The organism is Streptomyces sp. NPDC048192 (assembly GCF_043202415.1).
GTDB lineage: Bacteria > Actinomycetota > Actinomycetes > Streptomycetales > Streptomycetaceae > Streptomyces.
The window spans coordinates 114,605-227,606 of sequence record NZ_JBIDAL010000011.1 but is presented as its reverse complement, the minus strand read 5'-3'; the positions used below and the strand labels follow the sequence as shown (position 1 = coordinate 227,606).

Genomic DNA, 113,002 nt, shown 5'->3' with positions numbered 1-113,002 from the left:
AACGCGGCGCTGGTCTGCGCGGGGTCACGGAGATAGCCGAGGGCCACGCCGGGCCCCGCGACGTACAGCTCGCCCGGGACACCCGGGGGCAGCTCCTCACCCTGCGGGCCCAGGAGATAGGCGCGCATGCCGGGCAGCGGCACGCCGATGGCCGGTGCCCGCTCGTCGGCGGGGTCGACGCGTTCGTACGTGCTGTTGCAGGAGGCCTCGGTGGGGCCGTACACGTTGACGACCCCGGTGCCCCAGCGCCGGGCGCAGTCGGCTGCCAGCCGGCGCGGCAGCGCCTCGCCCCCGCAGTACAGGATCCGCAGTGTGGTGCCCTCGCCCGGTGCGGGGTCGGATTCCAGCATGGCGTGCAGCAGGCTGGGGGTCACCGAACCGGCCACCGTGGCGCCCCGCGGGCCGCGTACCAGGCGCAGCAGGGCGCGCGGGTCCCGCCGCTCGACGTCGTCGGCGAGGACCAGCCGGGCACCGGCGAGCAGGGACTGGACCACGTTGTAGGCGGCCGGGTCGAAGGCGGTGCCCGCGGTGAGCAGCAGCCGGTCGTCCGGGCCCAGGCCGCAGTCGCGGCCCCACCACAGCGCGGTGGCGAGCAGACCCCGGTGGGGCAGCACGACGCCCTTGGGGCGGCCGCTGGTACCCGAGGTGTGAATGACGGCCGCCGGATCGTCCGGACCGGGCCCGTCGGCCGGCGGGGTGAACGTGTGCGGCAGCGACCGCAGTTCCTCCAGGCCCTGGCGGGTGACGGTGGTACCGAGGCCGTCCAGGAGCCGGGCGCCCTCGGCGCAGACGAGCGCGGTGCGGGCGGCGGTGCGTTCGAGGATGTGGGCGATGCGTGCCGCGGGCGTCTCCATGGCCAGCGGGGCGAAGGCCGCACCGGCGCGCAAGGTGCCCACCCAGGCGGCGACCAGGGCCGGGCCGCGCGCCGCCAGCACGGGAACGACACTGCCCCGCCCGGCCCCCAGGGCCCGCAGCCGGGCTGCCACCGCGCCCGACCAGTGGGCCAGTTCCCCCCAGGTCAGGGTGGTTCCCGCGCACTCGACGGCGACCGCGCCGGGGTCGGCGCAGGCCAGCGCCCGCTCCAGCGCCCCGGTGACCGTGTCGGCCGGATACGGCTCGGGATCGGCGCCCACCAGGACGCCGTACGGCAGGCCGTCCGCGCCGCGCACGGTGACCGGGAGTGCCTTCAGCGGCGCTTCAGGGCGGGCCAGGGCTGCGGTGAGCAGGGCGGTGTAGGACTCGGCGAGGCAGCGGGCGGTGGCGGCGGTGTACCGGTCGGTGGCGTACTCGACCGTGCCGGCGAGGGTGCCGTCCTGCCCGTACTCCAGGACGAAGGACAGGTCCTGCTTGGCGGTGCCGGTCGGCAGCAGTTCGGGCGCCGCCCAGCGGCCGCCGCGGGTCGGTGCGGGGGCGTTCTGCAGGACGAACCCGATGTCGGCGAGGCCCTCGGGCCCGAGCAGGGCGGCCAGCCGGTCGAACGGCAGGCGCTGGTGCGCCAGGATACGAAGCGCCTCGCCGCGCGAGGCGGTGCACAGGTCGGCGAAACTACCCTCGGGCCGTGGGGCGCACAGCAGTGGCACGGTGTTCACGAAGAAGCCGACGAGATGCTCCAGCGCCGGGTCGGTGCGGTTGGCCGCCACGGTGCCCAGCAGGAAGCGGTCCCGGCCGCTCCATCGCTGCACGACCGCCTGGAAGGCGGCGAACAGGACGACGAACGGGGTGACTCTGAGCTGCCGGGACAACTGCTCCACAGCAGCAGCGAGTTCGGCGTCCAGGGTGAAGCGGTGCTGCGCGCCCGGCCGGTCCTCGTCGGCGCCGCGCTGCCGTGGCGGGCAGGGTCCGAGCGTGAGGTCCTCGCCCGCCACCGGGGCGAGAATCTCGGCACGCGCCGCGATCTGCTCGGCCAGCCGTGGCGAGTGCGCGGTCTGTGCTTCACGGGCGGCGAAGTCGGCGTAACTGAGCGGCGGTTCGGGCAGGCCGAGGTCCGCAGCGCCGGCCAGGGCACGGTCGTAGGCGGTGGCCAGGCCGTCGTAGAGGGCGGGCAGGGACCAGCCGTCCACGGCGATGTGATGGATGTTCAGCAGCAGTGTGCCGGGACCGCCGGCCGGGTCCTGCCAGACGGTGGCGCGCAGCGGCTCTTCCCGGCTCAGATCGAACGGCGTGCGGGCCCGCCGCGCGATCTCACCGGCGTCCGGGGCGCTGGTCGGCAGCGCCTCCAGCGCGACCGGGCCCGGTGGTTGCACGACCTGCACGGGTCTGCCGTCGCGCAGGTCGTAGGTGGTGCGCAGGACGGCGTGCCGGAGGGTGAGGGCCTCCAGGGCCCGGGCGAGCGCCGGGACGTCGATGGGCTCGTGCCAGCGGGTGAGCAGGGGCACGTTGTAGACGGGTGAGTCGGGGGCCGACTGGTGGATGAACCAGAGGCGTTCCTGCGCGGGCGACAGCGGGGCGAGGTCTGCGGCCCGGGGTACGGGTGTGACAGGGCGCGGTGGCGCCATGGGTGGATCTCCTTGCGGGTCCTGCGGGCAGGCGTACGCGTGCCGCGCACGGCGTACGGGTCCTGCGGCATGGTGTCGGGGCAGGGCTGGGGGCGGACCCGGGCCGCGGGGCGGCTGCCGGGCTCGCTGGACGGCGACGGGGCCTGCGCCCGGTCGGTCGCCGGTGATGTGACGGCGGTTCGCCGGTCAGACGCCGGTGGCGACGCCGCCCTCGCGGAGCCGTGCGGCGAGTTCGTCGAGATCGGCGGCGAGCAGGACGTCGACCGGCTCGACCGGGATGCCGAGCCGTTCCCCGATGCGGAAGGCCGCCTGTACGGCGAGGATCGAGTTGCCGCCCAGACCGGTGAAGTCGTCGGCACCCCGTACGGCCGACGGGTCGGGCAGGCCGAGGAGTTGGGCCCATACGGCGGCGATGGTGGCGGTGACGGCATCGGTACCGGTCGCCGGGACGACGGTGGCGGCGGGCGCGGCCGGCGCGGCGAAGGCGGTGGGGTCGGCGGGGCCGGTGGGCGCGGTTGCGGTGCTGCCGGCCGGTGTCCCGGTCGCGGACGCCGGGGCGGTGCCGGTCACGTGCTCGGTGAGGAGCTGCTTGATCCGGGCCCGGTCGGCCTTGCCGGTGGAGCCGAGGGGCAGTTCCGCCAGCTCCAGCCAGGAAGAGGGGAGCATGTAGGACGGCAGGCGTTCGGCCAGTGCCTCGGCGAGCACCCGGGCCGGATCGGCTGTGCTGCCGGCGGCGGTGGCGCGGGGCGCCAGGAAGGCGCCGGCGAGCCGGGCGGTGTGGCCCTCGCCGAGCTTCTCGACGAAGGCGGCCTCGGTGTGCCCGGTGGCCACGGCGGCCTGCTCGATCTCCTCCAGTTCGATCCGGAAGCCGCGCAGCTTCACCTGCCGGTCGGTGCGCCCGACGATCTCGTACTGCCCGTCGGGCAGCAGCCGGGCCAGGTCACCGGTGCGGTAGACCCGCTGCTCGGTGCCGTCGGCGGCGCGGTGGGTCACGTAGGAGCGTGCGGTGCGCTCCGGCCGGTGGAGGTAGCCGCTGGTCACCGAGGGCCCGGCCACGCAGAGTTCGCCGGTTTCGCCCGGTGCGACGGGCCGCAGGGCGTCGTCGAGCACGTGCAGCCGGACCCGGCGTACGGGAGTGCCCACCGGAATTCTGGTGCGGCCGGCCAGGGACTCCTCGGTGCAGGCGAACACGGTGACGAAGACCGTGGTCTCGGTGGGGCCGTAGATGTTGAGAAGCTGCCGCGGCCCTTCGGCGGCCAGCACACGACGGGTGGCGGCAAGGTCCAACTGCTCGCCGCCGACCAGGAGCTGGCGCAGCGATCCGAGGGCGCCGGGCGCCTCACGAGCGACCATGTGGAACAGCGAGGTGGTCAGCAGCGCGGTGGTGACGCCTTCCGCGACGAGGATGCGGGTCCAGTTCTCCAGGGGCGTCTCGACTACGGTGGGCAGCACGATCAGGGGGGCACCCGCGGTGAGCGCGCCCCAGACCTCCCAGGTGAAGGCGTCGAAGGCGGGGTTGGCGAGCTGGCCGACGCGGTCGGTGCGCCTGATGGCCCCGGGGTGGTCCGGGTGCGTGACCAGATCCCGCACGGCACTGTGCGGGACGATCACGCCTTTGGGTTCCCCCGTGGAGCCTGAGGTGTAGCCGACGCAGAGCGGCTTCGTCTCGTCCGTGGACACGTCGGGATGCGAAGCCTCGGAGGTGGGCGCGGCTGTGTCGGCCTCGGCCACGGTGAGCAGGACGGCACCGGCGAGGGCGGTGGTCTCGCGGCGCTCGCCGACGGGCGGCCCGGTCACGACGGCCCGGGCGCGGGCGTCTTCGAGGAGGGCGGTGACCCGGTCCGCCGGTGCGTGGCTGTCAAGGGGCAGATAGGCGGCGCCGGTGCGTACGACACCGAGCAGGGCGGTGACGAGGTCGGCGCCGCGCGGCAGATCCAGGGCGACGGTGTCGCCGGGCCCGACGCCGTGCTGGGCGAGGCGGGCGGCCAGGAGGCCGGCGCGCTCCCACAGCTGCCGGTAGGTCAGTTCACGTCCCGTGAGCGCCTCCCGGACGGCCGGCGCCTCGGGCGACTCCCGCACGCGGTCGGCGACCAGGCGATGCACGCCCTGCGTGTCGCTTCGCACCGGCTCCGTATGGTGTCCGGCCGCCTGTGCCGGCTGGGTCGGTGATGACACACCCATGACTCTCCCCCGTGGAGTTCGACAAATGGCCCGCGCCCATGACCCGGGCACGGAAGCGACGGAATCGCTCCGGATGTACTGAGGTCGCAGGCCATCGCGGAGTGAGAGCGGCATCGGGCCACTCTGCCCGGATTCGCACGCTTCCCCCGAAGCATATTCCGTATAGCGGAATATTTATTCCGTGTGCCGATAGATTAAGCTCTGCGCCTCGAACGCGTCAACGATCAATCTCGTAAGGGAGTGGGCATGGGAGTGGGCATGAGTGGGCGTCGGGTGGCCCTCATCACCGGTTCGTCGTCCGGGATCGGCGCCGCCGTGGCCCGGCGGCTGGCCGCAGAGGACATCCGGATCGTCGTCAACTCGGCGCGCAGTGTCGCCGCCGGCAAGGAACTCGCCGCCGAACTACCCGACGCCGTCTACGTGCAGGGGGACGTCGCCGACGCGTCGGACGCCCGGCGGATCGTCGAGAGCGCCGTGGACGCCTACGGGCGCCTGGACATCCTGGTCAACAACGCCGGCGCCACCCGCTTCATCCCGCTCGACGACCTCCAGACCGCCGACGCCGCCGCATGGCGCGAGATCTTCGACGTCAACGTCTTCGGCGTCTGGCAGCTGACCACCGCCGCCGTGCCTCACCTCCAGCAGTCGGACGACGCCGTGATCGTCAACATCTCCTCGGTCTCCGCCACCCGCGCCCTGGGCAGTTCGATCCCTTACGCCGTCAGCAAGGCCTCTCTCAACCACCTGACCCGTCTGCTCGCCACGCAGCTCGGTCCCCGCATCCGGGTCAACGCGGTCGCCCCCGGCCTCATCGACACGCCCTGGTACGACGAGGCCGAGGAGGTGTGGGAGAACTCCCGCGACTGGATCACCGCCAACACGCCCCTGCGCCGTGTCGGTTCCCCCGAGGACGTGGCCGAGGCCGTCCAGTACCTGACGACGGCCGCGTACACCACCGGCGATGTCCTCACCGTGGACGGCGGCCGCCACGTCGTCTGAACCGTGGCCGGGGCGGCCGCCGCATCGCCCGCCGTGTACGGCGGCAGCCGCGTCGTCCGGGCGCCCTCGTGGCCGTCTGTGACTGCGGGTTACGTACCAGCGGCGTTGCCTCGGTGAGGGCTACCCTCCGGGCACGGTCCTGCCGGCGTAGCGGGTCGAGGAGGTGGGGCATCCCATGGCGAGGGTGTCGTAGCTGAAGGACGCGAGTTCCTTGCTCGGGTCCGGGGTGGCGGACCAGGCGCCTGAGTATTCGGCGGTTTTGCGGTCCAGGTTGTCGTAGGCGTAGGAGAGGATCTGACCGCGCGCGTCGGTGGCCTGCAGCAGGTTGCCGAGGTCGTCGTACTTGTCGAACGTGGTAGTGCCGGTGTCTGGGTCGGTCTGCTTGGTCTCCTGGCGGTCTGCTCGAGGGCATTGGTGAAGGACGAGGTCGCCGTGCCGCCGGAGGGCGGGGTGGTGTCGGTGCGGTCGACGCCCGGGTAGGCAGTGGTGGACAGTTGTACGGGTCGACGACCAGAAGAGCGGTCTCATCCGGGGAGTACTGTGCTTCAGAGGCCAAGCATGGCTCCCGACTGGTCAGCGAACGGATCGATCACCGCTGGGATGCAACGCAGAGAGGACAGGCGGGCGCGTAGGGAGCGGTCCGGAATCCTCCGCCAACCGCCTGCTCTGTGGTGTCAGTGTGTCTCGCGTGTGGCCGAGGTGCTTCCGGGCCCCGTACCCGCCCGAACGGGCGCCCGCGTCAGCGAAGCGGCAACCCCGATGTACAGGACACCTCGGAGGGGCACGCGGCGATGCCCGAGCAGCCGGTCGCGTTCCCGGCCGCCGGCCCGGAGCCACGACGACCAAGAGCCGGATGCCCGGAATGCGGGAGATGATCGACCTGGCGGCGCTGCGGGGTCCTGAGGGAGTCCCGCGTGGACGTGGAAGCCGACGACCTCACGGCCGAGCGGCTGGGCCGCCTCCAGGACGCCTTCACCAAGGCGGCCGACGACTCCCGCGCCCGTGTGGATCGCTACGCCGACCGGGGCGATGCCGACGCAGTGCACCCGGTGTGCGAGGACCACCAGCAGGCGCACCGCCTGCAGGAGCCCGGACCGCACCGTGGCCGGGAGTCTCGGACACTGAGTTGCACCAGATGGCGCACCAGATGCCGGGTGCGCACCGGTCGATGCACGGCATCCACTCCACCGAGCACCTGGATCGGTGTTCCGGACTCCGGACTCTTGTCGATCTCGCGGGTCAGCCTGCGGAGGGACGCGGGGCGCGCAGGTGCGACCGTTCCTTCAGCTCCTCCTCGCCGACCAGCGTGAGCATCGGCTGACCTGGCGCGCACACCATGGTCACCACGAACCTGGTCGGTGCGTCCGACAGGGCGTTGCCGTCCTGATAGTGGATCACGTCACCGCCCGGCTCCCAGAACGTCCCACCGGCCTCGACCACACGCTCGGGCTCACCCTCGAGCTCGAATCGGAGCGCGCCCTCCATCACGTAGCCGAACGACGGGCCCGAGTGGCGATGCGGAGGGAGCCCGGGGTGACCGGGAGGCCACTCGACGAGAATGGTCATGCCCGAACCACCTTCGGGAAAGAAGGGGGGAGTGACCTGCTGCAGCAACTGGACTTCGGGCGGCAGGGAGACCTCATTGGCGGTCCCGTGCTCCGGGTTCTTCTCCGACATGCGCCACACCTCCGTGAGCCCGTCTCGAGACCACCCTGCCTTCCGTCGGCAACCGCCACAATCCGGGAGCCGGCGCACCGCCTCCCACGCCCCCCATATCCCGGGCCTGTCGATTTCCGGGTACGCCGGTCGGCTCTGCCTCATGGCTCCGCGCCGGCCATGCCCACCACTGTGCCGATGACGCAGTGTGCGGAGCGGCGGGCGCTGTCCGCGTTGGATTGCCGGCTGCGGAGGCGGGCCGCGGAACCCATGGGATACCGGCCGTAGCTGTCCCGTTCGTGCGGCAGGAGAGCAGGACTCCCCCGCCGTCACCAAGACGGAGGCTGTTGCCGACGCCGAAGGCCGAAGAGAAGGCCGTCAGGAAACCGGCGTCGCCGCCGGTCAGGATGGCGTCCTGGCCAACCCTGATCGTCAGGCAGTCGCGAATCTACCCCTCGACGAACGTGACGGTCTCGTCGATCGGCGCCCGGCCCGTACGGGTGTAACCCGCCGTGGCGTCTTCGAACCCGATCGACATGCCGCAGAAGAGGATGAGCTCGTCCGGGGGTGACAGGATCTCCGCGACGGTCTTGCGATACACCGACCAGGCCATCTGCGGGCAGCTGTGCAATCCCTCGGCCCGCAGCAAGAGCATGACGGTCTGCAGATACATGCCGACATCGGACCATTGAGGTCGGCCCATGTCGTGGTCGATATAGCAGAAGAGGGCGGCGGGCGCACCGAAGCAGTCCCAGTTCGCGGCCGCGGCCCTTTGGCGTGCCTCCCAGTCCTCGCGCTCGATACCGAGTGCGCTGTAGCGCTCATGGCCGAAGGCGGATCGGCGCTCATAGTAGGGAGACTTCAGTGCGGGCGGGTACATCTCGTACTCCCGCTCGTCCCAGGGGTCGGCTGCGGCCACGCGCTCGCCGGCGCGCCTCTTGAGCTCGGCCAGCGGCTCACCGGTCACCACGTAGGCGCGCCACGGCTGGAGGTTCGATCCAGACGGCGCCCAAGCGGCGGCGGACAGCACTCGCTCCAGCACCTGCCTGGGAACGGGCCGGTCGGTGAACGCGCGCACCGCCCGTCGGCTCGTGACCGCCTCATAGACATCCAAGATCATCTGCCTCCCTCGCCTTCTCCACCTGTCTGCTCATTGACAGTCCAGGACCGGGGATTCCGACGGGCCCCCGAAAGATCGCAGCCGTTGGCTGTAGCGGAACGCTCCCCCGCAAAGGTGACCACCCTGCCAGGCTGGGACGGACCGAGGCGGGGGATGTCAGGAGAGCCAGTCGGTGTAGCGGGTGGGGGCGAGGTGGGCGTTCTTGTCGGTGAGGACGTCGCCCTTGACGACGGCGAACATGCCGGCGGTGGGGTCGGTGACGACGGTGCGGCTGTCGCCCTTGCGGGACAGGGTGATCCGGCCCAGCTCGTCCAGGGTGAAGACTTCGGGGCCGGCGATGTTGCGGATGCCGTTCAGCGGGGCGCCGGCTGCGACCTCCGCCACCGCGGCGGCCACGTCCTTGGAGGCGATCGGCTGGATGGGCGTGGCGGGCAGTCGGACACTATCGGCGTCGGCGGTCCAGGACATGGCGGCGTCCATGAACTCCATGAACTGCGTCGCCCGGACGATCGAGTAGGGGATCGGCCCGGCCGCCAGGATCTTCTCCTGGAGTGCCTTGGCGCGGTAGTAGTCCAGCTCTGGTACCTGGTCCACGCCGACGATCGAGAGGATGACGAAGTGGCCGACGCCGCCGTTGTGGGCTGCGGCCAGGAGGTTGTCCATCGAGGTCTGGAAGAAGGCCAGGGAGGCGTCGTCGAAGGTCGGGGAGTTCGTCAGGTTGACGACGACGTCGGCTCCCGCGACCGCCTGGTCCAGTCCCTGGCCGCTGATGATGTCGACTCCGGTGGACTTCGAGTGCGGTACCGCCTCGTGTCCGGCGGCCTTCAGGTCCTTGACGACCTGCGACCCGATCAGTCCGGTACCGCCGATGACTGCGATCTTCATGGCATGCCTTTCGTCCGCATTATGTGTGCAATATCGCATATGGGCCCCTATGTGGGGGCGACACGGAGCGGTCGTTGATCGACCAAGGAGGGGTGAGCGTCAAAGACCGTCGACGAACGTGACCGTCTCGTCGAGCGGCGCCCGGCCTGTCCGGGCGTCACCCGCTGTGACGTCTTCGAACCCGATGGACATGCCGCACATGAGCATGAGCCCCTCCGGAGGTGACAGGACTTCCGCGACGCTCTTGTGGTACTTCGCCCAGGCCATCTGCGGGCAGCTGTGCAGCCCTTCGGCGCGCAGCAGCAGCATGACGGTCTGCAGATACATGCCGACGTCGGCCCACTGGGGCGGACCCATGTCCTTGTCGATGCAGCAGAACAGGGCGGCGGGCGCCCCGAAGCAGTCCCAGTTCGCGGCGGCCGCCCGCTGGCGCGCCTCCAGGTCCTCACGCGCGATGCCGAGCGCGCCGTAGCGCTGCTCACCGAAGGCTGATCGGCGCTCGCGGTACGGAGACTTCAGCTCGGGCGGATACATCTCGTACTCCGGGGCGTCCCAGGGGTCACCCTCCGCCAGACGCTCGCCGGCACGCTTCTTGAGTTCGGCCAGCGGTGCGCCGGTCAGCACGTAGGCGTGCCACGGCTGGATGTTCGACCCGGACGGCGCCCAGACCGCGGCGGACAGCACCCGCTCCAGCGCCTTCCTCGGGACGGGTCGGTCGGTGAATCGGCGCACTGCTCGTCGGCTCGTGACCGCCTCGTAGACGTCCATGATCACCGCCTCCATCTCCCGTCGGCTCACCTTCATCACACTCAATACAGTATCACTAGATACCGTATCGAGTGCAACTATCATCGAGCACGGATCCCCCAGCCCCTGGCTCCCGCCTCGGGCGCCGTTCCTGAAAGAAAACCGATGGCCACGCTGCTGCACATCGACTCGTCCGTGTTCCCGGCGAGGCGTCCTCGTCCCGTTCGGTCACGGCCGCCTTCCGCAAGACCTGGGAGGAGCAGCACCCGGAGGGCACGGTGATCTACCGCGACCCGGCCGCCGACCCTGTTCCGCACATCACCGCCGCCGCACGGTCCGCCGGTTACGCCGCCCCCCGCCGAGCGCACCCTGGAGCAGTCCGCCGCGTTCGCCGCGCGAGTCAAGCTCATCGAGGAACTGGAGCAGGCGGACGGCGTCCTGATCGACGGGCCATGTACAACTTCTCGATTCCCTCGACCCTCAAGGCGTGGCTGGACAGCGTGCTCCTGCTCGGCCGCACCGCGGGTGAGACCCCCACTGCCCAGGGCACCCCGGTCATCGTCGTCGCCAGCCGCGGCGGCTCCTACGCGCCGGGCACCCCCCGCGAGGGCTACGAATTCGTACCGGCCACGACAGAACTGCCCTCTACGACTCCCGGGCTGTGGAAGCCGTGTGATGCCCCACCCCAGGAGGTCACACGGCGTCCACGGCGCGTGCGCCCTGTCCGGCCGCGCCCGTAGCGCGACATCTGGAGGTGGGTGGGCGGGTCCTGATGGCGGCCGGTGCTCGGCCTGTCGCCCTCACCAAGCATCGAGACGACGGTGCTTGGTGAGGGCGAAGAGCGCACCCCCGGCCACGTATGCGGGCGGCACCAGCGCGGACGACCCGGCCCCGTCGGCGACAGCCCCGTCGGCCGCCGGTCGCCAGGCCGGCCTGCAACGATGGCCACAGCCCTCAACCGGGTTCGCCGACGAAGCGGCGCGAGAGCAAGCGCGCCGATGCGGCCGACTACCGGTGCGCCCGCGCGCTTACGCCTTGCCGTCTGCTGGATGAGCAAGCCGGGTCAGCAGATCCTTCAACTTCTCGGGCTCACCGGGTCCCAATTCCGCAACCAGGCCCTCAGCCAGAGGACCTGCCGCCACGTGGGCTGCATCGAAGAGCTCCAGCCCCTGAGGAGTGATCTCCACTGCCCGCACCCGCCGGTCCCCCGGAACGGCTTTGCGTACGGCCAGGCCCTTCCGCTCCAGGTCGTCCACGACCCGCATGATTCCCGCCTTGTCCGACCCCGTCGCCGCCACCAGATCCCGTTGCACCGTGGGCCCGTGATTGACCAGCTCGATCAGTACCGCGAAATGTCGCAACTCGATGCCGAGTGGCCGAAGCGCCTCCCCCATCACCGCGGCCGCGCGCCAGTGCGCCCGGCGCAGCAGCAGACCGAGAGCGAAAGGCGACGTATCCCCGGGGCGGTCGGTCGCATGGGAGGCGGCGGTTCGGTGAGGAACATCAGTGCCCATAGGGCCAGACTACTTCATTCGATATGGTATCGCCTGAAACTAAATGGCGCATCCGCTACAGCCCACCCTTGCGTCGGCCTGCCAGTAGTCGCGGTCGAAAGCACCAGGTTGCCGAGGCCGAGGCATGCTCTGCTGAACGGCACCCCGGCACCGGACGGCTGCAACCGGCCACCTCCCGCGAATCCCCGTACGTGGGTGAACAAGGCTGCGTAGAGTAGGGAGTTGTCGTTCCGGTGGTCTCCCCGTGCGCGCACCCCGCCACGCTGAGCCCCAACGCCTTTAAGGACAAGGACAAGGGCCACATCGTCAAGTGGTACACGCCTCACGTCCCCTTCGCGCGCGTCCCGCTGCGCTGCGGTCAGGTCAACGACAAGGGCCAGGATTCGACTTCAACAAAATCCGCGCCAAGCACTGGGACCCCTACGTGGACGAGGAGATCGCCAACACCCTCGCCCACTACACCGGTACCTGGCAGCAGAACGCCAACACCCAGATCTCCGTCCTGATCACGAGTCTCTTCCCAGGGTGGCCAAGCGCTGCTGAGCCGTACGTTGTGTCCATGACCTCCTCCAGCGCGGACGCCGCCCGGCGCACTGCCGTCGCCCTGGAAGGCCGCACGGTGACCGATCCCACGTGGGGCGTTGGCACTGTCACGGATGTCGAGGCGGACGGAACATGCTGGCCGATCCAGGTCGCTTTCTCGGCAGTCGGCAGGCGCTGGGAGACGGCATTCGAGATCGGTGACGTCGCGGACGAGCGCGAGCCGCTGCCGGAAAACTTCGGTGAGGAGCAGGCACAGGAGCTGGCATCGCCAGCGGTCACCTGGTCCTGGAGCGTCTCGCAGCGTGAGCGGAGCCCCCGTCGACCCAAGAGACCGGCAATGAGTAGAACGACGGTTGATCTCATGGCTGCCGCCCGCCACCGGTGGTGATGTCCAGGGCGCGTGGGTGACTGTGCCTGGGAGTTCACTCGAGTGGCGTAACCGGTGAATTCTCCGGACCGTGGATGTGCCCGCGGCATGTAAGGACCACCGTACGAGACAGACCACTTCCTCGCCTGTCAGGCAACGGCCGTCCCGCTCGTACCGGAGCGGTGTTTCCGGACGCGCTGAATCGGTGCCCCGCGCTTATGTTGACCGAATGCGGTGCCGTCTACGTCACATCTCCGGAGGGCGTGACGTAAGGGGCCCGCGAGCGGACATTGAGAGGAGCGTAACCATGCCCTTCGCCACCGCCGAGGACGGCACGCAGATCTTCTACAAGGACTGGGGCTCGGGCCAGCCCGTCGTTTTCTCCCACGGCTGGCCGCTCACTGCCGATGCCTGGGACCCTCAGATGAAGCTCATGGTGGACAACGGATTCCGTGCCATCGCTCACGACCGGCGTGGGGGCGGACGTTCAGGTCAGCCCTGGGAGGGCAACGACCTCGACACCTACGCCGACGACCTGGCCGCGGTCATCGAAGCCGAAGACCTGCGCGACGTCATTCTGGTCGGGCACTCCACCGGCGGCGGCGAGGTCACCCGCTACATCGGCCGGCACGGTACGGCACGGGTCGCCAAGCTGGTCCTGCTCGGCGCCATCCCTCCGCTGATGCTGAAGACGGAAGCCAACCCCGAGGGCCTGCCGATCGAGGTGTTCGACGAGATCCGCCAGGGTGTGCTCACGGATCGCTCGCAGTACTACAAGGACCTCAGTGCCCCGTTCTACGGTGCCAACCGTGAGGGCTCGACCGTCTCCCAGGGAACGCGTGACGAGTTCTGGCTGTGGAGCATGACGGTCGGTATCAAGGGCGCCTACGACTGCGTCAAGGCGTTTTCCGAGACGGACACGACCGAGGACCTGAAGAAGGTCGATGTGCCGACACTGATCGTGCACGGCGACGACGACCAGATCGTGCCCATCGTCTCCGCGGGCGCCAAATCATCGAAGATCGTCAAGGGTGCGCAGTACAAGGTCTACGAGGGCGCACCTCATGGCCTTGCGATGGTGCCCAAGTACGCCGAGATCTTCAACAGAGACCTGCTTGAGTTCGCGCGTAGTTAGCGCCTCCCCCGGTCCTGGGTCAACGGCGGCGCTGCCGTTGACCCAGGACACTGCCGGCCAGTGGCGCTGTGAATTGGCCGCCCGGGAGGGACGGTTCAAGGATGTCCCGGGCAACCATGTCCGGAGCGCCTGAAACTGGCTCGACGGCCTGGGCGATCGGTTCGCCGTGTCAGCCGATCGGGCTTGCGCCCTGCTGGAAGACGTTGATGAGGTTTCCGTCGTTGTCGCGGATCGCGGTCGAGATACTGCCGTCGCCGAGGTCCATCTGCTCCCAGACGGTTGTCACGCCCAGGTCACGGAAGGTGCGCGTCACGCCGGCGAGGTCCTCGACGCGGAAGACCAGGGCCTTGTTGCCGATCGGGCGGATGTGGGCGGGGGGCTCTGCCGTCAGTTCGGGGATCCGCACACCGTCCGCGGGCTGGAGGAGCTCGAGCCGGAACCCGGGGCCCTCCAGGAAGGCGACGTCCGCTCCGATGGCGTCGAAGCGGGTCCTCGCCAGCAGGGTGAGGCCGAACACCCGGTTCCACCACTGGATCGACGCGTCGAGGTCACTGACGGAAATCGTCACGTTGTGGAGGCTGTAGGGGAAGGGCGGCTGGGCAGCGGTGGTCATGGTGATCACTTTTCGTTGGCCGGGTGCGGGCGTTTGCGGTGGGGCACGCGAGAACCCTCGCATTCCGCCCGGCTTCTCTGTGCCGTGCTGCGGAACAGCCTGTGCCCGTCTGCCGTCGACCCGACGTCTACTTGCAATAGCGAATCCGCGGGTCGTAGGCCAAACGTAGACCTTATGGACCGTACAGTCAAGAATTTGTGTCCTCTTCAGGTGCATTGCGCAGTCAGTGGGTCAATGCACCAGTTGGCGAATCGTCGTCGGCGTGCGGAAGTGAGGCGCGAGCGAGGTCCCGCGCGGACTTGGGTAGCCTGGAGTCTTTGCCGTCAGTGCCCGTGCGCAATGGGCCGGCGCCGCCGGCTGCCGGAGCGTCGTCCGGCCCGCGTTGCGGCGCCGTCGATGGCGCAGCCGCCCGGCCGGAGTGCCTGCTCAAGGGCATGGTGAAAGGGGCAGGCCGTCAACCGCGCCGGGGCGGGCGCCCGGGCCGCTCGTGGGGGTGCTCGGGGGGCAGGTAATGCGCGTGCTCGCAGCCGACTCAAGCGGGCCCACGCGGGTCCCTGCCGGTCGGCACGTCACCTGTGAAGGGTGCCGGCCCGCAGGATGGTCAGTGTCGGGAGAGCTGCTTGAGGGCGGCCTGGCTTATCTGCAGCAGAGCTGAGCCGTCCATGCCGGTCTTCGCGAGAAATTCGATGCCCTGCATGACGGCAAGGAGCAGCCGCCCGACCTCCTGGGCGTCCGCCCCCGGTTCGACCGTCCCCTCGTCCTGGGCTTCCTTCACGCAGGCGATCAGAAGATCTTCGACCGCTTGGTAGCTGGTCCGGGCCCGGGAGACGACGTCCGGATCATTGCTGTGCAGCTCGGACGTGCTGTTGACCAGAAGGCAGCCGCGCCGCTGCGGGTCCTCCGTGAATCCCTTGGCCACGCCCTCGATGAGCAGGGTCAGGCGTTCGAAGGCCGTACCGGGCCCGGTCAGGACCGCCCGGACACCGTTGAGCTGTTCGTCACGGTAGCCGTCCAGCACGTGCAGGAACAGCTGCCGCTTGTCGCCGAAGGCCCCGTACAGGCTCCCCTTGCCCAGTCCGGTGGCGTCCGTCAGGTCCTGCAGCGACGTAGCCGCGTACCCCTGATTCCAGAACTGCTCGCGCGCAGACTCCAGAACCTGGTTCTCGTCGAAATTCCGCGGTCGTCCCATGTTCAGCAGCATACGTCTTTCTTGACCCATCGGTCCAGATCGTGGGCGCCCGGGTGCATGCGACACACAAGGGGGACAGGCACAGGCTGGGTGGTAGCGGGGTGTGTGGCCCAGGGCTCCCCCGGCGCCTCGACGCCCCGGCGGGCGGACCGGCGTCGGCCGGCTCGTCTTCGCTCGGCAGTGTGGATGCAGTCACGTTTTTGCCCGAGCGGTCCATAACGTGGTTCTTTACCGTACAGTCCATAAGTGCTCCGGGGCTGTCCGCTCCGGCTCTGTAACACTGCAGCGACACATGGTGCACGACCTTTGGCGTTTGCACCGGACAGGGATAAGCGATCATGGGACAGCTTGACGGGAAGACGGCAGTCGTCACCGGAGGCAACAGCGGAATCGGACTGGCCACGGCCAGGCGATTCGCGCGTGAGGGCGCGCATGTGTTCATCACCGGCCGTCGGCAGGAGGCTCTCGACGCCGCGCTGGCCGAGATCGGTGGGGAAGCCACCGCCGTCCGGGGCGACGTCGCGAACCTCGCGGACATCGACCGCCTCTACGCGGCTGTCGCCGAGCGGGGCCGGTCCATCGACGTACTGTTCGCCAACGCGGGCGGCGGTGAGTTCGCCACGCTTGAGCAGGTCACCGAGGAGCACTTCGACGCCACCTTCAACACCAACGTGCGAGGCATGCTCTTCACCGTTCAGAAGGCAATTCCGCTGCTCAACGACGGCGCCTCGGTGATCCTGACCGGATCGACTGCTGCCACCTCAGGCGGCGCCGCCTTCGGCGTGTACGCCGCGTCCAAGGCCGCGGTCCGCTCCTTCTCCCGCACCTGGGCCAACGAACTCAGCGGCCGCGCAATCCGAGTGAACACCCTGGTGCCCGGCCCGATCGTCACGCCGGGCATCACCGGCCTGGCTGCGGACGCCGAACAGGCCGCGAAGATGAGGGACGCCTTCGCCAGCCAGATACCGCTGGGCCGGATGGGGCACCCGGACGAGGCCGCAGCCGCCGCACTGTTCCTCGCCAGCAATGAGAGCAGCTTCGTCACCGGATCCGAGCTGTTCGTCGATGGCGGACTCAACCAGATCTGAGCGCCGCAAGACGATGCGCTTGCCCGTCCCAGCGAAGACAGAAGACAAGAGTGTGACCGCGTCGCGGTCACACCGGTAGTCACACCGAACCTTCGGGCGAGCGCAGCCCCGCCGGTGTGCGGGCACACGGCGGCCTCCGGAATCGGCTGAGGGCGTGGAGTCGGACGCCGTACACACAGGCGATCAGCAGAGCACCGTCGCCCGGCAGTTTTGGCCACCAGGCGAGGCCGGTGACACCGGTGCCCAGGCCGTAGCAGATGCCGCGCAGCAGGTGATTGGCCGCGTCACGGCGGCGTTGGCCGGCCCACCGGCGCAGTCGGGATGCCGGGGTCCGCCTGCGCCAGGCCAGCCCGTTGCCGGTGGCGGCACGGGTCAGGTGTGCGTCGATGTACTACGGTGCTGCCGGGCCTCGATGACCGTGAGGGGTCCAACTGGTCCGGTCGGACCCCTCGGCTCACACGCTGAGCATTCTCAGGGGGCGTCTCGGGTCGTGAAGATGGCGGACCCTGGCAAGCCGGCCGACGAGTTCAGCGCACCGGGCGCAGGGAAGCGGTTCGTCGGCGTTCAGTTCCGGCTCAAGAACACGGGCACCGCCACCTACAGCGACAGTCCATCGAACGGGGCGCAGGTAGCGGACAGCCAGGGACAGCAGTTCGAGGCGACGATCGCGGACATCAGCGCGGGCCCGTCGATGTCGGCAGGCGTACGGCTGAAGCCTGGCGGTACGGCGCTGGGCTGGATCGTGTTCGAGGTGCCAAAGAGCTCGAAGCTGACGACGGTCCACTTCACGATGGATTCTGGGTTCGCGGACCAGCCAGCGGAGTGGCAGCTGTCCTGATCTGCAGTGCTGCGGCCCGCCCGGACGAGTTTCGGGTGGGCCGTCGCGATGCGGTGGGTCAGGGGTACATCGGGCGAGTGATCCGCTGCTGCATCTCCCTGTTGCTCGCCTCGATCGAGTTGTCGTCGATGACGAGCAGCTGGCCCACCGCGCAGACCGGGCTGGCCCGCACCAAGATGCTGCGGCCGAGGCCGCGTTCCCCGGCGGCGGCCCGCACTCCTCAACTCTGCACGGCTCGCACAGGACGGTGCGCTTCGCGCCGCCCTCGATCTGGTCCCGGAACTGGATGTCGTTGACGAGATCGTCGTACGCGCTCACGTGGGCTCTTCGCCCCCGCGCACCGGGCTGGCAATCGCATGGAAAGCAACTCGGATCGCGGCACGCTGCTCGTCGGTGCGCGGCGTCTAGGCGGTCGATGCGCGCCCAGTAGGCGGCGTTCCAGGCAGGATCGGCAAAGCAGGCCCGGCGGTTGGCCTGCGGGCGCTCAGGACACTGATTCCTAATGCGGTCTGTCAAGCCGCGAGCGCCGTGGGTGGGGTCGCCTCATAGCACCGTCCGTCACGCAAGAGGGCCCAGAGGACGTTGACGCGGCGGCGGGCGACTGCGAGGACAGCCTGAGTGTGATGCTTGCCCTCAGTCCGCTTGCGATCGTAAAAGCGGCGGGACTCGGGGCAGTGCCGGATGCTGAACAACTCCGGAAGGTAGAAGACCCGTTGGACACGGCGGTTGTATCGCTGTGGACGTCGCAGGTTGCCGCTGATCTTCCCGGAGTCGCGAGGCACCGGAGCGACACCGCCGAAGCCGGCGAGGCGGTCGGCGGTGCCGAAGAGGCTCATGTCGCCGCCGGTGGCTGCCAGGAACTCGGCTCCGAGGATGATGCCCAGACCGGGCATGCTCGTGATCACCTCAAAGGCGGCGTGGTCGCGAAACCGTGCCTCGACAGCCTTGTCGAGCTCGCCTACCCGCTGGTTGAGGGCCAGCACCTCCGTCGCGAGCGTGTGCACCAACTGGGCGGTCAGCTTCTCTCCGGGCAGGCTGGTGTGCTGTCGCTCGGCGGCCTGGACGGCGATCTCGGCGAGCCGGTCGGCGCGAAGTACGTGCCGATTGCGCAGCCAGGTCTCCAGTCGTTTGCTGCCGATCCGGCGGACGGCAGCAGGCGTTTGGTAGCCGACCAGCAAGGTGAGTGGGCCGGTGTTGGTCACATCCAACATCCGTTCCAGCCCCGGGAAGATGCCCATCAGCTGGGCGCGGAGGCGGTTGACAGTCCGCGTGCGGTCGGCGACCAGGTCCGTGCGTCGGCCCGTGAGGATCTTGAGGTCGGTGACGGTGTCGTCGTTGGCGTGTAAGGGCAGCAGGTCGCGGCGGACGCGGACCTGGTCTGCGATGACCGCAGCGTCCTTGGCGTCGGTTTTGCCCTCGCCGCGGTAGCTCTCGGAGGCACGGTGGACGGCCCTGCCGGAGATGTAGTGCACCGACTGGTCGTGGTTGAGGAGAATCGTGATGGCCAGGGCGGCTCCGCCGCCAGCGAGGTCATTGCCCCACGTCACCTCGTCGCCCAGCTTCACGACGGCGGCAAGGAGTTCGAGCAGTTGGGGTTCGTCGTTGGCGACGCGTCGTGACAGCAGCCGACGGCCGCTGTCGTCGATCGCGACGCAATGGTGGTGGGTCTTGCCTGCGTCGATGCCGGCCCAGATCGCGGCCATGTTGCGTGGCGACGGGACCTGACGCCGCCTGCTCGCCGTAGTGTGCGGATATGTCGTCTTGGTTCACAGCGTCCACAGAACGAGCAGTGCGGCAAGCCGCGCTTGAGCGACGGAGGGTGGTCAGCGGCTGATGTAGAAGCGGATGGTGGTGCCCGCCTGGCTGGTGTGGATGCGGACCAGGTCGGCGACGTGATTGATCAGCAGCAGGCCCCGCCCGCCGGGCCGTTCCGGGGCTGGAGGGCGCCGTCCGGCCAGCGGATCGCTCAGCCGGCCCGCGTCGTGCACCTCGCATACGACCTGCTCACCCTCGCTCCAGATCCGCAGTGTGCCGCCGCCGGCTCCGTGGACGACGCTGTTGGTGGTCAGCTCCGCCACCGCCAGCTCCAGGTCCTGCAGCCGCTGCCCGTCCAGCCCCAGCCGCTTGGCGCACAGCACGGCGAACTCACGCACCTCGGGCAGTCCACCGCTGCCGTGGAAGGAGGACGCCTCGGCCTGCGGCGGCAGGGGAAGCGCCTGGTTGTAGCGGGCGACGACTGCCTGCCACTGGTAGGCGGCCGAGGGCTTGCCGCCGTCCTCGTCAATGACCAAGGGATGGGTGATCCAGGCGTCTTCCAGTACCTGCTCGTCGAGCCGGTCGGCGTCGTACGGGCAAAGGATCGTCACCGCGCGCCCGGTGAAGGCCGGGTTGATGAGCGCCTCGTGCTGCACGCACGCGGGGTACTCCATGCTGGTGCGGCCGGGCCAGATCGGCTCACCGATGATCCGCACCCGTCCGGTGGTATGGGCGTCGGCGAACCGGCGCAGCACCCCGGGGATGATCCGTCCGGGGTTGCGGCCGGCCTGCGTCATGTCCACGAAGTGAACCTGGTCGGCGCGGTCGCCCAGTCCGTCCTTGATCGCCTCAAGGCGATCCGGCGGGGCGGCCACTGCGACCGGCTCACCTGCGGCCAGGCCCTCCTGCACGAAGGGGACCGTGCCGGCCAGATACTGGTCCTCGCCGCGGTAGAACAGCGCTGGATGCTCGAACCGCTCGGCCTCGGTAACGGGGCGGGTCACTGTGCTACCTCGATCCCGCCCAGGCCGGGCCAGAAGAACTCCAGTACGCGCGGCACGTGGGGCGGCGGCTGCTGCACCACGATACGCCTCCCGCCGCGAAGCGACTGCGCGGCCATCGCCAGGTCCGTCACTCCCGCCACGTCGATGAAGGTCACTTGGGACATGTCCACGTGCACAAGGTCCTCATCCTGCCGCACAAGACGATCGAGCACCTCGCTCCACACCGGCCGCGTGGCGGCGTTGACATCCCCGGCCACACGCACACCGCAACGTCCCGGCAGCGGGTAGACCTCCAGCCCGGTCACGCCATGTGAGGGCGCGCCGGAGCGGCCTTCCGTATCAACCGGCACATCCACGCGCTTCCCCTCCACGGAGCGTGCATCATGAGCGTCTGTCTCGATCGCAGACACCCCCTACCTATACCAGCACCACCACCCACGCCGCGCGATGGAGGACGGCCGCACGTCAGTGCCCTCGGGCCCCGCTTGCCGCAGACCTGGGCGGCATGATCTGCGGATGCAGGCCGGGTTCGGCTTTCTCGGCCGGCGACTGCGCCCGGGCTGAGAAGCCGGTACCAGGAGGGGATGAGACGGATGACGGTGACAACGGTAACGGACAAGGACGTTGTCGACGCAGCCGCGGCTGACCTTCCCGTGGTGGCCGGCCCGCAACGCATCGCGCTGAAGGACGCCCGGTCGCTGTCGGCTTGGAACGGAGCGTGGCCCTGCCAAGATTTCCGTGAGGTGGGGTCGGCCACCGTGCGCCGGTGACGCACCGTCGCGGGTAGCGTCGTCGAAGCAACCCCATAAAGATGACGCAGTGTCGGAGCAGCGGGACACCTGGCCGACCGGCGGTGATCCGCTTCCGCAGCTCCAGATCGGGGATGCAGCCCTCATTGACGCCGGAGTCGAGCGGAAGAGCACACTCGAAGGAGGATCGGCGGGCCACCCGAACGGAAGATGTGGGCGCTGGTCTCCAAACAGCCCTCGATCGCTGGGCGTCCGGCAAGCCGGTCATGAGCCCGGGTCAGCGCCCGCCGCTGCCTCGAGGCAGCGCGGAGGTGTCCCTGCGCTACGACGCCGCGGGCCGGCCGGAGCGGCGCTACAGCTGGCGGGCGACACGCTGACGCCGGTGGCCCGAGTACGCGGGGACCTGCGTCACTCATGAGGCAGCGTCAGGGCGTGCAGACCGAAGCTGGGTTTCCCGCGCACCCCGAGATCCCGGCACGCGTCAAGGACCGCAACACCAGGGACGCCGGCGCGGCCGTGCGGCGGCGCCGGGAACTGACGGAACGCGGCCTGCGCGCGGCACTTCACCGGGACGGTCACCTCCTCCGGCTGACCCCGTGCCGGTCCTGCGGCGGTCCGACCGTGATCCTCGCACCGGAGCAGCGCACTGTCGTAGCCCGACTGCGCTGGCTTCGGCGTTGGGAGCGCTCGGATGGGGAGCGTCACAGCCAGATCGTCGACAGCCAGACCACCACGGCTGCGGTGAAGAGAAGCGCGGCGTTGAGCTCGATCCGCCGGTCGCCGCGGCGGAGGTGGACGCGGGTGGCGCCGATCTGCAGGAGCACGAAGCCGGCGGCAGCGGCCGGGGAGAGCCACGGCGCGACCCTGGTGGGAGGAGGCAGCAGGAGCCCCAGCGCGCCGAGCACCTCGAGCGCGCCGATGGCCCGGACGGCGAGCATCGGCGTGGTGTCCACCCAGGCCATCATCGGCCGCAACTCCTCCCGGGCGCGCAGCAGTTTCATCCCTCCCGCGTAGAGATAGAACGACGCAAGCAGTCCTGCGACCGTCCAGTAGGCGATGTGCATGGGCTCTGCTCCGTGCTCAGACGCGGTGAGCGCCGGCCGGCGGGCCCGCCGGCGTGGTGGCGTATCGGCTCATCACCCGGACGTTCGCCTCGGGGGTCAGCTTCTGCCCGCTGAGGATCATTTCCCGAAGGTCGCGGAAGTACTGCACGTACAGGTCCGGAGTGAACGTGCTGAGCATGACGGCCGGTTCGTCCGTCAGGTTGGCGAAGGTGTGCGGTGCTCCTGGCGGCACCATCACCAGCGTGCCCGCTCCCGCCTCGTGGCTGTCCTCGCCGACCGTGAAGGTCACCGTGCCGGAGATGACGTAGAACCCCTCGTCGTGCCGAGCGTGGCGGTGCTGCGGCGGGCCGTCCGTGTGCGGGGCGAGCACCGCGTGCGCGATACCGAGACGGTGCCCCGTGTTGTTGCCGTCCTCCAGGACGCGCATGCGGGTGGTGCCGAGAACGATCACCTCGCCGTCTTCCGGTCCCACCACCGACACGGCGGGGTCCGGCGCCGGAGAGTTCTTCTCGAAGGCAGGTGTCGTGTGTTCGTCGTTCATGCGTCGATCTCACCGCGCCGCCACCGCGTCCGTCCAAGACCGCTTCGGCACCGGGCATACCCGACGGGTATCGTGCCCGGACATGGAGCTTCGCACGCTGCGCTATTTCGTCGCCGTCGCCGAGGAACTCCACTTCGGACGGGCCGCCCACCGTCTGCACATGAGCCAGCCGCCGCTGAGCCGGGCCATCAGGCAACTGGAGTCCGACCTCGGAGCGACGCTGCTGCAGCGCTCGGCGGCCGGTGTCACCCTCACCCCGGCCGGGGCGGTGCTCCTGGAGCAGGCGCGGGCCCTGCTCGCCCGCGCCGAGCAGACACGCACACGCGTCGCCGAGGCCGCCGGTGCCACCGCCCTCACCGTCGGCATCCTGGGCGACGGCACCGACCCCGGCGCGGTGCGGCTCGCCGCCGCTCACCGGCGACGGCACCCGGGCATCGAGGTACGGGTCCGGGACGCGGAACTGGCCGATCCCACCTGCGGGCTGCGCGCCGACCTGGTCGACGTGGCCCTCACCCGCAGGCCCTTCGACGAAACGGGCCTGGCCGTGCACGGGCTGCGCGCCGACCCGGTGGGGGCGGTTCTGCACGCCGACGACCCGCTCGCCCACCGCGGCCGACTGGAACTGGCCGACCTTTCCGGCCGCCGCTGGTTCCGCTTCCCCGAGGGCACCGACCCCGCTTGGCAGGCGTACTGGAACGGCGGCGAACGCCGCGAGGGCCCCGTCGTCCGCGCCGTCCAGGAGTGCCTGCAGGCGGTGCTCTGGAACGGCACGGTGGGCATGGCGCCGCTGGGCCACGACCTGCCCGCGGGGCTGGCGGTGGTGCCGGTGACCGACATGGCCCCGAGCGAGGTGGTGGTGGCCTGGAGAAAGGATGACGCCAACCCGCTCATCGCTTCCTTCGTCCGGACCGCCACGGCCGCCTACCGGACCTGACCGAGCACGGGACCGGTACGGCCCCGGCCGGCACCGGATTCTTCCGGCCGCCCGGCTCGACCGTCGTCACACCGGCCGTCGGGGTGCGGCCGTGCGGGAGGCCGCGAGGCAGTGTCGACTTCCTGACGTCTCGACAGGTCCGTCCGCGGTCGATCGGACGGCAACAGAGGTTCCGGCAGAAGCAGTTGCCATCTCGGACGGCCGTGCTGCCGGCCGCCGCGTCGCTGCGCTCCAGCAGCTCGTAACAGATTTGCTTGCCGGGGCGGGAAATTGCACGTTTCTCGGTGCGTCGCTCGCATCCGATCAGTAGTTTGCACTATCGGACGACCATGTGACGCATGGCGCAATCGCACCACGATCCCGCAAGGGGAGACACACCCAATGAGCAGCCCCACCCCCGAGCCCGGATACGAGAGCCTCACGCTCGACCGCACGGGCCAGGCCGAGGCCTTCGACGCCATCGGCGAACGGTACGACGAGGCGTTCCCGCACAAGGAGGGACAGATCGCGGCGGCCGACTGGCTGGCCGGTTCCCTGTCCGCCGGCGCGCGCGTCCTGGACCTCGGGTGCGGCACCGGCCTGCCCACCGCCCGGCAGCTCAGCGACGCGGGACTGAAGGTCGTCGGCGTCGACATCTCCGCGGGCATGCTCGCACTGGCTCGCCAACGGGTGCCCGAAGCGGAGTTCCACCACGCGGACGTCGCCGACCTGCGCCCCGGTGGCCCGCTCGATCTGGGTCGCTTCCAGGCGGTCACGGCGTTCTTCTCCCTCCTCATGCTGCCTCGCGCGGAGATCCCGTACGCGCTGCGCACCGTGCGCCACCTGCTCGAACCCGGTGGCCTCTTCGCCCTGTCCATGGTCGAGGCCGACCTGGACGACTTCTCGCTGCCCTTCCTGGGCGGGCGCATCCGCGTGTCCGGATACGTCCGCGACGAGCTGCGGCAAGTGGTCCAACGGGCCGGCTTCGAGATCCTCGACGAGACCTCGTACGCCTACGCCCCCGCCAGCGCGGACGTCGAGCCCGAGGAGCACATCTTCCTGCGCTGCCGTCGCGCGGACTGACCGGCCCGCCCGCACACCTACGCAACTCGGCAAGGGAAGCTCCCGCGTGACGCAGTCCTCCACCCCGCTCGCCCCCGAACCCCGGCCAAGCAGACGGCCCGGGCCGGACGCCGATGCGCCGCAGCAGTCGGCCTTTCCGGTGCCGTCCGGCCCCCATGACCCGCCGCGCGCCGGCCGGGAGACGCTCCCCCGTCCCCAGCCCACGACCGTGGTCCGGCTGCGGGGTGCCAGGCGGTCGGCCGCGCTCGGACGGGCACCCGGCGGTGACCCGTCCGGCCGACTCGGCTACCTCGACACGGCCACCCGGCGCATCGCCCGTGGCATGGACCTCGACGAGACGCTGCGCGAACTGGTCGGGACGGCCGTGCCGGTCTTCGCCGACCGGGCTCACGTCTATCTGGCCGATCCGCTGCCGGTCGGAGACGAGCCGCCCGACGCTGCCTGCGTGCTACGGCCGCGCCGCATACCGGACCGCAGCGGCCCGGACACCTACGCCGGTCCGGCGGGCCCGGGACGTCCCGCAACGGTGTCGGCCGTCCCGGCGACCGCCGCCGCACAGCTCGCGGACCTCTTAGGGGCCGGCCGGCCGCGGTTCACCGAGCCGGCCATGGCCGACCTGGTGGCGCAGCTGCTGGCGGGCGCCGGCGTACGCGAAGACCTGCCACCCGGCCGAAGGGCGATCGTGGCCCCGCTCCTGGGCCGTACCCGGCTCATGGGCTGTGTGATGTTCCTGCGCGACATGCGGCGCGCCGCCTTCACCGACGACGACCTGGTCGTCGCCTCCCAGCTCGCCACCCATACGGCGCTGGCCGTCGACAAGGCGGTGCTGTACGGCAGGGAGGCCTCCGTGGCCGACGTACTGCAGCGCGCGATGCTGCCGCCGTCACTGCCCGAGGCGACGGGCGTGCGGCTGGCGAGCCGGTACCTGCCCGCATCCCGCACGGTGCAGGTCGGCGGCGACTGGTACGACGCCATCCCGCTCCCCGGCAACCGGATCGCGCTGGTCATCGGCGACGTGATGGGCCATTCGGTGACCTCGGCCGCGATCATGGGGCAGCTGCGCACCATCGTGCAGACCCTCGCCGGTCTCGACCTGCCGCCCGAGGAGGTGCTGCACCATCTCGACGAGCAGGCGGAGCGGTTGGGCAGCGAGCACATGGCGACGTGCCTGTACGCCGTGTACGACCCGGTGCGCGGGCGGCTGGTCGTGGCCAACGCGGGCCATCCGCCACCGGTGCTCGTCCATCCCGACGGCAGCACGGCGATGCTGGAGGTTCCGGCCGGGGTGCCGATCGGGGTGGGCGGCTCCGTGTTCGAGAGCACCGAGCTGCCCGCGCCCGCCGGAGCCACGCTGCTGCTGTACACCGACGGGCTCGTCGAATCCCGCTCTTGCGACCTGCAGGCGGGTATGGAAGGCCTCCTCAAGCGGTTGTACGGCGCCCACGGTGAAACCGGGCGGGATCTGGAAGCGCTCTGCGACCGGGCGCTCGGCACCCTGGGCGATGACGACCGCGACGACGACATCGCGTTGCTGGCGGCCACCCTGGAGGGTCTGCATCCGAGCGCCGTGGCGTACTGGTACCTCGCCCCCACGCCGCAGACCGCCGGGCGGGCCCGCAGGCTGGTGCGCCGGGTGCTCGCGCGCTGGGGCCTCGCGGAACTGGCGGAGACCACGGAACTGCTGGTCAGCGAAGTAGTGGCGAACGCCGTACGGTTCGCCACCCAACCCGTCAGCCTGCGGGTGCTGCGCACCGACGTCCTGCGCTGCGAGGTGGGCGACGACTGCCCGCAGGTGCCGCGGATGCGACACGCCGGCCTCGGCGACGAGAACGGCCGCGGCCTGTGGCTGGTCGACCAACTCGCCGACCGGTGGGGCGCGACGAGGGTCAGCACCGGGAAAGTCGTCTGGTTCGAGCAGGAACTCCCGTCCGGCGCCGGGCAAGCACACGGAGACGGACCGGCGTGCTGACCCGCCGCGCGCACCCCCGGCCTTGCCGACAGCGGGCAACAGACATCCGCAGCGGGAAGGCCTGGACCTCTGTGGTGATGGACGTCCAACTCCGGCGTGGAACGCGGGGCGGGTGATGCCGTCCGACGCGGCTTTGTGACCGGGGACGCCGCCCACCTGATACCGCCCTTCGCCGGACAGGGCCTGAGCGCGGGTGCCCGCGACGCGATGAACCTGGCTGGAAGCTCGACGCCGTACTACGCGGGCTGGCCCGTGCACGCCGATCCTCGACGCCAATGGCTCCGAACATCCGCGTCACACCGGGGAGTTCGTGCGGTTCTCCATGGACCTCGGCCGCGTCATCTGCCTCACCGATCCCGAGGAGGCCGCCGCGCGGGACGCCCGTATGACCGCCGACCGGAACGCGGTCATGAAGCCGCCCACACCGCCCCGGCCGGGCCACGGCCCCGGCCTGCACGAGGGCCCGGCCGGCACGCAGCTGGTCGACGGCATACGCTGGCGGACCCGGGCCGGGACACTGTGGCGGGACGTCCAGGAGCGGTACGGCAGGATCGACTATCGCGAGCAGCATGCCGTCGAGTGCGGGATCAACCGTCTCAAGCGCCATCAGGCCGACGTCACCAGGTACGACAAGCTCATCGTGCGCTACGAGGCCACCGTCGTCATAGCCGCGATCAACGAGTAGCTGTGACGGCCGGTTTGGTCACAGCCGAAGCTCCAGCGTCAGCACGTCATGCAGAGCGATGCCGTACTCGCCTGTCGTCGGGATCGACGGCTTGAGGATCCGGGCGGTGTCCACCGCGCCCGGGCCGACAGCGACGATCCGCATCCCGCGCCGCTGGTAGAACCGCAGCGCATCGAGGTTGTCGTTCGTGGTGACCAGCCACACCCGACGGGCGCCGACCTGCCGGGCGACCTCGGCGGCAGCGGCCAGCAGCGCACTGCCCACCCCGACATGCCGCACCACGGCATCCAGCGAGACGACCTCCAACCCCTGGCCCGAGAGCGTGTAGGTGAGCAGCCCCGCCACCCGGCCGTCCCGCTCGGCGAGCAGGGCCGGAAGGCCCGCCGCGTCATAGACCGTCCCGTGAGCCACCACGGTCGTGCCACCCCACGACGAGGTGAGCACGTCCACGATCACCGCACGATCAGCTGCCGCGGCAGCCCGGACACGAAGATCTCCCATGGCGGGCCACCTTGCCGCCGCCCAGACTCACGCCTTCTGACAGGACATCCGACTCCGCGGTCCTTTGCGCGCCCGGCGGCACCGGGCAGTTACCCGGTCGGCGCGTTGGTCCTTCGAGCTACCAAGAGAACTTGTTCTGATGCACGGCAGCCGCGGCAATCACCGGGTTGACCAACATTCCTCGCGATCGGAACACCGACAGTCGCCTCGCTCTTAAATCACTGGGATGGGCAATGTGGCCTTGCCATACTGGTGCGATGTGCTTTCGTGGGGGGACTGGCAACCGGCATTACGTGTGTCTGCCCTGCCGTGCTTCGTTCAAGAAGCGCGGCACACGGGCAAGCCGATGCCCGCGCTGCGGTGGAGAGTTGATCGATGCGGGCCAGGACCTCGCTGTGCCGAAGCGGAGGGACACCGCTGGCTGGCGGACGTTGACTGCGCTACTGAACGCGGGCGTCACGTTCCACTCCGGCTGCTGTGACGGGCCCGGCTGGCGGCCTCGAACACCACGCGAGGTACGCGAGCGGCTGGCCGCCGCTGCTGACACCGGCGTGCCGCTGAGCGTAGCGCTGACCACGGTCGACACTGACGAACTCCGTTGCAGCCGAACCGCACGCTGAGCCGTCGGCACGGCGCAGTGATCCAAGATCGCGGTTTCATGGCCGCCCAGGACAGCGACAGTTAACGCGGCCGGAGCTGCTTCAGCCCTCGCCTACTGACCTTTGCGGCGTGATGTCGTTGGGGCTGACGATGTGTGATCATTGCCCGTCGCAGCGCCAACCGTAGGCTGTGGCGGACGAGTCGGGCGGCGGCCAAGCCGATCGCGGCGCCGGCGACGACGTCGCTGGGGTAGTGCGCGCCGCTCTGCACACGCTCGATCGCCACCATGGCGGCCGGAACCGCGCACGCCATGCCCGCCACAGGCCATGTGGGCCAGACGGCCGCGGTGAACGCCGCGGCGGCTGCGGTGTGCCCGGAGGGGAACGACGAGGAGTCGGGACGGTCCTCGACCTCGTCATGCGGGATCCACTCCTTGGGCGGCCGGGGCCGGTCAGCCAACTGCTTGCACAGCCCGTTGGAGACCAGCTGCGCCACCGTCAGCGCCGCAAGACCGGCGGCCGCCGCGCGCCGCCCGCGCCAGCCGCCACCCCAAGCCATCACCACCGCCGCCGAGCACCACAGCTTGGTGCTCTCCGCGCACTCCTCCACCGCCGACAGCGTCCGGTGCACGCCCGGCGCCGTCCAGGCGGCAAGCCTCTGACTCAGACGCCGATCCACCTCACGCAATCCCGCCAGCAACCTCATGAACTGCAAGTATCCCGAAGATCACCCGCCATGCGCGGTGATCACGACCGGTGGAGCCGGCAGGTGGCGGTCACATGCGCATCGAGACCGACGCCGCAGAACCTTCCTGTTGTTGCCGTGCCCGTAGGCCATGGCTGTCAGACGTAGTCCAGGCGGAGTACGTCGTCCTCGTCCCAACTTCCGGGTCCGCACGGCCTCGGCGTCGAACTCCAGGCCCAGTTGGCGCGTTCGCCGTTCCAGGAGTCGAAGACGGCGCGGATGGCGCGCTGGAGCTGCCCGACAGGTTCCTGGGAAACTCCTCGAAGGGGTCCTGGTGGTGGACGACGCGGGTGTCTCAGTCACGGCTTTGCCCTGCGGCGGTGCATGCGTGGCCGATCGATGATTTCGATGTACATGATCCGGTCGTCCACGACATCCAGGGCCAGGACGCCTTCCGGGGAGAGGAGGGGCACACAGCGATGACCCGCGCCGAACGGTTGTCCTTGGGGGTGTTCTGCGGTCCGGATGCTCTGGCAGAAGGCGTCGCCGCAGTCACACTCACCGATCAGACGAACATCTCGCACGCCGGCGGCCAACCCGGCTTCCCCTGCCTCCGCCAGGAGGGTGGCCAGCTCGGCGATCAGGTCCGGGAAGACCTCGCGAACGAGGGGATAGTCCTGCTCCACGATGAGGAGGGTATCGGCTTCCTGGGCCGGTCACAGAACCATTCAGCCTGATCGCCGAGTCCCTCGCCGTCCACGGAACGCCGTCCCCCCTCCTCCGCGCCCCCGCCTTGCCGCAGGCCCTCGGCCTGCCATCGAACGTCGTAGGCCTGCGCCGTTTCATGGAGGAGCTGCGGCGGCAGTTCAGTGATCCCGACCTGTGCGCCGCGCTCCCCTCTCTACCGCGAGGTCATGAGCGCCGGCGTGCTGTACCCCCACCGCTACGGACCCGTCATGCGCGACCTGATCATCGAGTGCACGGACCGGCTCGCCACAGTCCTCCGCAAGCTCGGCCTGGGTGACGACCAGGCCCGGACGCAGCCCACCCTCCTCGCTGGCGCCGTCCTCGGCCTCCTGATCGCCCCCTCTGGCGGACGATCACTGGGACCGGGCCGACACCGGCTTTCCCCAATCTCCTCGACACACTGGAGCTCGGCCAGCACTCCGGGGAGTGCCCCAGGCGGCCCGTCGGGACCAGAAGAAGGCTCACACCAGGACCCCGATGGCGGTGGGCGTCCCGTCGTCCGCGTACAGCTTCAGCAGGAGCGGTTCCGCACGGCCCAGTTCTCTCCTCACGTCCTCCAAGCGCTCCATCGGCTCGAAGTCCAGTTGCCCGCGCTGGTCGGCGCGGACGAAGACCGTCTTACGCAAGGTGCTGTCCAAGGTGCGGGCCAGCCTTCGCGCCCGCGCCAGCAGATCGAACGCGTCCGGTCCGCCCAGCGTCCTGCGGGCGATGCCCTGGAACAGACGGCTCACCTGGTCCCCCGCGTTGCGGAGCAGATCGCGGCTGCGGGTGTCCATGAGCCGTTCCTGCAGCCAGCCGTCGATCTCGCGGAGGTCACGACCCACCTGGTCGAAGAGCCTCAACAGCGCCTGTGCCTGCGGGTTGTCCACCGATGGAACGCACTCGCGATCATCGAACCGAGCCGAGCGGAGGGCCGCCAGGAGTTCCGTTCGGCTGCGTGCGACATCCAGTCGGGAGGCCACGACGTCCGCTACGTCGTCGTACGCGGAACGCAGCAGTGCGTCGAGCCGGGTGTCGCTGTCGTCAGTGGCCATCGCGATCCCCTTCCTTCAGGCCGAGTTCCGCCTTCAGCCGGGCACGGGCCCGGCTGCGGTTGGTCTTCACCGCCGCGACCGTGGTGCCGAGGGCCGCGGCGATCTCCGCCACGGTGGACTCCTCGGGGTCCCAGGCCATGACCTCGCGCTGGGCCCGCGGTAAGCGGGCGATGGCCTCGCGCACGCGACGCTGCATGTCCCGGTACTCCACCTGTTCCACGGAACGGTCGTCGAGAGGCGAGTCGACTTCGTCGGACGCGATCTGCTGCCGGCGTCCACGGCCGTACCGGACGTGGACACGCGTGCACACGGTTCTCAGCCAGGCTTTCTTGTTGGCGATCGCGTCCCACTGCGGCAGGGCCGCGATGAACGCCTCCTGTACGACGTCGGCGGCCTCCTCGTAGGGAGATCCGAGCTTCATCACATGAGCGATGAGGCGCCCCACGTTCTCACGGTAGAAATGGGTGAAGTCGGCTCCATGGGCCGTCTCGAGCACCATGGCCCTCGATCGTTCGGCCGGGTCGGCCGGGTCGGCCGCGCACCCTGCGCCCGCGCCGGGAGGGGCCGTCCCCACGCCTTGCTGTTTCTCCAGGTCACTCATGGCTCCCCCCACCCGCTCCCCCCGCTCCGCCGATCTCGATCCGAAGCTCGTCCTCGGAGCGTCGTTCGACCAGCACACTGCCCGGGGGCAACTGGCGGACGCGTTCGTTGACACCCCGCTGGTAGAGCTGCGTCAGCCGGACCCGGGTCCGGCTGACGATCCACCTTTTGGCGAGCTGCCCGGTCAGCACCAGCGCCGTCGAGGCCAATGCCATCACGGTCTCCGGCATTCCGGTCCCCTCCGTCGGAGTTCCACGCGACGCCCCCAGCAGCATCGCCCACACCCATAAGTGCGCGGAGAGTGCCCGCAGGTGACAACGCGCAGGCCGGACGCGGTGTATGCGAGAGTTCGGGGGCCGGAGACCGGCGCGCGCGCACCCGCGCGCGGGCGCATACGCGGACCTGGACGCCCGCCTGGCAGCACTCGGCCTGATCAGCCGGATGCCCTACCGGTACAGCCGCACGCCGCCGTTCGACCCGAGGGCGTTGAGTTCCAGCACGCCGCCCGGGGTGACGTACACCGTGCCGGAGGTGAAGCTCCACTTGCCGGTCCCCGTGGGCAGACCCGCGACCGGGGTGGTGTCGCCGGTGCGCCGGTCGATGGTGACGAGCTGCGGCGTGCCCGAGGTGGTGACGGCGTACACCTTGCCGTCCGTGCCGGACGTGGTGACGGCGAGGACGGCGGAGCGGTGGGTCCAGAGTTTCGCGCCGGTGACGGTGTCGAAGCCGTCGATCACCGTGCTGCCGGAGGCCGAGGCCGGGGTGACCAGAACGTTGCCGTAGAGCCGGGCGGAGTGGTCGGCGTCGGTGTTGTTGCCGCTGGTGAGTTCGTCGTCGCCCACGGCCAGTTTCCGGCCGGTCCCGGTGGCGCCGAAGACCCGCACGGCGTCCTGGTGCGCGGTGTGCACGGCGGCGACCAGCGGCGAGCCGGACAGGACGTGCGTCACGTCCGAGTGGGCGCTCTCGGACTTGCGCCAGATCACTTTTCCGGTCCTGCCGTCGTACGCGGTGAGCGTGAACCTGTTCTTCTGGTCGAGGCAGAAGTCGTCCACCAGCACGACGCCGTCGGCGCCCCAGTCGTAGGCGTTGCAGTAGTGACCGCGGGCCTTGTAGGCCCATACGCGGCTGCCGGTGCGGACGTCGACACCGCCGAGGTAGTTCTCGCTGACGACGGTGGCGACGTTGCCCTGCACGTAGGTTGCGGCGATGGCCGCCGCACGGTGCTTCTTGCCGGTCAGCGGCATGGACCAGAGGACCTTTCCGGTGGACGCCTTGACGCCGGCCAGCCAGGTGCAGGTGCTGCCGTCCTTGCCGAAGGCGACCGTGCCGATGCCCTGGGCGCTGAGCGTCGGGGACATCGCGCAGGGCACGGCGCCGCGCTCGGCGGCCGTGGCGGAGGTGGCGGCGTGCCACGTTTCCTTGCCGTCGGTGAGGTCGTAGGCGCGCAGGCCGCCGCGGGTACCGGCCCGGATGAGCAGCTTGTCGGTGAGCCAGCTGCCGACCAGCGCGTCGTCGGCGGCGGGTGCCGGGATCTGCCACGCCTGCGTGAGGTTCTTCGAGGCGACGGCGGCGGCGTCGCCCTGCTTGAGCCAGACGGCGGCGGCTCCGCCGGCGGCGAGGAGGACGGCAAGGGCGAGGGAGACCCTGCCTGTCAGCCTGGTCCTCCTCGCTCGTTTGCCGTTCGGGGCTGCGAGGGGTCGCGGTTGCGCGGTGGCAGGCCCGGGGCGGCGGGGGGCCGCCGGGGCGGGGACGGTGCTCGCCGTGGACGGGTGTCCGGGCGCCTGGTCCGTCGGTTCGTCGCTGGGCTGGGTGGGCGAGGGTGTCGGGCGACGCGGCTCGCGCATGTCCTCGTGGGCGCCGGCGCGGGGCTGGGGGAACCGCAGGGGCATGGTGGAGTCCCACCGCGTGCCGGGGGAGCTGCCGTTCGGCTCCGCCGGCGAGCGGTTGTCCCACGGACCGGCGGGCTCTGTCTGCTGCCGCTCCCCGTAGGGCCGCGGGCCGGCAGCCGGTGTACGAGGCCGGAAGGCCCAGCCGTGATCCTCCTGCGGAGCCCCTTGGCCCGGCGACGATTCGGTCGTCATCTCCCTGATCTCCCCTGGTCGGGCACTCGTACCCGCATGCGCCATCCGTACTGGTGCGTGATGATAAAGGTCGTCTTCTACGGGCTTGCGCCCCGCTTCCCTGCTCGCGCTGGATCAGCCGCTCTTGAACGAGTGACCGAAGCCGTTGCGGGTCGACTCCACCTGGAACGCGGCGAGCGCACCCGTCGAGGTGCTGATCCGCCAGTCCATCAACTGCTTGCCGCCCGGCCAGTCCTTGCGCTGGTCGTACCAGACGAGCCCGATGACGCCGGCTTTCGCGGCGCCTTGGAACAGGTCGCGGATGTGCGCCTCTTTCCGGTCGCTCTGCGCGACCCCGGTCTCCGCGATCAGCACCGGCTTGCTGGAGAAGCCCGCGATCTGGCGCAGGGTGGGGGTGAACAGGCTGGAGAAGGCGGTGCCGTCGATCGGCCCGTAGTACCCGATGAGGCCGACCCAGTCGACGTAGGCGCTGCCCGGGTAGTAGGGGCGCAGCTTGGCGGTCGTGCCCGAGTCGACCACGTGCGGGGTCCACACCCAGATGACGTTGGTGACGCCCTGCGCGGTGAAGATGTCGTGCACGTGCTTCCACGACGCGACGAAGTCGGCGGGCTTGGCGTGCCGGGGGCCCCAGGAGTTCCACGGGCCGTTCATCTCGCCGGCGAAGGAGAGGGCCAACGGGCCGTCGTAGGCGGCGATCTGGCCCGCGAGCCGGCGGATGTAGGCGTCTTCCTTGCCCTTGGCGATGTCGGCGAGCGAGATGTCGGAGGGCACCAGGGCCATCATGGGCAGCTGGCCGTGCTGCCACAGGAAGGCGTTGCCCTCCGTGTCGAAGTCGTCGCCCCAGGAGCTGTAGTACTCGCGGATGTCGGGGGCTCGCCCCGCTTCCTTGGAGAAGGTGGTGACGATGCCGTACTGCCAGGGTGTCTTGTCGTCGACGACACCCAGTGCGCGGCCGGAGGGCCTGAGCATGGACGAGACATGGAAGTGCTTGGCCAGGGCGCTGTGGCCGCCGGCTCCGGCGCTGCCCCCGCTTCCCAGGCCGCAGGCGCCCATGAGGAACGTGGCGGCGACCGCCAGGATCGCGGCGAGCGTCAGACGGCTGCGGCGGCGGGCTGTGGCCATGCGTGAAGGTCCGTTCGGGCTGAGGGCAAGCGACGTTGCGCGAACTCTACGAGACCCGCGTGACATTCATTGAATCTTCATAATACTCTTGTTACATGATCGAGCACGGGTCGGATAACCTCCTGCTCCTGACGCATTGATCACTTTTCTGCACGACTCGTCCCTTTTCGGTAGCACCGAGCCGACAGTCGTCACCCGATGAAGGAAGCTCGAGGCTGTCGATGAGCAGTGCCTCCACGGAGGTCGAGGCGGCTCCCGTCTTTGTGGACCAGACCGGTCTGCGTGGCCGCCGTCTGCGCGGTCTCGGCTGGCTGTTGGGCATGGTCTGCACCGGGTTGGTGGTGGCGATGATCTCCGGCCTGGTCGGAACCCAGTCGCAGGCACCCGCGCTCACCGTCCCCGGCACCGCGGACACCACACCGCCCAGCCAGTACCTGAACGCGCCACTGCCCGCGGCTCCCGGCGCGGCCAGGAGCACCACCGCCGCAGCGGCCACACCCGGCGCCCCCGCGTCCGTCACCGCACCGGCGGCCGGCACGGCGGCGTCGGCTGCCGTGACCGCCGCCGCTCCGGCGGTCACACCCGACGCCACCCCGTCAGACACCGCGACACCGGCGGCCGGTACGGCGGCGTCAGGTGCCGCGACCGCCGCCGCGCAGTAGCCCGACGCGACCGACCAGGAAGTCCATGTCCCGCTCCCGCCGTCACCGCTCCCGGCAGTCCATAGCCCGGCCGCGCCGACTCGCCGCACCGCCCCTGCGCTTCTTTCTGCCGGTGACCGTACTGGCGACCCTGCTCGCGCTGATGGTGCTGCGGGGCATGGCGAACAACGAGGTCTTCCACGACGAGCGCATCGCCGTTTCCGTGGACAAGGGCACCGTCCCGACCAGCGTGCTGGAGGGCGGCCCGATCGTCGACGCACGCGGCGACAAGAACAGCAAGCCGGTCAACTACACGATCCCGGACAAGACCGTCGTCCTCTCCTTCGACGACGGGCCGTCCGCCCAGTGGACGCCGAAGATCCTCAAGGTGCTGAAGGACGAGGACGTCCGCGCCGACTTCTTCGTCACCGGATCGATGGTCACCCGCAATCCGGCGCTGATCCGTCAGATCGTGGCCGACGGCCATGAGATCGGCGTGCACACCTTCACCCACCCCGACCTCGCGCTGCACTCCGGTACCCGGCTCACCTGGGAGCTGGGCGAGACCCAGCTCGCACTGGCCGGCGTCGCCGGCATCCACTCCAGCCTGTTCCGCCCGCCCTACTCCTCCACCGTCGACGCGCTGGACGACTGGTCGTGGCCGGTGACGAAGCAGGCCGGTGCGGAGGGATATCTGACCGCCTTCATCGACAAGGACACCGACGACTGGAAGCGCCCCGGCGTCGATTCCATCGTCAAGGCCGCCATGCCCGATCTGCCCGGCCAGGGCGAGATGATCCTGCTGCACGACGCGGGCGGCAACCGGGCGCAGACACTGGCCGCGCTGCCGGTCATCATCGACAAGCTCAAGTCCCAGGGATACACCTTCAAGACCATCGGCGAGGCGCTCGGCAGCGGCTCCGCCAACACCCAGGTCACCAGCTACAACCTGTGGCTCGGCAAGGCGTTCCTGTGGTGCACCACCTTCTCGGTGTGGCTGATGCCCTGGCTGGTCGGTCTGCTCGCGGTCGTCGGCGTCCTCGTCATGGCGCGGTTCGCGTTGATGCTGGTGCTCTCCGCGATCCATGTGCGGCGCACCCGCAAACCGGACTTCTCCTGGGGCGAGCCGGTCACCGAACCGGTCACCGTGGTGGTACCCGCGTACAACGAGCAGGAGTGCATCACCAACACGCTGCTGTCACTGGCCAGAAGCGACCATCCCATCGAAGTGATCGTGGTCGACGACGGATCGACCGACGACACCTCCGCCATCGTGGAGGAACTCGGCCTGCCGATGGTCCGGCTGATCCGGCAGCCGAACAGCGGGAAGTCCGTCGCCCTCAACACCGGTGTGGCCGCTGCCTCCTACGACCTGATCGTCATGATGGACGGCGACACGGTCTTCGAACCGTCCACCGTCCGGGAGCTGGTGCAGCCCTTCGGCGACCCGCGGATCGGCGCGGTGGCCGGCAACGCCAAGGTCGGCAACCGCGACACACTGATCGGCGCCTGGCAGCACATCGAGTACGTCATGGGCTTCAACCTCGACCGCCGCATGTACGACGTGCTCAACTGCATGCCGACCATCCCCGGTGCCGTGGGCGCCTTCCGCCGTACGGCACTGCAGCAGGTCGGCGGCATGAGCGACGACACGCTCGCCGAGGACACCGACGTGACCATGGGCCTGCACCGGGCCGGCTGGAAGATCGTGTACGCCGAGAACGCCCGCGCCTGGACCGAGGCGCCCGTCAGCATGAAGCAGCTGTGGTCGCAGCGCTACCGCTGGAGCTACGGCACCATGCAGGCGATGTGGAAGCACCGGCACGCTCTGCTGGAGCGCGGCCCGGCCGGCCACTTCGGCCGCGTGGGCCTGCCGTTCGTCGCCCTGTTCATGGTGGTCACCCCGCTGCTCGCGCCCGCCATCGACATCGGCATGGTCTACGGCGTCGTCTTCGTCGACGCGTACAAGACCTTGGCCGCCTGGTTCGCGGTGATGGCCCTGCAGGCCGTCTGCGCCTGGTGGTCCTTCCACCTGGACAGGGAGAAGGCGTGGCATCTGATCACCCTCCCGGCCCAGCAGGTGGTCTACCGGGTGCTCATGTACATGGTGCTGATGCAGTCCGCCATCACCGCTCTGACCGGGGGCCGGTTGCGCTGGCAGAAGCTGCGGCGCACCGGCGAGGTGGGTCTCGACGTCACGACGGGGGCGATGTCTTCATGAGTACCGCGGAACCGGGTGCCTTCGGCATCCAGGACTCCTCCGAGACCGTCACCCTGCGGGTGATGGACCCTGCCGCGCTTCCCGCGCAGCGCGCCCCGCAGCCCGATGCGGCCGCACCGGCGCCCGCGCGCAAGCCCGGCCGTGACCGCTACCTCGACCTGCTGCGGGCGCTCGCCCTGGTCCGCGTCGTGGTGTACCACAACTTCAGCTGGACCTGGCTGCCGATCGTCTTTCCCTCCATGGGCGTCATGTTCGCGCTGGCCGGGTCGCTGATGGCGCGGTCCCTCAGCCGGCCGGCGCTGAGCGTGATCCGCGGCCGGCTGCGCCGCCTGCTGCCACCGATGTGGCTGTTCGGTGCGGTCGTGGTGCCGCTGATGCTCCTGGAAGGCTGGAGGCCCGACACACACCACCCCAACTGGTGGTGGGGCGACCTTGCCTACTGGGTCCTGCCGCTCAGCGAGCCGCCGTTCGGGGCGTCGCTGCACACCTTCGGCGGGCACCTGCCGAGTTCCTGGGCCGAGCAGATCTGCGTGCCGCTGTGGTACCTGCGCGCCTACCTCTGGTACGTGCTGCTGTCGCCGCTCATGCTCAAGGCGATGCGCAAGCTGCCCTGGGTCACCCTGCTGGTCCCGCTGGCGCTCGCGTTCCTCATCAACTCCGGCCTGGTCGAGCAGTCCGGCCGGCTGATGGAGGCCGCCACCGACTTCACCACCTTCGGAGCCTGCTGGCTGCTCGGCATGGCCCACCAGGAGGGGCTGCTGCGCAGGATCCCGCAGTACGTCGTGCCGTCCCTGGCACCGCTGGTCCTCATGTTCGGCTACTGGTGGCTGATGCGGTCCCCGATGGACAACCCCCGGACGGGGCACGACCTGGAAGCGGTGCCGGTCGCCCAGGCGATCTGGTCGTTCGGCGCGGTCATGCTGCTGCTCCACCTGAGCCCCTCCTGGGAGCAGTGGCCCAAACCACTGGAGCGGTTCAACGGCGTGATCAGCCTGCTGAACTCCCGCGCGGTCACCGTCTACCTGTGGCACTCCTTCGCGCTGGTGCTGACCGAGCCGCTGATCGACCCTCTGTGGAGCAACGCCTTCTTCTATGATCACGCGCAATGGCTGCTGGCGAGCCAGTGGACCCCGCTGGTGATCGCGGTGCCACTGATCTGCCTGGCGATCCTGCTCTTCGGCTGGATCGAGGACGTGGCCGCCAAGCGCCGCCCGCGGCTCTTCCCCTACCCGCGCCGCGCCAAGGGCCGCCGCCGCAGCCGGTAGAGGCCGCCGGCACCAGCCGATCGTCGCCGCAGTGTGCAGAGGGGGCGTTGACGGCGCGCGACGGGGACGGCCCTGGTCTTCCGGGGAGGGCCGCGTGCTCTCGTGGCCGCGTACCGGCACACCGACCTCACCTGGCGTCGGCCGGGCGCCGGCGAGCCAGGTGCCGCGCCGGCTCCCGGCGGCCGGGCCCGAGACCCGGGGAGGCCGAACTCGGCGAGCCGGCCGGCCAGATCCGCTCCCGCATCGGGCAGCTCACCGCTCGCCTCGGCGAACTCTCCGCGGAGGACTTGCGCATCACCCGCAGGACTCTCCTCGCCATCCCCGCCGGGTCACCAGCCGAGGTGCGGCGCGGGCCATCGGCCGTCCGTGCAGCACCTGCACCACCAAAAGCCCCATGACAAGTACGAGACCGCCAAGTGCAACGACGCCTCGCTGTCGTACTCGCGGCACTCCCAGGGCACCTGCTCCCATCACCACGGCGTTGCGCCACTGGGCCAAGTAGTCCCACGGGAGCACGCAGGGTGCCCCCATTCTGAAGGGAGGCACCCTGCGTGTTTTCGGCTTCGGCTCCGCGAGCCGTGTCAGTACCCGGCCGGCAGGTCAGCGACGGTGGCCTCCCCAGTGACCGCGGTCGCCTCCCCAGTGGTCCCGGTCGTCGCCGCGGTGGTCGCGGTCGTATCCCCAGGAGACGGCATCGATGAACCGGCCGTGGTCGTTGCGCAGGGTCGCGGTGTCACCGCGGTCGTCCCACACCTCGCGCCGCCGGTCCTGGTAGACGTCCGTGCGGGTGTCACGGCCATAGCCGGTGTGGACCCGGACCGTGGCACGCCCCTCGAGCCACACGTGGTGGAAGGTGTAGGTGCGGCCCTCGTCATCCGAGAGGGTCCAGCCGTCCAGGTTCACCCCGTGACGGGTAGCGTTGGTGATGTCCACCCACTCCTTGTTCAACGTCCAGTTCGAGCGGTCGTCACGGCCCGGGACGTCGTAGCGGACCTCGCTGATGTACACCACCGTATGCCGCGGGTGGCCGGAGTGGTGGTCGGCCGCCGAGGCCGGCAGCGCGACCGCGCCCAGAGCAGCGCCCGCGACGGCGGCGACAGCGGTCAGACGACGGACGGAAGAAGAAACGGACACAGAGGTCCCCCTTCGACAGTGCCGCCCTGCCGACCGCGGGACAGGAAAGCCGCAGGCCAACCGGGCGGGTTGTGCTGGTGCGCGACCGGTCGGCCGCACACCCACACCCTGCACGCCACTCCCCCGCAATGTGGAGGAAATGCGAACTGCATTACCGATTCAGCAGATTTCTGCAACTCACGGCTGTAATGACCATCTATGCCGTGAATGCATCGTGTTGACGAAATCTCGGGTCGAGCGGCCCCGGAAACAAGGGCACGAGGCCGCCGTCCGCCCACCCGCGCCACCCCACCGTCCCGAAGGCGTTCACCCGAAAGTGAGTAACAACCACGTCCCACGCGGTGTCGGCCTGCCGTCGGTACGAACATCGCGGTGGGCGACCCGGCGACGCAGGGCGTGGATGCCGGGCTGCCGGCACTGCTGCGGTGGACACGGTTGCGGCCCCTGGGACGGGCCGGGGCAGCGACGATGATCGGCCGCTGGCCTGCATCGTTGACCAGTGGCACGTGGCGCACGCCGGAAACCAGGCACGGATCATCGCCATGGGCCCACTCACGTATTCCGCGATCAACGAGCTCGCAGACGATCTCACTGCGGACGGGTGCAAGGACGTCGCGTAACGCCCGGCATGCGCGTGCCCGCCGAAGAAGACGAGTCCTGCTTGCTCGATCAGCGCTGTCAGTGCCCTTTGACACGATGCTCGGACATCCGAGCGATCAGGAGACACGATGGGCACCTGGGACACGGGCCACTTCGACAACGACGCCGCCGCAGACTTCTCGCACACACTGGACGAGGCCCCCGCAGCCGAGCGGGAGAGCATCGTGCGCCTCGCTCTTGTCCTCACCATCGACACCCAGGGGTATCTAGACAGCGACATAGCGGCCGAGGCTGTCGCGGCCGCTGCCCTCGTTGCCGCCCAATGCCCGACTGGAGAGCCCGTCACCACCGCCTACGGCCCACAGCGTCCCCTGCCGCAGCTCTCACCCGAACTGCGGGATCTTGCGATCCAGGCACTCGACCGAGTGATCACCGAGCCGTCCGAACTGCTGGAGCTGTGGGGCGAGACCGACCGCACCGGCCCTTGGCGAGAGAAAATTCAGCAACTGCGCACCACGCTTACCGACACCGGTCATCACGACCCTGCGTGATCGCTCCACAGGACCTGAGCCAGATGCGACACGCCTTCGCGCGACCAAGCCCGTGCGGTGAGGCGGGCGTTGACCGGCATCCCACCCGGCCGCGACCGGTAGCAATCAGCCCGCAGCACCGCCCTCACTGCCACAGGTCAGCTCCGTCGCGCCCGCTCGGATCCATGGTCAGGAGGTCTTCATGCAGGCCCGACAGAGCCCGCCCAGTCGCCGAGACCTCTTCACCCGACTCCATGACCACCCAGCCGGCCTCCACACCCGACACGTTCACATCACCACCGGCATCCAACTCGTCGAGCGTCGCGCACACCACTTCGTAGGCGACGGCTCGGGCCAACCGAACAAGGTCGTCCCGGTCCGCACCCGCGACAAGAAGGCGCTGCGCGGCGGGCAGTTGATCGAGTGAGGCCGGCTCGCTCCAGCCGTCGATAGCGCCCTGCCACAGGCTCCGCAGCAACACGAATCGCGCGAGCTGCGGAACGTTTTCCAAGACCTCCGACTTGATCAGCTCGATCGGATCAGTCACGCCGAGGACGCTGAACTGCGCAAGCAGCGACTCCGGGGCCGCTTTGCCTGGTACGTCCAGACCGCTCAGAAACTCCTGCCACGCTGGTTGAGGATCACTCACCGCAACAGCATGCCCTACCGGTCGGGAGGGATCAGAAGATCTGTCGGTGGCTCCTTCGCTGGCGGCGGCGAACCCCGCGCACAGCTGGCCCGGTGCGCTGACCTCCTGCTGCAGGGCGCAATCGATTCCGTCGCCCACAGTTGGGGGCGGCGGCAGGCGGCGATGGAGCACAGGCAGCCGAGTACCTGGACCAGACTTATCCGGGGGTTCATGTGCTGGCGGACCTGACCGACCGGCGTGCCCAGCGGTGAGAGCCATGGATGGAACACCTGTCGCGGGTGGCCGTCGAGATGGTGCCGGCCGAGTCTCCTGCACGCACCGCAAGGAGCGACCGCATCGCGTCATCGGTGTCAGCCCTGTCCACGGGACTCGCCAGCGAGTCGCGGTAGACATTGACCTCTGTCAATCTCCCGTTGTGCAGGCGGAGTCCGTCCAGCGGTGCGCGCGGCTGGCGCAGTGAATCCGGCTCCCGACTCGCATCGACCGGCACCCGGGCCGTGTCGGCGTACCGGGTCCGCGGCCGCCCGGTACACCTGCCTCCTTGGGTCACAAATGAATGACAGCTACACGAAATCTTCACACAGACATCACATCTACCGCTAGCTTCTTACCCTCAACTCACCCTCGGGGGACACATGAGCTACCCGTACATGCCACCGCCACCGCCACAGCCGCCCGTGCGTACAGCACCGAAGTGGGCGCGGAAGCGGTACGTGCTGCCCGCGATCGGCTTCGCCTTCTTCCTCGGCATCGGCGCCGGTGCCGACGGCCAGAACAGCGGGACGGATGCGAAGCCCGCGGCGGACAAGGTGAAGCCGGCGGTGACGGTCACGGCGACGGCGACGGAAACCGCGCAGCCGAAACCTGCACCGACGGTGACGGCGACGAAGACCGTCAAGGTGAAGGTCACCGTGACGGCACACGCGGCCGCGGCAGACTCGGGAAGCGGCGGGAGTTCGTCGGGCGGGTCGTCCGGGAGCGGGGGGTCGTCCGGGAGCGGCGGCTCCAGCTCGTCGGGGGGCTCTGCCGGTGCCGGGAACGGTGCCACGGCACTGTGCAACGACGGCACCTACTCGTACGCCGCTCATCATCAGGGCGCCTGCTCCCACCACGGCGGCGTGGCCGTCTTCTACAGGTAGGCGGGGTCATGTCTGACGTGATCGAACCCCCTGCTGCACCACCTTCGCCTGAGAACGCACCGACGTCAGGAAGACGCTGGGCTCATCCTCTCGTCACCGGCGTAGCCGGCCTGGTCATCGGGGCGGCCGGCGTCGGGTTGGCGTGGGGCCTGTCTGTCGGCGCGACGAGCGCTGTGAAGACGTTCACGTTGAAGGGCACGCTCACGCTGACGGGCGACAACGTGCCGTCCGGTGACGCTAGCCAGGACTGCACCGGTTACGAGGGATACGACGACATCGGTGCCGGAGCCGCCGTCACGGTGTACGACAACGCAGGCAAGGTCATCGCGCAGGGGGCGCTGGGCGTCGGCAGGTCGCACGACGCGGCATGCGTGTTCCATGTGGCCGTCCCCGGTGTGCCGAGCGGGCCCGAGTTCTACCAGGTGGAGGTCAGCCACCGAGGAAGACTCACCGTGTCCTCGACAGAGGCGAAGGCCGGTGGGTTCGCCGCCTCCCTCGGCTGAAGCTGCTCAAGGACGGGATCTCAGTCGTCGCCCTTCGAGTGGTTCTCTCCGGCATCTCGTGACAACGACGGCCGGTTCAAGGCCGATTACATGGTGCCGGGGGCCTGATCCGCGGCAGCACAGGCGCCCATCGGCCCGGCGGCCGCCGAAAGTGCCTCGGCTGTCGCCGCGTCGGCCGGCAGGAACGCCTCCAGCTTCAGCTCGGCAAGGGTGATGTCAACGGCGGTGGCGAAGGTGGTCACGGTCGTCATCAGGCGCAGCTCACCGTACGAGGTCTGCAGGTGGAGCGGGACCGCGAAACCCAGGAGCCCCGCGGACACGTCCAGTTGGGGAACGTACCCGGTGAGCTCGGCGCGCAGCTCTTCCAGGTGGCCGAGGCGTGCCACGATGTGGCGCGCCCATTCGGCGAGGTTGAGGATGCGCGGAGCCAGGCCGTCGGGGTGCAGCGCGAGGCGGTAAACGTTCGAGCCCGGGCCCACCAGCTCGGGGGCCGCACCCTCGGTGATCAGGTCGAATGCGGTGTTCGCGGCGATCAGGTCGCCGCGACGGTCCACGACCAGCGCCGGATACGGCAGGTGCCCGCGGAGGATGTGGTCGATCGCCGTGCGTACGGGAGCCAGCTCCGGGTCGTCGAGTGAGCTCTCGGGGTAGGCAGGTGCGTAACCCGCGGCCAACAGCAGCTCGTTGCGCTCCCGCAGCGGCAGTTCCAGCGACTCGGCCAGGCGCACGACCATGCTCCGGCCGGGAACGGACCTGCCCGATTCGATGAAGCTGAGATGGCGCTGCGTGGTGCCCGCCCGAAGTGCCAGGTCCAGCTGGCTGAGATGACGGCGGGTACGCCGTTCGCGAAGCGCACGAGGAAAGTCCACGGACCTGTTGTACTGGCGGCGGAGGGCCCCAGGCCATTCCCCGCAGGGAATTGTCGCCTCCCGCGCCGGTCGTGAACATCGCCGACATGGACATCGGTGTACTGCTTCCGACCGGAACCGCCCAGTGGGGCGCGGCTGACGACCCTCGCGAGCTGATCGCCTTCGGCCGCCAGGCCGAGCGCCTGGGCTTCTGCTCGCTCTTCGTCAACGACTCTCTGATCAGCCCGCGCATCGAGGCACTCACGATGCTGGCCGCGCTCGCCCCGGCGACCGAGGCCGTGACGCTGGGGACGGCTGCGCTGATGCCGTTCCTGCGTCGGCCGATTCAGGCCGCGCAGTCACTCGGGTCGATCGACGTACTGTCCGGGGGCCGGCTCACCGTGGCCGTCGGCGCCGGTTTCCCCGGCCGCTTCGGGCGGCCCCTCTACACGCTGTCCGAGGTGCCATGGGAAAGGCGCTTCGCCCGCCTGGACGAGACGGTCGCGCTGTGGCGGGCCCTGTGGGACGGCGCCACCGCCTTCCACGGTGACATCCTCCACTTCGATGACGTCCCGCCCACGACCAGGCCGTTCCAAGCCGGCGGCCCGCCCATCTGGCTAGGCGGCGCGACCCCCGCGGCGCAGGCCCGAACCGGCCGGACGTACGACGGGTGGCTGCCCTACCCGCCCGACCCCGCCGACTACGCGTCCGGCCTTCGCCATGTCCGCCAAGCGGCGGCCGACGCCGGGCGGGCAGCCGACGACATCACCCCCGCACTGTTCGTCACGGTACGGATCGACGACGACATCGACAACGGCCGCCGAGCGCTGGAGGCTTACGCACGGGCCGCCTACGGCATGCCGCTGGGGGAACTGGAGAGGATCCAGGCCGTCGTGACCGGCTCGACCGACCAAGTGCTCCAGCGCCTGGGACAGTACGTCACCGCCAGCGTCCGGCACATCGTAGCCCGACTCGGCGCCCTCGACCTGCGCTCTCAGCGTGACCAACTCGAACGGACCGCAGACCTGATCCCCGTTGTTCAGAAGGCAGCGGACCACGCCGCTGCCACGCATGGCTCCTGAGTCTGGCCGGCCGGCCCGAGTGATGACTGCGGAACAGCCCTTTGGTCCGCTGGTCCGCTGGTCCGCGGACTGCGGACTGCGGACTGCGGACTGCGGACTGCGGTCTGCGGTCTGCGTCGAAGGCATAGGCGGTGGCGCGGACGCTGCCGGAGCCACTGCTGAGCACTTCCCTGCCCGGCCCTGCCGGAGCTGCGGGCCTACCTCGACACACCGCTGCGAGACCGCGAAGGCCTCGCCGCAGCGGCTGAACTGGACGACTGGGCCCGCACCGAATCGCCCGTCCGGGAGGAGATCAAGCGCATCCGGACCCTGATCCGCCATGTCGAGACCGATATCGAAGGGCTCACGGACCACGAGCGTGAACAGATCCAGGAGGCCACCCGCACCCTGCGGAAGACCCGAACCGTCTCCCCGGAATGCCCGGCGTCCGGGCACCCGATCCGAACCTGCGGCCGGACTGCGACCCATGACCGCGTCACCGGGCCATCTGGCCTAGGCACGGGCCGCGGACTCCGAACACCGCCGGGCCCGAGTCTTCAAACCCCTCGACCAACTCGTCGCCACCTGTGAGGAGGTCACCGTCTCCGCTGTCGCCCGCGCGGCCGGTGTCCACCGCGGCCCGATTCATCGCCGCTGTGACCTGCACTCTGCCGTCCTGGCCCGCGCAGCCGAACCGCCGCCCGGTGCTGCCGCCGGGACCCAGGTCAGCCGCCGGTCGCTGCTGGCCACCGTCGCGAACCTCACCGCCCGCAACGGTCGTCTCTCCGCGCACATCACCCGGCTCGAACGACGCCTGTCCGAAGCGCCCGGACAGGCCGTCTGGAAAGCCTCCGGGCTCGGTGCCTCCGCCGACGTCGCATCACCCGCCCGCCGGATCGGCGAGTTGGAGCAGCGGATCCTCGACCTCCGCTCCGGTCCCGCCGAGCGCGACGAGGACCTCGCCGCCGCACGCGCCGCGAACCGGGACTTGATGGCTCAGCTGAACCGCTGACGGGATGGTTCCGGAATGCGACAGGGACCTGCCTTCTGCCAGCCGCAGAACCCCGGTCCGACCGGGCTCGACAATCACTACAGTCCAGCTCATGACGACGGTTACCACGCGCACGGTCGAATACGCGGCCGACGGCCTGGCGATGATCGGGCATCTTGCGCTCCCGGCCGGTGCCGGCCGCCGGCCCGCGGTCCTGGTCGGGCCCGAGGGAGTGGGGCTCAGCGACGTCGAGCGCCACCGGGCCGATGCGCTCGCCGAACTGGGATACGTGGCCCTGGCCTTCGACCTCCACGGCGGGCGCTATCTGAGCGACCCTGAGGAGATGCTGGCCCGTTGCATGCCGCTGCTCGCTGACCCCGACCGGATGCGGGGCATCGGCCACGCGGCGCTCGACGTGCTCCGCGCCGAGCCGCGGACCGACCCGGACCGGATCGCCGCCGTCGGCTACGGCACCGGGGGCGCCATCGCACTGGAACTCGGGCGCGACGGCGTCGACCTGCGCGCGATCGCGACAGTCAACGGACTGACCACGGGCCGTCCGGGCGAGACGGCGCGCATTCACTGCCCGGTCTGGGCCGGGGTCTGGTCGGAAGACCCGATCATGCCGCCCGCGCAACGGGACGCATTCACTGCCGAGATGCAGGCCGCGGGCGTCGACTGGCGCCTCGTGGTCTACGGCGGCGCCTTGCACGCCTTCCACCACCCACCGGTCGATCACACCGTGGTGCCCGGCGTCGGCTACCACCCTCAGCACGCACAGCGAGCTTGGCGGGACGTCGTCGACCTGCTCGCCGAGTGCCTGCCCATGACGGAGTGATCCGGTCGGCAAACGCGAATCCGGACCTCAAGCCGAAGGAGCCGCCCGGCGGCACACCGTCGAACCGGCTGAGCATGGACTCGGACGGTCGCGCTGCGGCCTGACCACCAAGAAGCTGCATCTGGCCGTCGAACAGCGGCAAGAGCCGATGTCGATCGTCATCACAGCGGGGCAGCGCGGCGACTCCCCGCAGTTCGAGCACCCTGAACAAGGTCCGCTTGCCTCGCATCGGGCCGGGCCGGCCGCGCACCCGACCCAATCGAGTCCGCGCGGACAGGGGTACACCTCCCGGAAGGACCGCGCCTGCCTGCGACGTCGCGGCATGCGTCCGCCGCACCGCCCCAGACGAGGTCGACCAGGCCCGGAACCGCAAGAAGCGCGGCTGCCGCGGCGGCCACCCACCGAAGTCCGACCCGATCGACTACCGCGCCCGCCACGCTGTCGAATGCCGCATCAACCCGCTCAAGAGGCACCGGTCCGTGGCCACGAGGTACGAGAGGCTGGCTGTGCGCTACGAGGCGACTGTCCTGGTCGCTGTGCCCAATGAGTGGCTGTGACCTGCGACGTCAGGTCAGGCTGCGGCGTGCCAGAGCGAGAAACTCCGCTTTGAACGGCTCGAGGCGCTCGGCCGGGTTCCCCTCCTCACGCTCCTGCCAGACCGCTTGATTCAGGGCGCGGGCGTAGGCCGTCGTCGGTGAGTGAAGGGCAGGAGCACACAGCAATTCGATGCTCTTCTCCGCTATCCGAAGACCGTCCATCGCGGGCCTGGCCGTCGCATACCAGTCATCACCGACCTCCCATCGAGGCGGCCGCGCATGCGCCACGCCCTCGGCCTCCAGCGCGCACCGGATGAACTCCAGCACGGTCCTGATCTGCTCGGCACGACGCTCCTCCGCCTGGGCCGCAGCCCTTCTTTGTTCTTCAGCCCGGTCGGCTGCCCGCTGCGTCGTGCGCTGGGTCAGATACGTCAACGCGCCACCTACAGCCACACCGACCATCGAAATCACCGGGGTCCAGAGGTCTGCTGCCACGGCCGACTACTACCAGTACCTGCCCACCGGCCGCCGCCGATCCTGCGAGACACGCTCGTCCGCTCAGAAACCGAGCCGCTCGAAGACCCACGCGGTCGTCGTGCTTCCCGGGCTCGAAAACCTCCTGCTCGTAGGGGGTGACGGCTGCGTCGAGGTCGCTGCCGTCACCGGTGATCGCTTCGGTGAGGGCGGTGGCCAGCCGGACGGTGTCGAGCAGGGCGAGGTTGGCGCTGGACGACGGGCCGGGGCCGGTCGGCGAACGGTGAACGGCGACGGCGGACGGCGCAGGCGGAGGGCGGACCGGCGGATGGCGCAGGCGGACGGCAGACAGCGGACAGCGGACAGCGGACAGCGGACAGCGGACAGCGGACAGCGGACAGCGGACAGCGGGCGGCTACGGCCTCACTGCCCGGCGGGGCCAGTGGTGAAGAACCCGATCATCTGCTCCAGGCCGTCCTTGCCGAACATGGTCTCCAAACTGGCGGCGGACTCGGCGGCGGAGGCTTCGCTGCGCGGGAAGAGAGCCGCCTCGTACGCGGCCAGGGCGGACTCGGTGTCGCCGGGGTAGGCGGCGAGGGCGAGGGCGAGTTCGGCGCCGTCGTACATGGCGAGGTTGGCGCCCTCACCGGCGAACGGGGACATCACGTGGGCGGCGTCGCCGAGCAGGGTGACACCGGGCACCCGGTCCCAGCGGTGGCCGACGGGCAGGGCGTGGATGCGGCGCGGTGTGATGGTCTCCGCGTCGGCGACCAGGCCCCGCAGGCCCTCGTCCCAGCCGTCGAAGTGGGCGAGGACGGCGGCCTTGGCGGCGGCGTGATCGCTGAAGTCGACCGTGTCGATCCACCCCTCGTCGGCCTTGAGCGCTGTGTAGACGTGCAGGCTGCCGTCGGTTTCGCGGTGAGCGAGGAAACCGCGCTCGTGCCCCAGGGCCATGAAGAAGCCGCCGCCGATGATCGCGGCGCTGTGCGGGTGGCGGGTGTCGGCCTCGTACAGGTCGCTCTCCCCGAAGGAGATGCCGGTGTAGGCGGGCTTGGCGTCGGAGAGCAGCGGCCGGACGCGCGACCAGGCGCCGTCGGCACCGATGAGGAGGTCGGTGGTGACGACCGATCCGTCGGCGAACGTCACCGCGTGGCGGCCGTCGCCCAGCGGACGGGTGCCTGTGACCTTGCGGCCCCAGCGGACGGTGCCCTCGGGCAGGGAGTTCAGCAGCAGGTCGCGCAGGTCGCCGCGGTCGACCTCGGGGCGGTCGCCGTCGCCGTCGTCCTCGCTGGAGATGTGGACGGTGCCGTCGGGGCCGAGCAGGCGCATCGCCTGGCCGCCCTCGTGCACGATCTTGAGGAAGTCGTCGTGCAGACCGGCGGCGCGCAGCGCCTTCTGCCCGTTCTCCTCGTGGATGTCGAGCATGCCGCCCTGCGTACGGGCCTGAGGACCTGGCTCCAGATCGAAGATCGCCGGCTCGATGCCGTTGACGTGCAGGACACGGGCGGCGGTCAGACCGCCGAGGCCGCCGCCGACGATCGCGACGGGAAAGTGGGGGGTGCTCATCGTGGGCCTCTTCTCGGAAAGGGGGACGCCGTATGCACCGGGCGAGGGGTTGCCGCCGGCACCGACTCGACGGGGCTGCGCAGTGGTGTCGCACCGATCCCTGGCAGCGATCCCCTCGGGCCGCTCCCTAACCTAGCGAACATGTTCGTAACGAACAAGTTCGTCCATGGTTGCCTGTCACCAAGGCCCTCCCCCGGCGGCGCGTTGGGCGTGCCGCCGGAAGGGACTCAGTCGGCCCGGCGAGGCACCGGCGTGCCCGTGATGCCGTTGACGAGGACGTCGAAGCTCCAGCGCATCCGCTCCTCGACCGTCCCGCCGATCAGATCCGGCATGTGCGCGGTGATCGCCGGGTGCGTGACCTCGTCGACGGCGTGCAGCGCGCGCACGGTGGCGTTCCAGTCGTCTTCGGAGGTGGGGTCGTGCTCGTGCGTCGACTGCTCCGCGGCGGTGGCCGTGGCGTCCTGGAGCAGCTTGTCCACGCCCCAGGCGACCTGGGCGCGGGGGGCGCCGCTGCGCGCGAGCAGGTCGAGGATCCGTTCCACCAGGCGCAGGTAGTTCTCGCCGCTCGGCCTGGCCACGAGCGCGGACCGGGCGAGCTGGGGGTGTGCGAAGAGGACCAGGGTGTACGACGTCATGACCGCGCGGAGCTGGTCCCGCCAGTCCTCACCGCCGCCACCGCCGCTCAGGTCCACCTCGCCCAGCAGCGCGTCCAGGACGGCCGCGTGCAGCTCGGCGGTGTTGGCGACGTAGACGTACAGGGAGGCCGGGCCGGTGTCCAGCTCCTGCGCCAGACGGCGCATCGTCACCTTCTCCAGCCCTTCGGCCCGCATGATCCGCACGGCCGTGTCCACGATCCAGCGCCGGGACAGGGCGGGCTTCGCCGGACGCTCCCGCCGACTGACCGGCTCTCTTCTCCCACTCATACGCCGATCGTAACGAACGCGTTCGAGGGAGTGACCGGCGCGAAGAACGGGCGTACCCGGCGAACACCGGCACGGAGCCTCCTTCTCAGCAGGCGTCAGGCCGGGCGATTGCTCGACCGCACGGACGGACGCGGTGAGCGAGGCGAAGTGCGCCGGCTGCTGGCAGCGGTCGTCGGTCAAGGACACGCCGACGTGCATCACGTCGTCGGCGACCCAGCTGGTGGACCGGTGGACAGGCGCGACGCGGCCGGAATCCTGATGCTGCACGCAGACCGGGTGCAGAACACTTGCCGCGACGGACCAGCCGGCGAGAGACAGCGACCGGCCGCAGGAAGCCATGGCGGAAGGGCCCTGCTGCGATGCCGCCCGCACGCGGCAGGGCCCATGCGTGTTCCGGATCGCCGGTCTCACTCGGGAGGGGAAGAACAGCAAGCTACGTGAGACGGCAAGCCAGGTCTGCGGACACGGCGGGCCGAGCACCAAACCGTGCCGCACCGTTGGCCACGACCGATCCAGCGGGTCCCGCCAGGGCGTTTGGAACGCCCGCTGCGCGGGAGAGGGAAGGTGACACCGGGCATACGGCGCGAAAGCACAGCCTGCTCCACCTGCGGGATGCGCACAGTCAGGTGAAGGACGCCCGGCATAGCGTGCGCGCCCGGTCGCTGGCTGCCGAGAGCCCCGGTATCAAGGGAACTGAAAGGGATGTTGATGGCCAACATTGGACAGGACAGAACCCGATGCGAGGCGGCGGGAGACGGTGCGCCGGCCGCCGCCGCGTGGGCGGGCCAGCGGCATCCCAGCCGGTCCACCCGTGGGACTGAGGCCCAGAGCGATGAATGACTCCCCGGACAGCCAAGGCGTCCTCTTGGATTTGATCGCGGCCAGTCACACGGCCACTCTCGAGCAGCTGCCCGCCATGATCGCCGAGCACGCCGACCGCCTCGGAGCAAGGAATCTCGCACTGTATGCCGTCGACATCCAGGAGACGGTATTGCGGCAGATCACCGGGCAGGGGCCGGACGCCGGTGACGGCGGCGAGCAGCTGAGCATCGAAGGGACGCTGCCGGGCCGGGCGTACCAGAAGGTCGATCTGCTGCCGGAGCCGGCCGAACAACGCGAACCCCAACGACGCCGGTGGTGGGCCCCGGTCACCGACGGCGTGGAACGCCTCGGCGTGCTACGCGCGGACGTGGAGGCACAGGACGAAGAGAGCGCGCGGCGTCTGCTGCGCGATGTGTCGTCGGTGACAGCCCTGATGCTGCTGAGCAAGCGGTCCTTCAGCGACTCCTTCGCCCGCCTGGTGCGCACCCGGAACATGAACGTGGCGGCGGAGATGCAGTGGAACCTGATGCCCCCACCCGCCTTCGCCGGGCACGACGTCACCATCGGCGGCCTGGTGGAGCCCGCCTACGAGGTGGGCGGCGACGCCTTCGACTACGCCATCGCCGGTCAGACCGCGCACCTGGCCGTCTTCGACGCCATGGGCCACGACACCCGGGCAGGGATCACCGCCAACCTGGCCGTGGCCACCTGCCGCAACGCCCGCCGTCAGGGCGCCTCGCTGGCCGACACCACCCGGGCGGTGGAGGACGTCCTCACCAGCCACTTCGGCGTCAGCCGCTACGTCACCGGCATCCTGGCCACCCTCGATCTCGACAGCGGTGCGCTGAGGTGGGTCAACCGCGGCCACCACCTGCCCGTGCTGATCCGTGACCAGCGCCGCGCCATCGAGCTGCAGTGCCCGCCCGCCGGTCCCATGGGCATCAGCCTTGGTCTGCCCCTCCGCCAATGCCACTACCAGCTTCAGCCCGGTGACCGTCTGCTGCTGTACACCGACGGCATCGTGGAAACCCGCGATAAGCACGGACGGCCTTTCGGCCTGGACCGGTTCACCGACTACATCGTCCGCTACCACTCCGACCGCCAGACCCTGCACGAAACACTGCGGCGCCTGATGCGCGCCGTCATCGACTACCACGCCGGCCGACTCGACGACGACGCGACCGTCCTCCTGACCGAATGGCGCGCCAGCCACCAGCACAAGCTCACGCCCTGACACCGTCGAGCACACAGCACGCAAACTTGCCGGTGACGAGCACGACGCCCAGTGGCGCCGCTGACTCCAGGCCACCCAGGCCATGCAGGCGGCCGTCACCACACCCGACACACACTTCTGCCGGGCCGCGGGTCCCTGGGCATGGAGGGCAAGGGACTGTTCAAGCGGAGCTGTCCGGTGGAGCGATGCGGGCGAGTGAGCCGATCTCCAGGGCGATCCACAGGGCGCCGTCGGGACCGACGGTGATGCCGTGCGGTTCGGAGCGAGGGGTGGGCAGGTCGTAGGCCGTGACCGAGCCGTCGGGGGTGATCCTGCCGACACGGTTGCCGCCCCACTCGGTGAACCACGCGGTGCCCTGTCCGTCGACGGTGACGGCGTGCGGCCGGGCGGCGCGGTCGGGCAACGGGAACTCGGTGATCCGCCCCTCGGGAGTGATCCGTCCGATCTGCCCGGCGGCGATCTCGACGAACCAGAGCGCGCCATCGTGGCCTGCGGCGATCCCGACCGGCGCCGCCGCCGCGGTCGGCAGGGGGTGGAGAGTGACCGCACCGTCCATGCCGATCCGCCCGATGGCGTTGGCCTGGTTGAGGGTGAACCACATCCCTCCGTCACCGCCGGTGGTGATCGCCGAGGGAAACGCGCCGGTGACGGGCAGCGGAAACCGGGTGAGGTGACCGTCGACGGTGATGCGGCCGATGCGGTCGGCGGCGGTCTCGGTGAACCACAGCGCGCCGTCGGGTCCCGCCGCGATACCGAACGGCCCGCAACCGGAGCCGGGCACGCCGAACTCGTCGATCACGCCGTCGGTGGTGATCCGCCCGATCCGGTCCGCCCGGTACTCGGTGAACCACAGCCCGCCGTCCGGGCCGGGGGTGATGACGGTCGGTCCGCTGTCGGGGTCGAGCCGGTGGCTCGTCGGCTCCTCGCCGGGGACGAGGCGGCCGATCCGGCCGCTGTGCACGAGGGTGAACCACAAGGCGCCGTCCGGCCCCGTGGTGAGGGCGTACGGTCCGGCCGCGGGTTCGGCCACTGTGTGCTCTTCGACGGACATCTGGGGCACGTGGTTCAAAGGGACTTCCCCTGTCCGTGCTCGGTGGCGATGCGAGCGATGTCGGCCGGGGTTCCGGCCATGATGGTGCGGGCGTGTTCGGTGACCAGGTCGGCGGGCCAGTCCCACCAGGCCGCACTGCGCAGCCGCTCGACGTCGGCGTCGTCGAAGCGCTGCCGGATCGGTCTGGCAGGGTTGCCGCCGACGATCGTGTACGGACGTCCGCGGTGACCACGGCGCCGGCCGCGATGATGGCGCCGTCACCGATCCGTACACCGGGCATGACGGTAGCCCGGTACCCGAACCAGACGTCGTTGCCGACGACCGTGTCGCCGCGGCTGGGCATGGCGGTGACGATGTCGAGGGTCTGCTCGGCCCAGCGGCCGCCGAACATGGTGAACGGGTACGTCGACACGCCCATCGTCGGGTGTTCGGCGCCGGCCATCAGGAACGTGGTTCCCGAGGCGATCGCGCAGTACTTGCCGATGACGAGACGCTCCGGCCCGTAGGCGTAGAGGACGTTGCGGTGCTCGAAGTCCGTGGCGCCGTCCGGGTCGTCGTAATACGTGTACTCGCCCACGGCGATGTTCGGTGAGGTGACCAGCGGGTTGAGGAACACCACGCGTTCGTGGGCGGGCAGCGGGTGCACAGTGGTCGGATCAGGGGACAAGGTCGGGGTCCTTTGCGTCGTTGGGGGATGTCGCATACGCCACTGGCGGGACGTCGCCGGGCCAGGGCCGGTTCATCCTGGCCCGGCCTGGCTTCAGGTGTTCTCGGAGCTGGGCGGGATGACCCACTCGATGAACCGGACGACCACGCCGCTGGGATCGGTGACCCGGGTTTCGCCAGAGGTCCTCGGCAGCGGCATGATGACGCCAACGCCCTCGCCGCGCAACCGAGTTACCCGGCCCAGGCGGTTGTCGCCGTCAACGGCTGTTCACGGATGCCTCGCTCGCGGGGGTGACTGCATCCGCATCGCTGGAACCATGCGGCGCCGCGGGGCCTTCCACGGGCTTGGACCTCGCCAGCCACAGGCCGGTGAACACGGCGGTGGCCAAAGTGACGGCGCCGGCAGCGAGGAAGGCGCTGTCGAGGCCGGCCTCGAAGGAGGCGCCGCCGGATTGGCGGGTGCGGACGATGGCTCCGAGTACGGCCACGCCGAGTACCGCGCCGATCTGCCGGGTGGTGCTGCTGATGCCCGATGCGAGGCCGCCTTCCTGGGGGCTGACTGCCTGGATGGCGGCGCCTGTCAGTGGGGACATGGTCAGCGCGAAGCCGATGCCGGCGAGTCCCAGCCGCCACCACACGTTCCCGTAGCCGGTGTCGGCGTGCACCATACCGAGCGCCAGCAGTCCCAGGCCGGCCAGGGCCAGGCCGGTGGTGACCAGGATGCGGAAGCCGTACCGGGCGGCGAGCCGGCCCGCGTACGGGCTGACGATCACCATGGCGAGGGACACCGGCAGGGTCTGCAGGCCGGCGCGCAGGATCGAACTGCCCTGGACGTACACGAAGAACTGGGAGAAGAAGAAGGACGAGCCCATGAGCGCGAACCCCACCACGATCATGGCGGTGTTGGACACGGTGAACAGCCGCCGCCGGAACAGCCGCAGTGGCAGCATCGGTGCGCAGCGGCGCGCTTCGACGGCGGCGAAGGCGGCGAGGAGGATCGCTGCGGCGGCGAAGCTTCCCAGGATCACCGGCGAGGTCCAGCCGCGGGCACCGCCCTCGATCAGGCCGTAGGTCAGTACGCCCACCGCCAGAACGGACAGCACCGTGCCCGGGATGTCGATCGCGGGGGCGCTCGGATTGCGGGACTCGCCGAGGTGGCGCAGGCCGACCAGCAGCAGGACGACACCGATGGGCAGATTGACCAGGAAGATGGCGGACCAGCCGAAGGCTTCTGTCAGCACGCCGCCGGCCACGGGGCCTGCGGCCAGACCGATTCCGCTGAATCCGGCCCACATTCCGATCGCTTTCATTCGTTCCTGCGGCACGGGGTGGGCGGCGGCGAGCAGGGCGAGCGAGGCAGGGCTCAGCGCTGCGGCCCCGATGCCCTGTAGCACCCTGCCGGCGACCAGCCAGCCGAGCGAGGGCGCGAGGCTGCACAGCAGCGACGCCGCGGTGAACACCGCCACGCCGGTCAGGTACACCCGCTTGCGGCCGAACCGGTCGGCGAAGACACCGCCGGACAGCAGCAGCATGGCGACCAGCAGTACGTACGCGTCGACGATCCACTGCAGACCGGTCAGCTGAGTGTGCAGCCGGTGCTGCATGTCTGGCAGCGCCGCTCCGACAATCGTGTTGTCGAGCAGGACCATGAACTGGCCCAGGCAGGTGAGCAGCACAGCCCGGTTCGATCGACTGCCTACGGTCGCATGCGATACAGCCATGGATCCCCCTCAATCGGTCGTTGCTCCCGGTCACGGTCGACGCGGGTGGCGATACACCTGAGCCCCTCTAAAGCAGCCAATGACTGCGTTAGGTGACTATAGGGAGGGTCGACCGTAAACGCAAGCCGCGACTGCGTTAATGTGGGAGGCATGAACGAGCGACAGCGAGCCCGACGGCCAGGCGGGCGCAGCGCCCGCGTCGGCGCGCAGGTGCACCAGGCCGTCACCGACCTGATCAGCGAGCGCGGCTACGGCAACTTCACCGTCGGCGACGTCGCAGCGCGCGCAGGCGTGGCCGACAGCAGCATCTACCGCCGGTGGGGGAACCTGGAGACCCTGCTCACCGACGTGGCGCTCACCCGGCTCAACACGCGGTCACCGATGCCCGACACCGGGAGTCTGGCCGGCGACCTGCGCACTTACGCGGCCCAAGTGGCCCGCGAGATCACCGGACCCGACGGTCCGGCGGTGCTGCACCTGGCCGTCGCCCTGTCGAGCAGGGGTCAACAGGGCATACAGGCCGGTGTCGACCTCCGCGCCGAACGCACCCGCCAACTGCAGTCCATGCTCGATCGCGCCCGCGACCGTGGCGAGCAGCCACCCGACGTGCTCGACGTGCTCGACCACATCCTGGCCCCCATGTACATCCGCGTCCTCTTCGGCATGGGCCCGCTCACCCCGGACTACATCGACGGGTTGGTCGACCGAATGCTGTGACCTCACCCGGATCCGCGATCAGCCGTGACCTCAACCCCGGCTCCCACAACCAGCCTTCGGACGCTGCGTCAGGGCTCCGTGAGGTGCTCGCCGACACACACCCGGCCAGCTCATGCACCGGACCCTTGTCCGGCTCACGCGACCTGGCTGATTCCGTCGGTCGGCGGGCCGTTCGACTGGGGGGATCGCGGTGAAGTCGACGTCCCGGTGTGGGTTGTTGCCGTCGAGTCCGTCTTCGGTCATCCGGACTCCGAGATCGTCTCGTGGCAGGTAGGTGGAAGGCGCAGGTGACCGGCTCGATCTACTCCTCATTTCAGGACTTGGCGAGCCGCCCCGGGACCCGGTCTCATCCGCCCAGATGTGCTCGGTCGCCGACCACCCAGAATCGACGACTTCCAGCTTGCCGATCCAGGTGGCCTCCGCGTGCGCGTTCCCGGCGGCCGGGATCCACTTGCTCGCCGGCGAGTGAGAGGAGGGGCGAACGGCACGTAGTTGCAGTGCGAGGCACCCGTGCCGTACACCTTGGTCACGCGCGTGGTGACCGGGAGCCCGCTGGATGCGGCCGACCGTGCGGGACCGGATGCACTGGTAGCAGACGCAATCGGGCACCGGTGCCAGTCTCGTCCGGTCCGTTCAGCCCCTGCTTCAACGGCGACCGGCACCTGGATGACGACCTGCGGGCGTCCCTCCTGGGCCTGCTCGCCACGCGGCAACCTCCGGGGCCCCTCATCCTGCCTCTCTCCGAACAGGGCTCGGCTCTCCCACATGTCCAAGCAGCACCGCTCTTCGCCCAACCCGGCCGTTGCTCAGGCACGTTGGGGTGGCGGACGTACGGGGTCTGTGTCCTGTCTCGTGGCCGGTGGAAGCGGGAGCGGCACTTGCACACCCCTCGGCTCTGTTCAGCGATCTTTGAGACCGCGAGCCTGCGCAGCAGCCACTGAGTTCCGCGCGCCGGCCGGCAGCAGGGCGGCCAGCACCCCTCGCTCCACCCCGGGGTCTGCCAGGCCCGCAGAGTGCTGTCGGCGGCTGGGGCTAGGTTCCTCGATGTGAGTGACTACTACGACCTGTACCTGGCGGTGGACCTGCCGCCGGACCTGCCCGAGCCGGTACTTCTGGAACTGAGGTGGCTCCTGGGGCAAGCGGACATGCCCTCAGAGTTGAAGTCGACCGATTGGGAGTCGTGGGGCGGCCCCTGGCAGTCCTTCGCCGGTGGCTCGGCGAGCCACTCGTTCGACGGTGCCGATGTCTCCTTGCTGGTCCGTGCCACGGACAGGCCGAACCTGGACGGCAGCGAACCGTGGGCCCTGACCGTCCGGACCTGCGTCCACGAGGACGACTTCGGAGTGACGATGGACGTCGTCGGGTGGCTTCTTCGACACACGGCCACACAGGGGTGGGTCGGATTCGTCCGTGACTCCGCCCTGGGCCAGGTCCAGCATCTCGTGCGCCACGAGGATGGCTTCGAGCTTGTAGACGTCCGCCCGGCTGGTCAACCGACGCGTGTTCCCTGGTCACTGCCGTAGCCCGCTGCGCCGACACATAGCCCTGTAGCGAACCGAGGGCAGAGAGCAGAGGCCTGGTCTGACTACGGCCCGTAGGGCTGTGCATCATCCCGGCAGGAACAGTCGCGAGCAGCACAAGCCGCGCGGTACGGCTTGTGCTGCAGGCGGGCAACACCAGGTCATCACCGCGGTGGCGAGGATGACCCGAGCAGTCTGCGGGCCGGTTGCGACCTGACGAGCGGCCTCCCCCATGCGGTGCGTGACCGACGGCTCGCCGTCCCCTTCGCCGTGGTCTTCTTCGCTGCCGCCGTGTGCTCAGGCGTCGGCAGCTCGTGCACATCGCCGGCCCGGCCCTCGCCACGGGAGGCCTTCGCCTTCGGCACCGACTCCTGCAACGCGGACATCAGGGCGAGCACCGCGGCCGGCTGTTCCGGCTCCGGGCCGTGGGAAGGTCACGGGCGCACCAGCACTTTCCGGTCCGCGCTGCCGGTGACGCGTACCGCCCAGGCGAGGTAAACCAGCGATGCGGTGGCGACCGCAAACATCCTGTGCCCGGTGTCGCGCCGGTCACGCGCCGATGGCGCGGGTGAGGAGGCTTTCCGCGGTGTCCGCGATGGTGTCCTCGATGGGACGTGCCTGCCAGCCGAGGAGCTGCTCGGCCTTGGCGCTGGTGGCGTCGAGGTCCCGGCCGAGCTGATGCCTGAGCAGTCGTAGTTCCGGGTTCACGACGCCGAGCGCACGGGTGAGCCATACGGGCAGTTCACGGGTGGGGGCCTTCGCGGCGCGTTCGCCCAGGCGGTCATGCAGTATGCGCGCGATGTCGATGACGCGCAGGCTGTGCCCGGCGGTCGCCAGGAAGCGTTCGCCGGCGGCCGCCGGGTTCGTCATGGCGCGCAAGTGCAGGTCGGCGACGTCGCGTACGTCGACGAATCCCATCCCGAAGGGCGGGCAGGCGGGCATCCGTCCTTCCAGCATTCTCCGCACGAGACGCAGGGAGGGCGGGTCGTCGGGGCCGAGCAGCGGTCCCAGGACACCCGTGGGATGGACCGCTGCCAGCTCCAGCTTGTCGCCCTCTTCCCTGATGAACTGCCAGGCGGCCCGCTCGGCGAGGGTCTTGGACCGCTGGTAGGGCGGGATGTCGCTGTCGAGGTTGGTCCAGTCCTCCTCGGTGAACGGGGTCGCGCGCGGTGGGTGCCCGATGCCCACGGCGCCGAAGGCGCTCGTCAGAACAACCCGGCGTACGTCGGCGTCGCGAGCGGCGCGCAGCACCCGCAGGGCGCCCTCGCGTGCGGGGACCAGCAGCTCGTCGCCGTGCGCCGGGGCGCGGCGCAGGGTGGGCGAGGCGACGTGGAGGACGTAGTCGCAGCCGGTGACGGCGTCCCCCCAGCCGTCGGGGTCTTCGAGATCGGCGCGTACGACGGTGAGGCGGTCGTCGTCGAACGGGGTGGCGGTGTGGAGCCGGGCGCGCAGTTCCGGCTCGCGCCGCGGGTCGCGGACGGTGGTGCGTACGGTGTGCCCTGCGTCGAGCGCGGCCCGGACACACCAGCTTCCGATGAATCCTGTGCCGCCGGTGACCAGCACCTGTGCCATGTGTGTCTCCTCAATGCGTGAGCGGGGGGGTGAAGAGGTGCCGGCGGGCGGGTCGCGGGGTGCCGCCGGGCGGCGGCCACGCTGCTTCCGAGGAGGGCGTGGCCGATCATGATCGGGTAGATGACGGCGCGTTCGAACATGCCCACGTTCCACATCCAGCCGGTGGACACATCGGTCATGTAGAGGATGAACGCGATCAGGCCGGTGGCGCCGAGCGCGGTACTGGCGAGGGACCGGGTCCTGCTGAGGCCGATGCGGGCTCCGCCGACTCCGACGGCGATCGCCATGCCGTTTCCGGCGAGCATCACGCCCTGCGCACCGAGTGTGTGGAACACGATCAGGCCGTTTTCCACGTTCGCGTGGGAGCCCTGGAAGATGCCGACGAGGCAGACCCCGGCGTCCGCTAGGACGGCGAGGAGCACGATGTCGGCCGGGCGGGCCCCCTTGCGCGGATCGAACAGCAGGAATGCGCCGACGATCAGGAGGACGCCGTAGACCACCCCACCGGTGTCCATGACGGCGCCGAGGGGGAGTTGGCGGCCTGGCCGAACGCGGTCTGCGGTGGGCCGGTCAGGCCGAGATGGCTGACCCGGTTGTACAGGGGCGAGTACGGCGGGTCCTGCCACGCGGCGGCGGTGACGAACTCGGCGGTCCAGGACACCAGGGAGCCGAAGAGGATGAGGAGGGCGCCGAGGCGGGCGGCGGTACCGGAGCGGATGATGGGTTTCATGCCAGGGCCATGCCGGGGACGCGCCGGCGGATGGCCTCGAGTTCGGCCTCGTCGGAGACGCCCTGCCAGTCGTAACGGGGGGTGTACGGCAACTCCAGGGCGCGAACCTCGTCATCGGTGAGCTCGATGTCGAGGGAGGCCACGGCCTCGTCGATCTGCCGGACGGAGTTGGCCCCGACCAGCGGTGCGGTGACGACCGGCTGACGGCACAGCCAGGCGAGTGCGACCTGCGCGCGGGTAACACCACGGGCGTCCGCGACCTGTCCGACCGCGTCGATGAGGGCGCGGTTGGACTCTTCCTGCGCGGGTGAGTAGAGGAGGTCCGCGTAGTCCGCGTCGGTCGTGGAGCGCGCCGTGGCGCGGGTGTCGTCCCAGGCGCGGGCGAGGCGGCCGCGGGCCAGCGGCGACCAGACGACCGTGCCGACGCCCTCGTCCAGGCACAGCGGGATCATCTCCCGCTCCTCTTCCCGGGCGAGCAGGTTGTAGTGGTGCTGCATGGACACGAACCGTGCCCAGCCGTGCTGTTTCTGCAGGTGCAGGGCCTTCGCGAACTCCCAGGCGTGCATGGACGAGGCACCGAGATAGCGCACCTTGCCGGCCTTCACCAGGTCACTGAGCGCTTCGAGGGTCTCCTCCCACGGGGTCGTGTGGTCGTTTCGGTGGATCTGGTAGAGGTCGATGTAGTCCGTGCCCAGGCGGCGCAGCGAATGGTCGACCTCGGTCATGACGGCCTTGCGCGACAGCCCCCGTCCGTTCGGTCCCGGCCGCATCGGATGGCGGAGCTTGGTGGCGATCACCACCTCGTCGCGGTCGGCGAAGTCCTTGAGCGCGCGGCCGAGAATCTCCTCGCTGGAACCGTTCGAGTACATGTTGGCGGTGTCGAAGAAGTTGATGCCCGCCTCCAGGGCGTGCCTGATGAGCGGGCGCGCCTCCTGCTCGCCCTTCGACCAGACGGGGTGGCCCCGGTCGGGCTCGCCGTAGGTCATGGCGCCTATCGCGACCTGGGACACGTCGAGGCCGGTCGTGCCGAGCTTGATGTAACGCATGTCGATCCCTAAAGTAAGTGGAGAGCTCTCCGGAAACGGTAGTGGAGTTCTCCACTTAGCAAGGTGAGGTCCCGTGGCCCGTATCGACGCCCGTGAGAACAGGGCGCGCATCCTCGCTGCCGCCCGCGAAGCGCTCACCGCGGACGGCAGTACGTCGATGAACCGGATCGCCCAGCTCGCCGGAGTCGGCGCCGGCACCCTGTACCGCAACTTCCCCACACGTGAAGCGCTCGTCCTGGCCGTCTACCAGGACGAGGTCGAGCGCATCATCGGCACCGTGCCGGACCTGCTGGGGAAGCTGGAGCCGCTGGAAGCACTGCGCCACTGGACGATGGACCTGGTCGAGGCCATGCGCAGAAAGCACGGCCTCGGCGACGCCCTGAGCCCGGGTGCGCACCAGGCGGTCAGCGAGCAGACCTACGGCCCTGTCGTCGCCGCCCTCGCCCAGCTCCTCGACGCCGGCAAACAGGACGGAAGCATCCGCGCCGACGCCGACCCCGGCGACTTCCTCCAGCTCACCGGCGCACTCTGGCGCGCCGCGACCACTCCGGAGGACCGCGCTCCGCAGATGCTGGCGCTCATCCTCGACGGACTCCGCACGCACCGATAGCCGCCGCGCACCCCTCATACCGATGGCCGGTACACGCTTGAGGGGGCGGCGAGCCACGCTCGTAGAAGGGACCTGAAGTCGACGGCCTACCTGGATCCGCCCGGGGCCCGGGGGGGCAGGATGAAGCCGGTCGGCGTCCCGAGGGTGTGCCAGTACGACCGCCCTTTGCCCGCCATGCCGGCACGGTACGAACTCACCGCCCCATGCGGCGCGTCCGGCATCACCAGGGACGTACGCGCCCCCGACCGTCCGGACAAACGGATGGTCGCAGGCGAGCGTGACGCGGCAGGATGCTCCGCATGACATTGCCCACCCCTGAGCTGCACACCGCCCGCCTGCGACTGCGGCCGTTCACCGACGCCGACGCGGCCCCGCTCTACACGCTGCACAGCAACGCCCACGTACTGCGTTACTGGGACTCACCGCCGTGGACCGAACCGGCCCGCGCCCAGCGCTTCATCGCGACCTGCCGGAAGATCGAGGAGCAAGGCACGGGAGCGCGGGTGGCCGTCGACCGCGTCCGCGACGGCGCATTCATCGGCTGGTGCGGCCTGACGAGCTGGAACCCGGACTTCCGCAGCGCGTCCCTCGGCTACGTCTTCGACGCCGCCGCATGGGGCCACGGCTACGGCACCGAGACCGCGCACGCCGTCCTGCGGTGGGCGTTCGACACCCTGGACCTGAACCGCGTCCAGGCCGAGACCGACACCCGTAACGTGGCGTCCGCCCGGGTCCTGGAGAAGCTCGGCTTCGTCCGCGAAGGCACCCTCCGCGAGAACTGCGTCGTCAACGGCGACGTCTCCGACTCCTGGGTCTTCGGCCTCCTGCGCCGCGAGTGGCGCCCGGCGTCCACGCCGACGGCCGGCCGTTAGGACCGAGACCTGCCCGGCATGGGCAGCGTCCTCGCCACCGGCGAGGCGTCCAACCGTCCCGCACATCACGAGTCGGCACAAGACCCCGCCCCGCGGCGGTGCTACGGCCGGGCCGAAGGCGGCCTCGAACGTCGGAGGCCGCCGCAAACGTCGACCAATACGGTCCTGCGGCTGGTCGACGCTTTCCAGGAGCCCCAGCCACCGGGCCCGCCGGGGTCAGCGTCGACGAGTACGAGATGCGCAGGGGCCGTGTCTACGGGCCCTTCACCGCAGCCGCTTCACGGTAATCGACCTGCAATGGTCTCGCTTCCGGTCCGCTGGCGCGAGCAGGTGTCGTGATCACACCGTTGAAGGCTGAGGAGCTGTCACGTGGTCAGGGAGCGCAGCAGGGCGTGCTGGCGACGGACCCTGTCGCGGCCGCGGTAGGGCTCCCTGCGGCCCTCGTACTCACTCGAGAGCCATCCGCTCCACTGCCCGGTGCGCAGGACGTCTGGCGTGCCCGCAACAGGATGCATGCGCCCGGCGAGTGGAGAAAGGCGGTGCGGCAGAGGTCAGATCAATCGGCTGTCAGCGGGATGACCTGATCGAGGCCTCCGTGAGTCTGTCCACGGCCCTTGCGACGGCCTGAGGGCTGGAGATCATCGTCAGGTGCCGGGCGCCTGGAATGAGGGTCGCGGGCGGTGCGCCGATGCGTCGGGCGGTCTCCTGCGGTGTCTGCCGGGTGAACACGTCGTCCTGGGCGCCGAACACCACCGACTTGGGCATGTGCACTCCGGCGAACCGGGCCACCTGGTCGGCGGGCAGGCCCGGCACCCCGGCGGCCAGCATGCTCCAGAGCGCTTTCTCCGCGCCCGGCACCTGCAGGGGGCGCCGCCACTGATCCAGGCCGGCCGAGTCCAGGCGCGGACAGGCAGGTCCGCACTGGGCGTCGTACACGCTGCGGATCACCGCGTCGATACCGAGGCCGATCCGCAGCAGGCTGGTGCGGTACGGGTCGATCAGCACGTACTTGAAGGCCCGCGGCGGCCCGGCGCCCGTGTCGAGGGCGTCGCCGTCCAGGAGCATCACACCGCCCAGCCGGCCGGGGGCGCGCAGGGCCGCCTCGGTGACCACGGCGGCACCGCTGGAGTGCCCCACCAGCAGCGGGCGCTCCTCCGGTCCGCCGAGGTGCATGGCGTCCAAGAAGCCGAGGAGTTGCCGCGTGAAATGGTCGACGGTGTACGGACCGTGGCGCTCGCTGTATCCGTCGCCCGTCAGGTCGAGCGCGTACACCCGGTGGTCCCGGGCGAGCAGCGGGGCGAGACGCGACCAGGTGTCCACGGATTCGAAGGCGCCGTGCACCAGGACGACCGGCGGGCCCGTCGTGCCCCAGGTCTTGAAGCGTGTGCGGATATCGGCGGCCTGTACGTACCTGAGGCCCCGCGGCGGCGCGGCGCGCCCGGCCGTAACGGAGTTGTAGACGAATGAGGCCGCCGTGGCGACCGCCAGCACGACGGCACAGCCCAGGGCGGCGCGCCGCAGCCACCGCCGCAGCCGGGTACGGCGTGGCCGCTGCGCGCGAAGATCAGCTGTCACAGCCCACAGCATCGCCCATGGCCCACCCCGGGACATCGTGCGGGGGGAGTCGTCCTGACTACTCCGCCGGGTGTATGACACACCGTGACCGGAGCGAGCTCGCTGTGCGGGTGGGGCCCGCGCTGAACCGCACGAGCCCAGGGGCAGGGCGTCTGCGGCACGGGCTCTTCTCCCGCGGTGGCTCGGGCTCCGCGTTATGTCAGCACCGCCGACGACGTCCTGCGGGGCCTCCACTGGCGGCAGGGCTACAACAAGTGGGGCGCCTGCGGGCAGGCCAAGTCCGCCAACGTCCTGTTCGCCGTCCAGCTGGACAAGCTCGGCCGGCACGTCGGTGGCCGCGCCTTCGTCCTGCGCCTTCGTCCTGTGCCCTGCGCCCTGCAGCCCGGCGGCATCATCACCCCGTTCCAACGGCACCTGCCCAAGGAGGAGGTGATCGCCAACGCGTTCGCCACCTTGAACTCCCATGAACGCATGGGCCGTTCGGGGAACGCTGAGATCCCCAGGCCCGTGCGGCGAGACTGGTGCGGCCGTCGTCGAGGCCCATGGGAATCGGCGACGGTTCGGTGCCGCCCTCGGCTGGATGGTCCCACCGCCGCACCCGGCGGCACGCGGTTGGCTCCGCCCGGTCGCCGTGCCCTGCCGGGGGCCATCCGCCGCGTCTCCTGCGCGGCGGGAACAGCCGATGCCAGCGGCGTTGTTGCACCTGCCGAGGAACCGACACCGCGCGGGCATCGGGGTGACCACTCGTACACCTGGTGCAGACTCGGACCGACGCTTTACACCCCAGGAGGACTGTTTCGTGAATGACCGGCCCTTGACGCTCATGGCGGTACACGCCCACCCCGACGACGAGGCCACGGGAACGGGAGGTGTTCTCGCGCGGTACGCAGCGGAAGGCATCCGCACGGTCCTTGTGACGTGTACCGACGGCAGGTGCGGTGACGGACCGGGAGGTGTCAAGCCGGGTGATCCCGGGCACGACCCGGCGGCCGTCGCGGTGATGCGGAGGCAGGAACTCGAGTCGAGTTGCGCGATTCTGAACGTCAGTCACCTGGAGACCCTGGACTACGCCGACTCCGGGATGATGGGCTGGCCGACCAACGAAGTCCCCGGATCCTTCTGGCGGACACCAGTGGAGGAGGGCGCCGCCCGGCTCGCGGAACTCATGCGCCGCTACCGTCCCGACGTGGTCGTCACCTACGACGAGAACGGCTTCTACGGCCACCCCGACCACATCCAGGCGCACCGCATCACGATGGCGGCGCTGGCGATGACCGAGTCGGCACGGAAGGTGTACTGGACGACGGCGCCCCGCTCGATGATGCGGAGATTCGGGGAGGTCATGCGGGAGTTCGGTGCGGACTGGCAGGAGCCGGATCCCGCGGAGGCCGCCGCGATGGCCGAGATCGGGCTCCCGGACGAGGAGATCACCACCTGGGTGGACACCACCGCGTTCGGCGGTCAGAAGTTCGATGCGCTGGCCGCGCACGCCAGTCAGGGCGAGAACATCTTCTTCCTCAAGATGGGCCAGATGAAGTTCACCGAACTGATGGGTGTCGAAACCTTCGTACGCGTCCACGACACCACCGGCGCGGCTGTGCCCGAGAACGACCTCTTCGCCGGCCTGCGCTGATCCGGTCCATCTTCGAGGTGGTCTGGGAAAGCATTCCGGTCCGGCCGCATCGTGCGACAGCGCGACACTGGTCTGCCGGCTGGCCTCAGTCCCGGACTCCGGCGGAACTCTGAACAGCGCGTCACCGGGGTCCTCGAGAACAAGGTTCCGGCTGCCTACGTCGAGCCGGCGACCACGCGCGTGCTCGACGCCCGTCAGTGCCTGGCGCAGCGACGGGCGCGAACACGCCCCTCACGCCCATGTGTCCTGGTTGCAGCCGTCCACAGCGGTCAGGTCCTATCCACGCTCACGGTCAGTGCCTCGTTCGCATCGATCTCCTCTCGCATCCGTTCCAGGCGGGCGCGTGTTCCGGCGAGCGCGTCGGAGCCGAGCAGCAGCCGACGCGGTGGTACTTCGCTGTCCACCGTCGCGGCGATGGCCGCGGCGGCGCGAGCCGGGTCGCCGGGCTGGCGGCCGGAGGCGGCCAGCGTGGCCTCACGACGCCTGCCGGCGGTCTGCTCGTAGTCGTCCAGGCGTATCGGGGACTGCTGCATGGATTCGCCCGCCCACTGGGTACGCAGACCGCCCGGCTCGGCGATCGTCACCGCGATGCCGAGCGGTGCGAGTTCCGCGGCCAGCGACTCCGAAAGACCCTCCAGGGCGAACTTCGTGGCGTGGTAGTAGCCGGTCGCGGCGAAGGCGGCCAGACCGCCGAAGGAGGAGATGTTGATGACGCGCCCCGCGCGGCGGGACCGCATGCCGGGCAGTACGGCCTTGAGGACGGTCACCACGCCGTGCACGTTGGTGTCGTACAGCGCGCGTACTGCGGTGTCCTCGCCCTCTTCGATGGCGGCGAGGTAGCCGTAGCCGGCGTTGTTGACGAGGATGTCGATGCGCCCGAATATTCGTTCGCATTCCCGCACCGCTGCAGTCACCGACGCGGAGTCGGTGACGTCCAGATCCCGAGCCAGCGCGCGCTCGCCGTACCCTGCGGTGAGATCGGTCACGGCTGCGCGGTCGCGGGCCGTGACTGCTACGCGGTCACCGCGCTCCAGGGCGTGTGCGGCCAAGGCGCGGCCCAGGCCTTTGGAGCATCCGGTGATCAGCCAGACCTTCGTTTTGTTCATGTCGTTCGGCATGCCTCCATGAAAGTGGTGAGCCGGAACGCGTGCCACACCCCCTTGAGGGGGGCTCTCGGAGGGTCAGCTTCGCGTGCGGCGCAGCGGCGGCCGAGCGCGGTGAGGAGCGGTACCGTTGATCCGGATGGCACGTGATGACAATCAGCTCGGTTCCTTCCTGCGCAGCCGCAGGGAGAGGATCGACGCCGCCTCCGTGGGGGTCGTCGACACCAAGCGACGGCGGGTGAAGGGGCTGCGTCGCGAGGAACTGGCGCTGCTCGCAGGGCTCAGCCCGTCCTACTACACCCGGATCGAGCAGGGCCGCGACCGGCGCCCTTCCGCCGAGATCCTGCAGGCTCTGGCCCGTGCGCTGCGCCTGGACGACACCGAGCGGTCCTACCTGTGGTCCCTGGCGATGCCGTCACCGGAACCGGCAGAACGCGAGATCGTGCCCGCCCGCGCTGTGCGGCCCGGGGTGCTGCAGCTCCTGGAGCGGTGGGCCGACCTGCCCGCGTTCATCGTCGGCCCCAGCCGTGACGTCCTAGCCGGCACCGCCCTCGCTGCCCGGGTCCACCCCGCCTGGAGCCCGGGGCACAACCTGATCGAGTTCACCTTCCTCGACCCCAGGGCGCACACGGTGTATCCGGACTGGGACGAGATCGCCCTCCAGGCTGTCGCCGGTCTGCGTGCCACCGCCGTCGAGCGCCGCGGAGAACTCGACGGCTTCGTGGCGGACATGCGCGAGCGCAGTGACAGGTTCCGGACGCTGTGGGACTCCCACGACGTGTACGAGCGCACGATGGGCGAGAAGCAACTGCGCGTCTCCGGCATCGGCGTCCTCCGCCTCAAGTTCGAGACCTTCGCGCTCACCGGCCCCGAGGGACACGTGCTGTACGTGTACTTCCCCGAGCCCGGCAGCACAGACGACGAAGCACTGCGCCGCCTCGCCTGAGGCCCCGCGGCGGCGCGGCGCGCCTATGAGCGCCGGGGCGGCCATCGAGCACGGCGGTTCCTCCGCCGCCCGCGAGCAGTTCGGCTCCGCGAGCGGCCATGGCGAACACTGCAGCGGCCACCGCGGCTACGAGCACGCCGTGGCGCGCCGGAATGGTGCATGCGGCGGCTGGAGTGAGAGCACCCCAGAACCACAGTTGCGGCAGTCACGGGCGGCCTTCTCGTCTGCGTACACGGTCACCCAGTGCGGCGGGCAGCCAGGCGTCCAGCTCCGCGAGTGTGACGGGGCGGCTGCGTGATCGGCCGGCCTCGCCTACGGCACGTGTGCGAGTGGAGCAAGTGCCGTAGGACCCTGCGACAGCCACGTGGTCTCGCTTGTGAAGGGCCTACCGGCCTACCGCCCGTCCGATGCGGCCGATGCGCTAGTGCGCCACCGGCCGGTCAGGCTCCACGCCGGCAAGGGTCAGGAGCCCGGGTGGGTGGGTGGTGGCGCACCGGGTACTCGCCACCTGCACTGGATCGCACCCACGGAGGCGCACTGATGAGCATGATCAAGAAAGCGGTGGACGTGGACGTGCCTGTTCGCACCGCCTACAACCAGTGGACCCAGTTCGAGACGTTCCCGGACTTCATGGAAGGCGTCGAGGAGGTCAGGCAACTGGATGACCGCCACAACCACTGGACCACCAAGATCGGTGGGGTCCGGCGAGAGTTCGACACCGAAATCGTCGACCAGCTGCCCGACGACCGCATTACGTGGCGCACCACCACGGGCGATACGAGTCAGAAGGGCACAGTCCGCTTCGAACGCATCGACGACATGCACACCCGGGTGGAACTCGCCATGGAGGTCGAGCCGAGCGGAGCAACGGAAATGGCCGCCGACATGACCGGCATGCTGGACCGGCGCGTCCAGGGAGACATGAAGCGTTTCAAGCAGTACATCGAGCGGCGCGGCGGCGAGTCCGGAGAATGGCGTGGACGCATCACGCCCGGAAACAGCGACACGATCTGATACCGAGCACGGTCGATGAGCCTGGTCGCATGCGGCCAGGCTTACTGGTCGACTCAATTCGTTCACTCGGCAATCACTCGGCAATGGACCGCTGATCCACGACAAGCTCGCCGCGGAACGCGGGGACATTCCGGCTCAGGTGAACGCCGCGGCAGCCCGGTCCTCGCGCAGGCGGATCAGACCACTCGCGTCGGCACCGCGCTGCGCCTCAGCACGGGCTGAACGCCTCCGTCACGACGTCCGCCCTGCCGCACGCAGGCAGTCCACGCCCGCCCAGTGTGCCGGACCCCCCCGGTGACCTGCCTGGACCCGGGGTCTAACCTCTCCTCGTTCGCGCACCGTCGGGTGCGCCGGAAAAGGGGGGCCTCCATGGACGAGGACAGCTCGGCACGGGTGTACCGCAGAGTACGAAGACGGCCTCAACGCGCCGCGCTGCTCTCCTTCATCCTCGTGGGCAATGCCGCGTTGCAGATCATCCGCACCCGCCACGACGTACCGCTGTGGTGGGCGCCCGTCGCACTGGCGCTCCTCGTCGCGGTCGGCGTCTGGGGCGTCCTGACCGAGTGGCGGGCGCGCACCGTGGTGACGGACGCGGGAGTCACCCGGCAAGGCCCCCTGCGGACACGTACCTGGGCCTGGCCGGCCGTCTACGACCTGCGCGTCGAGCCTTCCGGCAGCCACGCCCTGAGTACCCAGCCCGGGTGGCCGGCCTACCTGTACGACACCGAGGGCCGCCGCTTCCTGCTGCCGCACATCAACGAGTGGCAACTCGACGACCCCTACGCCGAAGTCGCCGCCCTGCGCTCGCAGGCCCGGTGGTACGGCATGCCCGGCGAGCAGCGACCCGAGATCGAAGCCCGGATCCTGCGGCGGGCCGGGCAGCGCAAGGGGTGGCAGTGGGCGAGCGTCGCGGCGGTGATCGTGTTCGTCCTCATGCTCGGGCTCGCCCTCGCCGAGGACGTCTCGGGGACACCGGCGAACCTCCCCCTGCTCCTCCTGGCCGTGCCACTGGCCGCCTTCGGCGTGCTCGGAGTCCTGCTCAGCCGGTACTGCGCCACCCGCGCCCTGCGGCTGCCGCGCTGAGAGCACCCGGAGGTAGCAGGCTGGCCAGGTCAGGACCGCGGCGGGCTCGACAGCGTCCGCGAAGCCGCGGGACGGCGTGAGAGAGCAGGCGAGGAAGGCCGAATCCAGCCCCTTCGGCGTCGTTCAGGGCGCGGAGTTCTGCCCGAGCCAGGCCGGCGTCTCCGAGCGGGCCTGGGCCTGATTGTCGAGGCCGATGCGCCGAGCTTCAGGGCCGCCCCGTCCAAACTGCAGGGGCATCTCGTCGGAGGAAAAGGCGAGGTAGTAGCCGGTAACAGCCTTGCGCTGCGGGCCGGTGCGGGCGGCCGGGCCGCAGCCGAGTTCGGCGCGCCGGCCGCAGGGGCGCGGTGGTGGGCGCCCCGAAAGCGTGCGCCGCGGTCCGCATCCGTAGGCCCCCGTTTCGGCTTTCGCCGGCTGCCGGCACACCTGCTCGCTGACGTGCTGCACAGGACCGCGCCGCCAGACGCGTGGAGACCGCCTTCGACGAGCTGACGATCGGGACCTGCGCTCGCCTCCCCCGAGCCAACGGGCAGAGCAGCAACGAAAGCGACCAAGACGGGGACAGGCAGTGACCGACCGAGGGTTCCGTCGGTCAGCGACCGGCCCACAGCCGACAGCTTCCACGAACACGCCCCGCGTCACACCGACGGTCCAACGTATCGCCGGGACGGTCGCTCTGCTGTCCGAGGTCCCCGGGAAGGTGCTCGCCTGCACTGTCAGTGGGCTCACGTATCGTTCCTGCCACCACACACCGACTGGGAGGATCAAGAGAGTTGACCGGCCTGTCCGCTTTCCCGCTGCCTTTTCAGACTTCCCGTTCCATACCTTTCGCCCAGCCCCGAACACTGCGGGAACTCGAGATGATGGAGTGCAGCGCGCGCATCCGGGAAAAGCCGTGGTGGTTCGAGAAGATGAACGACGCCGACATCGTCGCCAGATGGATGCGAGAAGCGATCGACCAGGGTCTCACCGAAGCGCAGATCCGGTACGTCGTCGACGAGCTCGCCCATTACGCCGCGCTGCGCGATGGGCGAACCGGCATCGAGGTGTCCGCCGTCGACGGGGTGTGGCAGTCGGACACCTTGGTCGACGATGAGCTCAGGTCCCGGCTGCGTGAGGCGGTTCGGGTTCTGGAAGAGGTCCCCGACGCGGAGAAGGACTGGCATCCCGGATCCGACGGCCAAGTGCTGGATCTGGTTCATCCCTCCTTGTTCTGCCTGGTGAAAGAGGTGAGCGGCGCACCCGAGCAGGCTTGGCGGAACCCGACGGACCGCTACTCGAAGCACGAGTTCTCCGAGAGGTTCCAGTGGCTGCCCACGGACGTGGACGTCAGTGACGACGGCGATGTCAGCTTCCGCTCGTACGTCAATAACCTCCACCCCGAAACGCATCAGGAACTGGCCTCCGTACTGCCGGACTTGTTCGCACGCTTCCTCCCGCTGTGGGAGAAGGTGCTCACCGACCTGCGTCATCCGCGGCCCCTGCGCATCGAGGCCGACCCCTACGGGTGGTACGACTCGGAGCCGGAGTATCCGGACAAGGCGTCCTACAGCGATGACGAGGCCTACGCAGAAGCCGTCCGCGCATGGGAAGAGGCCCAGGACGAATGGTGGGAGAACCGCCGGCCGGTCGTCCCGGACGCTCCCGTCTTCACCCCGCCCGAGTCGCCCGACGACACCGCCCGCGTCGACCTGCGCGGCCGCCGTCTCCAGGTCATCGTCAAGCTCGCCACCATTCAGCTCACCCCCGACAGGCCGGAGTACCCCGGTGGTTCCTGGCATGTCGAGGGAATGCTGAACGAGCGGATCGTCTCGACCGGCATCTACTACTGGGACAGCGAGAACATCACCGAGAGCCGGCTGAGCTTCCGGGCGGCACTCGACGACCCGCACTACGAACAGAACGACGACAACGGTGTGCGTGAGGTCTACGGCCTGGAGGACGAGGATGCGCTGAACCAGGTGCTGGGATCGGCGTCGACCCCGGCAGGCCGCTGCCTGGCATTCCCGAACATCCTGCAACACCGCGTCGGCTCATTCGGCCTCGCGGACCCCACGCGCCCGGGGCATCGCAAAATCCTCGCTTTCTTCCTCGTCGATCCCTCGGAGAAGATCGTCTCGACCTCCGATGTGCCACCCCAGCAACCCTGGTCCACCACCTCGACCATGACGCTGGAACAGGCCAGGGCCTACCGCGAAGAACTCATGCGGGAACGCAAGTTCTTCATCGCCGAACACAACGAGCAAATCTACGAACGTGAATTCTCCCTCTGCGAGCACTGAAGGTACGGCAGGCGGCTGCGCTTGAGGTCGTCGGAGTAGGGTCCGGCGTCCTGGGCGGCGGTGCGGGCCTGTTCGATCGGCTCGGCGGTCACGGGCGGGTGGCCGTATGCGACGGAGCTGCTGCGGTAGGCCGCTGAAGGGATTGCAAGGTCCGTGCGGTGTCGCCGCTCCCACCCTGTGCGGCGGCGACGATGGTGTGAGGCGGGCCGCTACTGCGGGAACCTCCGCCGTCGGCCATGATGCGCGGGCACATCAGCAGGACGTGGGGGCGTTGAGTTCGTCCAGGTCCATGCCGGTTGGTGTGCAGGCGCATGGCCCGGCTCTCGGCAAGCCCAACGGGCCGCTCGGGGTCGGATGCAGCACTCACCTCGCCCAGGGCTGTCGCGGCGTTGACGAGGTGGGTCATGGCCCCGGCCGAGAATCGGCTCTAATTCGGGGCTGCCGGCATCTACGGCTGCGGTGACCGGTTGCCTGGGAGGTTCGGCACGCAGGGCTCACTCCCCCACGGGCACCGGCAGCGCCCGCCCGGCCGCAACTGGCCCGTCCCGCACCGCAGCGAAGAGTGGATCCGGCTGAGTACTACAGCGTGCCGGCTGGGTGAGCACCCGCTCTCTGACCGCGCCCGGATCGCTGACGCCTCGACCCGCTATCTCCGCCTGGACGGGGCGGCCGATTCACACGGCGCCGAGAAAGCCCGGATCAACGCCGTCGAACTGCCGGCATGAGTCCCGGGCAACGCCGAGCAGCTCTCTCATGGGTACGGCGCGGCGGCTGGTCGCGGAGATGTCCTGGTGCGCCTCCGCAGACCACAACGGCGGGAACAGTGACAGGCCCTGATGACCGTCGAGTGCCCGGACCTCCTCGCGCCAGCCGGGCCAGCGCAGATCGGCGTAGAACTCATCGAGCGCCCCGGACACCAGCCAGGCCAGCCACGCCGAGTAACCGACACCCAACGCCTCCCAGCGAAGGGAATCGGGGGCGAAGTAGACCACCTCGCCCGGCTGGCCGGCAGCGGTGGGAGCGGCACCGTTGAGAGCGAAGACGCCGCCCAGTACATCCTGTGCCACCACCAAACCGGCCTCCGGCCGCCAGGCCGGGTCGAACCCGGCGGGGAACTGATTCACGCGAGCCAGACCCGGCACCCCGTGCGCAGCCCCTTCCACCGGGCTGCCGAAGAGGCGCAACCATCCGTCGTCCACCAGCAGACCACCGCAGTGCAGCACCATCGCACCCACGTACGACCGGGCCGTGACCTGAAGCTGAAGAATCGATGCCCTCCCCAGATCGCTATCGACTGCAAGCACTTGGACAGGCACCGGACTTGCATCCAGTGTCTCCTTGAGTTCCGGCCAGGCCGGTTCCTCGACATCGATCAGCTGACCCAACTCCCGCATGCCTGCATCGTCGCACCCCACTGTGCGTCCCCATCAGCAGGTCGCCGCGACGAACCACCGCCTGTCCGACGGGCTCTCGGCCGTGGCGCGCCGGTGCCGCAGCTCTACATCGGCGCGGGGAGGCCACGGGTGAGGCTTTGCATCTCCTTGATCGTTGGTCCGCCGCGGGGCTGCTTAGGGTGCGGGCATGTCTCGAAGATGGTGGATACGGCAGGCGTCGATGTCGGCCAGTTGCCTTGCTTTCACGGTGCTGTCGAACATTGTCGCGCATCACAGTTGGCAGGTGACGACCGTTTGGGCACTCGGTGTCCTGGTCCTGATGGGCCTGTCCGTGCTGAACGTGCTGTGGCAGCAACGCTACCGGCCGGAGAAGTTCGAGAAGTACCGCGCCAAGGCTGAGGCGCGGCTTCAGCGGTAGCCCGAGAGAGCAGTGCGCCGCTCAGCACGTGCGCGGCGTGGCCCACCGGGCGCCTGGACCGGCCTGCGGACTCAGGCGGGCCGGCAGCAGCCGCTGGCCCTGCGTCCTGGACGTACCCCTTCAGTCTCACGAGAGGTCGGCAGGCGGTTGTCTCGCCGGCGCGCTTCCCGGCGAACCGGCGGCGCTCACCATCCAGACCGCCATCGTCCGCTCGATGCGGCTCGCGGCGAAGCTGGAGTTCACCGAGGTGGAGCGGTTCCGGGCATGGGACGCCGAGCCGCAACTCGGCCTGCGGTCCCCGATCACATCACGCCGAAATGCCCCGTTCGCGTCGACGAAGTCGGCCGGCGCGCCGCAGCCGGGACGGCGCCCTGCCCGAGATGCGCTGCACCTGTGCGCGGCGAACGACCTCAGCCTCCACGTCCATCCTGCAGCATGCTTTCCGGGCGGGCCGGGGCGGCGATCGATTGCGTCTCCGCCCCGGCCTCGGGATCAGATGGCGGTCAGGATGGCGCGCAGCCGCTCGTCTTCGCAGATGATGCTGTTCGCGACGCCTGAGCCGACGATGCGTCGGTCCCCGTCGGCGAGTTCGGCGACGCGCCGGCGCTGCTGAGTGTTCAGGGCGGTGGCACCGAGGGCTTGGAGAGCCTCGCAGGCGCCGGCGACGTCCGCTCCGGTTTCGGCGGCGTGGAGGGCGGCCTCGGCGAGGCGGCCGAGATCGACGACGTCGGGGTCGCTGATGGCGAGCAGGGCGAGGGCGGCGGCGGGGGCCTTCTCGGGGTCGGCGAGCAGTTGTTCCAGTCGGGGGATCAGGGGCCGGGCGGACGCGCCGAGGAGGGCGGTGGCGCGGAGGGCGCGGACGACGGTCCACCGGTACCAGGGCCGGCCGCCAGTGGTGCGGTCCAGCACGGAGGCCAAGACCGTGACGGCCTCCTCGGCGGCGCCGTCGATCTGCCACAGGGCGGTGGCGATCGCGATGTCGCCGTCCAGCTGCGGTGTGGTCGGCTCGGGGTCCTTGCCGAGGGCTGCCCGGAGGGCGGGGAGCAGTGCGGCAGCCGTCGCGCCGAGGGCGGCGGCGGCCTGGGCAGCCTCGGCCACCTCATGCGGGCCGGCGCCGAGCGCCGTGGCGACGGCGTCGAGCAGGACGTCGGTCTCGCCGGTGAGCTCGTGGTGGGCCCGCGCCACCATCAGCGACCCGGCAGCGGCCCGCAGCACGGCACCGGCCTGCTCGCGTACGGCCCGCGGGCCGGCCGCCGCCACGGCGGTGATGGCGGTGGCCGCGTACGGGAAGCGGGACAGCACGGTGTACAGCTCGGGCAGGGCGGCAGCGGCCTGCGGGCCCCACTGGCGCAGGAGGTGGACCAGGTGCGCGGTCTCGTTGTTGCCGAGCCCGTCTGCGGCCAGTCGTACGCGGACGGCGGCGAGCAGGGCCGGGTGGAAGGGGTAGGTCGGCGCGTGGAAGTCGCTTGCGGCGTCGAGCGCCCGGGGGCGCCGATCGAGGTGCCGGGCCAGCAGCGGGGCGGCCTGCCGGGGCGCGACCCGGACGAGCACGGCCAATGCCTGGTCAGCCGCCTTGTCGTCGGGTTGGGCGGCGAGATCGGCGAGGACGGGCGCGGCCTCGGCGGCAGCCGGCCCGAGCTTGCCGAGCAGGGTCGACGCCGGGTGCTCGGCGGCGAGGGAAGCGAGGGTGGGGACGAGTCGCCGAGGGGCGCTGCGGGAGAGGTAGCAGGCGTGGTCGGCCGCGGAGAGCGCCTCGGTCCGCACCTCGGGGCGGTCGTCCCGAAGGGCGGTGTCCAGCAGCGCGAAGGCGGCTTCGCGGTCTGCCTCGGTCCCGCGGCGCAGCAGGCTGTCGACGATCGTGTGAAGCGGCTCGCGGTGGTGCATGCTGTACCGGTCGACGGTGAATGCACGAGCGGGCAGCAGGCCGAGCGCGGCATCGTGGTGGGCGTCTGTCCACGGCTCCCCGGCGGCCAGGGTGACGAGGAGCGCGGACAGCCGCAGTGGCGCCGGCGTGTCCGCGCCGAGCAGTGCGCGGGCCTCCACGACGGCGCCGGAGTTGTCCACCCGGCTGAGGGCGATGAGGAGTTCGGCCCGGACCCCGGGGTCGGCCTCGGCCGTCCATCGTCTCCGCAGAGCCCCCGAGGCCACCTGGGTGTCCCTGGTGTGGCCGAGCGTCCAGGCAGTGAGCAGGCGGACGTTCACGTCTTCATGTGCCAGCAGCGGTGTCAGCACCGGGATCTGGGCAGCGACGGCGGCCCGGACGGCGCCCGGCGCGATCTCCCATTCGTCATCGCTCTCGGCCAGCCCGCCGAGGAGGCCCAGGACTTCGGTCGTCCCAGGCCGGTCGGCAGCGGCGATCCGCGCGAGGTACGGGACGGCGTCCACACTGGCGGAATACACCGTGCCCTGGTGGAGGATGCACGAGTACAGCTCGGAGATCGCCTCCTCCCCGACGTCCCCGCCGCCCTCGGCGAGGGCGCGCAGCAGGTGGGGCAGGTCCTCGGCGGGGCCGTAGGCATGCGAGACCGAGGCCCAGGGGTGGGTGTCGAGCCCGGCGAGAGCTTCAGCGAGATCCATGGGTGTGATCTTCGCAGCCGGGTCCGACAGTACGGCCAGGGGCCTGTGGCGGCCTGCGCCGGCGCGCCTAGCCGCTGGGCAGGACCGGCCGCCGCAGATCCTTCTCCGAGAGCCCTTCGAGGATCCCGACGACGTGCTCACGCTGACGGTCCAGGGCGCCCTTGAAGGCTTCGAGTTCCGAGTTCACCGGGCGGCGCACAGTGCAGCGAGGCGGTCCAGGGTGCTCACCATCTTCGTCTGCCACCAGGCGCGACCGCTGTCCACTTCCGCGCGTTTGTCCTCCGGCATACGCGAACCGTCGAAGATCTCGGTCACCACCGTCGCCCCCGCATCATCCGGGAGCAGGTCGAAGATCCACCTGTGGCCCCACGCGGCCCCGGACGCGGTGGCGTCCGGGTGCCCACGACCGGGCCTCGGTTCCCAGCCGATCCGGCGGCCCGACTCGTACTCGACGACGCGGTTGATCATCTCGTAATCGCCGTAGCGCTCGTAGTGCATCCGCATCACGAAGACGTCCCCGACACCCGAAACCACGGCGTCGCAGACACCACCGCGCAGCATCCCCGAGCCGTCGAGATCCAGGTGCCGTCCGGGATCGGCCAGGATCCGGAAGATCTCCCCCGCCGGGGCGTCGATGTGCCGGGAGACCGCCACCACGGCCTCGCCTGTCGTACTCGTCATCCGCGCGCCTCCGTCAACCGCAGAGCATGAGCCTGACTCCGGCCTGGACGCTACACAGGGGGTACGACAACACCTGGCCGAGCACGGGTGGTCTACGCGAACTCCCACCGCACCAGTTCCGGGAAGAACTGACCCCGGCAAACCTTCCCGGCGGCGCCAGGGTCCGAGGCCGGCCGAGCGCTGTCGTGCGGAGAGTCCTTCATCAGCTGCCCCGCCACGCTGAACGCGACTGCGCTACGCGATACTCGCTCTGTGGACTGGTTCGAGCAGGCGCGGACAGCGGAAGAGGTCCAGGACTGGGATACAGCCATCTCGTTGGTGAGCGCCCACGCCGAGTGCTTCTCCACCGACCACTCCATGCACGGCAACCATCTGTGGCACATGGATCTGCTCGCCCGTGCGGGACGGTTCCCCCAACTCACGGAGCTCGCCCTCACGGATGTCCATGCACGTCGGAGACTCAACAGATCGCTCCGCGATCAGGGAATGGAGGCGATTCTGCGCAGCCGCGCCAAAGATGGTGACCGTGACGCTCTGTATGTCCTTGTCCGGCTGCTGTGCGAGACCAATCGGGCCCAGGAGGCCTACCGAGCGGTCCAGGCCTTCGGGCCCGAGGATCAGTACGCACAGCAGATCGCGGCCTCTTTTCGAACGCCGTCAAGCGGTACGCAGTAACGCATGCTCTGCAAGGGGTCCCTGCCGTGCGGCACTCCGGGGACGGGCCCGCCTCAGAAGTCCCCCTCGGTTTGTCGTTCGCCCTCCGCTCTCCGCCCTTTTCACCAACGCACATCCGACAACGGCAAACGCTCCCCGGGCCGGGGTGAAGGGGTCTGCAACTCCGGTCACGACAGCACCGCCGCACCGCCCACGGAACTGCCCTGCTCAGTCCCCGCGCAGGCCTGTCCCGCGCTGATCGCTGCGCTCGGCGGCCCGGGGAGCGGGGCTGGATCTTCTTCTGGCTGATTGCTGACTCCGTGGACCAACGTCGGCGCTGTCAGCCTGCCGCACGCTATTTCGGACACGCGGTCGGGGCCGACGACGACGGGCGCACGGGCAGCGGGGTGAGGGGGGTACAGACCGGGATGGCTGCACCGATGAGTTCGACCAGGCCCACGCCGCCGGTGGGTGGGACGAGCCTGCTCCAGTTGTTGGCCACCCAGGCATTGCCGGAGGAGTCGATCTGCACTGCTGTGAGGTGCTGGATCGCTTTGTTCTGGAAGCCCCGTTCAGGGGACAGCGCGGTGCCGGCGGACGCGCCGGGAGGACAGGCTGCGCTGTTCACCCCGCACAGGAGTGACACGGACGAGTCGCCGAAGCCGGCGATCCATACGCGGTCCTGGCCGTCGATGGCGACCGACCAGGGGAACACCTTCTTGGCCAGGTGGTGCACCCCCGCGACGGTTCCGTTCGGCCGGATCTCGGTGATGGCGCTGCTGAAGAAGTTGGCTACCCAGGCGTTGCCCTTGGAATCCAGGGCGAGTCCGACGGGTGCTTGGAGCGATGAGCCGGTGGTGGAGGAGATCGGCTTGAAGTCGGAGCCGATGACGGTGACGCTTCCGCCGACGTTACGTGGCCGCCGCGATTGCCTGATCTCTTCGAAGGAGAGGTGGCTGTTGGTGACCCAGGCCCTTCCCTGGCCGTCGATCTGGACCGCGAAGGGGTGGTTGAGACTCTTGTCGGTGATGGTGATGGCCTTGCTCGGGTCGCCGTGCGGGTAGACAACGACGCTGCCTGCACCCGGCTTGCCCTTGAGACCGTGGGAGTTGGCGATCCATACGTTGCCGCGCTGGTCGACGGCGACGCCCTGCGGTTTGACGAAGTCGCCGTTCTTCCAGCCCGCGGAGGGTGACAGCGGCTTGCCGGATGCGGAGTACTTCGACATCGCGTTGCCCCCGTAGCTGGGCGCCCACACGGATCCGTCATGATCGATCGCGAGTCCCCAGGCGCCGGCCTTCATGCCGCCCCCGCTGACGGGGCTGCCCAGGACCGGCCGGCCGGTCGGGTCCTGCACGGTGACGTAGGAGTTGGGGTCGCGTGTTCCGGGCTTCCAGTTGTTGGTCGCCCATACGTTGCCCCGGGCGTCGAAGGCGATGCGTCCTGGCGCGTAGAGCTGGTCGGCGGTGTGGCGCACCGCCAGGATCCAGGACTGGGGCGCCGTGCTGAGCGACGGCGTGAAGACGTTCGCGGCGCGCGCCAAGGCCTGCAGACCGCGCGGTGACTGTGTCGGGTTGTGGGCCAGGCTGAGGATGGCCTGCACGGTGTCGGCCGGTCTGCTCCCACCGGACGGTGTCGCCAGTCGGAGCAACTGGCCGCATCGCGCGTTGTCCGTCACGCACAGGGAAACGAGGTTGGCGAGCGTGCTCTGCGTGGCCAGCGTCTGGCTGTTGGCGCTGTCTCCGGTGAGGGGCCCTCCGGCCTTTCCCGTCGCCGGATCGGCGAGGCTGAAGGAGGTAGCGGCGGCGTTCTGCAGACCGGGAGCGGGTCCGGAGATGCCGCGTTCGTCGCTGAACTGGGCGAGGGCGTACGTCGCGGCGACCGTGGTCAGTTCGTTGACGGTCACCTTGCTCACGCTCCGCTCCGACACCCCGCCACCCGTGCCGAACCCGACGACCGTGCGCAGCCGGAACCGGTGCGCCTGTCCGGACACGGCCTCTACATACACCACCGCATCGGCAGGCTTGGGGTAGGTGATCCGAAAAGAGCCGTGCGCGTCGGTCGTGGCCTGACCCAGCTTCTTGACCCCGGAGCGTGACCCTGCCATGAGCACGACCGGAGAGCCTGACAGTGGCTTCCCCGCCCCGGTCACAGTCCCTTGCACGGTGACGGGCGCGGCGCCGGGCGCTGCCACCCCCGGCAGGGCGAAAGCGGCGCATGCGGCGACGGCGGTGGCCGACGCCAGTCTCAACACCCCGAAGCGGGAGGTGCTCATGATCGTCCCTTTGCTCTGCGTTACCGGACAGGGCGCGGACATGTGGATGCGCCGCTTCGCCTCGCGAGGAGTGCGCTGATGAGCCGTCCCCCGTACTTGGCCGGGGGGAAAACAGGGGCCGCCCATGCACGGTCCCCACCCCGAAGATCAGCCGGGGACCTCGGCCCCAGTCGCCTTGGCTCGGACTGTTCCGGCGCCCCTCTCAGGCACTCTCAGCGTGAACCAGCCGACCCGGGTCCCCAGCAGCCAGACCACGCCCAGGTACAGCCCAGGTTCGACTTCGCGCATCTCGTCGCGCACGCCACGAGCGACCAGTGAGAGCTTGGAGTAGTCGATGACGATGCAGTCCTGTTCATCCATCAGGCTCGGCCCGGTATACACCTGGGCCACGATCGCCAGCAGATCGAACGCGGTCATCCGATTGCTGAGATAGCCTTCGGGGTCGAAGACCTTTCCCCGCCACAGCGTCATGCGTACCAGCCAGGCCAGCGGCTGAGCCGCCCAGCTGCCTCCCCACCGGATGATCCCGGTACCCTCCAGCGGACCCTGGGGAATGTCACCGGGCGGACTGGTACGAAACAGCTCCACCAAACCCGCGTCGCCCATCTTGAGCAGATCCGTCTCGGTGAGTGCCACGACTCATCCTCCCGGCATCAGTGACGAAGCATTACTCGGCCTGGGACACACCCTGCCTGTGCCGGGTCACGGCCAGCGTCTGTCGACGCCAATGGACGTGCCGGAGGGGGAGCAGCCCATGGGAGACCGACACTCCCCGTACGCGACACCACCACCTGCACCGCCACGGTCAGGCTGACCACAGCTCCACGTGGCATCGACCGACGACTCCGATTGTCGAGGCTCGGCAGGACAACCGCCACCGCTGTCGGGACCTGCCGCTTGTGCCTACGGCCCTCCGCCTTGCCAGGTCACGCACCCACACGGGCGCCTGGTCCAGCCGCGGGGCGTACCCGAGCTGGGTGACTGCCTAGAGATGGGGCCTGCGTCGCTTGACGCGGACGTCAGCCGCCCTAACCGCTCTCGGCCCTCCCCGGCCCGGAACTGATCCGCGCCAGGTCCGTCGCCAGCGACTCCAGCCACGACACCATCGCGTAGTACAGCCGCGGCGCGTCCGGTGGCTCGGCGGCGAGCTCCGCGAAGGTGACGTCGATCGACGGCACGGGCGCGCTCGGCGTGTCACCGCCGGGATCCAGCGCCGCCGAGACCAGCAACATCCGCCCCGCCACACGCTCCCCTACCCCTGCGAGTGCCTCCGCCGCCACCGGGCCCAGCACGGCGCGCGGCGGCTCGAGCAGCCTCTGCGAGCCCCACAGGGTGTGATGGCCGGCCATCAGCGTCGCCTGCCAGTCCACCGCGGGCGGCACTGTGCGGGCCCGGCCGCCGAAGCGCTGCGGCTCGCTCTGGTACTGGGCGTACGCGGACTCCGCGAGGATGACCGAGCGGTGCAGCGACCGGTGACCGGGCGGCGCTCCCCACGGCGGGGCCGCCGCTGTCCCCTGCGCGGCCGAGGCGCTGGTCGCCACGACGATCTCCGCCGCCCTCCGCAGCAGCTCCGCGGCCGCGTAGCGCAGCTCGTCGTGGGCGCCGCGCGGCCACGCCAGTACCCCGAAGACCGCGCCGATCGCACTGCCGACCAGCACGTCCAGCACCCGCACCTCCGCCAGGTGCCAGGTCGGCGGCGCGAGCTGCGCGAAGACCAGCGCCACGAGCACGGTGAACAGGCCCTGCGCCCAGCCGACGCCCCGGACCGGCCCGACGGCGAACGCGATCAGCATCCACACCGGCAGCAGCACCGCGTAGAAGCCAGTATCCGTCCCGGCCACGGTCAGCGTCCCTGCGGTGACCAGCGCGCCGGCGAGGGTGCCCGCCAGCGCCAGGCGGATGGTGTGCCATGTCTCGTCCAGGGTCGTCCGGGTGAGGGTGAGCGTCGCGAGCATGGCCCAGAACCCGTGGGGCAGGGTGTCCACCCCGGCCACGAGCCGTGCTGCCGTCAGTGCGAGGGCGATGCGCACCGCGTTCTGGAAGAACACCGACCGGCGCCCGACGTGCCCCCGCAGCCGGTGCCACCACAGCAGCGGGGCCCACATCGTGGCGTACCAGAAGCGGCCCGGCGGGACCGGCACCTCGGCGTGCCGGCCCCGTACGGCCAGATCGGCGGCGACGCCCATGGCCAGCGCCGCGTCGGCGACCTCCAGCACGGCGGCGTGCCCGCGCAGCACGGCCGGAGCGAGGTCCGGCACACCGCCTCCGAACGGCCCGGCCGATGCGGCCGAAAGGCGTGCGCGCGCCGCGACCAACGCCTCGTAGGGCGCCACCGGCGACGGCCCGGACCGCAGACAGCCGGCGGTCGCCCCCGCCAGCTCCGCCACCGCGCGCAGCACTGCCGTGACCGCAGGGTCCGCTTCGCCGCGGTCTGGACCCAGCCCTGCCAGCCGGCTCAGCAGCGTGCGGGTCGCGAGGCCGGTGTGCGCAAGGGCGCGATCCCGTCTACCCGGTCCGGCCGGGCGCTCCGCCTCCGGCACGTGCAGTGGCCGCAGCGCTTGACCGGCCTGTTGTGCCGTTGCCCGGTCAGCTTCGGTCAGGGCGTACGGCGGTGTGGCAAGGCGCCGAGCGCACTGCGCGGCGGTCCGCGCGGCCTCGGCGGCCCGCTTTTCGTAGGGCGGAGGGGTCGGCTCGGTCAGGAGCAGCGCCTCCGCCGCGACGAGCAGCGCCACACCGGTGCTCGTCCCGATCAGCCGGTCGCCGAGCGAGTCCGGATCGTAGGGCGGGAAGGAGGGCAGGATGTAGAGCAGTTGCAGGCCCGGTGCCGTCCCCGCCCAGCGCGGTCCGCCCACGCCGGAGAAGGCCAGGGTGAAGCCGACCGCCAGCATGCCGACGGCGGCGCTCCAGGTACGCACCGACAGGTAGGTGCCGATCACCACCAGGGCCCAGCACAGGGGCACCGCCCGCAGCTCCATGGCCGCCCGCTGCCGCCCGGTGCCGGGGATCCGCGACAGCCCGCCCAGCGCGATGGCGGCGAACAGGGCGTAGGTCGCCGCCACGGGGCGGTCCAGGCCGTAACGGAAGACGTAGAACCCCGTCGCCGCGACCAGCGACACCCGCACGGCTCGGCGGCCCGAAGCGGCGTAGGCCGCCGGGCTCCACCACCGGGCTACGACACCCCGCACCTCTTCAGCATCGCCCACCCCGCCCGCCCCGGCACCCGCCCGGCTCGCGCCGCCACGGCGCGCAGGGTCAAGTGGGCGGCTGGTCGTCGAAGTGGGGGCCGGCGTCCTGGAGCTGCGGTGCGGTCTTGTGACCTCCTGCTCGGCGACCACGGGCGAGCGGCCGAATGCGACGGCGTTGCTGCGGGAGGCGTCCTCAAAGGCGTCCGGTGTTGGTCGCTATCAGGCGATGTACTCGATCTCGGGACAGCGCTGCGAGGCCCCCCACAGCAGATGCCCGGTGTCCGGGCGGCCGCGCAGCTGGAGATCGAAGAAGGCCCGCATGGTCGCCCGTACGGCAGCCACCGCGCGGTCTGCCGGAATCGCACCGATCTGCAGCGTGTCACGCACCGGTTCGGGCAGCTGCGGGGCGATGGCCACAATGTCGGTGAAGCAGTTGTGGTCGGCGTCCGCGAGGCGCAGACAGCGGTGCCAATCGCTCAGGCGCGCCCAGAACGGCGGCCAGGACGCGTCCTCGTTCAACCCGTCGTGAACCGCTGTGTCCATCAGCAGGAACGGCCGGTCGAGACCGTGCTCGACCACCGGCCCGTACAGCGCGCCGTCCAGATCGACACCGGCCCGCACCCGCTCGTCCAGATGCATCACCGCCGCCGACGCGGCGCCGCCCCGCGAGTGCCCGAAAGCGCCGACTCGCGTGAGGTCCAGCGTCCCGCCCAGCCCGCGCGGGAGCGGACGCCCCTCGGCGTCGGGGTTGCCGCCCTCCTCCACCACGGTCAGCTGGTCGAGGACGAATCGCAGATCGGCTGCGCGCACCTCGACCGCTGCCGTGCGGGCCTCGTCGCTCGCGTCGTCGGGGCGGTTGACGACCACGCGGCCGTCCGGGAACTCCACCTCACCAGAGTCGTAGGGATGGTCGACTCCGACCACCACATAGCCGGCAATGGAAGCACCATCGTCCGGCCTACTGATCGTCAAATCCCTTGAAGCGTAGACGAGTTGCTGCCGAAATCGGGATCACCTATCCGTTCTCACCGTTCCCTTACCAGAGAACGCCGACGCCGTCCTCTCTGCCAAGGCCATGCCGCGACAAGGACCGACGGCAGGCTGCGCTGGTGGCAGGCGCGACGGAGGCTCTTCTACCGCCCCGGCGCCGAACTCCTCTTCCAGATCCTGACCGAGCGCGAGGAGAAGGACAGTGTCCCGAGAGTAGCGCGTGCATCGAACGTGGAGGCAGGCACAGCATGTGGTACCTCAAGGTCGTCTGGCATCACGACTTCCCGGATGAGCCGGTGGAGATCCTCAGCGAGATCGGCGAAGACCGGTACGAGGCCCGCAAGGTTGAGGTCTTCCGTGCCGGCCGGCTCGATTGGGCGGACGAGTCGCGACGGAGCCCGAGCACCATGTTGGGAGAGGTGCCTGTGCCTCCGCTTGCGGAGATCAACGAACAGGAGGAGTTCACCGCCGCTGTCATCCCGGCCGAGGAGTTCGAGCAGGCATGGGCGGCAGCACGAGGCGCGCTGCCGTAGACCCCAGGACCGTCACAGGGCCGTACGAGGGGGACCCATGGCGCCCGACCGCCACGGTCCTCAGAGACCTGCTCGGTGGCGAACATCGCAGGCCGGCCGCCCGGTCAGGGCGCCTCCAGCTGCGTCCCGTGTGCGAGGTGACGGAGCAGTGGCGCACCGCTTCACAAGCGGCCGGCGCCCTCTCAACCCCGCGGTCTGACGCCGAGCCGGAAGTGGCCGATGCCGATGTGAGTGGCGAAGGCAGCATTCTCCCGCTGGCAAGGCGCCCACGACAGGATGTCCACACCCACCCGGAGGTGTCCTTAGGACCACCCCCCCTTCGGTGTCCAGGCCCAGCGACGGGCAGCCGCGTGCGCGGCAGGATGGTCGTCCTCGGCAACGAGCGAACCACCACCTCGGCACGCATCACACGGACATCGGGGGATCCACATGAACGAGACCATCGCCAGGCGCCTGACGGGACTGGCCGGCATCGCGGCGGCAGCCGGCTTCATCGTCGAAGTACCCCTGTACTTCATCTACTCCGGCCCGCCGCCGGATTCCAATGTGCTGGCCAGGCTGCTCATCGGCATCGTCGCGCTGGCGGCACTGATCTTGTTCGTCACCGGCTTGCGGGAACTGATCAAACAGGTCGAGCCGGCCTGTGAGTGGATCGGGACGGCGGCCTTCGCCACGGGTCTGGTGTACGCGACGATCACCTTGGTCTCCAGCAGCCTGGAGGCCGGCGCGGTCATCGCCGCCGACCACCCCATCGACCCGACCATCACGGTCAGCGGCACCTACATCCTCTACGGATCGACCGGCCGCCTGCTGCTCGCCCTCTTCCTGGCAGCCACCGGCCACGCAATCACCCGGACCAACCTGCTCCCCCGCTGGACCGGCCGTTCCGCCCAGTTCCTCGCCGCGGTCAACCTGGCCTTCGTACCGTCCCTGTTCTTCGGCAACACCCCAGCCCATTTCTACGCAGCCAACGGCTGGGGCAGCACCGCCCTGATGGGCGCCCTCCTCAGCTACTGGCTCCTCGCGGTCGGCATCTCCACGTACCGCAGCGCCACACCCCCGGCACCGACCACCCAACCAGCCTCTCAGCGTTGAAAACGCCTCCGCCCACGGCAGCCTGCAAAGCCCGGCCGCCACAACGAGCACCACGGACCACGCGCGACCAACGACGCAGGGAGCAAATCAGCGGGAAGCAGCCGGAGTCAGCTGCGCAGAAATGCGGGCCCCATGCGGTGACGGCCAAGCCGTCACCGTCTCGCCGTACGTGTTGGTCACCTCGACCGAATCCCCTCCCCCGCAGAACGCCGGAAAGATCTCATACGCCCGTGGCAAGGCCAGCCGCGACCGGACGAGCGGTCCCGGGCGTGCCAGCCCACACCATGGCCGTGGTGGCGGCACCCCCACGGAGTCCAGGCCGCCGTGCCCCGAAGCCGCCAAACAGAAGCCGATGCCGGCGAAGTGCGCGGTCAGGCAGGCGGTAGCTGATCACCGGTTACCCGGGCCGCAAACCCCGGTCCCTGCCGGGCTCAGGGCGCCAGCACCACCCTGCCGAACACCTCCCCCGCGTCCATCTTGCGGTGGGCCAGCACCGCCTGGTCCAGGGGCAGCACCTCGTGCACGACCGTGCGCAGGTCGCCGTGCGCCACATCGGCGAACTGGGACGACCGCACGGCCTGCCGGTCGGGTCCGGGAACGGTGTCCGAGCTGAAAGTGGCGAACGACAACGACCTGCGGAAGGCGTCCATCAACCGCATCCCGAAGTCCGCCGGCGGCTGCCCGCCGACCACACCGACAGCCACATACCGCCCGTTGGAGTTCAGTCTGTCCAGAAAATGGGGAAGCTGGGGACCCCCCACGACATCGACCACCACGTCGAAGCCCGCCAGCGCGTCCGCGCCGCCCTCGCCGAAGCGGTCGAGGACATGGGTCGCGCCCAGGTCCCGCAGCCGGGCACCACGCCGTGCCGACGAGGTGGTGACCGCCACCGCGCTCGCACCGTTGCTGGCCGCGAGCTGGACCGCCGTGATCCCGATACTGCCCGCCGCGCCGCGTACGAGCATCGTCTCGCCTGGCTTGAAACGCGCCCGCTCCAGAGCGAAGTGGGCAACAACGCCGGAGCCGCCGAGGGTCACGGCGTCGGCTTCGGTCACACCGTCGGGCAGCGCAAGGACGTCCTCGACCGCCGCGACGGCCTGCTCGGCATACCCACCGGACAACCCGGTGAACGCCCACACCCGCCGCCCGATCCACGCGGCGTCCACGCCCTCTCCCACCGCAGTGACCCTTCCCGCGACCTCGCTGCCCAGGAGATGACCCTCCCGGAAGCCGTAGCCGGCAAGCGTTCCCCGGCGAATCACGGCATCCACACCGCCCACGCCGATCGCCTCTGTGGCGATCTTCACCTGCCCCGGGGCAGGAACGGGCGCGGGCACATCGACCACCTCCAATCCATCGGGGTCTCCGAACGTCCTGATCACGACGGCTTTCATCGCTGCTCCTCAGGTCGGGGAAGGGACGGTCGCGGCTGCTGCAGCCCTGCGTCGAGCCGGCCCCGGCAGCCAGGGCATCACCGGCGCCATACAGGGGCAGGCCAGGAGGGCAGGCCCGGGAGGGGCAGCACCGCCATCGGACCGTAACGGACGCCCCATTCCGTCTGGCTAAAGTGAGAAACGATGACCCACCTTTTGCCTCGGACCGTGCGCTCCGACGCCCGTGACAACCGGGCCCGCATCCTGGACGCCGCCCGCACGGTCTTCGGGGAGGACGGCCTGAGTGCGCCCATGCGCGAGGTCGCCCGGCATGCGAGCGTCGGCCCCGCCACGCTGTACCGGCACTTCCCGACCAAGCAGGCACTGATCGCGGAGACCTTCGCCGAGCAGCGGCGGGCCTGCCGCGCCGCCGTCCGCGACGCCCTTGCGGACCCGGACCCCTGGCACGGATTCCGGAGTCTGATCGAGCGGATCTGCGAACTCCACGCCCACAGCCGGGGATTCGCCGACGCCTTCATGACCGCCTTCCCCGAGGCCATGGACTTCGCCGCCGACCGGCAGCAGGCTCTGCGTGCGGTCGGCGAACTCGCGCGCCGCGCCCAGAAGGCCGGCCGGCTGCGCCCCGGCTTCGTCGTCGACGACCTGGTCCTCATGCTCCTGGCCCACCGAGGCCTCCAAGACGCCCCACGAGCCACCCGGATCACGGCCTCCCGGCGCTTCGCCGCCTACGTGATCGAAGCGTTCCGCGCCACACCGCAAACGGAAGCGCCCGCTCCGCTGCCGCCGGCACCACGCCTGGAGCCAACGCACCCGCCCAGCACGCTGCAGAACTAGGCACCTGAGGCTCGTCAACGAAGCCGGCCTCGGCTACATCGCCGCCCTGCATCACACTGCAGAACAAGGACCGGCACCCAAGGCCGGGCCAGAAGCGGATCTTCGGAACTCAGCGCGTTTCCGGGTGTCGAGAATGGGCCGCCGGCTCCGTCCTCGGTATACCGGTGGCCTCACGGGGCCGCGCAACGCAGAGGGAGAACCGTCATGACGCTTCAGCGGATGGACAACGTCGGCATCGTTGTCGAGGACCTGGACGCCGCCGTTGCCTTCTTCACCGAACTGGGCATGGAGGTCGAAGGCAGGGCGCAGATCGAGGGTCTCTTCGCGGATCAGTCCGTCGGTCTCGACGGAGTCCGCAGCGACATCGTGATGATGCGGACCCCGGACGGCCACGGCAAACTGGAACTCGCGCAGTACCACACCCCCGCGGCGATCGGCGACTCAGCGCACAACCCGCCGCCGAACACGCTGGGCCTGCACCGGGTCATGTTCGCCGTCGACGACATCGACGACACCATTGCCCGCCTGCGCCGCCGTGGCGCCGAACTCATCGGCGAGGTGGCGCAGTACAAGGACATCTACCGCCTCTGCTACCTCCGCGGCCCGTCCGGCATCATCCTCGCCCTGGCCGAACAGATCAGCTGACGGCCCTGCTCCGAAGCCCAACGAGCAAGCCGGTCACGTGCAAACTTGGATCCCTCCGTTGCCTCGACGAAGCGTTGAGGCACGTCGGACGTCCGGAATGCCGAGAGCACCGACTGGGAGCGCTGGTCCCAGTCGTAGGTGAAGGATGCGGCGATCCTGCGCTGTGGTGCACACCGTCAGGTCTGCTTGGGATCGTACGGTCGGGCATCTCGATGCCGTATCGCGCCACTTTGCGGTAGACGCTCGCGCGGCTCATGCCGAGTCGCTCCGCGGCCTGCGCCACGGTGATGCCCGGTTCGGCCAGGCAGCGCACGATCTCGTCGCGTTCGAGTTCCTGCAGGGCGACCCAGGCGCCGGACGGTGCCGGTGAAGACCTCGGCCGGAAGGTGACGGGTGTCGGTCAGGCCAGTCGTAGGCGGTGAGCGCGCGCTCGGCGGCGGGCGTGAAGGTGACCCCGTGTCCGCGGTACCGGCGGGCGAAGTGGTGGGCGAGGGGCATGATGTCGTCCGGGCGGCTGCGCAGGGCTGGGCGGGCTCAGAGCCCCCTTCGTCTGGGTCGGGTTCGCCGCGTGGGCCTGCTTCTACGACGCCGGCGGAGCGGCCGGACTGGCAAGACCCTGGCAGCCAATGTCACCGGCCGGCCGTGGGGCTGGCTCATCTTCTGGGCGGCCACCCGCCTTGCCCCCCGGCTCCGCCGTGATGCTCGGAGTGTGCGTCACCGTCGGCGCTTTCGGCATGCGCGTGCAGGCACGCTGGAGCCCGCTGCCGTTCATCCCCGGCGCCTTCGTCGGAGCCGCCTGCTACTTCGGCAACGGCGCGCTCTGGCAGAGCACGCTCATCTCACTCGTCGCAGGGGCCCTCCTTGCGTACGCCTCACAAGCACTCGGCGATCTGCCGCTGCGGACAGGACGTATGACGGAGCAGCCCGCATGAGGAGCCGCCGAGGGGCTGACGCGCCGTGTTCGTGGGAAGGCATACGACCACGGCGCGTCGGCGCCCTCAGCAGCGGCCGGATTGCGAAGACTACGGCCGTGCAGACCACGGCCGTGCGAACGACGGCCGTGCAACCGGCCATAGCTATCAAGGAGCCTGAGATGATCTTCATCACCGCGAAATTCCGCGTCCTCCCCGAGCACGCGGACCACTGGCCGCAGATCACTGCCGACTTCACCCGGGCGACGCGCGCCGAACCCGGCTGTCTCTGGTTCGACTGGTCGCGGAGCGTCGACGACCCGGCCGAGTACGTCCTCGTGGAAGCCTTCCGCGACGACGAGGCCGGCGCGGAGCACGTCGGTTCCGCGCATTTCCGGACGGCCCAGAAGACGCTGCCGCCCTACCTCGCCGAAACCCCGCGCATCATCAACACGTCGATTCCGCAGGACGACTGGTCCCTGCTCGGAGAAATGGCGGTGAGAGAGGAGGGCTGACCGTCCACAGCACGCCCCGCGCGTGCGCTCGGGGTGACGCTTGTTGGGGTTTGGCTTCCGAGCCGGAGCCTCAACTGTTGTCCAGAGTGCGGTCGAGCAGGGACAGCAGGCGGTCCCAATGGCGCTGCAGCGCGGCGGGGTTGAAGGCGTCGGTGTCGGACATCGTGAAGCCGTGGACGGTGCCGGGGTAGATCTCGGAGGTGTAGCCGACACCTGCAGCGTCCAAGGCCTGGTTGAGCTGTCCGAGAGCCTCGGGTGTCAGGTCGCCTTCGGCGTGGCCGAAGTGGATCTGGGCAGTGAGCTGGGAAAGGAGGTCGGGTCCATCGGCGCCCACGGGTCCGTGGAAGGCGGCGACGGCGGCCACCTGGCCGGGGTGGACCGCGGCGGTACGCACCGCCAGGAGTCCGCCTATGCAGTAGCCGGTCACCGCAACTGGTCCGGCGCCGACCTCGGGCTGGGTGGTGAGGAACCTCAGGTAGGCGTCGGCGTCGCGAAGGACACGTTCAGCGGTGTGCGCCTCGATCAAGGGCATCAACTGGGCCATGACCTGGGGCCGGGCCTCTTCTCCGATGTGCTCGGGAAGTTCGATCACCGGTGCCGGGCCGTGCCGGTAGAAGAGGTTGGGGACGAGCACGTAGTATCCGTGCCCGGCCAGTTCGTGGGCCATCTCCCGCAGTACGGGCCGGATTCCGAAGCCGTCCGCGTACATCAGCACCCCCGGGTGCCGCCCGCCATCGTTGGGGAACGCGGCGAAGGCGTCGGCCTGACCGTCCGCGGTGGAAATGTGCAGCGACTTGGTGGGCATGAGTTCTCCTGTCGTGGTTGACGTTTCGAGCTGTGGTCAACACGGCAGAGGCGGAGCGCGCGCGGCAGCGCTCGATTCTCGCTCCAACAGCGGGCCGACACCGGCCCGTACGGCGCTCAGAGGAGCACCGGGTCACCGATCCGTGTGTGGCACAAGGCCGTCCCGGTAGTCATCGTGCACAACGTAGCCCACCAGGCGGGATCGATGCCAGCAACGGACGGCGGACAGGCAGATCCGGCCATGCCGAGATGGTGCGTTCACTAGGTCACCTCTGTGCGATGTCTTCACCGCGGCATGCCATTGCGCAGACGGCGGCGGGGCGGCAGGCGCAGGGGTGCCTGGAGCCGGGCGCGGCCAGGCAGAGAGCGGCTCCGGTGGCGAGGTCGCTTGGGTGTGGGCACCGGACTACATCCGATCGAGGACCACCGTGACGAAGGGATCGAGGACGAATCAGGGTGGTCATCCACCTCGTCGTGCCAGAAGCACTCGCTGAGCCTCCGGTGCGGTTCGGCGAGTTGCTTGCACAAACCGTTGGAGACCAGCTGCGCCACCGCGAGCGCCGCGGCGTGTCCGCCGTGCCTATTGCCACACACAGCACAAAGACGCCGAGGCATTCGAACACGCCTTGGAGGGTCTCTCGGGCTCAGCCCACGCTCGTCGTGAGGCGCAGACCGCATGCTGTCCAGCCTGGTCAGAGGCGTAAGATCACGCCACCAGTACGAAGGGGGCGGGCGATGAACGGCCGGGCATGGAAGTGGGCGCTGTTCTCGGCCCCGATGGCACTGTCGGTCTCCGCATGCATGGGATGGGGTGGCTATCCGCCCGCGAAGGACGTCCACGCCTCTCAGCTCATAGGCACCTGGCACGCCGCGGACTGCAAGGCCACGTTGACTTTGGGTCGGGATGGATCGGCGTCCGCCACCGGCATCCCTACCGAGGCGGACCTCAACGGGAAGGTCACGCACAGGATCAGCGGGGATGGCACCTGGGAAATCGACAAGTCCGGCACTGACGTAGAACTCGAAGTCACCATACGGAACGAAGGCACGCCGTTCGCCCTCTACCGGAACGATAAGCACTTGCTGGTGGCTCTGACCATCGGAGATCCCGACGACATGAACTCGTGCCTGCTGAGCAGAGAACCGAAATCGGCAGCCGATGCCCCAACCGCTGCGCTGCAATGAAGTGCGGCAACCAGCACATCCGTAGGTGGGCGCCAGCGGTCTCAGCCCCCGGCAGCCTTCCGTCGCGGCGTTCGCCAAGAAGTGGTCCGCGCCAACGAAACAGTGGACGCCGGATTCGGCAGTGAAGACCAGCGGCCCTGGCCGGACCTGTTCCGGCGGATCGCGCAGTCCGGCCAGTCAATGAGCGAGGGCCGGCCGTTCGGTCAGTCGTTGGGGCGGCTTTCCGGTGGGGGCTCCGGGGCCGTTCGGTCGAGCGCGTCCGTGGTCGTGGGCATTGTCGTATGCCCGCGCTCCAGCGCCTCCGCCGCGGCTTCGGCTGCGGCCCGTATCCGGTTGCGTGCCGTCAGGCCCAGGCCCACGGCGGCCGCGGTGTACAGGCCGGCGAGGAGGGCCGCGGCGCGCGTCCTGGGCAGCACCTTCTCGGTGGCGCGGAGCACGGTCTCGTGCACCGCCGAGACGGCCAGAATGCCGCACAGTCCCGCGCCCGTGAGCAGCGTGCCGCCCACGGTAAGCCTCCGCAGCCCGGCCATGGCCTCGTCCTGGACCGCCCGGAGCTCTCGGCGTGCCAGGTCCGCGGCGTCCTGCGCCAGCCGGTTCGCCGCGTCACCGATCCGGTCCGCGCCGGACGCCGGGTCGTCCTCTCCACGCGCGCGCATGTCGTCTCCCGTCCCCTTGCATGCGCCTCCGGGTACGGAGGCCGGTCCTCCGCCGCAGTACCCCGCCTGGCGCCGCCGACACGGCCGGTGGCCGAGTTCGGGCGCATGCATGCGAGGGGCGGAACTCCGGTACTCGTCAGCCACCCGCGGCGGTGAGGAGGAGTCCATGTCCACGCCTCTGACGGTCGACGCACAGACATACGGACTGGCCGGCGACGGCACCACCAACGACCAGCCGGCGCTCGCCGCCCTGGTGGACGAGCTCGGCGCGGCCTGCGCCACGGACGGGCTGCCACGCCGGATCATGGTCCCACCAGGCCGCTATGTGATCCTCGACCAGCCCGTGGTGTGGCGCAGCGGAGTGTCGCTGATCGGTGCCGGGCGCGGCGCCACCTGCTTCGTGCTGGGCAATCCGGGGCGGCCGTCCGATCCGGTGCCGCTGGCGTGGTTCACCGCGCAGAAGCACGGTGCGGGCCCCGAGAACCATCTGGCCGACGTCGCCTTCGCACACTTCGAGATCGACGCCTCGGGCGCACGGACGAAGGAGTACGACCCGCTGTCCAAGGGCATCGGGCTGCAGTACGTGCTCCGCGGCCGTTTCACCGACCTGTATGTGCACGACGCCGCCGCCACCGGCTTCGGCTGCGACTTCCTGCAGGACACCGTCGTCGAGGCGGTGCTGGCAGAGCGATGCGGGGCGCAGGATCCCGGCGAGAAGATGGGCGGGGCGGGCATCGGGATCGGGGTGGGCGGCTGGGGGAACGTGGAGCGGCTGACGGTGACGGCGTGCACGGCGACCGGCAACGGCACGAACGGGATCTTCCTGGAGCTGCAGCAGGAGGAGTGGACGCCGCCGCGGGGCATCCGGATCACCGCCTGCCACGTGGAGGACAACCGGTTCGGCATCTCAGACTGGGGCGCGGACGGGCTGCTGGTGGCGAACTGCACGATGCTCGGCAACCACGAGGCCGGGTTCGACGTGTCCGCGCAGGGCACCTCGGGCATCGGCGGCCGCGGCGGGATCGTCACCGGGTGCGTCATCGACGGGAACGTCCGGGACGGGATCGGGTTCGGCAACACGCCGGGGCCGTACGCCTTCCGCGGCAACCGGATCAGCGACAACGGGCGGTACGGGTACTGGGAGCACAATCTCGCGGGCGGCGACCAGGAACCGGCCGTGGACGTCGTGCTGGAGTCCAACGACATCCGCGGCAACGCCCTGGACGGGGTCCGTGTGGACGCCGGGCTGCGGGAGCCGGCGCTCCTCGGCAACCGCTTCCGCAACAACGGGCGCCGGGCCGCGCCGGACGCGGCAGGAGGCGGCGACGGGGTGAGGTACCTGGCGCGGTCGGTGATCGACGAGCACGCCGGCTGGCCGGTCGACGGGCATCGGGGCAAGCGGGTGACGGCGGGCGGGCAGAGTGCGATGGTGCTGCGCAACACGGCCACCGAGCTCGTCCTGGCGCCCTGCCGGCCCGGCGCGGACTCGGCCTGGAGCCAGGGCACGCCCCCGCCGGGCACCGCTTACCGGCTGCCGGACTCCCCCGCCCCCCGGGCCGGTCTCACCGCCGCGGCGCCGGTGACCCGACCGCACGTACACGGCAACCGGTTCTGGGACGACCAGGAGCCGCGTACGCAGAGTCACGCCGTGTGGATCACGGCCGACGGCCACTGGGAGGGCGGCCGCGTCACCGACAACGACTTCACGGGCAACGCCGACCGCTCCACCCGCTACGACAACGCCCCCCAGGGCGGCCGCTGGCGGGACAACGAGACGTGAACGGCACGGGCGGGTCCCGGAAGCACAGCCGGCACGCTGTGAGGCCAGTGTCGACATCGGCGCGGGCCGGCCGCAGCCGCCGTAGTCACCCGCACCACTCGGGTGAGCAGTGATGCAGCGCAGACGTCCGGCATACCGCGTGGTGTCCGTGCGATATGCACGCAGCCAGGTGGGAACCCGCACGTGGGGTTCGGAAGGCAAGCCCCATGTGGGTCCTCCTGGAGGTGTCTCCCGGAGGACTCGCGTATGCACGAAAAAGAGACCGGCCCACTGCTACGGGGGAAAGCAGCGGGCCGGACAGCACCACGATGACACACCTGTCGCTGAGCCGAGGCCGATACAGCAGAAATCCCAGGAGACGCATGGCGCCCGGGTAGAAGGGCCGTGCGAGGGCAGACGTGGCGAGCACGAGGTGTCGGGTTGGAAGCCCGGGGCATCGGCGAAGTATGGATGCACAGGCATGGGCACTCAAGGGGCGGGGCCGGGCCCGCCGTGCGGCGGACGGTACGGCGATGGCCGTGGCGGCGCGGGCCGGCTTCGCCGCCCGCGGACTGATCTACCTCCTCGTGGGCGTGATCGCCCTGCAGATCGCCCTGGGCGACGACGGCGGCGGGCGGCAGGCCGACCGTGGTGGCGCCCTCGAGGAGCTGGCCGGTAAGCCCTTCGGGGCGGCATTGCTGTGGGTCGTGGGGGCCGCGCTCGCCGGCATGGCGCTGTGGCGGCTGTCGGAAGCGGTGTTCGGCGGGGCGGGGCCGAAGGGCGCCAAACCGTCCAAGCGTGCGGCGGCGGCTGGTCGTTGCGTCTTCTACATCCTTGCGTCCTTCTCCGTGCTGTCCTTCGCAGCCGGGGACCGGGGCAGCGGAAGCGGCTCCTCCGACCGGCGTACGCACGACGTCACCGCCAAGGTGTTGAGCTGGCCGGGCGGGCAGTGGATCGTGGGAATCGCCGGTGCGGTTGTGGTGGTCGCCGGTCTGTGGATCTCGGTAAGGGCCATACGACGTAAGTTCCGCGAGAATCTGCGGACGAGCGCGATGTCCCAGCGGGCCCGGCGGATGACCGACCTCTTCGGTGTGGTGGGCGGGGCGGCGCGCGGTGTCGTGTTCGCCGTGGCCGGCGGATTCGCCGTCGCGGCGGCGGTCCGCCACCAGCCCGGCCGGGCGAAGGGCATGGACGACACGCTGCGTTCCTTCCGCGACCTTCCGGCCGGCCCGTGGCTGCTCGCCGCGATCGCGCTCGGGCTGGCCGCATTCGGTGTCTTCTCCTGGTGCAACGCGCGCTGGCGCCGGCTCTGACCGCCGGTGTTCGTCGCCTCACTCGGGCCGCGGGTGCTCGGTGAGCCGGCTGGGCTGGACTGTGCTCACGCGCACCCGGTGGCCCGCGCAGGGACGCGTGCCCGGGCGTGGTCGAGCCGTCGCGAAGCTCCGGGCGGAGGCACAATGCTGCTGCCGACGATGATCAACCGGCCGACGCCGACTCCTTCGGCCTCGACCCGCGGCCGGCAGCCGGCAGACCGGCACGTCGGCATCTGTCCGTCCCACCGAAACAGGGAGCAACCATGCGGTACCGCAAGCTCGGCAGCTCGGACCTCGAGGTCTCGGAGATCTCGCTCGGATCCTGGCTCACGTACTCCGGCGGCATCGAGGCGGACGCGACCCGCGCGTGTACGGAGGCGGCGTTCGAGGCGGGCATCAACTTCTTCGACACCGCCAACGTCTACGGGCGAGGAGCCGCCGAGGCGGCCTGGGGCGAGATCCTCTCCGCCCGCCCCCGCGACTCCTACATCCTGGCCACCAAGGTCTATTTCCCGATGTCGGACGATCCGGCCGAGCAGGGTCTGTCCCCCGCGCAGATCGCCAAGCAGATCGACGCCTCTCTCACCCGCCTCAAGACCGACTACGTCGACCTCTACCAGGCGCACCGCTTCGACCCCACCGTGCCGATCGAGGACACCGTCGAGGCGTTCCAGAAGGTCGTCCAGCAGGGCAAGGCCCGCTACATCGGCTTCAGCGAGTGGACCCCCGAGCAGATCCAGGCCGCGATCGACATCGCCGGCCCCGACCTGTTCGTGTCCTCCCAGCCGCAGTACTCCATGCTCTGGCAGGCCCCCGAGGCCGAAGTCTTCGGCCTGTGCGCGGCCAACGGCATCTCCCAGATCGTCTGGTCCCCTCTCGCCCAGGGCGTCCTGACCGGGAAGTACAAGCCGGGGCAGCCGGTCCCGGAGGGCAGCCGGTTCGCCTCCGCGGACATGGCGGTCTCGAAGGACCTCGTCTACAACGACGCCACCCTCGAAGCCGTCCAGCGCCTCGTCCCCATCGCCGAGGAGGCCGGGATGAGCATGCCCACCCTGGCCCTCGCCTGGGTCCTGCGCCGCACCGAGGTCGCCTCCGCCATCACGGGCGCCTCCCGCCCCGAGCAGGTTCACGCCAACGCCGCCGCCTCCGGCGTGCAGCTCTCCGACGACCTGCTGACCGCGGTCGACCAGGCCCTCGGCGACGTACCCGTCACCGAACCGACCCTCGCCCCCGGCGCCCAGGCAGGCGTCCGGCATCGCTGACGTGAGCCAGTGGGTACGGCGAGGACCAGAGGGGCAGCGCACGGGGTCCCTTTTCGGGGGCCGGTGGCGCTGCCGCGCGCTCGGCCGGCAGGCGAGCAGGGGGCGACCTACCCTGCCCAGATGTCCGGCCCCTGTTTGACGATCACGAGTCCGTACGCCCGGTCGGCGGGCCAGAGATCCACCTGGTACAGGAAGTGGTCACCGGGACCTCCACTGGTGGCGACCGGCGGTGGTGCGGTCGGGACGTAGGAGACCCGGACACGTAGCAGTCCGGCGGGCACCGTCAGGCGCGGCCCGTCTGCAGGATCGGTCCCCGGACTGGACAGGGTGAGCTGACCGGTGGGGGCGTCGAGGTCGGTCTCCACGATGTGCTCCGCCGTCGGGTCGGTCGTCGGCGCGGAAGCGTGAACGGTGATCAAGGACTCGACCATGTCGTCCCGAGCTGTGCCGACGGAGATCGAGTGCGGTTCGACGCCGATGCGGTGGAGGTGGACCGCTTCCGCTGTCCAGCCGGCGGGTGCCAGGTCCGGGTCCGTGGCGTGTTCGACGATCCACGCCTCATAAGGGTCTAGGTCCTGGATGTAGAACTGCCCGTGATCGGCGTCGATCGTGAATCTCAGCGAAGCATCGGCCACCGGCGCAGACTAGCGAAGCCGCCGGCGGCTACCGAGGGCAAGGTGCCCACAGCCCCCGGTCTATCGCCGTGTGCCCGCTCGCAGGCGGCGCAGCATGCGTGGGTCCGCGAAACCGACCGCGCGGGCGGCGGCATCAACTGTGGCGCCGTGGCTGATGAGGTGCTCGGCGCGTTCGAGACGCAGGGTTTGCTGATAGCGCAGGGGGGTCAGGCCGCCGGTGGCGCGGGTGAAGAGACGCGTCAGGGTGCGTTCGCTCACGCCCACGGCCGATGCCAGAGCGGACAGGGGCCACGGTTGGTCGAAGCGGGCGTCGAGCAGGTCCTGGGCGTGGTGGACCGTGTCGTCGAGGTGGGATCGGTACCGGAGCATTGCGCTGGCCTGCGGTTCATGGCCGTTGCGCCGTGCGTAGACGACCATGTCCCGGGCCACCTGAGCGGCGACGGCGGGGCCGTGCCGGGTGGCGATCAGGTGCAGGGCCAGGTCGATGCCGCTGGCGATTCCGGCCGAGGTGACCACCCGGTCGTCGGCGGTGTACAGGACGTCGCGAACGACCGTCGCCCTGGGGTAGCGGCGTGCGAGCTCGTCCTGCACATCGTGGTGGGTGGTGCAGCGGCGGCCGTCGAGCAGGCCGGCTTGGCCGAGCGCCTCGGCTCCGGCGCAGACGCTGGCCACGGTCCCGCCCCTGCGTGATGGTCCCGCAGAGACTGCAGGGAGGACGCGCCGATGGCGGGACCGCCGGCGAGGGTGGGCGCCCGCCAGCCGGGCACCACGATCAGGTCCTCGGGGCCGAGCTCGGGCCAGTCGAGAGCGGCCACCAGGGGCAGGCCCTGGGCGGTGGGTACGAGCGGCTCCTCGGACAGGTAGCTGAGTGTGTAGGGGTGCCCGAAGTCGGAGGCCGTGGAAAAGACCTGCGCGGGGCCTGCGAGGTCCAGCAGATGGACTCCGGGCACCAGGAGAAAGACGATGTGGCTCACTATCCGGTCATCATGCCCGACGTCCGGCCGAGGCCTCCAGCTGCCCCACCGTGGCGATGGTGGCGAAGCGTCCGGCAAGGGCGTACTCGGTACGCCTGATGATCTCCTCGGCGCTCAGGGTGCGGGGGTCCGCCAGCAGCTCGGCGACGCTCTGCTCGGCGGGAGCATCACGGTGCGGGATGGGATTCGTCGCGGTGGCGTCGACGACGAAGGTGACCCGGTAGCCGAGGTCGCTCGCGACGCGGGTGGTGGTCTCGACGCACTGCTCGGTACGGATGCCGCAGACAGTGAGCTCCTGGATACCGCGCTCGGTGAGGAGTTGCTGCAGGTTGGTGGTGGTGAAGGCGTTGTGCGAGGTCTTGTGGATCAGCGGTTCCGTGTCCCGGCGCTCCAGCTCCTCCATCAGCCGCACATGGCCGAGGGCGGGGTCGAAGACATCGCCGCTGCCGGGCTCGGAATGCAGCACCCACACCACCAGGTCCCCGGCCTGGCGGGCGAGTCGGACCAGTCGGTCGACGTGGTCGGCGATCTTCGGGTTCGAGATGGTCTCCCACAGCGGGCGGGCGCGGAAGGACTCCTGGACGTCGATGACGATCAGTGCTCGGGTCATGCTCCCCAGCGTGACCGGCGGGGCCGCAGCGGCGACAGGCCTCATCGGGTCCGGGGCCGGAACGATCCGGTCACCGGCTGAGCGTCGCGATCGCCTGAGCCGGGAACGCCGGGTGCGGCGCCGATCGGACAGGGCTGTGTCCGGGGCGGGCGGGCGCAGCGACAGCGGTGGCGTGCGACCAGGCAGCAGGCGTGTACGAGCCCTGATCGCTGTTCGGACCGTGGCGCGACGTTCCCCTCCGGCTGATACTCGAGTGGGGCAGCAGCCTAGGGCTCGAGCGACCCTCGGCGGGCGGGCCGCTGATGAGTCAACTCGGTTGGGGTCGACCGCAGTTGGGCCGATTCCCGCCGGGCCATCGCCTTGCCCGGCCCGGCTCCTCCAGCAGGGGCATCTGGTCACCACACCCCCCTGCCCGGTCACCTGAGACGAGCGGACCGCGTCCCTGTTTCGTCCGTGTGCTCACCGGTCGAGCGGTGCCGGGACCGCCGGTGTCTGCGGGGCCGAGGGCGCCGGTGCCGGCGTGGGGCGGCCGTGGCCGAAGGCGGCCTCGACGAAGCACTGGTCGTGGGCCGACCGCGCGCCGTGTTCCAGGGCGCGTTCGAGACGGGGGCGGGACGGCGGGGTGCCGCGCGACCAGCCGTCCCTCAGCAGGGACACGGCGAAACCGGCGAGGAAGGCGTCGCCGCAGCCCATGGTGTCGGCCATGGACCGGGTGTCCGCCGCGTACGCCGGTGCGGTCACCAGTGTCCGGCCGTCGTACACGGTGGCCCCGGCCAGACCCCGGGTGGCCAGGACCATGCGTGCTCCCCGTGCCACCACCGCCTCCAGCAAACGCAGGGTGGCAGTCTCGTCCAGGTCCGAGCAGGACAGCAGTGCCAGGTCGAGGTGGGGGCATACGCGGTCGAGGTAGGCGGGGGCGCGGAACTCCTCGTCGTCGGAGAGGTCGAAGCTGACCAGCGGGCCGGCTGCGGCGAGGTTGGGCAGTTCGCCTTCGGTGCGCGAGTACACGCTGGAGTGCACGAGCGAGAACGACGCCGCGTACGCCAGCAGGTCGTCGTCGAGGACCAGCGGTTCGCGTACGGTGACGCCGCCGCCGTTGTAGCCGAGGAAGACCCGGTCGCCGTCCCGTACATGGAGGGTGGAGACACCGGACTCGCCGTGGCGCACCACGCTGTGCTCCACGGTGACGCCCTGGGCCGCCACGGCCGTACGGAGGAAGGCGCCGAGGTCGTCGTCGCCGAACACCCCCAGATAGGCGGCGTCGAGGCCGAGGCGGCGGGCGTAGACGGCGACGTTGACGCAGTTGCCGCCGGGGTAGTCGATGCCGCGGTCCACGAAACGGTCCACGACGTTGTCGCCGAAGCCGAGGATGTTCATCAAAGTCTCCAACGGGCGCGGGCGCCGCGCCGGTGCGCGGCGCCCGCTCGGTGCGGATGGACGGGCGTGGGGCGGACCGCGGTCAGTAGTCCATGACGCGGTAGTAGCGGCGCAGGTCCAGGGAGTGGTCGCGCACCCGCTCCAGGTGTTTGCTGACCCGGTCCATCACGGTGTCCATGACCAGCGGCGCCAGCAGCCCGCGGAACTCGGGGCTGATGCCGTCCAGGGGGTAGTCGCGGGTGTCGAAGACGGTGACGTCCTTGGAGACGCGCCGGGCGAACGCCTCGGCCCGGTCCGTGAGCGGGCGGGTCTCGTCCTCGCCCTGGAAGAGGATCACACTGGTGTCCTCCTCCAGCAGCTCCAGCGAGCCGTGGAAGAACTCGGCGCTGTGCACGCGGGTGGTGCGCAGCCACTGCATCTCCTCGAGGATGCACATGGAGTACAGGTAGGTGAACCCCCACAGGTTCCCGCCGCCGATGAGGAAGTGGTAGTCGGTGTCCTTGTGGGCCTCGGCGAAGTCGGAGGCCACCGGCTCGGCCTGGCGGGCGACCTCCACCAGGACGCGCGGCAGGGCGGCGAGTTCGCCGGCGAGGCGGTCGTAGCCCTGGAACTCCCCGCGCCGGGACAGCAGCCGGCCCATGAACAGCAGCATCTGGACGTCGAACGGCCACGCCTTGGGCGCCGAGATCAGCGCGGTGTCGACCCGCTGGGCGACGGGGCTGTCGGGGTGGCCGGTGAAGCCGATCGTGTGCGCGCCGCGTTCCTTGCAGTAGTCGATGGCCTTGATGCTGTCCTCGGTGGTGCCGGAGACGGAGGTGAAGACGGCGGCGGTGCGCTCGCCCAGCCGGGTGTCGCCGGAGACGACCAGTTCCGCGGCGATGGCCGCCCGCACGGGCAGCGCCGAGGTGCGCCGGGCCAGGTGTTCGTAGGGCCACATCTGCGCGTAGGTGCCGCCGGCGCCCACGAGGAGGACGTTGTCGTACCCCTCGTCCAGGAGACGGTCGACGGTCTCCTCGATCCCGGGGCGCAGCGCGACGAGGCTTTCCGTCTGGGTGACGAACTCGGCTTCGTTGAAAGAGAGCACGGTGATGGTTTCCTTCGAGGGGTTGGGTCCGCACCGGCCGTGGCCGGGCCGGTGTCCTGGGGGGCGCGGGGCGGGGTCAGGCCGCGCGGCGCCGGGCGAACAGCACGTTCGCACCGGCGATGATCAGGCCGCCGGCGAAGATCAGCGTTCCCATCACGTTGACCTGCGGGGGCACGCCGGTACGGCTGGCGCTGTACACCCACAGCGGGAAGGTGACCGTACGGCCGGCGTTGAAGCTGGTGACGACGTAGTCGTCGATGGACAGGGCGAAGCACAGCAGGGCGCCGGAGACCACGCCGGGCAGCAGCATCGGCAGGGTCACCAGCCGGAACGCCGTCCAGGGTCCGGCTCCGAGGTCACGGGCGGCCTCCTCCAGCGTCGGATCGTGTCCCGCCATGCGGGCCCGTACGGTGATGGCGACGTACGGGATGCAGAAGGCGACGTGGGCGATGAGGACGGTTCCGTAGCCGCGGGGCACGCCGAGGACGATGAACAGTGACAGCAGGGCGGCGCCGAGGGCGATTTCGGGGGCGGCGATGGCGGCGAACAGCAGCAGGTCCACGGAGCCGCGGCCGCGGAAGCGGTGGCGGCCCAGGGCCAGGCCGATCGGGGTGCCCAGCAGGGTGGCGGCCACCGCGACGACCAGCGCGATGGTGAGGCTGTTGACGAGCGCGGAGGTCAGGTTGGGGATGGCGAACAGGTGCCGGTACCAGGTGAGGGTGAAGCCCTGCCAGGTGAAGTTCACCTTGCTGTGGGTGTCGTTGAAGCCGAACAGGACCATGACGGCGATCGGCAGCAGCAGCCAGGCCAGCACCAGCCACGTGTAGACGGTGAGCGTGGGACGGCGGCGCGGGCGGCGGCCGCTGCGCTGCCGGCGGGCGGCGGTGTCCTGGGCGGGGGCGGCGGTGTGCGTGGTCATCGCGCGGCCACCTCCAGCACGTCCTCGGTGCCCAGGGCCCGGGCGTAGGCGAACACGGCGAGCAGCAGGGTGCCCATGAGGACGAAGGACAGGGCGGCGGCGGCCGGGTAGTCGAGGTTGGTGAAGTACTCGGTCTGGATGATGTTCCCGATCATGGTGGTCGAGGGGCCGCCGAGGATGCCGGCGTTGACGTAGTCGGCGGAGGCGGGCACGAAGGTCAGCAGCACGCCGGCGAAGACTCCGGGCAGGGACAGGGGCAGGACGACCCGCCAGAAGGTCTGTGCCCGGGAGGCGTACAGGTCGGTGGAGGCCTCGATCACCCTGGCGTCCACCCGCTCCAGGGCCACGTACACGGGCAGCACCATGAACGGCAGGAAGTTGTAGGTGAGTCCGCCGATCACCGCGTACGGGGTGGCCAGCACGTGGAAGTCGGCGGGCAGCAGCCCCAGGTGCTTGAGCGGGCCGAGCAGGACGCCGTTGTCGGCCAGGACCACGTTCCAGGACTGGGTGCGGATGACGAAGGAGACGAAGAAGGGCAGCAGGAGCAGGAAGAGGAACACCGACTTGTGCCGGCCGGCCCGGAAGGCGATCCAGTAGGCCACCGGGTAACCCACGAGGGCGCAGCCGAGGGTGGCCGCGGCGCCGTAGAGGAGGGAGCGGACGAGCTGGACGTGATAGGTCTCCACGACGGCCGCGTAGGTGTGGAAGTGGAAGGTCTGGCGGAAGCCGTCGATGAAGTCGCCGGTCTGCAGGGACAGCGACACCATGACGATCACGGGGGTGACGAAGAAGGCGGCCAGCCACAGCCAGCCGGGCAGCACCATCAGATACGGGGCCAGCGCCGCGCGGGGGCGCCGTCGGCGGCGGGTCAGGACTGGTAGATCGGTTCGAACAGCGCGTTCCACTGCTTCTCCTCCGCTTCGTCGAGCACCCGCAGGTGGCGCAGCTTGGATTCGTCGGCCTTGGTCGGGAAGACCAGGGGGCTGGTGCTCAGGGAGTCGAGCAGGGTCCGGCGCTTGCCGGTGGCGGCGGCCGCGTCGCGCGCGATGACCGCCCGGGCGTCGGGGACGGGGCTGACGAACTGCACCGTCTCGCTGATCCTCGCCGCGACCTCGGGCCGGTAGACGTAGTCCATGTAGGTCAGGGCGTCGACGGGGTGGGCGGCCGTCGAGGGGATGCAGAGGTTGTCGGTCCACAGCAGTCCGCCCTCGTCGGGGATGACGAACTCCAGCCGTGAACCGCTCTGGTTGGCCTGGAAGACGTCACCGGAGTACACCAGCGAGGCGTACAGGTCGCCGCGTTGCAGGGAGGACTGGTAGGTGGTGGTGCTGTAGGAGCGCACGAGGCCGGCGTCGCGCTGCCTGCGCAGCCAGGCGGCGGCTTTGCGCCAGTCGGCGTGGGTGGACTTCTCCGGGTCGACGCCGATGGCGAGCAGGGCGATGTTGCCCATCTGCACGGCGTCGTTCCACATGCCGATCTTGCCGCTGAGCTTCGGGTCGAGCAGGTCCTGCCAGCTGGTGATCTTCCGGCCCACCTTGGCCGGGTCGTAGCCGATGCCGGTCATGCCGGACTGCCAGGGCACGGTGTAGACGTTGCCGGGGTCGAAGGAGGAGTTCTTGAACGCGGTCCCGCCGTACCTGGCGAAGTGGGGCAGGCGGCTGTGGTCGAGCGGGGCGAGGTAACCGAGTTCGATGTACTTGGTGAGGTAGCTGTCGCCGCCGACCACCATGAGGTCGTAGCCGATGCCCTGTCCGGAGGCGAACTCCGGCTGGATTTTACCGAACCAGGAGGCGCTGTCGTCGATCACCTCGTCGTAGGCGATCCTGATGCCGGTCGCGCGGGTGAACGCCGCCAGGGTGGGGTGCCGGCTCTGGTCCCCGGGGTCGGTGTCGATGTACTGGGTGTAGTTGGCGAAGCTGAGCCGGCCCTTCTTCTTCCTCCCGGTCCAGAAGCCGTCGACGGCGGCGGCTATCTCGGCGGCCGTGCGGGGTACGGGCTTGCGGGCGCCCGGCACGCTGCACGCGGCGAGCGGGGCCAGGGCGGCGGCGCCGAGCGCGGCGCGCAGCAGACCGCGCCGGGAGCAGCGGCGTTCGGTCAGTCCGCGCAGCCGCGGCGCGGAGGGTGTGGGCTGCAGGGGCATGGTGGGTCGACCTGTCGTCAGCTCGGGGTGAGGGAACCGGAGTCGGGGGTGACCCGGCCGGCGGTGGCGGGTGCGGGAGCGGTGGGCGCGGTGCCGAGCGGGTAGGAGTGGGCGGTGGCCCAGGACAGCCAGACGGTGTCGCCGCGGGCCGGTGCCACGCCGGCGGTGCCGTCGTTGGGCTGGAAGACGGTCATCTCCGCGCCGGTGCTCGTGGTCACCGTGTAGCTGGTGGAGGTGCCCAGGTACACCACCTCGCGCACGGTCCCGCGCACGCGGCTGGCGGCGCCGGCCGGGCCGCCGGTGAGGGTGATCTTCTCCGGCCGTACGGTGACCTGGACGTTCGATCCGACGCCGGGCGCGGCGGGCGCCGGGACGGTGATGCGCTGTCCGTCGCCGAGGTCGATCACCCCGCCCTCGGGGCCGGTGCGGGTCAGGCGCCCGCTGATCAGGTTCGAGGTGCCGATGAAGCCGGCGACGAACGCGGTCGCGGGCCGCTCGTAGACCTCCTGCGGGGAAGCGACCTGCTCGATCAGGCCGCCGTTCATCACCGCGATCCGGTCCGACATGGTCAGTGCCTCGGCCTGGTCGTGGGTGACGTAGACGAAGGTGATACCCACCTCGCGCTGGATCCGCTTGAGCTCCAGCTGCATGGACTGGCGCAGCTTCAGGTCGAGCGCGCCGAGCGGTTCGTCCAGGAGCAGGGCGCGTGGACGGTTGACCAGGGCCCGTGCCAGGGCCACGCGCTGCTGCTGGCCGCCGGAGAGCTGCCGGGGCCGCCGGTCGGCCTTGTCGGCGAGTTCGACGGTGCTCAGGATGCGGTCGACCCGGTCGTGGATCTCGTCCCTGGCCACACGGCGGCGGCGCAGCCCGAACGCCACGTTGTCCGCGACGCTCAGGTGCGGGAAGAGCGCGTAGGACTGGAACACCATGTTGATGTCCCGCTTGTTGGGCGCGACGCCGACCATGTCCCGGCCGTGCAGCAGGATCTGCCCGCTGCTCGGCTCCTCGAACCCGGCGATCATCCGCAGGGTGGTGGTCTTGCCGCAGCCGGACGGCCCCAGCAGGGAGAAGAACTCCCCCTCGGCGATGGCGAGGTTCACCCCGCGCACCGCCGCTGCGTCGCTCGCGCCGCCGAAGTCCTTGACCACGTCGACGAGGGTGATGGCCGGGCCTGCGGCGGCTGGTGGCGGCGAAAGGGTGTCGGTTGCCATCGCGGAGACCTCCGGAGTTCGGATGGGAGAGGAGCGGACGGCCGTCCGGCGGGGCGCGGGGACGGGCGTCCGGAAGACGGCGGGCGGACGCGTTCCGGCGAAGATTGATAACGTTACCAACGCGGTCGTACCTTACCCACGGCCCGACGTCTCGCGTCAATGGTTGAATGGCGCTGAATTCCACCGCCCCGTTGCCCGGAGTTCGCCGGGCCGACATGGAGAGAGCCGGACATGCCTCCAGAAGCGCAGCCGCGGCGACGCGTGACCATCCCGGACGTCGCCCGGCACGCCGGCGTGGGACAGGCGACGGCCGCACGCGTCCTCGGCGGGTACGGCTCGGCGAGCGCGGCCACCCGGGAACGGGTGCTGGCCGCCGCCGCCGAGCTCGGCTACAGCACCAACGCCGTGGCCCGCAGCATGATCAGCGGCCGCACCGACACCCTCGGGGTGGTCGTCGCCGACGTGGAGAACGCCTACTTCGCCCGCGCGGTGCGCGGCATCTCCGACGTCGCGGCCAAGGCGGGACTGCAGGCCATCCTCGCCAACAGCGACGAGGACAGCGACAAGGAGAAGGCCGCGGTCCAGCTGTTCATCGAACGCCGCGTGGACGGACTCGTGGTGGCACCGGCCGCCACCGACGACGCACACCTCGCCCGGGCCGTCTCGGCCGGCATCCCGGTGGTCCTGCTCGACCGTGTCCTCACCGGAGCCGCGCTGGACACCGTGGTCGTCGACAACCGGGGAGCGGTCAAGGCGGCGGTGACCCGGTTCACCGACGCCGGACACACCCGCATCGCGGTGATCACCTCCGCCATGCCCGACGACGACGGCACCGGCCTCGCGCCGGGCGCGGACATCTGGACGACCACGGAACGCGTCGCCGGCTACCGCCAGGCCCTGCGCGCGGCCGGCATCCCGCGCTCGGCGGAACTGATCCGGCACACCGGCTACGACCGGGCCTGGGCACGCTCGGCCGTACTGGAGCTGATGACCTCGGCCGACCGCCCCACCGCGCTGTTCACCACCGACAACGTGGCCACGCTCGGCACCCTGGACGCCCTGCTCGACCTCGACGCCCGCATCCCCGGCGACGTCTCGGTCATCGGCTTCGACGACGCGGAGTGGACCACACTCATCCGGCCCCGGCTCAGCGTGGTCAGCCAGCCCGTGCAGGAGCTCGGCGGGCTGGCCGCGGACATCCTCGTCCGCCGCATCAACGGAGCCACCGCCCGCCCCCGTCGGCACACCCTGCACACCACGTACATCGACCGCGAGTCGACCGGCCCGGCCCCTGCCCGCGTACGACGCCTGCGCGCCCCGGTGAACCGGCCCTGACACGAGAGGAGGAAATCCTTTGCGTATGCCGCCGGCCTGATGCTGAGGTGGCCCGGTGACCGACCACGATGAGGCGGCGGTTGTCCGGCCGTTGACACTGGCCTGGGTGAGCCGGCACCTGGAGGCCGGCGAGCGGATCGTCGGAACCGTCGTGCTGTACGGCGGCATCACCGCGGAAATGCGCAGGCTCATCATCGGCACGGGGGACGGGCGTACCCGTGACCTGGTGCTGCGGACCTTCGTCGACCCGTTCTATGTGGCGCGCGCCGAGGACTGTCTGAGCAGGGAGGCCGGCGCCCTGGCCTTCCTCGCGGGGACCGGCGTGCCGGCGCCCGAACTGGTCGCCGTCGATCCGACCGCCGCGCACTGCGAGTTTCCGTCGCTCCTGATGACACATCTGGCGGGCCGCGCGGTCCTCGACGACGAGGGAGCGGAGACGCGCGTTCCCTTGCTGGCCCGTCAACTCGTCGCGATCCACGCCTTGCGGCCTGCCGAGCGGCCCCGGGAGTACGTGACGTTGACGACCGCCGACACCGTCGTGGTTCCGAAGGGCGCCGACGCGGCGGCTTGGGCCGCGGCGATCGACGTGATCCGCAAGCCCGCGCCGCCCTGGGAAGGGCGGTTCCTGCACCGGGACTTCCAGCCCGGCAACGTGCTGTTCGACGTGCCGCCCTCACGGCCGGCGGCCGCCCGGATCACAGGGGTCGTCGACTGGGCGGCGGCCTCGTGGGGTCCGGCGGATCTCGATGTGGCGCACTGCTCGACCAATCTCGCGCTGCTGCACGGCCCGGAGTGGGGTCAGCGGTTCGCCGAGGCGTACGAGGAGGCCGGTGGGGTGCTTGCCGCGGCCGCGAGCGACCGGCTGTACTGGCGGGTGCGGGATGCACTGGCGTGCTCGGAAGAGGTTCGGCCGGTGGCGCGTTCATGGCGGGAGGCGGGGAGGACGGAGCTGACGGCGCAAGTCGTGGAGGAGCGGCTGGATGCGTATGTCACCGCTCTGATGGACACGCTGGGCTGAACCGCAGCGGCCTGGGACGCGGGTGCGGTGGCGAGCGCCGGGTGTGGCTGCGGCGTTCGGGAGCGGAGCCGATCGCACGCTCGTACTGGGGCCGAGTGCGGATCCTTGTAGTGACGCGCCGCCGAGTCGGTGGGCAGACAACTGCCACATGGAAGGCGGCGAGGTGGGCACCAGTGATCACACTCCTGCCTCTGGAAAGGAGATCTTCGTGCACCAGGGAATGCACAAGGGAAAGTGGATCACCGGTGGCGCCCGCAAGGAACTGGCGGAAGTCTTCGCCAGGGAGTACAAGGAGGGCCGGTCGATCCGGGCCATAGCCGAGGCACACGGTCGGTCCTACGGCTTCGTACACCGCGTGCTCACCGAAACGGACGTGCCGCTCAGGACCCGCGGGGGCGATGTGCGTACCGGCAACGCCGGACAGGCACGGTGAAGCCACCCGTACCCGGGCGAGTGACGCACCGGTCGGCCGACGCGAGCGAGGGATGACGCGTAGATCACTCGTACGGCCCCGCATACGGCCGCGTTGTCCGGGCAACCGGCGACGTGTCCCGGGGCGCGTTCCATCGCGGTGTTCCGGGGGAGGTGGGTGCCGTGGCCGAGCCCCGAGCGGGCGGCGGCACCCACCTCGTCATGGCACGGCCGACTTCGCACCCGCCCTGGGAGGCACCATGCGCCCGACCGACGAGCGCCCCCACCCGCGTACCGGACGCCTGCACCTCGACCAGACCATCCACCTGGTCGTCAGCGCCACGCAGGCTCTGCCCGTCGCGGTCCGTTTCACCTATGACGCCGCCGATCCGCTCGCCGTGCGCATGGACTTCACCGACGGCGCCGACGTGCTCGCGCCCTGGCTCTTCGCACGTGACCTGCTGTACGCGGGCCTGCGCGGGTTGTCCGGCATCGGCCACGTGCGCGTCTGGCCCGAACGCCCCCGACGCGGCGCCGGGTCGGTCCGGATCCTGCTGAGCGACACCGAGGGCACGGCCATGCTGCGCGTCCCGGCCGCCCCGTTCGAGGAGTGGCTGTCCAAGACCTACTCGGTCGTACCCGCCGGCACGGAGGGGGATCACCTGTACTGGGACGGCGTCGTGCGGGAGCTGCTGCGGCAGGACTGAACGGCCCTCGCGCACGGCACCGGGGAGGCTGTTTCCTGCCCTTGCGTGGCGTCGGTGCGAGTGACGGCGGGCGAGCGGGAGGTACCAGCACCCCGGGGCCGGGGCCGGGATCCGGGCGTCACCCTGTGGGTGTGCCGATCTGGTCGCCCTGGAGGACGGAGCGCAACTTCGCGAGTGCGCGCGCGACGGTGGGTGCCGAGGAACTGTCGAGCGCGCTTCCGACGAACTCGGTCAGAGCGTCGGTGAAGGTCGTCTCCGCCGCATCGACGAGTCTTGTGCCCTCCGGGGTGAGGGCCAGCAGGGAGGAGCGGCGGTCGGACGGGTTCGGCTGCCGCACGGCCCATCCCTTCTTCTCCAGTCGGTCGACGCTCTTGCTGGTCGCACCGATGCCCACGGCGAACTCGGCCGCGAGGTCCGCAACCCGCGCGCCGGGGTGGTCGCGCAGGAAGCGCAGGAACTCGAACTGCGAGGTGACAATCCCGTGCCGCTCACGAAGACGGTCGTTGAGGGCGTTGTACAGACGCGTCTCGCACCGGACCAGGTCGTCGAAGAAGCTCACGAGGTCGATCACACCGTCTCCCAACTTATATGCCATGGCATATAGTGTACTGGAAGGTACTTCGGCGGGAGGAGACGCATGAGCAGGGAGCAGCGAGCCAGGGTCGACGCGATACTGCGGCGGCCCCGGGCCGAGGGCCCGCAGCCCGTCGAGGTGCTGAGGGCCGGGTTCAGGGCGCTGATGGACCAGATGGTCGTACCCGACGGCATCCGCAACACACCGACGACGCTCGGCGACCGGCCCGCACTCCACGTGGAGCCGGCCGACGGCGCCAAGACCGGGACGATCCTGTACTTCCACGGCGGCGGCTGGGTGTTCGGCTCACCGGAAACCGCCCTGTGCCTGACGGGACAGCTCGTGGCCAAGACAGGCTTCGAGGCGTATTCGGCGGACTACCGGCTCGCTCCCGAGCACCCGTTCCCGGCCGCGATCGATGACACCCTGAGCGCCTACCGCGCCCTTCTGGACAGCGGAATCTCCCCCTCGGCCATTGCGTTCGCCGGGGACTCCGCCGGTGGCGGCCTCACCGTCACCACCTGCCTCGCCGCCCGCGACGCCGACCTGCCCCTGCCCGCCGGCATCGTGGCATTCTCCCCGGGCCTCGACGCCACCCGTACCGGCGAGAGCATGGAAACCAAGGACGGCATCGACCCGATCTTCACCCGCGCGTCCGTGGAGCACACCGGGGCCATGTACCTCGCCGGAGCAGACCCGCACCAACCCCTGCTCAGCCCCGCGGTCCTCGCCGACCTGACCGGATTCCCCCCGATGTTGATCCAGGTCGGCACCAACGAGATCCTGCTGGACGACTCCACCCGCCTTGCCGCACGCGCAAGGGATGCCGGCGTGGACGTCATTCTGGACGTCACCGCCGGCGTTCCCCACGTGTTCCAGTCGTTCGCCGGCGGCATGCTCGACGAAGCGGACGAGGCTCTGGACCGCGCGGCGCTCTTCCTCACCCAGCACGTCCGCGCCGGAAGCCCGGTACGAACCCCGGCACGATAGGGCCGGGGTCCACGACATCAGCCGGCTCCGCATAGGCTCCGGTCATGTCTGGACCGGCGTTGGTGATCGAGTTGGCGGAGCCGCTCGCCCCCGCTGCGCTACGGGAGTTGCGCGCGCTGGTGGTGGAGCTCTCGTCCCGCTTCGTCGAGAAGCGGCCCGGGTTCTTCGACGTCAACGTGCCCGCGGAACGACTGGGCATCGAGGAGCGGCCAGAGGAGGACTGGCGCAAGCCGTTCCCGCTTCCGCTCCTCGGCGATGCCTCCGCGGACGAGGAGCTCGCGGCCCTGGTGGGGTTCAATCCGCAGAGGGAGGACTGGCGTCGGCCGTTCCTGGTCTACTTGATGGGTCCGGGGATCGGCGACGAGAGCATCTTCGAGGCTGAGCATGCCGACGAGACCGACGTGGAGGCCATCCTCGGCTTCAGGCCGACCCATGCCGTCAATGTCAGCGCCGGCTGCAATCGCCGGATCGACCACGTGGCCACGGCTCTGCTGACCGCCGCTGTCATGGACGTCGTCGGGGGCGTGGCCAAAGCCGAGTTGCTGGACGGACAGGCGTCGGTCGTCGCCGGCCTTCCGGGGGTGCTGGGGATCGCGGACGACGACTGGGCGGCACTGGGAACGGCGGAGTTCCTGCGGGCTTGGGTCGGGCACCCCGCCTTCCGGCTGGTCAAGTAGCCCAGGAGGCTCCGCGCGTACGGCGGTAGGTGGCCGGCATCCGGTCGGGACGCCGTTGTTGCATTCCCTCTCGCTGCGTCGGCGCCGCCCGGCGCATGAGAAACACGTTGGCGGGTTGCCGCGCCGAGCTGCGACGATGCGGATGTTTCCCAGACGGAGGGGCGTTTGTTCGTTTTCGTTTGTGCGCGGTGCGCTGCCGAGCTGACCGTCCCCTTGTCCCAGGTCTCCCTTCCGGCCCACGCCCGTCAGACATACGGGAACGGGGTCCAGCTTCCGGTGCTCATGGAGGCCGGGACGTTTGCCGTGGACCCGGACCCCTGGGGAGGACCCTGGCGGATGTGGCACGAGATCGATACGGGCGAGGCCGAGGCCCGCGGCATCTACGCGCCGGTCCACGCCCTGTCCGACAGCAGGTCCGGGGCGGTTGTCATCGCGCCCGGCGATGTCCGGGGAACCCGGCTGATCCCCGGGAAATGCGGCGGTGCCTGCTGTGGCCTCAGCGGAGCCGACGGGCCCAACATGGCGTGCCAAGCGTGCGACCTGCCCGTGGCAACCAGGGTCGACGACTGCTCGCTCTGGCAGGCAGTGCGGCTCGACTCGGACGCAGTGCGCCGCGTTCCCGTCGACGGCGTCCACGCTGAGCCG

Annotated in this window: 105 protein-coding genes and 6 pseudogenes (2 of these 111 cut by a window edge); 51 read left to right on the top strand and 60 right to left on the bottom strand. The window is 70.2% G+C overall.

Features of this window, described 5'->3' with window-relative positions:
- Window positions 1-2,495 carry the 5' portion of an amino acid adenylation domain-containing protein gene (locus tag ACGFZN_RS25110; protein ID WP_393860721.1) on the bottom strand. It extends 2,455 nt beyond the left edge of the window, so 2,495 of the gene's 4,950 nt are visible here — the first part of the coding sequence; its start codon is at window positions 2,493-2,495; the stop codon falls past the left edge of the window.
- A 186-nt stretch (window positions 2,496-2,681) separates the two neighbouring features.
- Window positions 2,682-4,619: an amino acid adenylation domain-containing protein gene (locus ACGFZN_RS25105; protein ID WP_393860720.1), complete on the bottom strand. Its 1,938-nt coding sequence runs from the start codon at window positions 4,617-4,619 to the stop codon at window positions 2,682-2,684.
- Window positions 4,620-4,934: 315 nt separating this feature from the next.
- Between ACGFZN_RS25105 and ACGFZN_RS25100 the strand changes: the two genes are divergently transcribed.
- Window positions 4,935-5,675, top strand: a complete 741-nt coding sequence (locus ACGFZN_RS25100) for an SDR family NAD(P)-dependent oxidoreductase (RefSeq protein ID WP_393860719.1) — start codon at window positions 4,935-4,937, stop codon at window positions 5,673-5,675.
- 120 nt (window positions 5,676-5,795) lie between these two features.
- Here the strand turns inward: ACGFZN_RS25100 and ACGFZN_RS25095 are convergent, their stop codons facing one another.
- From ACGFZN_RS25095 to ACGFZN_RS25075, 5 genes are all read right to left on the bottom strand, one after another.
- Window positions 5,796-6,203 carry an RHS repeat domain-containing protein gene (locus ACGFZN_RS25095; protein WP_393860718.1) on the bottom strand — a complete coding sequence of 136 codons (408 nt, stop codon included), beginning with the start codon at window positions 6,201-6,203 and terminating at the stop codon, window positions 5,796-5,798.
- A 711-nt stretch (window positions 6,204-6,914) separates the two neighbouring features.
- Window positions 6,915-7,352, bottom strand: coding sequence for a cupin domain-containing protein (locus ACGFZN_RS25090; RefSeq protein ID WP_393860717.1), 438 nt, complete (start codon window positions 7,350-7,352; stop codon window positions 6,915-6,917).
- Window positions 7,353-7,779: 427 nt separating this feature from the next.
- A complete protein-coding gene (locus ACGFZN_RS25085; RefSeq protein ID WP_393860794.1) occupies window positions 7,780-8,445 on the bottom strand; it encodes a nitroreductase in 666 nt (221 codons plus the stop codon).
- 162 nt (window positions 8,446-8,607) lie between these two features.
- Window positions 8,608-9,336, bottom strand: coding sequence for an SDR family oxidoreductase (locus ACGFZN_RS25080; RefSeq protein WP_393860716.1), 729 nt, complete (start codon window positions 9,334-9,336; stop codon window positions 8,608-8,610).
- Between the two features lie 99 nt (window positions 9,337-9,435).
- Window positions 9,436-10,104, bottom strand: a complete 669-nt coding sequence (locus ACGFZN_RS25075; RefSeq protein ID WP_393860793.1) for a nitroreductase — start codon at window positions 10,102-10,104, stop codon at window positions 9,436-9,438.
- A gap of 144 nt (window positions 10,105-10,248) precedes the next feature.
- Here ACGFZN_RS25075 and ACGFZN_RS25070 point away from each other — a divergent pair.
- A pseudogene (locus ACGFZN_RS25070) lies at window positions 10,249-10,706 on the top strand (FMN-dependent NADH-azoreductase); the annotation flags it as partial.
- 405 nt (window positions 10,707-11,111) lie between these two features.
- Here the strand turns inward: ACGFZN_RS25070 and ACGFZN_RS25065 are convergent.
- Complete coding sequence (locus ACGFZN_RS25065) at window positions 11,112-11,597, bottom strand: MarR family winged helix-turn-helix transcriptional regulator (RefSeq protein ID WP_393860715.1); 486 nt, start codon at window positions 11,595-11,597, stop codon at window positions 11,112-11,114.
- A 424-nt stretch (window positions 11,598-12,021) separates the two neighbouring features.
- On the opposite strand from ACGFZN_RS25065, the gene ACGFZN_RS25060 reads away from it, so the two are divergent.
- Both ACGFZN_RS25060 and ACGFZN_RS25055 read left to right on the top strand, forming a co-directional pair.
- Window positions 12,022-12,528: a hypothetical protein gene (locus ACGFZN_RS25060; RefSeq protein WP_393860714.1), complete on the top strand. Its 507-nt coding sequence runs from the start codon at window positions 12,022-12,024 to the stop codon at window positions 12,526-12,528.
- Window positions 12,529-12,814: 286 nt separating this feature from the next.
- Entirely contained in the window at window positions 12,815-13,642 is an 828-nt protein-coding gene (locus ACGFZN_RS25055; protein ID WP_393860713.1) for an alpha/beta fold hydrolase, read from the top strand.
- A gap of 169 nt (window positions 13,643-13,811) precedes the next feature.
- Here ACGFZN_RS25055 and ACGFZN_RS25050 read toward each other — a convergent pair whose 3' ends face one another.
- The gene (locus tag ACGFZN_RS25050; protein ID WP_393860712.1) at window positions 13,812-14,255 is read right to left on the bottom strand and encodes a VOC family protein; all 444 of its coding nucleotides are present in this window, start codon (window positions 14,253-14,255) and stop codon (window positions 13,812-13,814) included.
- 601 nt (window positions 14,256-14,856) lie between these two features.
- On the bottom strand, window positions 14,857-15,456 hold the full coding sequence (locus ACGFZN_RS25045) for a TetR/AcrR family transcriptional regulator (protein ID WP_393860711.1): 600 nt from the start codon (window positions 15,454-15,456) through the stop codon (window positions 14,857-14,859).
- Between the two features lie 326 nt (window positions 15,457-15,782).
- On the opposite strand from ACGFZN_RS25045, the gene ACGFZN_RS25040 reads away from it, so the two are divergent.
- Together ACGFZN_RS25040 and ACGFZN_RS25035 are read left to right on the top strand one after the other, a co-directional pair.
- Window positions 15,783-16,532 (top strand): glucose 1-dehydrogenase, encoded by a 750-nt coding sequence (locus ACGFZN_RS25040; protein WP_393860710.1) that lies wholly within the window; start codon window positions 15,783-15,785, stop codon window positions 16,530-16,532.
- Between the two features lie 496 nt (window positions 16,533-17,028).
- Window positions 17,029-17,370 (top strand): DUF4352 domain-containing protein, encoded by a 342-nt coding sequence (locus tag ACGFZN_RS25035; protein WP_393860792.1) that lies wholly within the window; start codon window positions 17,029-17,031, stop codon window positions 17,368-17,370.
- Window positions 17,371-17,428: 58 nt separating this feature from the next.
- Here the strand turns inward: ACGFZN_RS25035 and ACGFZN_RS25030 are convergent, their stop codons facing one another.
- The 6 genes from ACGFZN_RS25030 to ACGFZN_RS25005 form a co-directional block, all read right to left on the bottom strand.
- Window positions 17,429-17,587: a hypothetical protein gene (locus ACGFZN_RS25030; protein WP_393860709.1), complete on the bottom strand. Its 159-nt coding sequence runs from the start codon at window positions 17,585-17,587 to the stop codon at window positions 17,429-17,431.
- 295 nt (window positions 17,588-17,882) lie between these two features.
- Complete coding sequence (locus ACGFZN_RS25025) at window positions 17,883-19,073, bottom strand: IS110 family transposase (RefSeq protein ID WP_393860708.1); 1,191 nt, start codon at window positions 19,071-19,073, stop codon at window positions 17,883-17,885.
- Between the two features lie 120 nt (window positions 19,074-19,193).
- On the bottom strand, window positions 19,194-20,129 hold the full coding sequence (locus ACGFZN_RS25020) for an anti-sigma factor RsbA family regulatory protein (RefSeq protein WP_393860707.1): 936 nt from the start codon (window positions 20,127-20,129) through the stop codon (window positions 19,194-19,196).
- Window positions 20,126-20,485, bottom strand: a complete 360-nt coding sequence (locus ACGFZN_RS25015) for an STAS domain-containing protein (protein ID WP_393860706.1) — start codon at window positions 20,483-20,485, stop codon at window positions 20,126-20,128. The genes ACGFZN_RS25020 and ACGFZN_RS25015 overlap by 4 nt, the downstream gene beginning before the upstream one ends.
- A gap of 1,094 nt (window positions 20,486-21,579) precedes the next feature.
- Complete coding sequence (locus tag ACGFZN_RS25010) at window positions 21,580-21,942, bottom strand: DoxX family protein (RefSeq protein ID WP_393860705.1); 363 nt, start codon at window positions 21,940-21,942, stop codon at window positions 21,580-21,582.
- Window positions 21,943-21,958: 16 nt separating this feature from the next.
- On the bottom strand, window positions 21,959-22,483 hold the full coding sequence (locus ACGFZN_RS25005; RefSeq protein WP_393860704.1) for a cupin domain-containing protein: 525 nt from the start codon (window positions 22,481-22,483) through the stop codon (window positions 21,959-21,961).
- 82 nt (window positions 22,484-22,565) lie between these two features.
- Here ACGFZN_RS25005 and ACGFZN_RS25000 point away from each other — a divergent pair, with 82 nt between their 5' ends.
- The 5 genes and pseudogenes from ACGFZN_RS25000 (at window position 22,566) to ACGFZN_RS24980 (ending at window position 27,133) form a co-directional block, all read left to right on the top strand.
- The gene (locus ACGFZN_RS25000) at window positions 22,566-23,417 is read left to right on the top strand and encodes a LysR family transcriptional regulator (RefSeq protein WP_393860703.1); all 852 of its coding nucleotides are present in this window, start codon (window positions 22,566-22,568) and stop codon (window positions 23,415-23,417) included.
- A 381-nt stretch (window positions 23,418-23,798) separates the two neighbouring features.
- The gene (locus ACGFZN_RS24995; protein WP_393860702.1) at window positions 23,799-24,479 is read left to right on the top strand and encodes a class I SAM-dependent DNA methyltransferase; all 681 of its coding nucleotides are present in this window, start codon (window positions 23,799-23,801) and stop codon (window positions 24,477-24,479) included.
- Between the two features lie 322 nt (window positions 24,480-24,801).
- A complete protein-coding gene (locus ACGFZN_RS24990) occupies window positions 24,802-26,448 on the top strand; it encodes a SpoIIE family protein phosphatase (RefSeq protein ID WP_393860791.1) in 1,647 nt (548 codons plus the stop codon).
- A gap of 96 nt (window positions 26,449-26,544) precedes the next feature.
- Window positions 26,545-26,625 (top strand): annotated as a pseudogene (locus ACGFZN_RS24985) (hypothetical protein); the annotation flags it as partial.
- Between the two features lie 133 nt (window positions 26,626-26,758).
- Complete coding sequence (locus tag ACGFZN_RS24980; RefSeq protein WP_393860701.1) at window positions 26,759-27,133, top strand: hypothetical protein; 375 nt, start codon at window positions 26,759-26,761, stop codon at window positions 27,131-27,133.
- A gap of 18 nt (window positions 27,134-27,151) precedes the next feature.
- Here the strand turns inward: ACGFZN_RS24980 and ACGFZN_RS24975 are convergent, their stop codons facing one another.
- The 8 genes from ACGFZN_RS24975 to ACGFZN_RS24940 form a co-directional block, all read right to left on the bottom strand.
- Window positions 27,152-27,583, bottom strand: a complete 432-nt coding sequence (locus ACGFZN_RS24975) for a GNAT family N-acetyltransferase (protein ID WP_393860700.1) — start codon at window positions 27,581-27,583, stop codon at window positions 27,152-27,154.
- A gap of 732 nt (window positions 27,584-28,315) precedes the next feature.
- Window positions 28,316-28,939 carry a phosphatase PAP2 family protein gene (locus ACGFZN_RS24970; protein ID WP_393860699.1) on the bottom strand — a complete coding sequence of 208 codons (624 nt, stop codon included), beginning with the start codon at window positions 28,937-28,939 and terminating at the stop codon, window positions 28,316-28,318.
- A gap of 338 nt (window positions 28,940-29,277) precedes the next feature.
- Window positions 29,278-29,604 (bottom strand): hypothetical protein, encoded by a 327-nt coding sequence (locus ACGFZN_RS24965; protein ID WP_393860698.1) that lies wholly within the window; start codon window positions 29,602-29,604, stop codon window positions 29,278-29,280.
- A gap of 522 nt (window positions 29,605-30,126) precedes the next feature.
- A complete protein-coding gene (locus ACGFZN_RS24960; protein ID WP_393860697.1) occupies window positions 30,127-30,699 on the bottom strand; it encodes a hypothetical protein in 573 nt (190 codons plus the stop codon).
- Window positions 30,689-31,198 carry an RNA polymerase sigma factor gene (locus ACGFZN_RS24955; protein ID WP_393860696.1) on the bottom strand — a complete coding sequence of 170 codons (510 nt, stop codon included), beginning with the start codon at window positions 31,196-31,198 and terminating at the stop codon, window positions 30,689-30,691. The genes ACGFZN_RS24960 and ACGFZN_RS24955 overlap by 11 nt, the downstream gene beginning before the upstream one ends.
- A 94-nt stretch (window positions 31,199-31,292) precedes the next feature.
- Window positions 31,293-31,514 carry a hypothetical protein gene (locus ACGFZN_RS24950; protein WP_393860695.1) on the bottom strand — a complete coding sequence of 74 codons (222 nt, stop codon included), beginning with the start codon at window positions 31,512-31,514 and terminating at the stop codon, window positions 31,293-31,295.
- A gap of 231 nt (window positions 31,515-31,745) precedes the next feature.
- Window positions 31,746-33,188, bottom strand: a complete 1,443-nt coding sequence (locus ACGFZN_RS24945) for a PQQ-binding-like beta-propeller repeat protein (protein WP_393860694.1) — start codon at window positions 33,186-33,188, stop codon at window positions 31,746-31,748.
- 306 nt (window positions 33,189-33,494) lie between these two features.
- Window positions 33,495-34,502 (bottom strand): glycoside hydrolase family 26 protein, encoded by a 1,008-nt coding sequence (locus ACGFZN_RS24940; protein ID WP_393860693.1) that lies wholly within the window; start codon window positions 34,500-34,502, stop codon window positions 33,495-33,497.
- Window positions 34,503-34,723: 221 nt separating this feature from the next.
- On the opposite strand from ACGFZN_RS24940, the gene ACGFZN_RS24935 reads away from it, so the two are divergent.
- The 4 genes and pseudogenes from ACGFZN_RS24935 to ACGFZN_RS24920 all read left to right on the top strand — a co-directional run.
- Complete coding sequence (locus ACGFZN_RS24935; RefSeq protein WP_393860692.1) at window positions 34,724-35,164, top strand: hypothetical protein; 441 nt, start codon at window positions 34,724-34,726, stop codon at window positions 35,162-35,164.
- A gap of 25 nt (window positions 35,165-35,189) precedes the next feature.
- Complete coding sequence (locus ACGFZN_RS24930; RefSeq protein WP_393860691.1) at window positions 35,190-37,364, top strand: glycosyltransferase; 2,175 nt, start codon at window positions 35,190-35,192, stop codon at window positions 37,362-37,364.
- Window positions 37,361-38,629, top strand: a complete 1,269-nt coding sequence (locus tag ACGFZN_RS24925; protein ID WP_393860690.1) for an acyltransferase — start codon at window positions 37,361-37,363, stop codon at window positions 38,627-38,629. Before ACGFZN_RS24930 ends, ACGFZN_RS24925 begins: the two co-directional genes overlap by 4 nt.
- Window positions 38,630-38,731: 102 nt before the next feature.
- Window positions 38,732-39,103 (top strand): annotated as a pseudogene (locus ACGFZN_RS24920) (hypothetical protein); the annotation flags it as partial.
- Window positions 39,104-39,229: 126 nt separating this feature from the next.
- On the opposite strand, the gene ACGFZN_RS24915 reads toward ACGFZN_RS24920, so the two are convergent.
- A complete protein-coding gene (locus tag ACGFZN_RS24915) occupies window positions 39,230-39,763 on the bottom strand; it encodes a lamin tail domain-containing protein (RefSeq protein WP_393860689.1) in 534 nt (177 codons plus the stop codon).
- A 728-nt stretch (window positions 39,764-40,491) separates the two neighbouring features.
- Between ACGFZN_RS24915 and ACGFZN_RS24910 the strand changes: the two genes are divergently transcribed.
- On the top strand, window positions 40,492-40,914 hold the full coding sequence (locus tag ACGFZN_RS24910; RefSeq protein ID WP_393860688.1) for a DUF4259 domain-containing protein: 423 nt from the start codon (window positions 40,492-40,494) through the stop codon (window positions 40,912-40,914).
- Window positions 40,915-41,038: 124 nt separating this feature from the next.
- On the opposite strand, the gene ACGFZN_RS24905 is transcribed toward ACGFZN_RS24910, so the two are convergent.
- Together ACGFZN_RS24905 and ACGFZN_RS24900 are read right to left on the bottom strand one after the other, a co-directional pair.
- Window positions 41,039-41,542, bottom strand: a complete 504-nt coding sequence (locus ACGFZN_RS24905) for a hypothetical protein (RefSeq protein WP_393860687.1) — start codon at window positions 41,540-41,542, stop codon at window positions 41,039-41,041.
- A gap of 640 nt (window positions 41,543-42,182) precedes the next feature.
- A complete protein-coding gene (locus ACGFZN_RS24900; protein WP_393860686.1) occupies window positions 42,183-42,590 on the bottom strand; it encodes a hypothetical protein in 408 nt (135 codons plus the stop codon).
- A 4-nt stretch (window positions 42,591-42,594) separates the two neighbouring features.
- Here ACGFZN_RS24900 and ACGFZN_RS24895 point away from each other — a divergent pair, with 4 nt between their 5' ends.
- Window positions 42,595-42,681, top strand: coding sequence for a DUF3761 domain-containing protein (locus ACGFZN_RS24895; RefSeq protein ID WP_225075656.1), 87 nt, complete (start codon window positions 42,595-42,597; stop codon window positions 42,679-42,681).
- Between the two features lie 8 nt (window positions 42,682-42,689).
- Entirely contained in the window at window positions 42,690-43,184 is a 495-nt protein-coding gene (locus ACGFZN_RS24890; protein WP_393860685.1) for a hypothetical protein, read from the top strand.
- Window positions 43,185-43,270: 86 nt separating this feature from the next.
- Here the strand turns inward: ACGFZN_RS24890 and ACGFZN_RS24885 are convergent, their stop codons facing one another.
- Window positions 43,271-44,053, bottom strand: coding sequence for a helix-turn-helix domain-containing protein (locus tag ACGFZN_RS24885; protein WP_393860684.1), 783 nt, complete (start codon window positions 44,051-44,053; stop codon window positions 43,271-43,273).
- 86 nt (window positions 44,054-44,139) lie between these two features.
- Here ACGFZN_RS24885 and ACGFZN_RS24880 point away from each other — a divergent pair, with 86 nt between their 5' ends.
- Both ACGFZN_RS24880 and ACGFZN_RS24875 read left to right on the top strand, forming a co-directional pair.
- Window positions 44,140-45,114, top strand: a complete 975-nt coding sequence (locus ACGFZN_RS24880) for an LLM class flavin-dependent oxidoreductase (RefSeq protein WP_393860683.1) — start codon at window positions 44,140-44,142, stop codon at window positions 45,112-45,114.
- Between the two features lie 1,082 nt (window positions 45,115-46,196).
- The gene (locus tag ACGFZN_RS24875; protein WP_393860682.1) at window positions 46,197-46,922 is read left to right on the top strand and encodes a dienelactone hydrolase family protein; all 726 of its coding nucleotides are present in this window, start codon (window positions 46,197-46,199) and stop codon (window positions 46,920-46,922) included.
- Window positions 46,923-47,488: 566 nt separating this feature from the next.
- Here the strand turns inward: ACGFZN_RS24875 and ACGFZN_RS24870 are convergent.
- The 3 genes from ACGFZN_RS24870 to ACGFZN_RS24860 all read right to left on the bottom strand — a co-directional run bounded on the left by ACGFZN_RS24870 (window position 47,489) and on the right by ACGFZN_RS24860 (window position 50,421).
- A complete protein-coding gene (locus ACGFZN_RS24870; protein WP_393860681.1) occupies window positions 47,489-47,953 on the bottom strand; it encodes a hypothetical protein in 465 nt (154 codons plus the stop codon).
- Between the two features lie 402 nt (window positions 47,954-48,355).
- Window positions 48,356-49,498, bottom strand: coding sequence for an FAD-dependent oxidoreductase (locus ACGFZN_RS24865; protein WP_393860680.1), 1,143 nt, complete (start codon window positions 49,496-49,498; stop codon window positions 48,356-48,358).
- 227 nt (window positions 49,499-49,725) lie between these two features.
- Window positions 49,726-50,421: a TetR/AcrR family transcriptional regulator gene (locus ACGFZN_RS24860; protein ID WP_393860679.1), complete on the bottom strand. Its 696-nt coding sequence runs from the start codon at window positions 50,419-50,421 to the stop codon at window positions 49,726-49,728.
- 865 nt (window positions 50,422-51,286) lie between these two features.
- Between ACGFZN_RS24860 and ACGFZN_RS24855 the strand changes: the two genes are divergently transcribed.
- Complete coding sequence (locus ACGFZN_RS24855; RefSeq protein ID WP_393860678.1) at window positions 51,287-52,477, top strand: PP2C family protein-serine/threonine phosphatase; 1,191 nt, start codon at window positions 51,287-51,289, stop codon at window positions 52,475-52,477.
- 160 nt (window positions 52,478-52,637) lie between these two features.
- Here ACGFZN_RS24855 and ACGFZN_RS24850 read toward each other — a convergent pair whose 3' ends face one another.
- From ACGFZN_RS24850 to ACGFZN_RS24840, 3 genes and pseudogenes are all read right to left on the bottom strand, one after another.
- On the bottom strand, window positions 52,638-53,528 hold the full coding sequence (locus ACGFZN_RS24850; RefSeq protein ID WP_393860790.1) for a virginiamycin B lyase: 891 nt from the start codon (window positions 53,526-53,528) through the stop codon (window positions 52,638-52,640).
- Window positions 53,529-53,542: 14 nt separating this feature from the next.
- Window positions 53,543-54,231 (bottom strand): annotated as a pseudogene (locus tag ACGFZN_RS24845) (CatB-related O-acetyltransferase).
- Window positions 54,232-54,451: 220 nt separating this feature from the next.
- Window positions 54,452-55,915: an MFS transporter gene (locus ACGFZN_RS24840; RefSeq protein WP_393860677.1), complete on the bottom strand. Its 1,464-nt coding sequence runs from the start codon at window positions 55,913-55,915 to the stop codon at window positions 54,452-54,454.
- Between the two features lie 150 nt (window positions 55,916-56,065).
- On the opposite strand from ACGFZN_RS24840, the gene ACGFZN_RS24835 reads away from it, so the two are divergent.
- Together ACGFZN_RS24835 and ACGFZN_RS24830 are read left to right on the top strand one after the other, a co-directional pair.
- Window positions 56,066-56,632, top strand: coding sequence for a TetR/AcrR family transcriptional regulator (locus ACGFZN_RS24835; protein ID WP_393860676.1), 567 nt, complete (start codon window positions 56,066-56,068; stop codon window positions 56,630-56,632).
- 1,046 nt (window positions 56,633-57,678) lie between these two features.
- Window positions 57,679-58,155: a hypothetical protein gene (locus tag ACGFZN_RS24830; RefSeq protein ID WP_393860675.1), complete on the top strand. Its 477-nt coding sequence runs from the start codon at window positions 57,679-57,681 to the stop codon at window positions 58,153-58,155.
- Window positions 58,156-58,701: 546 nt separating this feature from the next.
- Here ACGFZN_RS24830 and ACGFZN_RS24825 read toward each other — a convergent pair.
- Entirely contained in the window at window positions 58,702-59,724 is a 1,023-nt protein-coding gene (locus ACGFZN_RS24825; protein ID WP_393860674.1) for an SDR family oxidoreductase, read from the bottom strand.
- A 98-nt stretch (window positions 59,725-59,822) separates the two neighbouring features.
- Here ACGFZN_RS24825 and ACGFZN_RS24820 point away from each other — a divergent pair, with 98 nt between their 5' ends.
- Window positions 59,823-60,131 (top strand): hypothetical protein, encoded by a 309-nt coding sequence (locus ACGFZN_RS24820; RefSeq protein ID WP_393860673.1) that lies wholly within the window; start codon window positions 59,823-59,825, stop codon window positions 60,129-60,131.
- Between the two features lie 71 nt (window positions 60,132-60,202).
- On the opposite strand, the gene ACGFZN_RS24815 is transcribed toward ACGFZN_RS24820, so the two are convergent.
- Together ACGFZN_RS24815 and ACGFZN_RS24810 are read right to left on the bottom strand one after the other, a co-directional pair.
- Window positions 60,203-60,454, bottom strand: coding sequence for a hypothetical protein (locus tag ACGFZN_RS24815; RefSeq protein WP_393860672.1), 252 nt, complete (start codon window positions 60,452-60,454; stop codon window positions 60,203-60,205).
- Window positions 60,451-61,500, bottom strand: a complete 1,050-nt coding sequence (locus ACGFZN_RS24810) for an aldo/keto reductase (RefSeq protein WP_393860671.1) — start codon at window positions 61,498-61,500, stop codon at window positions 60,451-60,453. Before ACGFZN_RS24810 ends, ACGFZN_RS24815 begins: the two co-directional genes overlap by 4 nt.
- Window positions 61,501-61,573: 73 nt before the next feature.
- Between ACGFZN_RS24810 and ACGFZN_RS24805 the strand changes: the two genes are divergently transcribed.
- Both ACGFZN_RS24805 and ACGFZN_RS24800 read left to right on the top strand, forming a co-directional pair.
- Window positions 61,574-62,110 (top strand): TetR/AcrR family transcriptional regulator, encoded by a 537-nt coding sequence (locus ACGFZN_RS24805; protein WP_393860670.1) that lies wholly within the window; start codon window positions 61,574-61,576, stop codon window positions 62,108-62,110.
- Between the two features lie 299 nt (window positions 62,111-62,409).
- A complete protein-coding gene (locus tag ACGFZN_RS24800) occupies window positions 62,410-62,982 on the top strand; it encodes a GNAT family N-acetyltransferase (RefSeq protein WP_393860669.1) in 573 nt (190 codons plus the stop codon).
- Between the two features lie 567 nt (window positions 62,983-63,549).
- On the opposite strand, the gene ACGFZN_RS24795 is transcribed toward ACGFZN_RS24800, so the two are convergent.
- Window positions 63,550-64,557, bottom strand: coding sequence for an alpha/beta fold hydrolase (locus tag ACGFZN_RS24795; protein WP_393860668.1), 1,008 nt, complete (start codon window positions 64,555-64,557; stop codon window positions 63,550-63,552).
- Between the two features lie 799 nt (window positions 64,558-65,356).
- On the opposite strand from ACGFZN_RS24795, the gene ACGFZN_RS24790 reads away from it, so the two are divergent.
- Window positions 65,357-66,190, top strand: a complete 834-nt coding sequence (locus ACGFZN_RS24790; RefSeq protein ID WP_393860667.1) for a PIG-L family deacetylase — start codon at window positions 65,357-65,359, stop codon at window positions 66,188-66,190.
- Window positions 66,191-66,459: 269 nt separating this feature from the next.
- Here ACGFZN_RS24790 and ACGFZN_RS24785 read toward each other — a convergent pair whose 3' ends face one another.
- Window positions 66,460-67,308, bottom strand: coding sequence for an oxidoreductase (locus ACGFZN_RS24785; protein ID WP_393860666.1), 849 nt, complete (start codon window positions 67,306-67,308; stop codon window positions 66,460-66,462).
- Between the two features lie 124 nt (window positions 67,309-67,432).
- On the opposite strand from ACGFZN_RS24785, the gene ACGFZN_RS24780 reads away from it, so the two are divergent.
- The 4 genes from ACGFZN_RS24780 (at window position 67,433) to ACGFZN_RS24765 (ending at window position 72,615) form a co-directional block, all read left to right on the top strand.
- Window positions 67,433-68,239: a helix-turn-helix domain-containing protein gene (locus ACGFZN_RS24780; RefSeq protein WP_393860665.1), complete on the top strand. Its 807-nt coding sequence runs from the start codon at window positions 67,433-67,435 to the stop codon at window positions 68,237-68,239.
- Between the two features lie 540 nt (window positions 68,240-68,779).
- Window positions 68,780-69,253 (top strand): SRPBCC family protein, encoded by a 474-nt coding sequence (locus ACGFZN_RS24775; RefSeq protein ID WP_393860664.1) that lies wholly within the window; start codon window positions 68,780-68,782, stop codon window positions 69,251-69,253.
- Window positions 69,254-69,622: 369 nt separating this feature from the next.
- On the top strand, window positions 69,623-70,336 hold the full coding sequence (locus tag ACGFZN_RS24770) for a PH domain-containing protein (RefSeq protein WP_393860663.1): 714 nt from the start codon (window positions 69,623-69,625) through the stop codon (window positions 70,334-70,336).
- Between the two features lie 770 nt (window positions 70,337-71,106).
- Window positions 71,107-72,615, top strand: coding sequence for a DUF4246 domain-containing protein (locus tag ACGFZN_RS24765; RefSeq protein ID WP_393860662.1), 1,509 nt, complete (start codon window positions 71,107-71,109; stop codon window positions 72,613-72,615).
- Between the two features lie 674 nt (window positions 72,616-73,289).
- Here ACGFZN_RS24765 and ACGFZN_RS24760 read toward each other — a convergent pair.
- Complete coding sequence (locus ACGFZN_RS24760) at window positions 73,290-74,009, bottom strand: DUF2625 domain-containing protein (protein ID WP_393860661.1); 720 nt, start codon at window positions 74,007-74,009, stop codon at window positions 73,290-73,292.
- Window positions 74,010-74,292: 283 nt separating this feature from the next.
- Between ACGFZN_RS24760 and ACGFZN_RS24755 the strand changes: the two genes are divergently transcribed.
- Together ACGFZN_RS24755 and ACGFZN_RS24750 are read left to right on the top strand one after the other, a co-directional pair.
- The gene (locus tag ACGFZN_RS24755) at window positions 74,293-74,427 is read left to right on the top strand and encodes a hypothetical protein (RefSeq protein ID WP_393860660.1); all 135 of its coding nucleotides are present in this window, start codon (window positions 74,293-74,295) and stop codon (window positions 74,425-74,427) included.
- 157 nt (window positions 74,428-74,584) lie between these two features.
- Window positions 74,585-74,734: pseudogene (locus tag ACGFZN_RS24750) on the top strand (GNAT family N-acetyltransferase); the annotation flags it as partial.
- Window positions 74,735-74,919: 185 nt separating this feature from the next.
- On the opposite strand, the gene ACGFZN_RS24745 reads toward ACGFZN_RS24750, so the two are convergent.
- Complete coding sequence (locus ACGFZN_RS24745; protein WP_393860659.1) at window positions 74,920-77,004, bottom strand: hypothetical protein; 2,085 nt, start codon at window positions 77,002-77,004, stop codon at window positions 74,920-74,922.
- A 183-nt stretch (window positions 77,005-77,187) separates the two neighbouring features.
- The gene (locus ACGFZN_RS24740; RefSeq protein WP_393860658.1) at window positions 77,188-77,685 is read right to left on the bottom strand and encodes a hypothetical protein; all 498 of its coding nucleotides are present in this window, start codon (window positions 77,683-77,685) and stop codon (window positions 77,188-77,190) included.
- A 252-nt stretch (window positions 77,686-77,937) separates the two neighbouring features.
- Here ACGFZN_RS24740 and ACGFZN_RS24735 point away from each other — a divergent pair, with 252 nt between their 5' ends.
- Complete coding sequence (locus tag ACGFZN_RS24735) at window positions 77,938-78,360, top strand: hypothetical protein (protein WP_393860657.1); 423 nt, start codon at window positions 77,938-77,940, stop codon at window positions 78,358-78,360.
- A 334-nt stretch (window positions 78,361-78,694) separates the two neighbouring features.
- On the opposite strand, the gene ACGFZN_RS24730 is transcribed toward ACGFZN_RS24735, so the two are convergent.
- From ACGFZN_RS24730 to ACGFZN_RS24715, 4 genes are all read right to left on the bottom strand, one after another.
- Window positions 78,695-80,446, bottom strand: coding sequence for an NHL repeat-containing protein (locus tag ACGFZN_RS24730; protein ID WP_393860656.1), 1,752 nt, complete (start codon window positions 80,444-80,446; stop codon window positions 78,695-78,697).
- A gap of 315 nt (window positions 80,447-80,761) precedes the next feature.
- Window positions 80,762-81,250 (bottom strand): hypothetical protein, encoded by a 489-nt coding sequence (locus tag ACGFZN_RS24725; RefSeq protein WP_393860655.1) that lies wholly within the window; start codon window positions 81,248-81,250, stop codon window positions 80,762-80,764.
- 392 nt (window positions 81,251-81,642) lie between these two features.
- Window positions 81,643-83,799 carry an FUSC family protein gene (locus tag ACGFZN_RS24720; RefSeq protein WP_393860654.1) on the bottom strand — a complete coding sequence of 719 codons (2,157 nt, stop codon included), beginning with the start codon at window positions 83,797-83,799 and terminating at the stop codon, window positions 81,643-81,645.
- A 219-nt stretch (window positions 83,800-84,018) separates the two neighbouring features.
- Window positions 84,019-84,687, bottom strand: coding sequence for a hypothetical protein (locus tag ACGFZN_RS24715; RefSeq protein ID WP_393860653.1), 669 nt, complete (start codon window positions 84,685-84,687; stop codon window positions 84,019-84,021).
- A 350-nt stretch (window positions 84,688-85,037) separates the two neighbouring features.
- Between ACGFZN_RS24715 and ACGFZN_RS24710 the strand changes: the two genes are divergently transcribed.
- Together ACGFZN_RS24710 and ACGFZN_RS24705 are read left to right on the top strand one after the other, a co-directional pair.
- Entirely contained in the window at window positions 85,038-85,322 is a 285-nt protein-coding gene (locus tag ACGFZN_RS24710) for a DUF6881 domain-containing protein (protein WP_393860652.1), read from the top strand.
- Window positions 85,323-85,751: 429 nt separating this feature from the next.
- On the top strand, window positions 85,752-86,417 hold the full coding sequence (locus ACGFZN_RS24705; protein ID WP_393860651.1) for a hypothetical protein: 666 nt from the start codon (window positions 85,752-85,754) through the stop codon (window positions 86,415-86,417).
- A gap of 431 nt (window positions 86,418-86,848) precedes the next feature.
- Here the strand turns inward: ACGFZN_RS24705 and ACGFZN_RS24700 are convergent, their stop codons facing one another.
- Entirely contained in the window at window positions 86,849-87,811 is a 963-nt protein-coding gene (locus ACGFZN_RS24700; protein ID WP_393860650.1) for a zinc-binding dehydrogenase, read from the bottom strand.
- A gap of 183 nt (window positions 87,812-87,994) precedes the next feature.
- On the opposite strand from ACGFZN_RS24700, the gene ACGFZN_RS24695 reads away from it, so the two are divergent.
- On the top strand, window positions 87,995-88,645 hold the full coding sequence (locus tag ACGFZN_RS24695; RefSeq protein WP_393860649.1) for a TetR/AcrR family transcriptional regulator: 651 nt from the start codon (window positions 87,995-87,997) through the stop codon (window positions 88,643-88,645).
- A 204-nt stretch (window positions 88,646-88,849) separates the two neighbouring features.
- The gene (locus tag ACGFZN_RS24690; RefSeq protein ID WP_393860648.1) at window positions 88,850-89,290 is read left to right on the top strand and encodes a VOC family protein; all 441 of its coding nucleotides are present in this window, start codon (window positions 88,850-88,852) and stop codon (window positions 89,288-89,290) included.
- On the opposite strand, the gene ACGFZN_RS24685 is transcribed toward ACGFZN_RS24690, so the two are convergent.
- The gene (locus tag ACGFZN_RS24685) at window positions 89,283-89,573 is read right to left on the bottom strand and encodes a helix-turn-helix domain-containing protein (RefSeq protein WP_393860789.1); all 291 of its coding nucleotides are present in this window, start codon (window positions 89,571-89,573) and stop codon (window positions 89,283-89,285) included. The two genes, ACGFZN_RS24690 and ACGFZN_RS24685, sit on opposite strands and share 8 nt — an antisense overlap.
- A 241-nt stretch (window positions 89,574-89,814) precedes the next feature.
- Here ACGFZN_RS24685 and ACGFZN_RS24680 point away from each other — a divergent pair, with 241 nt between their 5' ends.
- Together ACGFZN_RS24680 and ACGFZN_RS24675 are read left to right on the top strand one after the other, a co-directional pair.
- Entirely contained in the window at window positions 89,815-90,222 is a 408-nt protein-coding gene (locus tag ACGFZN_RS24680; protein ID WP_393860788.1) for a DUF1097 domain-containing protein, read from the top strand.
- Window positions 90,223-90,383: 161 nt separating this feature from the next.
- Complete coding sequence (locus tag ACGFZN_RS24675) at window positions 90,384-90,716, top strand: putative quinol monooxygenase (protein WP_393860787.1); 333 nt, start codon at window positions 90,384-90,386, stop codon at window positions 90,714-90,716.
- Window positions 90,717-90,786: 70 nt separating this feature from the next.
- Here the strand turns inward: ACGFZN_RS24675 and ACGFZN_RS24670 are convergent, their stop codons facing one another.
- A complete protein-coding gene (locus ACGFZN_RS24670) occupies window positions 90,787-91,521 on the bottom strand; it encodes a dienelactone hydrolase family protein (protein WP_393860647.1) in 735 nt (244 codons plus the stop codon).
- A gap of 734 nt (window positions 91,522-92,255) precedes the next feature.
- Here ACGFZN_RS24670 and ACGFZN_RS24665 point away from each other — a divergent pair.
- Window positions 92,256-92,705 carry a hypothetical protein gene (locus ACGFZN_RS24665; RefSeq protein WP_393860646.1) on the top strand — a complete coding sequence of 150 codons (450 nt, stop codon included), beginning with the start codon at window positions 92,256-92,258 and terminating at the stop codon, window positions 92,703-92,705.
- A 203-nt stretch (window positions 92,706-92,908) separates the two neighbouring features.
- Here the strand turns inward: ACGFZN_RS24665 and ACGFZN_RS24660 are convergent, their stop codons facing one another.
- The gene (locus ACGFZN_RS24660) at window positions 92,909-93,361 is read right to left on the bottom strand and encodes a phage holin family protein (RefSeq protein WP_393860645.1); all 453 of its coding nucleotides are present in this window, start codon (window positions 93,359-93,361) and stop codon (window positions 92,909-92,911) included.
- Between the two features lie 166 nt (window positions 93,362-93,527).
- Between ACGFZN_RS24660 and ACGFZN_RS24655 the strand changes: the two genes are divergently transcribed.
- From ACGFZN_RS24655 to ACGFZN_RS24645, 3 genes are all read left to right on the top strand, one after another.
- A complete protein-coding gene (locus ACGFZN_RS24655; protein WP_393860644.1) occupies window positions 93,528-95,141 on the top strand; it encodes a right-handed parallel beta-helix repeat-containing protein in 1,614 nt (537 codons plus the stop codon).
- 446 nt (window positions 95,142-95,587) lie between these two features.
- A complete protein-coding gene (locus ACGFZN_RS24650) occupies window positions 95,588-96,433 on the top strand; it encodes a DUF1206 domain-containing protein (RefSeq protein WP_393860643.1) in 846 nt (281 codons plus the stop codon).
- 263 nt (window positions 96,434-96,696) lie between these two features.
- Window positions 96,697-97,695, top strand: a complete 999-nt coding sequence (locus ACGFZN_RS24645; RefSeq protein WP_393860642.1) for an aldo/keto reductase family protein — start codon at window positions 96,697-96,699, stop codon at window positions 97,693-97,695.
- Between the two features lie 107 nt (window positions 97,696-97,802).
- Here ACGFZN_RS24645 and ACGFZN_RS24640 read toward each other — a convergent pair whose 3' ends face one another.
- The 9 genes and pseudogenes from ACGFZN_RS24640 to ACGFZN_RS24600 all read right to left on the bottom strand — a co-directional run bounded on the left by ACGFZN_RS24640 (window position 97,803) and on the right by ACGFZN_RS24600 (window position 106,645).
- On the bottom strand, window positions 97,803-98,330 hold the full coding sequence (locus ACGFZN_RS24640; RefSeq protein ID WP_393860641.1) for a hypothetical protein: 528 nt from the start codon (window positions 98,328-98,330) through the stop codon (window positions 97,803-97,805).
- A 60-nt stretch (window positions 98,331-98,390) separates the two neighbouring features.
- Window positions 98,391-99,304: pseudogene (locus ACGFZN_RS24635) on the bottom strand (GlxA family transcriptional regulator).
- A gap of 10 nt (window positions 99,305-99,314) precedes the next feature.
- A complete protein-coding gene (locus ACGFZN_RS24630; RefSeq protein WP_393860640.1) occupies window positions 99,315-99,914 on the bottom strand; it encodes an isochorismatase family protein in 600 nt (199 codons plus the stop codon).
- Window positions 99,915-100,373: 459 nt separating this feature from the next.
- On the bottom strand, window positions 100,374-101,291 hold the full coding sequence (locus tag ACGFZN_RS24625; RefSeq protein WP_393860639.1) for a PfkB family carbohydrate kinase: 918 nt from the start codon (window positions 101,289-101,291) through the stop codon (window positions 100,374-100,376).
- An 82-nt stretch (window positions 101,292-101,373) separates the two neighbouring features.
- Complete coding sequence (locus ACGFZN_RS24620) at window positions 101,374-102,375, bottom strand: SIS domain-containing protein (RefSeq protein WP_393860638.1); 1,002 nt, start codon at window positions 102,373-102,375, stop codon at window positions 101,374-101,376.
- A gap of 76 nt (window positions 102,376-102,451) precedes the next feature.
- Entirely contained in the window at window positions 102,452-103,294 is an 843-nt protein-coding gene (locus ACGFZN_RS24615; RefSeq protein WP_393860637.1) for an ABC transporter permease, read from the bottom strand.
- On the bottom strand, window positions 103,291-104,199 hold the full coding sequence (locus tag ACGFZN_RS24610) for an ABC transporter permease (protein ID WP_393860636.1): 909 nt from the start codon (window positions 104,197-104,199) through the stop codon (window positions 103,291-103,293). Before ACGFZN_RS24610 ends, ACGFZN_RS24615 begins: the two co-directional genes overlap by 4 nt.
- Complete coding sequence (locus ACGFZN_RS24605) at window positions 104,163-105,434, bottom strand: spermidine/putrescine ABC transporter substrate-binding protein (RefSeq protein WP_393860635.1); 1,272 nt, start codon at window positions 105,432-105,434, stop codon at window positions 104,163-104,165. The genes ACGFZN_RS24610 and ACGFZN_RS24605 overlap by 37 nt, the downstream gene beginning before the upstream one ends.
- A 17-nt stretch (window positions 105,435-105,451) precedes the next feature.
- Entirely contained in the window at window positions 105,452-106,645 is a 1,194-nt protein-coding gene (locus ACGFZN_RS24600) for an ABC transporter ATP-binding protein (RefSeq protein WP_393860634.1), read from the bottom strand.
- Window positions 106,646-106,876: 231 nt separating this feature from the next.
- Between ACGFZN_RS24600 and ACGFZN_RS24595 the strand changes: the two genes are divergently transcribed.
- From ACGFZN_RS24595 to ACGFZN_RS24580, 4 genes are all read left to right on the top strand, one after another.
- Window positions 106,877-107,980 carry a LacI family DNA-binding transcriptional regulator gene (locus tag ACGFZN_RS24595; RefSeq protein ID WP_393860633.1) on the top strand — a complete coding sequence of 368 codons (1,104 nt, stop codon included), beginning with the start codon at window positions 106,877-106,879 and terminating at the stop codon, window positions 107,978-107,980.
- A 55-nt stretch (window positions 107,981-108,035) separates the two neighbouring features.
- A complete protein-coding gene (locus tag ACGFZN_RS24590; protein ID WP_393860632.1) occupies window positions 108,036-108,998 on the top strand; it encodes a phosphotransferase family protein in 963 nt (320 codons plus the stop codon).
- Between the two features lie 220 nt (window positions 108,999-109,218).
- Window positions 109,219-109,431 (top strand): helix-turn-helix domain-containing protein, encoded by a 213-nt coding sequence (locus ACGFZN_RS24585; RefSeq protein WP_393860786.1) that lies wholly within the window; start codon window positions 109,219-109,221, stop codon window positions 109,429-109,431.
- Window positions 109,432-109,669: 238 nt separating this feature from the next.
- Window positions 109,670-110,116, top strand: coding sequence for an SsgA family sporulation/cell division regulator (locus ACGFZN_RS24580; RefSeq protein WP_393860631.1), 447 nt, complete (start codon window positions 109,670-109,672; stop codon window positions 110,114-110,116).
- Between the two features lie 118 nt (window positions 110,117-110,234).
- Here ACGFZN_RS24580 and ACGFZN_RS24575 read toward each other — a convergent pair whose 3' ends face one another.
- Window positions 110,235-110,711 carry a MarR family winged helix-turn-helix transcriptional regulator gene (locus ACGFZN_RS24575; RefSeq protein WP_393860630.1) on the bottom strand — a complete coding sequence of 159 codons (477 nt, stop codon included), beginning with the start codon at window positions 110,709-110,711 and terminating at the stop codon, window positions 110,235-110,237.
- A gap of 42 nt (window positions 110,712-110,753) precedes the next feature.
- Here ACGFZN_RS24575 and ACGFZN_RS24570 point away from each other — a divergent pair, with 42 nt between their 5' ends.
- The 3 genes from ACGFZN_RS24570 to ACGFZN_RS24560 all read left to right on the top strand — a co-directional run.
- Complete coding sequence (locus ACGFZN_RS24570; RefSeq protein WP_393860629.1) at window positions 110,754-111,680, top strand: alpha/beta hydrolase; 927 nt, start codon at window positions 110,754-110,756, stop codon at window positions 111,678-111,680.
- Between the two features lie 44 nt (window positions 111,681-111,724).
- Entirely contained in the window at window positions 111,725-112,357 is a 633-nt protein-coding gene (locus ACGFZN_RS24565; protein WP_393860628.1) for a DUF6368 family protein, read from the top strand.
- Between the two features lie 165 nt (window positions 112,358-112,522).
- Window positions 112,523-113,002: the beginning of a hypothetical protein gene (locus ACGFZN_RS24560; protein ID WP_393860627.1), read on the top strand. The gene runs 627 nt beyond the window's last position; the window shows 480 of its 1,107 coding nt (coding positions 1-480); its start codon is at window positions 112,523-112,525; the stop codon falls past the right edge of the window.

Bases quoted from the DNA above. Each gene is read 5' to 3' on its own strand.
- ACGFZN_RS25100 (WP_393860719.1), top strand. From the start codon at position 4,935: ATGAGTGGGCGTCGGGTGGCCCTCATCACCGGTTCGTCGTCCGGGATC.
- ACGFZN_RS25095 (WP_393860718.1), bottom strand. From the start codon at position 6,203: ATGAGACCGCTCTTCTGGTCGTCGACCCGTACAACTGTCCACCACTGC.
- ACGFZN_RS25090 (WP_393860717.1), bottom strand. From the start codon at position 7,352: ATGTCGGAGAAGAACCCGGAGCACGGGACCGCCAATGAGGTCTCCCTG.
- ACGFZN_RS25080 (WP_393860716.1), bottom strand. From the start codon at position 9,336: ATGAAGATCGCAGTCATCGGCGGTACCGGACTGATCGGGTCGCAGGTC.
- ACGFZN_RS25075 (WP_393860793.1), bottom strand. From the start codon at position 10,104: ATGGACGTCTACGAGGCGGTCACGAGCCGACGAGCAGTGCGCCGATTC.
- ACGFZN_RS25065 (WP_393860715.1), bottom strand. From the start codon at position 11,597: ATGGGCACTGATGTTCCTCACCGAACCGCCGCCTCCCATGCGACCGAC.
- ACGFZN_RS25055 (WP_393860713.1), top strand. From the start codon at position 12,815: ATGCCCTTCGCCACCGCCGAGGACGGCACGCAGATCTTCTACAAGGAC.
- ACGFZN_RS25050 (WP_393860712.1), bottom strand. From the start codon at position 14,255: ATGACCACCGCTGCCCAGCCGCCCTTCCCCTACAGCCTCCACAACGTG.
- ACGFZN_RS25045 (WP_393860711.1), bottom strand. From the start codon at position 15,456: ATGCTGCTGAACATGGGACGACCGCGGAATTTCGACGAGAACCAGGTT.
- ACGFZN_RS25040 (WP_393860710.1), top strand. From the start codon at position 15,783: ATGGGACAGCTTGACGGGAAGACGGCAGTCGTCACCGGAGGCAACAGC.
- ACGFZN_RS25035 (WP_393860792.1), top strand. From the start codon at position 17,029: ATGGCGGACCCTGGCAAGCCGGCCGACGAGTTCAGCGCACCGGGCGCA.
- ACGFZN_RS25025 (WP_393860708.1), bottom strand. From the start codon at position 19,073: ATGGCCGCGATCTGGGCCGGCATCGACGCAGGCAAGACCCACCACCAT.
- ACGFZN_RS25010 (WP_393860705.1), bottom strand. From the start codon at position 21,942: ATGCACATCGCCTACTGGACGGTCGCAGGACTGCTTGCGTCGTTCTAT.
- ACGFZN_RS25005 (WP_393860704.1), bottom strand. From the start codon at position 22,483: ATGAACGACGAACACACGACACCTGCCTTCGAGAAGAACTCTCCGGCG.
- ACGFZN_RS25000 (WP_393860703.1), top strand. From the start codon at position 22,566: ATGGAGCTTCGCACGCTGCGCTATTTCGTCGCCGTCGCCGAGGAACTC.
- ACGFZN_RS24995 (WP_393860702.1), top strand. From the start codon at position 23,799: ATGAGCAGCCCCACCCCCGAGCCCGGATACGAGAGCCTCACGCTCGAC.
- ACGFZN_RS24990 (WP_393860791.1), top strand. From the start codon at position 24,802: ATGGACCTCGACGAGACGCTGCGCGAACTGGTCGGGACGGCCGTGCCG.
- ACGFZN_RS24970 (WP_393860699.1), bottom strand. From the start codon at position 28,939: ATGAGGTTGCTGGCGGGATTGCGTGAGGTGGATCGGCGTCTGAGTCAG.
- ACGFZN_RS24960 (WP_393860697.1), bottom strand. From the start codon at position 30,699: ATGGCCACTGACGACAGCGACACCCGGCTCGACGCACTGCTGCGTTCC.
- ACGFZN_RS24955 (WP_393860696.1), bottom strand. From the start codon at position 31,198: ATGGTGCTCGAGACGGCCCATGGAGCCGACTTCACCCATTTCTACCGT.
- ACGFZN_RS24950 (WP_393860695.1), bottom strand. From the start codon at position 31,514: ATGGCATTGGCCTCGACGGCGCTGGTGCTGACCGGGCAGCTCGCCAAA.
- ACGFZN_RS24945 (WP_393860694.1), bottom strand. From the start codon at position 33,188: ATGCCCCTGCGGTTCCCCCAGCCCCGCGCCGGCGCCCACGAGGACATG.
- ACGFZN_RS24940 (WP_393860693.1), bottom strand. From the start codon at position 34,502: ATGGCCACAGCCCGCCGCCGCAGCCGTCTGACGCTCGCCGCGATCCTG.
- ACGFZN_RS24935 (WP_393860692.1), top strand. From the start codon at position 34,724: ATGAGCAGTGCCTCCACGGAGGTCGAGGCGGCTCCCGTCTTTGTGGAC.
- ACGFZN_RS24930 (WP_393860691.1), top strand. From the start codon at position 35,190: ATGTCCCGCTCCCGCCGTCACCGCTCCCGGCAGTCCATAGCCCGGCCG.
- ACGFZN_RS24925 (WP_393860690.1), top strand. From the start codon at position 37,361: ATGAGTACCGCGGAACCGGGTGCCTTCGGCATCCAGGACTCCTCCGAG.
- ACGFZN_RS24910 (WP_393860688.1), top strand. From the start codon at position 40,492: ATGGGCACCTGGGACACGGGCCACTTCGACAACGACGCCGCCGCAGAC.
- ACGFZN_RS24890 (WP_393860685.1), top strand. From the start codon at position 42,690: ATGTCTGACGTGATCGAACCCCCTGCTGCACCACCTTCGCCTGAGAAC.
- ACGFZN_RS24880 (WP_393860683.1), top strand. From the start codon at position 44,140: ATGGACATCGGTGTACTGCTTCCGACCGGAACCGCCCAGTGGGGCGCG.
- ACGFZN_RS24875 (WP_393860682.1), top strand. From the start codon at position 46,197: ATGACGACGGTTACCACGCGCACGGTCGAATACGCGGCCGACGGCCTG.
- ACGFZN_RS24865 (WP_393860680.1), bottom strand. From the start codon at position 49,498: ATGAGCACCCCCCACTTTCCCGTCGCGATCGTCGGCGGCGGCCTCGGC.
- ACGFZN_RS24860 (WP_393860679.1), bottom strand. From the start codon at position 50,421: ATGAGTGGGAGAAGAGAGCCGGTCAGTCGGCGGGAGCGTCCGGCGAAG.
- ACGFZN_RS24850 (WP_393860790.1), bottom strand. From the start codon at position 53,528: ATGTCCGTCGAAGAGCACACAGTGGCCGAACCCGCGGCCGGACCGTAC.
- ACGFZN_RS24840 (WP_393860677.1), bottom strand. From the start codon at position 55,915: ATGGCTGTATCGCATGCGACCGTAGGCAGTCGATCGAACCGGGCTGTG.
- ACGFZN_RS24835 (WP_393860676.1), top strand. From the start codon at position 56,066: ATGAACGAGCGACAGCGAGCCCGACGGCCAGGCGGGCGCAGCGCCCGC.
- ACGFZN_RS24825 (WP_393860674.1), bottom strand. From the start codon at position 59,724: ATGGCACAGGTGCTGGTCACCGGCGGCACAGGATTCATCGGAAGCTGG.
- ACGFZN_RS24815 (WP_393860672.1), bottom strand. From the start codon at position 60,454: ATGAAACCCATCATCCGCTCCGGTACCGCCGCCCGCCTCGGCGCCCTC.
- ACGFZN_RS24810 (WP_393860671.1), bottom strand. From the start codon at position 61,500: ATGCGTTACATCAAGCTCGGCACGACCGGCCTCGACGTGTCCCAGGTC.
- ACGFZN_RS24800 (WP_393860669.1), top strand. From the start codon at position 62,410: ATGACATTGCCCACCCCTGAGCTGCACACCGCCCGCCTGCGACTGCGG.
- ACGFZN_RS24785 (WP_393860666.1), bottom strand. From the start codon at position 67,308: ATGCCGAACGACATGAACAAAACGAAGGTCTGGCTGATCACCGGATGC.
- ACGFZN_RS24780 (WP_393860665.1), top strand. From the start codon at position 67,433: ATGGCACGTGATGACAATCAGCTCGGTTCCTTCCTGCGCAGCCGCAGG.
- ACGFZN_RS24775 (WP_393860664.1), top strand. From the start codon at position 68,780: ATGAGCATGATCAAGAAAGCGGTGGACGTGGACGTGCCTGTTCGCACC.
- ACGFZN_RS24770 (WP_393860663.1), top strand. From the start codon at position 69,623: ATGGACGAGGACAGCTCGGCACGGGTGTACCGCAGAGTACGAAGACGG.
- ACGFZN_RS24760 (WP_393860661.1), bottom strand. From the start codon at position 74,009: ATGCGGGAGTTGGGTCAGCTGATCGATGTCGAGGAACCGGCCTGGCCG.
- ACGFZN_RS24745 (WP_393860659.1), bottom strand. From the start codon at position 77,004: ATGGATCTCGCTGAAGCTCTCGCCGGGCTCGACACCCACCCCTGGGCC.
- ACGFZN_RS24740 (WP_393860658.1), bottom strand. From the start codon at position 77,685: ATGACGAGTACGACAGGCGAGGCCGTGGTGGCGGTCTCCCGGCACATC.
- ACGFZN_RS24730 (WP_393860656.1), bottom strand. From the start codon at position 80,446: ATGGCAGGGTCACGCTCCGGGGTCAAGAAGCTGGGTCAGGCCACGACC.
- ACGFZN_RS24710 (WP_393860652.1), top strand. From the start codon at position 85,038: ATGTGGTACCTCAAGGTCGTCTGGCATCACGACTTCCCGGATGAGCCG.
- ACGFZN_RS24705 (WP_393860651.1), top strand. From the start codon at position 85,752: ATGAACGAGACCATCGCCAGGCGCCTGACGGGACTGGCCGGCATCGCG.
- ACGFZN_RS24700 (WP_393860650.1), bottom strand. From the start codon at position 87,811: ATGAAAGCCGTCGTGATCAGGACGTTCGGAGACCCCGATGGATTGGAG.
- ACGFZN_RS24695 (WP_393860649.1), top strand. From the start codon at position 87,995: ATGACCCACCTTTTGCCTCGGACCGTGCGCTCCGACGCCCGTGACAAC.
- ACGFZN_RS24690 (WP_393860648.1), top strand. From the start codon at position 88,850: ATGACGCTTCAGCGGATGGACAACGTCGGCATCGTTGTCGAGGACCTG.
- ACGFZN_RS24675 (WP_393860787.1), top strand. From the start codon at position 90,384: ATGATCTTCATCACCGCGAAATTCCGCGTCCTCCCCGAGCACGCGGAC.
- ACGFZN_RS24670 (WP_393860647.1), bottom strand. From the start codon at position 91,521: ATGCCCACCAAGTCGCTGCACATTTCCACCGCGGACGGTCAGGCCGAC.
- ACGFZN_RS24665 (WP_393860646.1), top strand. From the start codon at position 92,256: ATGAACGGCCGGGCATGGAAGTGGGCGCTGTTCTCGGCCCCGATGGCA.
- ACGFZN_RS24660 (WP_393860645.1), bottom strand. From the start codon at position 93,361: ATGCGCGCGCGTGGAGAGGACGACCCGGCGTCCGGCGCGGACCGGATC.
- ACGFZN_RS24655 (WP_393860644.1), top strand. From the start codon at position 93,528: ATGTCCACGCCTCTGACGGTCGACGCACAGACATACGGACTGGCCGGC.
- ACGFZN_RS24650 (WP_393860643.1), top strand. From the start codon at position 95,588: ATGGATGCACAGGCATGGGCACTCAAGGGGCGGGGCCGGGCCCGCCGT.
- ACGFZN_RS24645 (WP_393860642.1), top strand. From the start codon at position 96,697: ATGCGGTACCGCAAGCTCGGCAGCTCGGACCTCGAGGTCTCGGAGATC.
- ACGFZN_RS24630 (WP_393860640.1), bottom strand. From the start codon at position 99,914: ATGACCCGAGCACTGATCGTCATCGACGTCCAGGAGTCCTTCCGCGCC.
- ACGFZN_RS24625 (WP_393860639.1), bottom strand. From the start codon at position 101,291: ATGAACATCCTCGGCTTCGGCGACAACGTCGTGGACCGTTTCGTGGAC.
- ACGFZN_RS24615 (WP_393860637.1), bottom strand. From the start codon at position 103,294: ATGACCACGCACACCGCCGCCCCCGCCCAGGACACCGCCGCCCGCCGG.
- ACGFZN_RS24605 (WP_393860635.1), bottom strand. From the start codon at position 105,434: ATGCCCCTGCAGCCCACACCCTCCGCGCCGCGGCTGCGCGGACTGACC.
- ACGFZN_RS24600 (WP_393860634.1), bottom strand. From the start codon at position 106,645: ATGGCAACCGACACCCTTTCGCCGCCACCAGCCGCCGCAGGCCCGGCC.
- ACGFZN_RS24595 (WP_393860633.1), top strand. From the start codon at position 106,877: ATGCCTCCAGAAGCGCAGCCGCGGCGACGCGTGACCATCCCGGACGTC.
- ACGFZN_RS24585 (WP_393860786.1), top strand. From the start codon at position 109,219: ATGCACAAGGGAAAGTGGATCACCGGTGGCGCCCGCAAGGAACTGGCG.
- ACGFZN_RS24580 (WP_393860631.1), top strand. From the start codon at position 109,670: ATGCGCCCGACCGACGAGCGCCCCCACCCGCGTACCGGACGCCTGCAC.
- ACGFZN_RS24575 (WP_393860630.1), bottom strand. From the start codon at position 110,711: ATGGCATATAAGTTGGGAGACGGTGTGATCGACCTCGTGAGCTTCTTC.
- ACGFZN_RS24570 (WP_393860629.1), top strand. From the start codon at position 110,754: ATGAGCAGGGAGCAGCGAGCCAGGGTCGACGCGATACTGCGGCGGCCC.
- ACGFZN_RS24565 (WP_393860628.1), top strand. From the start codon at position 111,725: ATGTCTGGACCGGCGTTGGTGATCGAGTTGGCGGAGCCGCTCGCCCCC.